This window comes from Pseudomonas sp. URMO17WK12:I6, assembly GCF_003253625.1.
Lineage (GTDB): Bacteria > Pseudomonadota > Gammaproteobacteria > Pseudomonadales > Pseudomonadaceae > Aquipseudomonas.
In genome coordinates, this window is record NZ_QKYZ01000015.1 from 55,955 (window position 1) to 148,572 (window position 92,618).

Consider the following 92,618-nt stretch of genomic DNA (forward strand, 5'->3'; position numbering starts at 1 on the left):
ATCATCCAGGCGAGCAGGGTGATCCACACCACGTAGGGCAAAATCACGTCCATCGCCAGGTAGCGGCGCACCAGGAAGATCCGGTAACCCAAACCGTCCGTGGAGGCGATGGCTTCGGCGGCGATCAAAAACAACCATGCCGAGCCGAGCATCAGTCGCAACGAGATCAGCAGGCGCGGCAGCAATTGCGGCAGCACCACACGCAGCATCAGAGTCCAGGTTGAAGCACCGAGGGTCTGCGCCTTGATCAGCAATTCCAGCGGAATTTCCCGGGCGCGCTGTTCCAGATCACGGGCCAGGCATGGGGTGATGCCGATCACGATCAGCATCACTTTCGACAACTCCCCCAACCCGAACACGATGAACAGAATCGGCAGGATCGCCAGCGGCGGCACCATCGACAGCACTGTCAGCACGGGCGATAACGGTGTGCCAAACAGCGGTAGCGTACCGGCGGCGATGCCCAGGCACAGCCCGGCCAACGCACTGATGCCGAGGCCGATGGTCAACCGCCGCAGGCTGGAGGCGGTGTCTTGCCAGAGCAGGTATTCACCAGTGCGGGCGTCGGCGGTGAAGGCCAGGCGTTTCACCGCGTCGGTCATCTGCACGGCACTGGGCAGCAGTTTGTCGTTGGGGTTGTCCATCAGCCGTTCGGCCGAGCCCATGAAGTAGGCGAACAGCACCAGGGCGAACGGCAGGATCACCAACAGCAGGCGACTCGGGCGATCCGGGTGGCGATTGATCAGGCGCATGGCCAGCTCCTCCTGTCTTACAGCTTGGCGTCGGCGGCCATCTGCACGTAAGTCGGATCGAAGCGCAGCTTGAGGTTGCCTTTATCGCCGCTGGTCACGCCATTGGCGAAGGCCATGCCGATGGCGCTGGTGTCCTTGGCGCCTTCACCCAGCAAGCCGTGCTGGAACGAGAACTCGGCGACCTTGCGCATGGTGTCGGGCAGTTGCTTGCTGGTGGAGAACGCCAGGGCTTCTTTGGGCGTGGCGAACAGTTTGGTGGTGTCGAGTTGCGCCTGGAAACCGGCCAGGTCGGTGCCCGAAGCTTTGGCCATGTGTTCGAGGGCGGCCTGGCTGGTGGCGTTTTTCGCGTTCATCAACGCGACCACTTCGAACCAGGCGCCGGTCAGGGCTTTGCCCAGGGCCGGGTTGTCTTTGAGGGTGGCGCTGTTGACCACCATCATGTCCATGATTTCGCCGGGGATCTGGCTGGAATTGAACACTTCAGTTACCGCAGGCTTGGCCTTGATGTCCGAGAGCATCGGGTTCCAGGTGGTGACAGCGTTGACCTGCTCGGTGTTGAAGGCGGCGGAGATGTCGGCGTCGGAGGTGTTGACCACTTTCAGGTCCTTCTCGGTGAGGTCTACCGAGTCCAGAGCACGGGCCAACAGATAATGGGAGACGGACAGCTCCACCAGATTGACGTCCATGCCCTTGAGGTCGGTGACTTTCTTGCCTTCGCCTTTGAGCACGATGCCGTCGTTGCCGTTGGAGAAGTCGCTGACGATCAGCGCCGTACTGTCGACGCCACCGGCAGCCGGAATGGTCAGCGCGTCCATGTTGGTCATGGTGCAGCCGTCGAACTGGCCGGCGGTGTATTGGTTGATGGATTCGACGTAGTCGTTGAGCTGCACCACATCGATCTTGATGCCGTACTTTTTCGCCCATTTGTCGACGATGCCCTGGCTGCCGGCATATTCCCAGGGCATCCAGCCGGCATAAATCGTCCAGCAGACGCTGAAATGGTCTTTCTGTGCGGCGTGGGACGAGACGCTCACGAGGGCTGCAAAAGCAGCGGCGAGCAGGGCGGGTAAACGAAGTCGGGACATGGGATGGTTCTCCAGTTGATCAAGGGCGGACAGGAAGGCAGCGGCACCGCGAACGGTGGCTTGTCTCCCGGGCTTTTGTCCCGCCGTGTAACCTCAACTGGAGGTCGCCAACTCTCGGACCAGTCACTCGCGATTGCGAGCCGGAACCCTAGTCAGCCATTGCAAATTGTGGTGCCGCGAACCTGTGATGACTCCTGCACGTCTTTGGTTAAGCGAGAGCCGTGCCAAGTCGGCTTGAGCGCTCTGGCTGGGGGCATGGAAGGGAGGGCGAGACAACCAGGGGAGGGCGCTTTGCCTTGTCATGGTGCGCAGCGCATGGGTATGCACCGTAGAAGGACAGCTAGCCGCTGATCTGAAGGTCGATGCGATCAGGCACTCGGTGCCTGTTTTAAAGTCAAAACAGGTGTGACTCGACTGCCGTTGCAGGTCTTTCAGGAGGCCTCCATGTTCTGTCAGAAAAAGCTCCGCCAAATACTGCTCAGTGTGTTTTTTGGTTTGGGTCTGTCCGGGTGTTACTACTATGTAGGGGGCGCCGATGTTTATCCGGCACCTTATTACTACCCCGGCTATTACTACTCACCTTACTACTACGGTGGCCCACGCTTTTACGGGGGTTATCGTTACTACTATTTCAGTGGGCCTCGCTATTACCATGGTGATCACGATCGCGGGCATCGCTAAACGGCTCATGAGCACAACGGCGCCTGCGGCTTACGCAGGCGCCGTTTTCTTTTGCGCAGGATGAAAAACCTTTCATCGGCTACTTGTATCGGCGTGTTACAGAAACGCACCAGATCCCGATTTCACTGTCTGATCTTTCGACAGTCGCCGAACAATTGACTGTCGCCTGCCAGCGTCGCTGGTGTGGCTCACTCGCGGTCCAGGAGGCCGCCATGCTCTGTCGAAAACAGCTCCGCCATATTCTGCTGATCGTTCTATCGGGATTGTTTCTTGGTGCGTGCGTGCCCTATTCCGATGGCGACAGCTACTACCGCTCGGATGTCTACACGTCCCCAGCGCCGTATTACTCCGATGGTGGTTACTACACAGCTCCGCGCAGGTATTACTCGCCGCCTGCACGGTATTACCAGCCATCGCCACGTTATTACTACCAGCCGCGGGTTTATCAACCGGCACCGCGCTATTACGACTACCGCGGCAACCAGAGTCGCGGATGGGACCGTCATGACCGCGGTGGTTGGGATGGTCGTCGCGACGGTTGGGATGGTCGTAGTCGCGGCAACTGGAACGACGATTCCCGGGGCCACAGTGGACGGGATCACCATGGCGGAAGAGGCGATCATGGCGATAACGATGGCCGAGGCGGCCGTCGCTAACTCCTCAATAGAAAGCGGCGCATGAAGCGCCGCTTTTTTGTGCCCGGATTTCAGTATTCCGACAGATCGGCCAACGGATGCCGACCTTCCCAGACCTTGTGAAAATGCGCTTCCACCGCCGCCTCCGGCACCGTGATGATATCCGGCCAGTGCCAGTGAGGTTTCTGGTCCTTGTCGATCAACCGCGCGCGCACGCCCTCGCTGAATTCCGGATGACGGCAGCAATTGAGGCTCATGGTGTATTCCATCTGAAAGACTTGAGCCAGCGACAGGTGCCGGGCGCGGGCGATCTGTTCCCACACCAGATGAGCGGTCAGGGGCGAGCCTTCAATCATGGTGCAGGCCGCACGACTGAGCAGCGGGTCTTTATGAACGCGTAGCGCACTGATGGCCTTCCAGGCACAACGAACGTCGCTGACATCCAGCAACTCGTCGATCTGCTGGCGTCGTGGCAGCCACTGCGCTTCGGGCATTTTTACGAGCGCTTCTTGTTGCAAGGCCTTGAGCAGGCTGTTGAGCTGCATGGCGGTCTGTTCCTGCCAGTTCAATTGCAGCAAACCTTCGATCAGCTCCGGCTGTTGTTGATCGAGCAAAAAGCGGTCCGCGAGGTCCAGATCGATTGCATCGCGACCGTTCATCCGGGCGCCGGTCAGGCCGAGAAACAACCCGAGCTTGCCGGGCAACCGCGACAGAAACCAGCTGGCGCCGACGTCCGGGTACAAACCGATACTGATCTCCGGCATCGCCAATCGGCTGCTCGGCGTGACAACCCGAATGCTCGCCCCTTGCAGCAGCCCCATGCCGCCACCCAACACGTAACCATGACCCCAGCAGATCAATGGTTTCGGGTAGGTGTGCAACTTGAAGTCGAGGCGATATTCTGCCGCGAAGAAGTGCGCAGCCAAGGGCGGTACTTCTCCGGGATGGGCGCGACACGCTTCCACCAGACTGCGCACTTCACCGCCGGCGCAAAAGGCCTTGTCGCCATTGCCGCGCAGCAGTACACAAACGATCTGTGGTTCCTTGGCCCAGGCGTCCAGTTGATCGCGCAAGGCGTTGATCATCGGCAAGGAGAGGGCGTTGAGGGACTTTTCGGCATCCAGGCTGGCGATGCCGATGCGTGCGCCGTCGGTGCCGGTGAGTTCTTCGAAGTGCAGATTCATCATGACCTCGATCGGGAATTTGAGCGTTCAGTATGATCGCTCTATAGGAAAATGCCGGATCTGCGTCAGATCAATTGACAAGCGTGATGGGCTTTCCTAGGGTTCGCCCCATTGTTTTTGCCGGATGTAACCATGACTGCTGACGATCGTATCAAACTCGAACCGAGCTGGAAGGAGGCCCTGCGTGCCGAATTCGACCAGCCTTACATGGCAGAGTTGCGCACATTCCTGCAACAGGAGCGCGCGGCGGGCAAGGAGATCTATCCGCCGGGACCGTTGATTTTCAACGCGCTCAACTCCACGCCGCTGGACAAGGTCAAGGTGGTCATCCTCGGGCAGGATCCATACCACGGCCCGGGTCAGGCCCATGGGCTGTGCTTCTCGGTGCAACCGGGTGTACCGGCGCCGCCGTCGCTGGTGAACATCTATAAAGAGTTGAAACGCGACCTGAACATCGACATCCCCAACCATGGCTACCTGCAGAGTTGGGCGGAGCAGGGCGTGTTGATGCTCAATACCACCATGACCGTGGAGCGGGCGAATGCCAACGCCCACGCGGGCAAGGGCTGGCAGCACTTTACCGACCGGATTATCGAAGTGGTCAGCGAGCACCAGCCGCATCTGGTGTTTTTGCTGTGGGGCGCGCATGCCCAGAGCAAGCAGAAACTCATCGACGCCACCAAGCATTTGGTATTGACGTCGGTTCACCCGTCACCGCTGTCCGCTTATCGCGGCTTCCTCGGGTGCGGGCATTTCAGTCGGGCGAACAAGTTTCTGGAACAGAATGGCGAGACGCCGATCGAGTGGCGGTTGCCGCCGGTGTGAAGAGTGTGAAGAGTGTGGCGAGGGGGCTCATATCAGACGGAATCCGGCTCCCGGTTCCAATACCTGAACAACGGCTCTGCCAAAAACAACACGAACAACAGCCGCATCACCTGCATCGCCGTCACCAGCGGCACTGACAATTGCAGGGTCTCAGCCGTCAAACTCATCTCGGCAATCCCGCCGGGCATCATGCCCAGCGTCAGCGAACGCAGATCCAGATGGGTCAATACACTCAAACCCAGCGCCGCCAGCGTGGCGATCAACATGGTCAAGACCGTGCCGATCAGGGTCCGGCCCATGAAGGACGGTGCCCGTCGGAAGAACTGTCGATTGAAGTGGCAGCCCAACCCGCTGCCGATCAGCCACTGGCCGATCTGACTGCCGCCGTTGGGCAAGCCGATGTGCAGGTCCCAACCAATGCTCACTGCCGCACTCACCAGCAACGGCCCGAACAGCCAGGGGTTGGGTTGCCGCAGGCGCTCCCAGATCCAGGCGGCCAGGGCGCCCGCCGGGAACAGAAGGGCCAGCCACCACCAGTTGACGGTCGCTGCATGCAAGGCCGGCGCACCGTCGCCCAACAGATACTTGAACGCCGCTGGCACACACAGCACCACCACCAGCACCCGCAAGCTTTGTCCCGCCGCGACACGGCTGAGCACCGCGCCATTGCGGGCGCCGAGGTTGACCATCTCCCCGGAGCCACCGGGCATGCTGGAAAAGAACGCCGTGGCGCGATCTTCGCCGGTACGCCGCATCAACCAGACCCCGACCACCGCGGACAGGCTGGTGACCAACGCACCGAAGAAGATCAGACCGAAGTGGCTCAGCACCTGCTCCATCACCACCGGGGTGAAGTGCAGGCCGATGCCGATGCCGACAACCCACTGGCCGCACTTGCGCCCGCCAGGGATTTCCGCCAGTTGCCAGGGTGTCAGGCAGCGCACGAGGATGATCGCCAGTAACGAGCCGACCATCCACGGTAGAGGCCAGCCGATCTGGCTGGCGAGGTAACCGCCCAGCAGACCGACCAGCGGTGTTCCCCACCAGGCTTTGAAGGGTGTTCGATCAGGCATCGGCGATAGCGCGCCGGGCGACCGAACGTTTGCGCCAGATGCGCAGCAGCGGCATCAGCAACATGATGGCAGTCAGCACCCAGCAACCGAACGTGATCGGGCTCGACCAGAGGATTTCCAGTGCACCGTTGGAAATCGACAGCGCGCGACGCAGGTTCTGTTCCATCAGACCACCGAGGATGAAGCCCAGCAGTACCGGCGACAACGGGAAGTCCAGCTTGCGCAGGATGTAGCCGAAGATGCCGATGCCGATCATCAGGAACAGGTCGAAGGTGGTGGCGTGTACGGCGTAGACGCCGATCCCGGTGATGATCGCGATCACCGGCACCAGTGCCCAGTTCGGCACGGCGAGGATGCGGGTGAAGATGCGGATCATCGGGATGTTGAGGATCACCAGCATCACGTTGGCGACGAACAACGACGCGATCAGGCCCCAGACGATGTCTGGCTGCTGCTGGAATAACAGCGGGCCCGGGGTGATGTTGTACAGCGACAGTGCGCCGATCATCACCGCCGTGGTACCCGAGCCTGGAACACCGAGGGTCAGCATCGGCACCAGGGCACCGCAGGCTGCGCCACCGATGGCGGTTTCCGGAGCCGCGAGGCCACGCATGTCGCCTTGGCCGAAAGTGCCCTTGGCACCGGCGATACGTTTCTCGGTCATGTAGGCCACCGCGCTGGCCAGCGTCGCGCCGGCACCCGGCAACACGCCCATGATGAAGCCCAGCAAACCGCAACGGACGTTTACCACGAACACCGCCGAAGCTTCCTTGAAGTTGAACATCATGCGCCCGGTGGCTTTCACCGCTTCCTGGCCACGGTGGGTTTTTTCCAGCAGCAAGAGGATTTCGCTGATGGAGAACAGGCCCAATACCAGCACGACGAACTGAATGCCGTCCGTCAGATGAATGTTGTCCCCGGTGAAACGGTATACGCCGCTGTTGGCATCGATGCCGACGCTCGACAGAAACAGACCGATCAGCGCTGCAATGAAGGTCTTCAGCGGTCGGTCGCCGGCCATGCCGCCGAGACAGACAATCGCAAACACCATCAGTACGAAATACTCCGCCGGTCCGAAGGCAATCGCCCATTTCGCCAGCAGCGGGGCGAACAGCACCATGCCGCAAGTCGCGATGAAGGCACCGATGAACGAACTCCACGCCGACAGCGACAGCGCTACACCGGCCAGACCCTTGCGGGCCATCGGGTAACCGTCGAGGGTGGTCATGACGGTGGAGGCTTCGCCCGGAATGTTCAGCAGGATGGAGCTGATCCGGCCGCCGTATTCGCAACCCAGGTACACCGCCGCCAGCAGGATCAACGCCGACTCCGGTGGCAGGCCGAGGGCGAACGCGATCGGAATCAGCAACGCCACGCCGTTGATCGGCCCCAGCCCCGGCAGCAGCCCGACGACGGTCCCGATCAAGGTGCCGCACAGTGCGGTCACCAGGTTGTACGGGCTCAGCGCAACGCCGAAGCCCTGACCCAAATAGCCAAGAGTATCCATATCAGTTCTCCAGAACGTCGAGCACGCCCAACGGCAGTGGCACGTCCATCAACTTGTCGAACAGCAGATAAAGACCGATGGCCATCAGGCTGATGATCACCGCGCTGGGCAGCCAGCGGCCGCCATACAGGCGTGCCATCGGGACCCCGATCAGAATGCTGGCGACGATGAAACCAAGGGGTTCGAAGGCCCCGGCGAACACCAGCAACAGCGCCACGCAGATGCCGATCTTGATCAGGGTTTCGCGGTCCAGTTTTGGGTCGTCATCGCTGTGCACGATCGGCGCCGGCCGAAACACCATGTACAGCAAAGCCAGGCCCATCAAGCCGAGCATCAGCAGGGGGAAGGCGCGAGGCCCGACCGGTTCGTAGGAAAAAGCCGCTTGATACGGCCACGCCATCAGCGCCAGGCCGACACAGGCCAGCAACAGCACCGAAGCAAAAATGCGTTGTATGAGCATGGGGAACTCCTGGGCCACGACCCCGAGAACCGGGGCCGCAGCCGCTAGACAGAGGCGATCACTGGATCAGGCCGAACTCTTTGGCCAGCACTTTGTAGTCCGCGACCTGCTTCTTCACGTAGGTGTCGAGCTCCGGGCCGGTCATGGCGAACGGGAACAGTTCACGCTGATCGCGCAGCTTGGCGAAATCCTCGGAGGCCAGCAGTTTGTCGAAGGCGTTTTTCCACCAGGCGTAGTCTTCGTCGCTGACTTTTGGCCCGAGGTAGAAGCCGCGAACCACCGGCCAGACGATGTTGTAGCCCTGCTCTTTAGCGGTCGGAATGTCTTTCATTTCCGGCTCGTCCAGACGCTTCTCGGAGAACACCGCCAGCAGACGCATGTCACCGCTCAGGATGTGTGGCATGGAGTCGGAGATGTCGGTGCTGCCAACCTGGATGTGGCCGCCGAGCAGGGCGGTGGCGATTTCACCGCCGCCTTCGAGGGCGACGTAACGCAGGTCGCGCGGGTTGATCCCGGCCGCCTTGGCGATCAGGGCGGTTTGCATCCAGTCCTGGCTGCCGACGGTGCCGCCGGAACCGATCACCACCGAGCTTGGGTCTTTCTTCAGGGCTTTGACCAGATCGTCCAGGGTCTTGTAGGGCGAATCGCTTTTCACCGCGATGGCGCCATAACTGGTGCCAACGGCCGCCAACCAGCGCACGGCGCTTTCATCGAAACGCCCGAATTTGCCTTGCGCCAGGTTCAGCAGCGAACCGCTGGACCAGGCCACCAGCGTACCGGCATCGGCCGGGCGCTGAGCGACCACAGCGTTGTACGCCACCGCGCCGACACCGCCGGGCATGTAGGTCACGCGCATCGGTTTGGTCAGCAGTTTTTCGTTGACCAGCGCGCTTTGCGCCAGTTTGCAGGTGAGGTCGAAACCGCCGCCCGGCGAAGCCGGGGCGATGCATTCCGGGCGTTTGGGTTCGGCCAGCAATTGGCCGGCGAACAGCATGATGCCGGTGGCCAGAGCAACTTTTCGCAGTGATAGGTTCATTCAAGTCTCCTTAAGAGTTTTTGTTATGGACGTACTGAATTACCAAAGGGCAACGCTATAGCTCACCAGCAGACGCACTTCATCGGCATCGCGAGCGGAGTAGTTGGAACGGTAGGTGGCATTGCGCAGGCGTACGGCAACGTCCTTGAGGGCGCCGCTTTGTACGACGTATTTGATCTCGGTGTTGCGTTCCCACTCTTTGCCTTCGTCACCGTTCTTGAGCTTGATGTTGTCGCCGCTCACGTAACGGCTCATGAAGCTCAGGCCGGGAACGCCGAGTTTGGCGAAATCATAGTCGTAACGTGCCTGCCAGGAGTGTTCTTCGGCGCCGGCAAAGTCATTGATCTGCACGAAGTTGACCAGGTACGGATCGCTGCCATCGACGTAGGGGAAGGCGCTGTCACCGGACATGCGCTGATAGCCGGCGCTGAGTTTATGCCCGCTCAAGGCGTAGCTCACCAGCCCGTTCAGGGATTTGTTGTCGATCTTGCCGCCACGGGCCGCGCCCTCATCGTCACTGATGGCAAACCGCAGGTCGGTACCGAAAGTGCCGGGGCCGACCGGTTGCGAAGCGACAACACCGAGGAAATGCTGGTTGTAGACTTCATCGAGTTGAGCGAAGTGGTAGCTGCCGGTGATCTTGTCGGTGAACTTGTAGTCCACGCCGCCAAAGTCAAAATGCTTGCCTGCCACGGTGCCGGCGAAGCGGCTGTTCTTGTTGTTGAGGGCGATGTCTTCGAAGTCGGTGCTGTCGCGGTCCTTGGCTTTCTCCAGACGCCCGCCGGTGAAGGTCAGGTTCTTGATCTCTTTGGAGGTCAGCATCCCGCCTTCAAAGGTCTGCGGCAGAATGCGGCCGTCGTTGGGCTTGAGGATCGGCAGTTCCGGAATCAGGCTGCCGATTTTCAGTTCCGTGGCGGAGATCTTCACTTTGCCGGTCAGGCCGAGCTTGGAATACTCATTTGCCGCGCGCCCGTCGTCATGGGTTGGCAGCAGGCCGGTACCGGTGCGGTCCGGACTCGAATCGAGTTTTACCCCCAGCATGCCCAGCGCATCGACACCAAACCCCACGGTGCCGTCGGTGTAACCCGATTGCAGATTGAGCATGAACCCCTGGGCCCATTCGTCCCGCTTGGATTGCTGGGCGCTGGTGCCATCGCGAAAGTCGCGGTTGAAATACATGTTGCGGGTTTCGAAGGTTGCCTTACTGTCTTCGAAGAAGGCAGCCTGGCTCAACGGCGAAAAGCCGGCGAGGGCGGCGGCGCTGACAAGGGCGGTGTGGCTGAGGCGGGAAAAACGAACAGGCGGGCGAGCCTGAAGCTGCATGGACAGCATGGTGACATACTCCGTTTATTATTCTTATTGGCGAAAACGCTTCGGGGCGTTTTTCGTATCGCTATGTGCTCTGACTACGGCAGTGAAAGCTGTCCGTAGCGGGACTCTAACCGGCCAACCTTTCGCTAACCTTTCAGCTGACTTTCACGGTTTTCGGGCTTCACAGCGACGGATGCGGCTGTAAACTCCGCGCCAAAGAATGGCGTCGACCATCCCTGAATGAGGTAAAGATCCATGCGTGTTCTGCTCGTCGAAGACCATCTGCAGCTTGCCGAAAGTGTCGCCCAGGCGCTCAAGAGCACCGGGCTGACCGTGGATGTGCTGCACGACGGTGTGGCGGCCGACCTGGCCTTGAGCAGCGAGGAATACGCCATGGCGATCCTCGATGTCGGCCTGCCGCGCATGGACGGTTTCGAAGTGCTGGCGCGCTTGCGGGCCCGGGGCAAGAACCTGCCGGTGCTGATGTTGACCGCCCGCAGCGACGTCAAGGATCGGGTCCATGGCCTGAACCTGGGGGCTGACGATTACCTGGCCAAACCTTTCGAACTGACCGAACTCGAAGCCCGTGTCAAAGCCTTACTGCGCCGCAGTGTGCTCGGCGGTGAACGCCAGCAGCGCTGTGGCGTGCTGGCTTACGATCTGGACACCCGGCGCTTCACCCTCGGCGAAGAATTACTGACCCTGACCTCCCGCGAGCAGGCAGTGCTCGAAGCCCTGATCGCCCGTCCCGGCCGGGTGATGAGCAAGGAGCAATTGGCGGCTCAGGTCTTCGGCCTGGATGAGGAGGCCAGTCCCGATGCCATCGAGATCTACGTCCACCGCTTGCGCAAAAAACTCGACGGCCAACCGGTGGCCATCGTGACCTTCCGTGGCCTTGGCTATTTGCTGGAAAGCCGCGATGCATAAGCTCAGCAGCCTGCGTTGGCGGTTGCTGTGGAACCTCGCGCTGCTGCTGGTGGTGTTGATGCTCGCCAGTGGTTTGAGCGCGTACTGGAACGGTCGCGAAGCCGCCGACACCGCGTATGACCGGACCTTGCTGGCCTCGGCGCGGACCATCGCCGCCGGCCTGTCCCAGCGCGACGGCAGCCTCAGCGCCAACGTGCCTTACGTGGCCCTCGACACGTTTGCCTACGACAGCGCCGGGCGGATTTTTTACCTGGTCAACGACATCAATCAGAAGCTGATTTCGGGCTACGAAAACCTGCCGGCACCGCCGCCGGGAACACCGCGCACCGATGACTATCCGGCGCTGGCGCGTTTCTACAATGCCACTTATCAAGGGCAGAACGTGCGGGTGGTCAGCCTGCTCAAAGCGGTCAGCGAACCGAACATGAACGGCATGGCGGAGATCCGCGTGGCGGAAACCGATGAGGCGCGGGTCCGCATGGCGCGCAGCCTGATGGCCGACACCTTGTTGCGGCTGGGTATGCTGGCGATCGGTGCGTTGTTGCTGGTGTGGTTTGCGGTCAGTGCGGCGCTGCGTCCACTGGAGCGCTTGCGTACCGCGGTGGAAGAGCGTCAACCCGATGACTTGCGCCCCTTGCCACTGGTGGAAGTGCAGCACGAGCTGGGGCCGCTGGTGCGTGCGCTCAATCACTTTACCGAGCGGTTGCGCGGGCAGTTCGAGCGCCAGGCGCAATTCATCGCCGATGCCGCCCATGAACTGCGCACGCCGCTGGCGGCGCTCAAGGCTCGCCTCGAACTGGGCTTGCGCTCGAACGAACCCGAAACCTGGCGCAGTACCCTGGAAGCCGCCGCCCAGAGCACGGATCGCCTGACCCACCTGGCCAATCAATTGCTCTCGCTGGCACGGGTCGAGAATGGCGCCCGGGCCATCGCCGAGGGCGGTGCGCAATTGCTCGACCTCAGTCAGTTGGCCCGTGAACTGGGCATGGCCATGGCGCCGCTGGCCCATGCACGTGGCGTGGCACTGGCGTTGGAAGCTGACGAGCCGGTGTGGATGCGTGGTGAGCCGACGCTGCTGAACGAGCTGTTGAGCAATCTGGTGGACAACGCACTGGCCCACACGCCACCGGGCGGCAATGTGATTCTGCGGGTCACGGCGCCGGCGGTGCTGGAGGTCGAGGACGATGGTCCGGGAATTCCCCTTGAAGAGCGGGAACGGGTGTTCGAGCGCTTTTACCGGCGCAATCAGCAGGTGGCTGGGTCGGGATTGGGGCTGGCGATTGTCGGCGAGATCTGCCGCGCCCATCTGGCGCAGATCAGTCTGCACGATGGCGAGTTTGCGGGGCTGAAAGTGCGGGTAAGTTTTATTGCGGGGGAGTGAACACACTCATACCTGCGGAGAGAGGCTTGTTGTGACGAGGGAGCTTGCTCCCGTTGGGCTGCGAAGCGGCCCCAAGAAGGGACTGCTGCGCAGTCCAACGGGAGCAAGCTCCCTCGCCACAGAAATCAGTAAAACATCGACCGCGACTCTTCCAGATCCTTGCACATCGCTTCGTTCTCCGGATCGATCCCCAGCTTCTCGAAGGCAGGCACACTGACCGGGTCGATGCGAGCCAGAGGATGGTCGGTGTCCTTGTGGCAATACAGGCTGGCCACTTGCACCAGATCGACATAGTCGACCCGCGCCGATTGCCGCTTGAAATCCAGATACAGCCCCGGCAATTGCACCAGCATTTCCGGAAAATCCCAGACCCTGAGCAATTTATCGCCGAGCAGCGGATGGATGCGTTCGATCACATGGTTGAGGCTGACCGGGTCTGACAGCAATTCATAGTGATCTTCGGCGTAGGTCAGGATCGGCAGCACGCCAATCTGATGCACGAGCCCGCCGAGCGCCGCTTGATCAGGCTTGAGTTGTGTGTAGCTGCGGCACAACGCATAGCTGACGCCGGCGATTTCCAGGCTTTTGCGCCAGACCTCGCGCATTTTCTGTTCCACCACTTCGGAACGGGCATTGAAAATCTGTTCCATCACCAGGCCGATGGCCAGGTTGCTGCTGTAATTGACGCCCAGCCGGGTGATGGCCGTGTGCAAGTCAGTCACTTCCTGGGTCGCGCGCAGCAACGGGCTATTGACCACTTTGATCAGTCGCGCCGACAGCGCGGTGTCACGGCCGATCACTTTGCTCAGGGTGCTGACACTGATTTCCGGGTCTTCGGCGGCCTTGCGAATCTGCAGGGCCACTTCCGGTAATGTTGGCAGAACCAGGTCATCATTATCGATGGCCTCAACCAAATCCTGTTGGACCTTATCCGCCAGCTCACTCATTTCTTTTCTCTAGGGTATTGCGACAAGTGCTGCTGTTAACGCTGGATTTCGCGATCACGATCCAGTTGGTAAGGCAGGTCGAGCAAATGCAGGCCCGGACCTTCGAGTGCGCCAAGGTGCAGGTTGCCATCTTCTGCAGCTTCGGCTTGCAGCACGGCCAGGAGTTCAATGTTTTGCTCGGTGCGAGCAGCGATCACCACTTCACCAATCGAACTGCCGTGAGTCGGGGAAAACAGTGGCGTGCCGGGTTCAGGCAGTTCACTACCTTCCAGTTGCAAGCGATACAGACGACGCTTGAGTTTGCCCAGGTATTGCATGCGCGCAACGATTTCCTGGCCAGTGTAGCAACCCTTCTTGAAGCTCACGCCGCCGACGGCTTGCAGATTGAGCATCTGCGGGATGAACAGCTCGCGGGTGCTTGGCATGACCTGGCCGATCCCAGCGCGGATCTGGCCCAGCAGCCATTGATTCAGATCGCCTTCGGTCAGCAGGGCGGACAGCTTGCCCTTGATGGTGTCGGCTTGATCGGCGCCCACCCAGAGTTCAGCGCGCTCAGGCGAGACACGAAGGGCGATCAGGCCGTCATTGCGCACGACGCTGTCGGTGTCGACCGGTAGCGCCAGGCCCAGGCTGGCCAGTGCCGCATCGCCATGCTCAAGGCCAAAACGAACCCAGCCGGCACTTTCGTCGGTCAGTTTCGATTTGGAGAACACCGCGTACTTTTTCAGGTCCGCCAGTTGCGGCTCCAGCAGCTCGCTGGCCATCGCCATGAGCACTCCGTCGCCTTCCAGCAGAATGCGGAAACTCGACTGCATCCGGCCTTTCTGCGTGCAACGCGCGCCAAGGCTGGCCTGGGTGTCGCTCAGGTAATTGAGATTGCAAGTCAATTGGCCTTGCAGGAATTTGCTGGCATCCGAGCCGCGTACCGCGAGAACGCCTTCGTGAGACAGGGTGCAGAAAAAAGCAGAATCGGCCATGGGTCATCGCAGGGTAAAGAGTCTGAGGGACATCATAAGGGGGCGCCCTTGAAATGGGTAGTTCACAAAGGATCGTCAGTGCCGACCAAAGCCGACTGTTCGGCTCGCCTCGGGGCTGTATACTTGCGGCCTATTTGAGGAGCGCTCCATGGTCGATAACGTTGAACTGAACCGCCTCTTTTGGCACAGCCGTCGCGGCATGCTGGAACTTGACGTGCTTCTGGTGCCGTTCGTGAAAGAGGTTTACGCGAATCTGAACGAGGTAGATCGCGCGCTGTATGTCCGCCTGCTGGAGTGCGAGGATCAGGACATGTTCGGCTGGTTCATGGAACGCGCCGAATCGGAAGATCCGGAGCTGCAGCGCATGGTTCGCATGATCCTGGATCGTGTCCAGCCCAAGTAACGCGTTCGAATGCCGCTGGCATGCCTCACGGCAGTTGCTGGCGGCCTATCTTCTCGCCCAGCTGTTCGCGTTGGGTTCGTTGTTTCTTCTCTCGATACCGCTCTGGGCCAACCTGCTCGGCGTAGCGTTGTGCGTGGCTCACAGCATTTGGGTATTGCCGCGACAGATTCTGCTGACACACCCACAGGCTTTTCGCGGCTTGCGTCGCGATGCCGATGGCTGGCAGTTGTGGAGTCAGGCGCAAGGTTGGCAACCCGTACAGCTACGGCCGGACAGCCTGGCGCTGCCGTTGGTTGTGGTGCTGCGCTTTCGCCTGCGGGGCGAGCGAGGTGTCAGGGCGATATGCGTGCCGCGGGATTCGCAGGCGGCGGATGTGCACCGACGCCTGCGGGTTCGGCTCAAGTTCAGTCGGCGTAGGTGGGCGGCACCAGAATAGTGTCCAGGGCGACCGGCAGCAGGTTCGGGTAGTCGAGGGTGTAATGCAGGCCGCGACTTTCCTTGCGTTCCATGGCCGACCGGATCATCAGGTCTGCTACCTGAGCCAGGTTCCTCAGCTCGATCAGGTCTCGGCTCACTTTATAGTTGCTGTAGAACTCGTCGATTTCGTCCAGCAATAACTGCACTCGGTGCTGGGCTCGTTGCAGGCGCTTGTTGGTGCGCACGATGCCCACATAGTCCCACATGAATCGCCGCAGTTCGTCCCAGTTGTGCGCGATGATCACGTCTTCGTCGGAGTCGGTGACCTGGCTGGCATCCCAGACGGGCAGGGCGGTCGGAATCGACACCTCTGGCAACTGCTCAAGAATGTCCGTCGCCGCCGAACGGGCATAAACGAAACATTCCAGCAGCGAGTTGCTGGCCATGCGGTTGGCGCCATGCAGGCCGGTGAAGCTGGTTTCACCAATCGCATACAGGCCCGGCACGTCGGTGCGGCCCCGCTGATCGACCATCACGCCGCCGCAGGTGTAGTGCGCCGCCGGCACCACCGGAATCGGTTGTTTGGTGATGTCGATCGAGAATTCCAGGCAGCGTTCATAGACCGTCGGGAAGTGCGTCTTGATGAAGTCTTCAGGCTTGTGGCTGATGTCCAGGTAAACGCAGTCGATACCCAGGCGCTTCATCTCATGGTCGATGGCGCGGGCGACGATGTCCCGTGGTGCCAGCTCGGCCCGTGGATCGAAGCGCTGCATGAAGCGTTCGCCGTTAGGCAGCTTCAAGTGTCCGCCTTCGCCGCGCAGGGCTTCGGTTATCAGGAAACTCTTGGCTTGCGGGTGATAAAGGCAGGTCGGGTGGAACTGGTTGAACTCCAGGTTCGCCACCCGGCAGCCCGAACGCCAGGCCATGGCGATGCCATCACCGCAGGCGCCATCAGGGTTGCTGGTATAGAGGTAGACCTTCGCCGCGCCGCCCGACGCAAGGATCACGAAGCGCGCACCGTAAGTGTCGACTTCACCCGTGCTGCGGTTGAGGACGTAGGCACCGAGGCAGCGGTCGCCTTCAAGGCCCAGGCGCTTTTCGGTGATCAGATCGATTGCGACCCGCTGTTCCAGCAGCTCGATGTTGGGCCGCTGTATGGCCTGGTCGAGCAGGGTTCTGAAGATCGCCGCACCTGTCGCATCGGCGGCGTGGATGATGCGTCGATGGCTGTGACCGCCTTCGCGGGTCAGGTGAAACTCGAAACCGCCGTCTTCGGTGCCGGACTGTTCGTCACGGGTAAAGGGTACGCCTTGGTCGATCAGCCATTGAATCGCTTCTCTGCTGTGCTCGACGGTAAAGCGCACGGCGTCTTCATGGCACAGGCCACCCCCGGCGTTGAGGGTATCGTCGACGTGGGACTCGACAGTATCGGTGTCATCCAGGACGGCGGCGACACCGCCCTGGGCCCAGAAGGTCGAGCCATTGGCGAGGTCGCCTTTGCTCAATACGGCGATGCGCAAATGACCGGGCAAGGTCAGCGCAAGACTCAAGCCGGCAGCACCGCTGCCAATTACCAGAACATCGTGTTGAAACTGTTGGCTCATTTCAGGATTCCGCTCAAAGCGACCCGGGTCGGGGGTGGCGCAAGACAGCTGGATCGGCGAGTCAGGACAGCCACACAGCCCACTAGTATATAGAGGGGGGGAGCGGCACAATAGCCGGGCCCACATGGCATTGTGAAACTACTGTGACGGAAAAGACTGGACTCTTCGTCGGAAGTTTTTTTGACTGTGTTGGCGACAAGGCGACTGTATCGTGGATTTAACAGTCTTTTTCGTTTCACGGTTGCACAATGTCGGTTTCAGGCGGCTATAAATATGGAACTTTTGCCAAAGGCTCAAGATCAATAGACGGTTGCCTGGAACAAGGGACAGTGTCGGTTTCGGTGCGGGACTTGCGGTTAGGTCCCTGCTGACGAATCCGATGACAAGATTATTCGCGCAGCCTGGGTTTCCCGCGCTGCGCTTTTCGTGCGTGCCAAATCAGAGCCCGCAGGAAACTTGCTTGGAGGGGGAGAACTTTTGCGAAAAGCCCGAGTCTATGTTTGCAAGTCTGGTCGTTCAGTAATGCAAGCCTCCTTCGAGCTTATCGAGGAGTGTTCATGCTAACCCAGGAAGAGGATCAGCAGCTGGTCGAGCGCGTTCAACGCGGCGACAAGCGAGCTTTCGATCTGCTAGTGCTGAAATACCAGCACAAAATTCTCGGGTTGATCGTGCGTTTCGTGCACGACACCCATGAAGCCCAGGATGTCGCACAGGAAGCCTTTATCAAGGCGTACCGTGCACTTGGTAATTTTCGCGGAGATAGCGCGTTTTATACGTGGCTTTACCGTATCGCCATCAACACGGCGAAAAACTATCTGGTTTCACGCGGCCGCCGGCCGCCGGATAGCGATGTCAGTTCCGAGGATGCAGAGTTCTATGATGGCGATCATGGCCTCAAGGATCTCGAGTCGCCAGAACGTGCATTGCTGCGGGATGAGATCGAAGGCACCGTCCATCGAACCATTCAGCAACTGCCAGAAGATTTGCGTACGGCTTTAACTTTACGTGAATTCGATGGTCTGAGTTACGAGGACATTGCCAGCGTCATGCAGTGTCCGGTGGGTACCGTGCGCTCCCGGATCTTCCGCGCCCGGGAGGCCATCGATAAAGCCCTGCAGCCGTTGTTGCAGGAAAACTGAGACAGCGGCGACAGCCAAGAGAGGAACGCCATGAGTCGTGAAGCCCTGCAGGAATCGCTGTCCGCAGTGATGGATAACGAAGCGGACGAACTGGAATTGCGTCGGGTGTTGAATGCCTTCGACGATGTTGAAACCCGCGAAACCTGGGCTCGTTACCAGATCGCTCGGGCAGTCATGCACAAGGACCTGCTGCTCCCTCGTCTGGACATCGCTGCGGCAGTTTCTGCTGCGCTGGCTGACGAAGCCGTACCGGCAAAAGCCTCTCGTGGTCCATGGCGCAGCCTGGGTCGTCTGGCAGTCGCTGCCTCGGTGACCATTGCCGTGCTGGCAGGTGTACGTCTGTACAACCAGGACGAGATCGCAGGTGTCGAACTGGCTCAGCATTCGAATCAGCCAAGTCTGAGCACTCCTCAGGTCAAGGGCCCGGCTGTATTGGCAGGCTACAATGAGAGTTCGGACGCCACTGGCCCTATGGCTAACGGTGTATTGCAAGGTCAGCCAGGCTGGCACGATCAGCGTCTGCCAGGTTACTTGCGCCAACATGCTCAACAGGCTGCACTGAAAGGTACTGAGAGCGCTCTGCCTTACGCTCGTGCAGCAAGCCTGGAAAACCGTTAAGGAGGATCATGCGCGCCATACCTCTACTTACGCTTCTGCTCAGTGGCTGGTTTATTGTTCCAGCCCATGCCGATGAAGCCCAGGACTGGCTGAAGCGTCTGGGACAGGCGGAGCAAACGCAGAGCTTTCACGGTACTTTCGTCTACGAGCGTAACGGTAGTTTTTCTACCCATAACATCTGGCATCGCGTCCAGGATGGCAAAGTCCAAGAGCGTTTACTTCAGCTCGACGGTTCGGCCCAGGAAGTCGTGCGCATTGATGGGCATACTCAATGCGTCAGCGGCACCCTGATGGCAGGGCTGGGGGACTCACCCAACTCCGCTGCTCGTGCACTCGATCCACAAAAGCTAAAGAATTGGTATGACCTTGCCGTCATCGGCAAGTCGCGCGTGGCCGGGCGTTCGGCGGTGATCGTCTCGTTGACACCTCGCGATCAGCACCGCTATGGTTTTGAGCTGCATCTGGACAAGGAAACAGGCTTGCCGTTGAAGTCATTGTTGCTCAATGACAAAGGGCAACTGCTGGAACGGTTCCAGTTCACTCGGCTGGATACTGCCGAGGTGCCTTCCGACAGCGATTTGCAGGCAGGTTCCGAGTGCAAGCCCATTAACCTGGACAGTGACAAGGCGTCCGCCGTCAAGACTGCGCAGGTCTGGCATTCTGACTGGTTGCCGCCAGGTTTCGAACTGACCAGCAGTAACTCTCACAAGGATCCGGATACCAAAGTCCAGGTCAACAGTCTGATGTTCGACGACGGTCTGGCCCGATTCTCGGTGTTCCTTGAGCCATTGAATGGGGCAACAGTCACCGACACCCGTACCCAGCTGGGGCCAACAGTCGCTGTGTCCCGTCGCTTGACCACTCCGCAAGGCGAAATAATGGTGACCGTGGTCGGTGAAATACCGATTGGTACCGCCGAACGGATTGCGCTGTCCATGCGCAACGATGCCGCGGCTACCAACAAGCAGTGAGCTGATCAGTCATGCTCATCAATCGGGGCTGTAGGGTGCGGGAGGTTGGCAATAGCTACCCCGTCGTTGAGGCCTCGAAATGTTTTGCCGAGCATTTTCATTTGCAAATATCCCGAAAATTTTTTATAGGTCAGAGCCCCTCGGCTCTGGCCTTGTTTGTTGTTCCCGGAACAAAAATACCGGCGTATCGTTTCCGGTGTTCCTTGCTCCATATCGCTTAACCATGCTCGTCGTAACGGGAGCCGTATGTCGATACCACGCTTGAAGTCTTATCTCTCCATTTTTGCCACCGTGCTGGTGCTCGGTCAGGCGGTCACTGCGCAAGCGGCCGACTTGCCTGACTTCACGCAACTGGTCGAGCAGGCCTCGCCCGCGGTGGTGAACATCAGTACTACCCAGAAGTTGCCGGAACGCAAAGTGTCCAGCGAGCAAATGCCTGATCTTGAAGGCTTGCCGCCGATGCTGCGCGAGTTCTTTGAGCGTGGTATGCCGCAGCAGCCACGCTCACCTCGTGGCGATCGCCAGCGCGAAGCGCAGTCCCTGGGATCGGGTTTCATCATTTCGCCTGACGGCTACATCCTGACAAACAACCATGTGATCGCCGATGCCGACGAGATTCTCGTGCGCCTCGCCGATCGCAGTGAGTTGAAAGCCAAGCTGATCGGTACCGATCCGCGTTCCGACGTCGCCTTGCTGAAAATCGAAGGCAAGAACCTGCCGGTTCTGAAGCTCGGCAAATCGCAGGACCTGAAGGCCGGTCAGTGGGTCGTGGCCATCGGCTCGCCGTTCGGCTTTGATCACACAGTGACCCAAGGCATCGTCAGTGCCATCGGTCGCAGCCTGCCGAACGAAAACTATGTTCCGTTCATCCAGACCGACGTGCCGATCAACCCGGGTAACTCCGGTGGTCCGCTGTTCAACCTGGCCGGTGAAGTGGTCGGCATCAACTCGCAGATCTACACCCGTTCCGGCGGCTTCATGGGCGTGTCGTTCGCGATCCCTATCGATGTGGCGATGGACGTTTCCAATCAGCTGAAAAGCGGCGGTAAAGTCAGCCGTGGCTGGTTGGGTGTGGTGATCCAGGAAGTGAGCAAAGATCTGGCCGAGTCGTTCGGTCTTGAGAAACCGGCCGGTGCGCTGGTGGCTCAGATCCAGGATGACGGTCCGGCTGCCAAGGGTGGCCTGCAAGTGGGCGACGTGATCCTGAGCATGAACGGTCAACCGATCGTCATGTCCGCCGATCTGCCGCACTTGGTGGGTGCGCTGAAGGCCGGCTCGAAAGCCAATCTTGAGGTGATCCGCGAAGGCAAACGCAAGAATGTCGAGCTGACCGTCGGCGCTATCCCTGAAGAAGGCAAAGAGCTGGACGCCCAGCCTAAATCTGGCGCGGAGCGCAGCAGCAATCGCCTGGGTGTTTCCGTGGCCGAATTGACCGATGAGCAGAAGAAAGCCTACGACCTTAAAGGTGGTGTGGTAATCAAGGACGTGCAGGACGGTCCTGCTGCCCTGATCGGCTTGCAGCCTGGTGATGTGATCACTCACCTGAACAACCAGGCGATCGGCTCCACCAAGGAGTTCACCGAGATTGCCAAGGCGTTGCCGAAGAACCGCTCGGTGTCGATGCGGGTTCTGCGCCAGGGTCGCGCCAGCTTCATCACCTTCAAGCTGGCTGAATAAACCGGTTGTCGGCTGAATAAAAAACCGCCTCGAAAGAGGCGGTTTTTTTGTACCTGAATTTTGACCTCGAAGCGGTCAGCCCATCATGTCCTTGACCATGCGTTCCTGCTCCATCAGCTCGCGTTGCCGTGCGTCGATCCGCGATGACAGCGGGAAGTTGCTGCCCGCCTTGCGTTTGGCGAAGTCCAGTTGCTGGATCGCCTGGCGATAATCGCCGATCAGTGCGAAGTACTCTGCACGAGCTTGATGCAGGCCGATGATGTTGCCCGACAGGCCGCGAGTCTCGGCCACCAGGTACCAGACGTCCGGATCTTCGGGGCGGGTCTTGAGCAGGTTCTCCAGCGCTTTTTCCGCATCGGCTGCTCGATTCTGCTTGAGCAGCAGATCGACACGCACCTGATTCAGTGGGTAGTTGCCCGGATACTGAGTCAGCATCCGGTCAACCCGTGACTGAGCATCGGGCAGACGATTATTGGTGATGTCCAGATCGACCTGCGCCAGGTTGTAGATGATCTCGTTCGGCGACTTGGTCAGCAGCTGCTTGAGGTTCTCGCGAGCTTCATTCAGCTGGCCGCCCTTGATCTGGGCGATTGCCAGGCCATAGCGCGCGACGTCGTTTTTCGGGTTTTCATCGAGTTGGGCGCGGAAGCGCTTGGCACCCAAGCCTGGGGTTTCTTCATAGATCAGCTGCACGCGTGCACGAATCAGCTGATAACGCATGCTGTCTTCGATACCGCCCGGTTTGGCCTGTTCGGCACGGTTGCGGGTGTCGGCGATACGCGATTCGGTCACCGGGTGAGTCAGCAGGAATTCCGGCGGCTTGGCATCGTAGCGGTACTGGCGCATCAGCCGTTCGAACATGGTCGGCATCGAGCGCGGATCGTAACCGGCCTTCTCCAGATTCATGATGCCGATACGGTCGGCTTCCTGTTCGTTCTGGCGCGAGAACCGTCGTTGTTCCTGCATCGCCGCCGCCTGGGTGCCGGCAATGGTTGCGATCCCGGCATCGCCTGCGCCGGCAGCGGCAATCACGATCCCGGCCAGCAATGCAGCCATCATAGGAACTTGCATGCGTTGCGAGGCTTCGACACCACGGGCGAAGTGACGCTGCGACAAGTGGGCCAGTTCGTGGGCCAGGACCGAGGCATATTCGCCTTCGGTCTGGGCGTTGAGGAACAAGCCCCCGTTGACGCCGACGATCCCGCCCGGCGCAGCGAAAGCGTTGAGCTGTGGGCTGTTGATCAGGATGAACTCCAGGCGTCGGTCATTGACCTGGCTGGTCTCCACCAGTCGGTAGACGCTCGACTCGACGTAATCCTTGAGTTGCGGATCGTTGAGTTGCGACACCTGGCTGCGCAGCATCGCCAGCCACGCACGGCCCAGTTGGTATTCCTGTTGCGGCGAGACGATGGCAGAACTGGCGTCACCGAGTGACGGCAAGTCGTCGGCGAAGCCCGGTGAGGCGAGCAGGCAAGCGAGCGTCAGCAGGGTAGGGCGCAAAAAAGTCATGCACAAAGCCTTAGTCGACAAAGACGTTACTGTAGCCGGACACTACGCTTGGGACCAGATATTCTAAGTGACTCAACCCCTGCCCCGGAGTGATTCGATGACTGACGCTGTAACCCACGACGCCGAGCTGGACGCCAGCGGTCTGAATTGTCCGCTGCCGTTGCTCAAGGCCAAGATGGAACTCAACCGACTGGCCAGCGGGGCGGTGCTCAAGGTGATTGCCACCGATGCGGGCTCTCAGCGCGATTTTCGCACCTTTGCCCGATTGGCCGGTCATACGCTGCTTCGTGAAGAAGATGAGGCGGGCGTTTACCGTTATTGGTTGAAAAAAGCCTGAAACCTGCGGCGTTCGTTCCTAAGGATTATTGATGTTCAAAGTGTTACGCGACTGGATTCAGCGCTATTTCTCGGATGAAGAGGCCGTGGTGCTGGCGGTGCTGCTGTTTCTGGCATTTACCGCCGTACTCACCCTGGGTGGAATGCTTGCGCCAGTGCTGGCCGGGATGGTGCTGGCGTATCTGATGCAGGGGTTGGTGGTGATCCTCGAGCGCCTGCGTCTGCCGGGGGCCGCGGCGGTGGGGCTGGTCTTCGCGTTGTTCATGGGGGGGGCTGCTGGTATTCATCATCGTCGTGGTGCCATTGCTCTGGCATCAGTTGATCACGCTGTTCAACGAATTGCCCGGCATGCTCGCCAAGTGGCAATCACTGCTATTGCTGCTTCCCGAGCGTTATCCGCATCTGGTGTCGGATGAGCAAGTGCTACAGGCAATCGAAGTGGCGCGGGGCGAGATCGGCAAATTCGGCCAGTGGGCGCTGACGTTCTCGTTGTCGAGCTTGCCGCTGCTGGTGAACATCATGATCTACCTGGTGCTGGTGCCGATCCTGGTGTTCTTCTTCCTCAAGGACCGGGAGATGATCGGCCAGTGGGTGCGTGGTTACCTGCCGCGGGAGCGAGCGCTGATCACTCGAGTCGCCCAGGAAATGAACCGGCAGATTGCCAATTACATTCGTGGCAAGGTCATCGAAATCTTCATTTGTGGGGGCGTGACCTACATCGCTTTCGTGGCGCTGGGGCTCAACTATGCGGCGCTGCTGGCGTTGTTGGTGGGTGTGTCGGTAGTGGTGCCCTATGTCGGGGCGGTGGTGGTGACCGTGCCGGTGCTGCTGATTGCGCTGTTCCAATGGGGGTGGAGCGATCAGTTCATCTATTTGATGGCGGTCTACGGGATCATCCAGACGCTGGACGGTAACGTGCTGGTGCCGCTGCTGTTCTCGGAGGCGGTCAACCTGCACCCGGTGGCGATCATCTGCGCGGTGCTGCTGTTTGGCGGGTTGTGGGGCTTTTGGGGCGTGTTCTTTGCGATTCCCCTGGCGACGTTGTTCAAAGCCGTGCTGGATGCCTGGCCGCGCAAGGAGCCGGAGGTGTCGCCGCTGCTTTGATCGTCGATTTCAGGGCCTCTTTGCGGGCAAGCCCGCTCCCACAGGGTTCATACCATCCCTATGGGAGCGGGCTTGCCCGCGAAGGCGTCCGAATAGACGCCCAAAAAATCAGGCCTTGTTCAGCGCCTGAGCAGCCGCCAAAACCGCATCCACATGCCCCGGCACCTTCACGCCGCGCCATTCCTGACGCAGCACGCCATCCTTGTCGATCAGGAACGTGCTGCGATCAACACCCATATATTCCTTGCCGTAGAGCTTTTTAAGCTTGATCACGTCGAACAGCTGACAGATGGCTTCGTCCTTGTCGCTGATCAGCTCGAAGGGGAACTCCTGCTTGCACTTGAAGTTTTCGTGAGACTTCAGGCTGTCGCGAGATAGGCCGAACACCTCGGTGTTGGCCGCCTTGAACGCCGCGTACTGGTCGCGAAAACCCTGGCCTTCGGTGGTGCAGCCCGGCGTGCTGTCCTTCGGGTAGAAGTAAATCACCACTTGCTTGCCTTTGAGGGCCGCGAGGCTGACGGTCTGCCCGCTGGTGGCGGGTGCTTCGAAGTCGGCAACCGGTTGGTCGATGGCTACGGCCATGAAAGCTTCCTTACATTGGGTTTTGTGGGCGCCACGGTTCAATCAGTGCGTCCAGGTTCATGGCGTCGGCGAAATCCAGGAACTGGTCGCGCAGCCAGCTGATCTGGGTACCGGCCGGCAAGGTCACGGTAAACGTGGCGTTGAGCATGGTGCCGCCGGTCTGCGGAGCCTGATAGGTGTCGCAGGTCAGATTCTCCAGCTCGACGTTGTGGTCCATGAAGAACTGGCACAGCTCGTTGATGATGTCCGGGCGGTAGGCCGAGCTGACGTAGGCGACGTACGGCAGGGCCTGGGGGCGGTTCTCCAGGGCTGCGCTGCGCACCACGTTGACAGTGAAAGCGTGTCGTTTGGCCAGTACTGGCAGACTGCCTTCGAGGCGCGCCAGGGCGTCCCAGCTGCCGGAGATCTCAAGGATCAGCGCGCTGCATTCGCCATGACGCGTCAGGCGAGAGGTGACCACGGCGCAGCGGTTTTCATGGCTGGCGCGGCACAGGACGTTAGTCAGCTCCATGGGGTTGGCGCCGAGGGCACTGATGACAAGGAATTGTTCGCGAACTGTGGGGGTGGACATGCAGCATTCCTAAAGCGATGAGCGGTCGATACTGTTTATGGGCTTTTTGCCGGGACGAGCCTGCGGATGCGAATTCACAAACCCCCAGCCGAAGGTTGCAACGTGCTCCAGTATGGCAAGAGCGAGGGGTGGCAACGCTGGATCGGGGCTTGTGATGCCGAAAATGGAGGCTGGAAACCGGCGTACGAGCTTATCAGTACCGATCAAAGTCTGAAGGGTAGCGAAAAGCAGCGCCAAGGGGAATGGCGGCAGCGCAGTACTTCGCTTGTACAAGCATCTTGGCGCCAGTACCATTACCGCTCTCTTTTTCCGGCAGGAGCGGTTGCATGATTGCGGGCAGTATGGTGGCACTGGTCACACCCATGGATGCACAGGGTCGTCTCGACTGGGACAGCCTGAGCAAACTGGTGGACTTCCACCTGCAAGAGGGCACCAACGCCATCGTGGCGGTCGGCACTACGGGTGAGTCGGCCACGCTTGACGTGAACGAGCACATCGAAGTGATTCGTCGCGTGGTTGCCCAGGTTGCAGGGCGTATTCCGGTGATCGCCGGTACGGGCGCCAATTCGACGCGTGAAGCGATCGAACTGACGACCAACGCGAAGAACGCTGGCGCCGATGCGTGCCTGCTGGTAACCCCTTATTACAACAAGCCGACGCAAGAAGGCCTGTACCTGCACTTCCGCGCCATCGCCGAAGCGGTCGATATCCCGCAGATTCTTTACAATGTGCCGGGTCGTACCGCGTGCGACATGCAGGCCGAGACGGTAATCCGCCTGTCGACCGTGAAGAACATCATCGGCATCAAGGAAGCCACGGGCGACCTGCAGCGCGCCAAGGACATCCTGGCCGGCGTGAGTAGCGACTTCCTGGTCTATTCCGGTGACGATGCGACCGCGGTCGAGCTGATGCTGCTCGGTGGCAAGGGCAACATTTCGGTGACCGCCAACGTTGCGCCGCGCGCCATGAGCGAGCTGTGCGCCGCTGCGATGGCCGGTGATGCCGTCAAAGCCCGGGCGATCCACGAAAAGCTGATGCCACTCAATAAAACCCTGTTTATCGAATCCAACCCTATCCCCGTGAAATGGGCGCTGCATGAAATGGGCCTGATGCCGGACGGTATCCGTCTGCCGCTCACCTGGCTCAGTGCTGCCTGTCACGAACCGCTGCGGCAGGCCATGCGCCAGTCCGGCGTCCTGGTTTAATTGAGGAAGTACTACGCATGAAGCGAATGGCCGGACTTTCCGCACTTGCCTTGATTATCTCCAGCACCAGTGGCTGCGGATGGATCTGGGGCCCGGAAGGTTATTTCCGTGACCGTGGTAGCGATTACCTGGAAGCGCAACAGACTGCACCGATGCAACTGCCACCGAACGTCAGCACCTCCAAGCGTCTGGATCCACTGTTGCCGATCCCGCGCAATGTGGCCGACGATACCGCCAAGGGCGAATATGTCGTGCCTCGTCCGCAGCCGCTGTCGGCGGCGGCTGATATCAGCGCCTACTCCTTGCAGAAGAGCGGCGATTCGCGTTGGATCATGGCTCAGAACCCACCGGCCGAAGTCTGGCCAGTGGCCGTGCAGTTCTTCCAGGACAACGGTTTCCGTCTGGACGAACAGCGCCCGCAAACCGGTGAGTTCACTACCACCTGGCAACATTCCGACGAACTGTCCGCAGCCATGGCCAAGCGCCTGAGCGCGGCCGGTGTCGGCGCCGACAGCGAAACCCGCGTACGGGTGCGTATCGAGCCAGGCGTGCAGCGCAACACCAGTGAAGTCTATGTGGTCAGCGCCGAGCGTCCTGCCGGCAGCACCGCCAACGTCGACTTCACCAATCGTTCGGTCAACACCGGCCTGGACGCAGCATTGGTCGACGACATGCTCGCGAGCATGAGCCGTACTTCGGAGAAGGGCGGTTCGGTCTCCATGCTGGCCTCGCGTGATTTCGATACGCCAAGCCGTGTCAGCCTGACCGAGGATGGCAGCGGCAACCCGGTGCTCAACGTCGGTACCGACCTGGATCGTGCCTGGTCGAGCGTCGGTCGTGCGCTGGAACAGGGCGAATGGCGTGTTGAAGACATCAACCGCAGCCTGGGCCTGTACTACATCAACCTCGCCGAAAAGGCCGAGAAGAAGGATGAGCAGCCAGGTTTCTTCGGCAGCCTGTTCGGCAGCAAGCCGAACAAGGAAGAAGTTGAAGCCCGCGCCGAGCGTTATCAGGTTCGCCTGAGCAAGGTCGGCGAGAACGTACAAGTCACCGTCGAGAAAAACATCAACACCGTGGCGCCAGCAGACGTGGCGCGCAAAGTGTTGACCGTGATTCAGGACAACCTGGGCTGATCGCATGCGTTTTGCCGTTCTCGGCAGCGGTAGCCAAGGGAACGGCACGCTGGTAGCCAGCGATGACACGTATGTGCTGGTGGATTGTGGTTTCTCCTTGCGGGAAACCGAAAAACGCCTGCTGCGCCTTGGGGTGAACCCTGCGCAGTTGAGCGCGATACTTGTGACCCACGAACATGCCGATCACGTGCATGGCGTGGGTTTACTGTCTCGGCGTTACAATCTGCCTGTCTACCTCAGTCGCGGGACCCTGCGCGGGATGCGCAAACCGATTGAACCCGCAGGCCTTCTGGCTGGCGGCGAGCAACTGCAAATCGGCCCTCTGAGCATCGGCGTCATTGCCGTGGCCCATGATGCACAGGAGCCGACGCAGTATGTTTTCAGCGACGGTCAGCGGCGTTTCGGCCTGTTGACCGACCTGGGCTCATACTGCAACAAGGTGCTGGACGGCTATCGGGACCTCGATGCGTTGATGATCGAGGCCAACCATTGCCGTGACATGCTGGCTCGCGGTCACTACCCGTACTTTCTCAAGCAGCGGGTGGGCGGTGAATTGGGACATTTGAACAACCATCAGGCGGCATTCCTGGTGGCCGAGTTGGGCTGGCAAGGCCTGCAACACCTGGTCCTGGCCCATCTGAGCAGCAAGAACAACCTGCCGCAGCTGGCCCGGCAATGTTTTGTCGACACCCTCGGGTGCGACCCGGACTGGCTGCAACTGGCCGATCAAGATTCAGGGCTCGACTGGCGATACATCGCCTAGCCCACCTACTTAGCAAGCGGAGCCCATCATGGAAAAACGTGAAGAACTCTACCGCGGCAAAGCCAAATCGGTTTACAAGACCGACGACGCTGACCGCTTGATCCTGCTGTTTCGCAACGACACCTCGGCGTTCGACGGCAAGCGTATCGAGCAGCTCGACCGCAAAGGCATGGTGAACAACAAGTTCAACGCTTTCATCATGCAGAAACTCGAAGCAGCCGGCGTGCCGACTCAATTCGACAAACTGCTGGGTGACAACGAATGCCTGGTGAAAAAACTCGACATGATTCCGGTCGAGTGCGTCGTGCGTAACTACGCCGCCGGCAGCCTGGTCAAGCGCCTGGGTGTTGAAGAGGGTATGAAGCTCAACCCTTACACCTTCGAACTGTTCCTGAAGGACGACGCCAAGGGCGACCCGTTCATCAACGAATCCCACGTAGTGGCATTCGGTTGGGGCACCGCCGAGCAACTGGTTCGCATGAAAGAACTGTCGCTCAAGGTCAACGAAGTACTGAGCAAACTGTTCGACGACGCCGGCCTGCTGCTGGTCGACTTCAAACTCGAATTTGGCGTGTTCTCCGACGGCTCCATCGTTCTGGGCGACGAATTCAGCCCGGACGGCTGCCGTCTGTGGGACAAGGCCACCAAGAAGAAAATGGACAAGGACCGCTTCCGTCAGGGCCTCGGTGACGTCATCGAAGCCTACGAAGAAGTCGCCAACCGTCTGGGCGTACCGCTTTAATCGACGCAAGCATCTGATAGCACGGAAAAAAATCGCTAAAGGGGGTTCGCTTCCGGCGATTGTGCTGTTATGATGCGCGCCGTTGGAGAGATGCCAGAGTGGCCGAATGGGACGGATTCGAAATCCGTTGTACCTTCACCGGTACCTAGGGTTCGAATCCCTATCTCTCCGCCATACATAGAAAAGCCCCGTAGATGAAAATCTACGGGGCTTTTTCGTTTGCGCAGCTTTTTCCATCGGGTCACTTTCGCATCCGTCCCTCTTTTTTCCCAAGCTTTTGGTGTCGGAAAAATCAGCACGACAGAGTAAGAAAGATATGTCCATCCACAGGAAAAGTTACTTCGCCAAGTCGTTCTAATTACCGTCCCCCGTATTCATTGATCGTTTCGGCAATCAAGGTTTTTCCTTCGAAATATCCCCTGACATTGAAAGACGTTGCCGCAAAAATTCCTCATCTACTCTGGTTTCGCAGGTCTCTGATCTGTCGTAATCAGCCATCGCAAGGAGCGATCAATGTACTTTGAGATTTACAGGCAAACCCGTGGCACCTCACAGACCGGCAAGGGCCAATGGCGCTGGCGTTTGCGAGCGGGGAATCATGAAACGATTGCCAGTGGGGAGGCTTACGTCAACAAGTCTGATTGCATGCATGCCATCGGTTTGATCAAAGGGACTCAAGAGCAGACACCGGTCAAGGAGATATAGGTTCCAGGCGGTGAAGCTGCTCAATCAGAGCAGCTTCGTTTCAGTCGGGCGCTCCTGAGTGGTGAGTGCCCCCGGATTTTATGGATCGGGTCGTTTGCCAACCTGCATAGACGCCGATCGCGACACCTCCCTAAACTGTCATCCAGTCTTGGGGACCGGGGTGCAACGGATGAATCGCAACGAACTACGCAAGGCCGACATCAACCTGATGGTGGTGTTCGAGACATTGATGCTCGAACGCAACGTCACGCGGGTGGCGGAGAAGCTGTTCCTCGGTCAGCCGACCATCAGTGCGGCGCTGAACCGCTTGCGGACGATGTTCAACGATCCGCTGTTCATTCGGGTCGGCCATCGCATGGAGCCGACAGCGCGGGCCGAGGAGATTATTCAGCACCTGTCGCCGGCACTGGATTCGCTGTCGGTGGCCTTGAGCCTGACCCACGATTTCGATCCGCTCAGCAGCACCATGACGTTTCGCATCGGGCTTTCGGACGATGTCGAGTTCGGTCTGTTACCGCCACTGCTGCGTTCTTTGCGCCAGGAAGCGCCGAAGGTGGTGTTCGTGGTCCAGCATGTCGACTACTGGCGCATTCCCGACTTGCTGGCGTCTGGCGATATCACCGTTGGTATCAGCCAGACCCGCGGCCTGCCGGCCAACGCCAAACGCAAGTTGTTGCGACATATCCAGCCCAGTATCTTGCGTGCAGATGCGTCGGACACGCCGTTGACCCTCGATGAATATTGCGCGCGACCGCACGTGCTGGTGTCCCACACCGCCAATGTCAGTGGCTACGCCGATGAATGGCTGGCGGAGATCGGCCGTACGCGCCACGTCGTGCTCTCCGTCCCGCAATACAGTTCATTGCCGGCCTTGCTCGCCGGCACCGACCTGATCGCCAGCCTGCCTGACTACACGGCGGAGGCGATGGCTGCGTCAGGCCAACTGTTCAAGGAGCCGTTTCCGTTCAAGACGCCGACCCTGGACCTGTCCATGGTCTGGCTCAGCCATGTCGACAGCGACCCGGCTGAACGCTGGCTGCGCTCGCGCCTGGAGGCGTTTATGAGTGAACGTCCGATCCTTCCGCTGACAGAGTGAGCAGGGCGGTGTTATATCTACGACCTTTCTGCCAATCCTCAGGAACCCCGTCATGCCCCACCTGCACATGGAATACACCGCCAACCTGTCCGAACTGAATGCCGATGTGGCATTGATGCGACTCAACAACGCGCTGGTCGCTTCGGGGCAGTTTGAAGAGTTCGACATCAAGGCCCGTGCGGTGAAGGTCGAGACTTTCAGGGTGGGTACCGCACCGGGCGAGCGGGCGTTCATGCATGTAAAGCTGGCGCTGTTGAGCGGTCGCTCGCCGCAGATCAAGAAGCAGTTGTCTGACAGCCTGCTGGCGGTGGTGCAGGATGTGTGCGAATGGCCGGTAGGGGTTGAGGTTCAACTCTGTGTGGAAATCATCGACATCGATCGAGAGTCCTACACCAAGACTGCCATCGGCCTCTGAGTTTCAGGCCATTTCCTGCTCGGCGCAGGCCTTGATCACTTGCTCGCGCAGCCAGGTGTTGGCGCTGTCCTGGTCGACGCTTTGACTCCACTGCATGTCCAGGGTGAAGCCCGGTAAACCATTGGGCGCTTCGCAGTGATTGAAGATCGCCTCATTGGCCAGCAATTGCTGGATGCGCCGGGGCAAGGTCAGGATGAAGTCGGTGCCGGTGATCATCTTCAGTGCCGCGCTGTAGCTGTTGGAGCGCGCGACAATCTGGCGTTTGTGGGCCTGTTGAGCCAGCCAGCCGTCAACCATGTTGGTGGTGGACGTCCAGGGCGTCGGGAACACATGCCGACGTTCAGTGAACGCTTGCAGGCTCAAGCGCGGCTCCAGCGGCGTGGCGCGTTTGTCGAAGACGCAGACCAGATCGTCCTCCAGTAGTCGTCTGGAGTTGAAGTCGGTGTGGCTTCGATGAAAGTTCGGGCCGAAACAGATCACCAGGTCGAGGCTGCCGTCGCGCAGTTCTTCGGCCGGGATGTCGGTTTCGAACTTGTGCATGTTGACCATCACCGGCAGGTCGGCGAAATCGAAGCTCTTCAACAGGCGCGGCAGGATCAGTTGCTCGAAGTATTCCGGCGCACAGATATTGAAGGTGACTGGTTGCAAGGTCGGATCGAACGTTGGTGTCCCGGCGTGACACAGGTTGATGCTTTCGAGAATCTTCAGCACATGGGCATACATGGTGCTGGCTTTGTAGGTGGGGCGCATACCCGTGCGGGTATTGATGAATAACTCGTCTTCGAAACTGGTGCGCAGTTTTTTCAGGCAGTAACTCACGGTGGACTGGCTGACGCAAAGTGCCTCCGACACACCGGTGACGCTGCTTTGCTCATACACGGCAACAAATACCATGAGGTCTTGCATATCGAGCTTTCTAAGCAAGTTACTGTTCAGCATCCGTTCTGTCTCGCTGTGCTCCTTGCGCTGACCGTGCGCAAACGTGTGCGAATGATCTTAGCGGAACGATAGTACCAAGAGAATGCCTTGTAGGATATTTCATGGTCAGTTGTGGGACAGATAGTGTTATGAACACGACTTGTGAGTTCAATCACCCGAAACATGGCCAGAAGCCTTCAGCGCTGATTGCTGTGCAGGCATCGCATCGCGGCTGGATATTAACAGCGCCAACATGCCGACGCCCACCAGCAACGCGCCGATGATTTCCAGTGCACGTGGCGACTGGCGTAACCACAACCAGTGGAACAGTGTGATGAACAGGGTGCTCAGGTAGATGTAGGAAATGACTGAGGAAGGGGCGATCACGCCAATGGCTCGATGCAGCAGCCAGAAAGTCGCCAGGGTGGCAAACAGTGCCAGGTAGATCAACCACCAGAGATCGCTCGCGCTCAGCAACGACGCCGAACGCCAGCCGCCGCTGAATCCACAAAACGCCAATAGAAACAGTGCGCCGAACAGCATGTTCCAGAAAGTCATGCCCACCGGGCCGCGCCCCTTGAGGCTGCTGGCCTTGAGCCGTTGACTCAGGGGCGAGTAGAGCGCCATTGCCAGGCAACCGACCGCATACACCGATACCGCGTACAGCGACGGCAGTTCGCCGGGGCCTGCGCCTTTCAATACCAGCAGCATGGCGCCGGCCGCGGCAACCAGCATGGGCAACACGCGTTGTTTCAGGCGGCTGTCGGGTGTCAGGATGGCTTCGAACAGCAGTGTCAGCAACGGCACCAGAGTGAACATCGTCCCGGTGTTCACCGCCGAAGTGTAACGCAGTGCTTCGAACAACGAGCCGAAGTACAGCGCCAGCAGCATGCCGAGCACGGCATGACCGAGCAGGCCGCGGGCGGTCATGGCGGTATCGCCCTTGAACAGCAGCAGGGGTAAAAACACCAGGGCGCAACACAACAAGCGCAACCCGGTCAGCAGAATCGGGTCGATGGCCTGGCTGACCTGGGCTGCCGCGGAAAACGAGACGGCAATCAACAGCGCCCAGAGCAACATGCCGACGTGAGCGGCAGCAAAACCTGTGCGTTTCATGGTGGGGGTTCCGGGTTAATGAATGTGTTTGGCGTAATGCCGCGGATCGAAGCGCAGAACCATCAGAATCATCAGTGCCATGACGCCCATCAGTGACCACCAGGCCCATTCGAAACTGCCCAGTTGATCGCGAATCATCCCGGCGATCAGCGGCGAGAGGCCGGCGATCAGGTAACCGATGCCTTGCACGAAGGCGGTCAACCCACCCGCGCGTTGGGGATTGTCCAGATGATCCAGCGACACGATCAGGCTCATCGGGAACAGCCCGCCGATGCCCAGTCCCAGCAGGCACGGCCACAGCAGGCTCAGGTGTTGCGGGCTCAGAATCAGACCGCAAAAACCGGCCATGATCAGTGCCAGTAACACCACCAGCACCAGGCGCCGGTCACGGCTGCGGTTGGCGATGGCGGGCGTCAGTAGCCCCGACAACACTTCCATGGCCGTCAAAAAGCCCAGTAGCAAGCCGGCCTGTTGTTCGCTCCAGCCTTTTTCCACGTAGTACGGTGCCAGCCAGGCCAGGACACAGGTGTAGGACGCCGTGCCCAGGCCGAAGAAGATCGCGAGTAACCAGGCACGGGAACTGCGGAAAAAGGATTCTTTGCGGGACGACTTTTCCCCCAATGTCGGCATTCCCGTGCGTTGAACGCACCAGAACAGCAACGCCGCCAGCGCCAGTGCCGCCCAGATCGCCAACCCCACTCGCCAACTGCCGGTGCGGGTCATCACCAACGGCGCGAATGACGCCGCAATTGCCGCGCCGGCCATGATCGACGTCACGTAGAGACCCATGCACACGGAAACGTTGTCGCTGAAACGGGACTTGATCAGGGCGGGCATCAGCGCCTGAATCAGCGCAATGCCGACGCCGGCCAGTACGGCGCTCAGGATCAGTTCCGCCGCCGAATCAAGGAACAACCGCGACACCGTGGCCAGGCTGATGATCAGCAGCGACAGCACTACGGTGCGCTGCTCGCCCAAGCGCTGACTGATACCGATACCAAAGAACATCGCCAGTCCCATGGCCATGACTGGCAGCATGGTCAACAGCGAGGCCAGGCTGAAATTCAGCGGGATGTCACCGCGAATGGCAGACAGCAACGGGCCGACAGCGGCCATGGAAGGACGCAGATTCAGGGCGACAAGAATGATGCTGAACATCAGCCAGAGGGCAGGGCGGGAGGTTGCGCGAACGTTTTCCATAATCGGACCTTCAGGAACAAGGAGCCGATTAGGCGCGCGAGCCCTGGAGGCGGCAAATCAGAAAGTCTGGAGCAGTATTTAGAAATTAAATAACTGTACCGCTCGGCTAATCCCCTTTAGCGAATAATCGATTGTTTAGCCAATCCACACCCAAGGTTCTTCAAATCCCGATTTAACGGCTTAACCGCCCGTGTGACGCTGCTGCTCATCTGTTTATCGCGGTCTTCTCTATGGACGGTTGTCCAGTCGCACTCCCTTCCGAACTCGCCTTCTGGGCCTTGTGGCACTGCCGTCACGCGCGCCCGCCGGATTCTTGCATCTCCCGTTGATTGTTCTGACAGGTCCCGCGCCATGCGCCGGGATCAAACCGGCGGCGCCTGTGCGTTTGCCTGACGCGGATAGACGAGAATTCCCATGAGCTGTGCCAAGACATCCTTCGCTACCAAAGAGCAAGCCCTGACCTTTCTTGAGCAGAACCCGGATATCGAGATGTTCGAGCTGTTCATCCTCGACAACAACGGTGTGCCACGAGGCAAATTGCTGCATCGCGATGAGTTGCTGGCGGTGTACGAAAGCGGTCGACCGCTGCCGAGTACCATCCTGGGCCTGACCATCAATGGCGATGACGTGGAAAACTCCGGTCTGGTCTGGGACGTCGGTGATATCGATTGCCGCGCTTATCCCGTCAGCGGCAGTTTGCAGCGCATGCCGTGGCGATTGATTCCCACGGCGGCGGTGCAGGTCAGCATGCATCCGCAAGAGGGCATGCCCGCGACCATCGCCGACCCACGGCACCTGCTGGCCAAGGTCATCGAAGGCTTGCAGGCCGACGGTTATTACCCGGTGATGGCGGCGGAGCTGGAGTTCTATCTGCTGGATCAGCAGCGCGACGGCAACGGTCGGCCGCAACCGGCGCGGAATGTCGATGGCGGGCGGCCACGCGGGACTCAGGTCTACGGCTTGCGTGAGCTGGAACAGATCGAGCCATTTCTGGCCGACCTCTACAGCGCCTGCAAGCTCCAGGGCATTCCGGCGCGCACGGCGATTTCCGAATACGCGCCGGGGCAAGTGGAAATCACCCTCGAACACCGCACCGACGCTTTGCAGGCGATGGACGAAGCCGTGCGCTACAAGCGGCTGGTCAAGGGCGTAGCGCACAAGCACGGGATGACGGCTTGTTTCATGGCCAAGCCGTTCGATGACCTGGCCGGCACCGGCATGCACATGCATGTCAGCCTGGCGGACAAGGACGGCAATAACCTGTTCGCCAGCGAGGCCCCGGACGGCACGCCGCTGCTCAAACACGCGGTCGGCGGAATGCTCGCCACATTGCTCGATGCATTGCTGTTGTTCTGTCCGAACGCCAACTCGTACCGCCGTTTCCAGACCAACAGCTACGCCCCTCTGGCGGCTACCTGGGGCGTGGACAACCGCACCGTGAGTTTGCGAGTGCCCGGCGGGCCGGCATTCTCCCGGCATATCGAGCACCGTATTTGTGGTGCCGACGCCAACCCGTATCTGGCGGCGGCGGCGATCCTGGCCGGTATTCATCGCGGCATCCGCGAGCAACTTGACCCCGGGGCGCCGGTGGAGGGCAACGGTTACGCCCAGGCCGCGCAATTGTTGCCGACCGACTGGTTGACCACGTTGCGAGCGCTGGAAGGCTCGAATTGGGCCGGGGAAGCATTCGGCAGTGAGTTTCTAGGTGTCTATCTGGCAGTGAAACGCGCCGAATACCGGCAATTCATGGGCGAAGTCGGTGAGCAGGACTGGCGCTGGTATCTGCATCAGGCTTGAAACGGGTCGCCAGTGTTGGAAGTTTTGGCCTAATACCAGAAGCCAACTATTCGTTGGCTTCTTTTTCACGAAATATTGATGGTTGACTGATTAAGATTTGTGGCGTCTCGGTCAATGAAATTTTCACATTTGCCGCGGGCACTTCTTTTCAGGAACAGCCGATCACATGTTGAAGTTCAAAGCCGTGCGCCCCGAATGGGTGACGTTGGTTTCCAGTGCCTTTCTATTGGCAGGGTTCAATTTAGTTCTCTGGCAACACCTCTTCGATATCACCGCAGCAGACGGTCAAGGCATCGTCATGCGTGTCGCGTTCGGGCTGATGATCCTGGCGGCCTTCAACATTGTGCTGACCTTGCTGGCATTCCGACCCGTGATGAAACCCGTGTTGACGCTGATCTTTCTGATCAGTGCCGGTGTGGCGTACTTCATGAGCCAATATGGCGTGCTGATCGACGCCGGTATGTTGCGTAACTTCGCCGAAACCAATGCCACGGAAGTACGCGACTTACTCTCGCTAAAACTGTTTGTTTATATCGTGCTGCTCGGCGTCTTGCCGTCGTGGTTGTTGTGGAAAATCCCGGTTAATTATCGTCGCTGGCACCGTGAGTTATTAAGTAAAGTGCTGGTGAGTGTCGCGTCGGTTGCGGTGATCGGCGGTGTCGCATTGGTCAATTATCAAGGCCTGTCGTCGTTGTTTCGCAATCACCATGAATTGCGTCTGATGGTGGTGCCGAGCAACTACATCGGTGCCTCGTTCGGTTATCTGCGTGAGCAAGTGGTGTCTGCACGGCAACCTTTCGCCAAACTGGGTGAAGATGCCCAGAAAAAACCGGCCTGGCAGGCCCACGACCGTAAATCCCTGACGGTACTGGTGGTGGGCGAAAGTGCCCGGGCCGAGAACTTCGGCATCCTGGGTTATGACCGCGACACCACGCCGAAACTGAGTAAGGAATCCGGCCTGATTGCCTTCACCGATGTGCATTCGTGCGGGACGGAAACGGCGGTGTCGGTGCCCTGCATGTTCTCCAACATGGGTCGCAAGGATTACGACGCCAGCAAGGCGAAGAACCAGGAAGGCCTGCTGGACGTGCTCAAGCGTGCAGGTCTCGAGGTCATCTGGCGCGATAACCAGTCGGGCTGCAAAGGCACCTGCGATCGGGTCACTGTCGATGACGTGAGTGACCTGAAAGACCCTGTGCTGTGCGCCAACAGCGAGTGCCGCGATGAAATTCTCCTGCAAGGCATGCAGCACTTCATCGACACGCTGAATAAAGACACCGTGCTGGTCCTGCACCAAATGGGCAGTCACGGTCCGGAATACTTCAAGCGCTACCCGAAAGAATACGAACACTTCACACCTGTGTGTGAAAGCAATGCGCTGAACAATTGCAGCCGCGAAAGCATCGTCAATGGCTACGACAATACGCTGGTGTATACCGACCACGTGCTGTCGACCCTGATCGATCTGTTGCGCAGCAACCAGGGCAAAGTCGATACCGCGATGCTGTATCTGTCGGACCACGGCGAGTCGCTGGGCGAATACAACCTGTTCCTGCATGGCACGCCTTACATGCTCGCACCGGAACAACAGAAACATGTAGCGATGCTGGCGTGGTTCTCCGACAGCTATCAAAAGTCGTTCTCGGTGGACACCCGTTGCCTGCAACTGAATCGTGAAAAACCCTTAAGCCAGGACAACCTGTTCCATTCGATGCTCGGTCTGCTGGAGGTCAACAGCACGGTCTACAACCCGGGTCTGGATATGTTCGCCGGATGCCGCGGCGCAATGGGCGACGGTGTGCTGGCCAAAAAATGAGCGAATCGAGCTTTTTTTTACGTAACGACCGCTAATCTGCGGCGCCTGGAACATCCAACAAGAGCCATTACACATGTCCGCGCAGCCCCCATCCGCCTTCGAGCTTGAGTTCGCCCGGCGCTACGATCAGGAACACGCCCGCGTCTGTAAACAGCCGCGACCGCGCGGCCTGGCGGGGCGTTTGACGTTCTGGCGCGAAGAGCAATTGGTGCGTAACGCGCTTCAGGTCGCTGGAGAACCGGGATTGATTCTTGATGTGGCCTGCGGGGTCGGGCGTTTCTGGCCAGTTCTGGCCGAGCATGCGAACCGGGTGATTCTCGCGACCGATCCGTCTCAGGACATGCTCGATCACGCCAGCACCCACCATCCGCAGAACCTGCTGAAACGGATCAAGACCTTTCAGAGTTCTGCCTTCACCATCGGCTTGTCGGCGAATGCGGTTGACTGCATTTTTTGCCTGCAACTGTTTCAACGCATTGCCTGTCCCGAGCATCGATTGGCCATGCTGGGCGAGTTCCACCGGGTCAGTCGCGATACCGTGATTGTGGCGGTGCGGGTTGATGGGCGTTTCAAGCTCGAGCGTTCGGACGTGGAGGGCGCACAGGCCCAGCCACAGGCCAGCAAGGCCGAGCTTGAGGCCGAGTTCAGGCAAGCGGGTTTCTGCTTGCTCAGTCATCAGGACTTGGTACCGGGTTGCACGCGGATGCGGGTCTACGTGTTGCGTAAGGACAGCTAGCCTTTCAGACAATTCTTGCTGTCCGGCAGGTATTTTCGCTAAAGCTCTTGTTCAGTGGATGCGCGGAAATCGCCGGGGGCGATATATACTGCGCGCCATTCTTCAAGGGAGAGCCGTGTGGCCATCGATATTCACTGGATTCGCGACAACGATAGCCTCGGTCAGTTTTGCACCGAGTGGCAGCAGCTGCCATTCGTTGCCCTCGACACCGAATTCATGCGGGTCGACACCTTTTACCCGATCGCAGGTCTGCTGCAGATCGGCGATGGCGTACGCGCTTACCTGATTGACCCACTGACCATCGACAACTGGCAGCCCCTGGCCGCGTTGCTGGAAAACCAGGCCGTGGTCAAGGTCGTGCATGCGTGCAGCGAAGACCTCGAAGTCCTGCTGCGCCTGACCGGCAGTCTGCCGGCGCCGCTGTTCGACACCCAACTGGCCGCTGCTTACCTGAACCTGGGTTTCTCCATGGGCTATTCGCGGCTGGTGCAGGACGTGCTCGGCATCGACCTGCCCAAGGGCGAGACCCGTTCCGACTGGCTGCAACGTCCACTGTCCGAGACTCAGATCAGTTACGCGGCCGAAGATGCCGTGCATCTGGCGGAGGTTTTCGTACAGCTGCGTCCGAAGCTTTCTGACGAAAAATACGCGTGGGTCCTGGAAGACGGTGCCGAGCTGGTCGCCAATCTGCGGCGCGAGGTCGACCCGTACGAGGTCTATCGCGACGCCAAACTGGCCTGGAAGCTGTCCCGCGCCCAGCTCGCCGTGTTGCGTGAACTCTGCGCCTGGCGCGAGCGTGAAGCCCGCGCCCGTGATCTGCCGCGCAACCGCATTATCCGTGAACATTCACTGTGGCCGTTGGCACGCACCCAACCGGACAACCTCGGCGCACTGGCGAAAATCGAAGACATGCACCCGCGCACCGTGCGTCAGGACGGCGAATTTCTGCTTGATCTGATCAAGCGCTCTGGCAGTGTGTCGCCTGATCAGTGGCCGCCAGCGGTGCCGGAGCCATTGCCGGTGGAAGCCGCCGCGCTGGTCAAACAGCTGCGTGCCATCGGCCAGGCCGAAGCCGAGCGCCTGAACATCGCGCCGGAGCTGATGCTGCGCAAGAAAACCCTGGAAGCGCTGCTCAAGAGCGGCTTCCCCAATGGTCCTTACCAATTGCCTGATTCGCTGCGTGGCTGGCGCCGCGAATTGATGGGCCAGGCGCTGCTCGACAGCCTGGCCACCGCCGGAGAACAGCCTTGAAACGTATTTGCTCGATTTATCGAAGCTCGAAGAAAAGCGGGATGTACCTCTATGTGCTCAAAAGCGATGCACTGGAGCGCGTGCCTGAACCCCTGATGGCGGCTTTCGGCAAAGCCATCCACGCTTTCGACCTGGTGTTGACCCCCGAGCGCAAGCTGTCGCGCGAAGACATTGCTGTAGTACTGGAGAACCTCGAAAAGCAGGGCTACCACCTGCAAATGCCACCGGCCGAGGATGAATACATCGAACACTTGCCGGAAGAATTGCTGCGCCGCAACGACCCGATGTAATCGGCAGACAGGCTCTATTCAGAGCCTTATGAAACACTGGAATGATTTTGGCGATGGCCGTGACGATGGAGTGATCCTCTGTCGGCGGTCGTCTGCACTGCTTTTGAAAGGTTTGAAACATGCGCGTTCTGATTGCTGAACACGACCACCCTGTGTATGCCCAACTGTTGCGTCAGGCAGCTCCTGATCTGGAAGTATTGACCAGCGGCGACTCCGCCGAACTGGCCCGTCAGGCGGCCGACTGCCAGGTTTGGCTCGGTCAGCCGGACCTGCTGGCGACGCTGTTGCGTCAGGGCCACACGCCTGCATGGTTGCAGTCGACCTGGGCCGGTATCACGCCGCTGCTGGCCGATGGCTTGCCACGGCACTATCGGCTGACTCGCGCGGTAGGGATTTTCGGTCAGGTCATGGCTGAATACGTGCTGACTTACATGCTCGGCCACGAGCGCGAAGTATTGGCGCGGCTGGTCAGCCAGGTCGAGCGCAAATGGGACAATCGCCAGGGTCAAAGCCTGGCTGGACGAAAGGTGCTGATTGTCGGCACCGGTGATATCGGTCAGACAGTGGCGCAGTTTCTGCTGCCGTTTGGCGTCGAGTTATACGGCGTCGCCAGCACCGCCCGGGAGCAGGCGCCTTTTGTCGAAGTCGGCGCGCTGAGCGATTTGCCGCGCCTGGTCGGTGAGGTGGATTACGTGATCAATCTGCTGCCGAATACCCCCAATACGCACGACCTGTATGACGCTGCCCTGTTCAAGCAGTTCAAGGCGACGGGGTTGTTCATCAACGTCGGACGCGGCGTTGCGGTGGTCGATGCGGATCTGGTGGAAGCCTTGAAGGAAGGGCATCTGGCCGGGGCTGTGATCGACGTCTGCCGTCAGGAACCACTGCCGCAACGTCATCCGTTCTGGACCGCGTGGGGCCTGCTGCTGACCGGCCACAGCTCGGCACCGACCTCGCCACCGGCGATGGTGAAGCTGTTTGTCGAGAACCTGCGGGCGTATCAGGCGGGTGAAGCGTTGCGTGGGGAAGTGGATTTCGCGCGCGGGTATTGAGGCGCAGCTGAAAAGGTCGCAGCCTGCGGCAGCTCCTACAGGGCTTTGTGAACACCTGTAGGGAGCTGCCGCAGGCTGCGATCTTTTGTTTTTACAGGGTGAAATTACCTTCAGCCGCCAACTCGCTCAGCGGACGACGCGGGCTTGGCTCTTCACGTGCTTGCAGGTACTCGGCCAGTGTCGCCTTGTCGCCCAGCTTGCCGATCGCCACGGCGGCGTGCAGCGCGTAGCCTTCAGGAATGTTCAGCTCCTTGCGGGTCAGCTCCTGATCGAAACCGGCCATGCCGTGGGTGTGCCAGCCGCTGATGCTCGCTTGCAACGCCAGGTGGCCCCAGGCGGAACCTGTGTCGAAGGTGTGCCACAGCGCCGGGGTTTCTTCGCTGGCGCCAGGTGCCACGAAGGTGGTTTTCGAGATCACGATCACCAGCGCCGAGGCGTGCTGCGCCCAGCTGCGGTTGAACTCGTTCAGCAGGCCCAGGTAACGCTCCCAGTTCGGCGTGTCGCGACGCGCATAGAGAAACCGCCAAGGCTGCGAGTTGTACGCCGATGGTGCCCAGCGGGCGGCTTCGAAGAAGCTCAGCAGGGTCTCTTCGGGAATGGTTTCACCGGTGAAGGCGCGGGGCGACCAGCGATCGGTGAACTGAGGGTGAATGGCGTAATCGGCAACGCGTGGATTAGCACTCATCAAGAGATTCCTTTACGTTTGAAAGTGGGGGTCGTCGAAAAACCGGCGGGTACAGTTGAGCTGAGCGCCGGTTTTTTTGAGCCAGCAGTTCACCTGAATGCAACGCGGTTGAGCGTTAATGGCACTTGGGGAGGGCTCCTTGCGACTGGCAAAGCTACTGGGTGGCGCAAAAACTGACAAGTGCCGTCGTACCGGCAGTCGCCAATGCTTGGCCCGCCGATGCCTTGGCACTAGACTGGCGGCCTTTTCACCACCTGATGTTGATGCTTGAGCCATGGCCGCCAAAGTCGAACCGTTCTGGATACGCAAAACCCTCGATCAACTGGATCAAGAGGAATGGGAATCGCTGTGCGACGGCTGTGGCTTGTGCTGCCTGCAAAAGCTCGAGGATGAAGACGACAACGCCGTCTACTACACGCGTATCGCCTGCAAACTGCTGGACCTCAAAACCTGTCAGTGCACCGATTACCCCAACCGTCGCGACTTTGTCCCCGATTGCATCCAGCTCACGCCGGGCAAGGCCGATGAGTTCAAATGGTTGCCGCCGACCTGCGGTTATCGACTGGTCAGCGAAGGCAAGGACCTGCCGCTCTGGCATCACCTGGTGTGCGGTGATCGTGATGCGGTGCATCACGAACGTATTTCCCAGTCCGGGCGCATGCTCGCCGAAGGCAGCGTGGCCGAAGACGATTGGGAAGATCATCTGATTTTTCGCGCGGGTTAATTCCCGATGCCATTTAGTCTGTGGCGAGGGTGCTTGCTCCCGCTTGACCGGGCTGGCGCTCCAGTGCGCAGCACTCACAAAATCGGCGGTGATCACAAGAATTTTGGGCCGCTACGCAGCCCGGCGCGAGCAAGCTCGCTCGCCACAATAGGAGTGTGTATGGCGGTGGGAGTGCTCCGGGCGTTGGCTGTCGGGCTGCTGGCCCTGAGTTCGCCCGTGTGGGCGGCGAAGAAAGTCGATCTGGATTATCACGTGCGCCTGTTGCCGCAAAGCGATCAGGCCGAAGTGCGCCTGACCCTGGCCCAAGGCTCGGCAGTGCGCAGTCTGGATTTCGACTTGGGCGACGGCAGTCACTACAGTGATTTCAAGGCCGACGGCCAATGGCAGCTAACACCGGGCACGCAGGTCCGTGGTGTCTGGCGCCCGGCCGCCGACAAGGCCAGCCTGACCTACCGCGTGCGCATCAGCCACGGGCGCAAGAGCGGCAGCTTCGATACACGCATGACGCCAACGTGGGCGCTGATGCGTGGCGATGACCTGGTGCCCGCAGCGAAACTCGATCAGCAGGACGGTATCGAGTTGGTGTCACGCCTGGAATTCGAATTGCCCACCGGTTGGAAAAGCGTCGAAACCGCCTGGCCGCGGATCGGCAAAAACAAGTTCCGCATCGATAACGTCTCGCGCCTGTTCGACCGTCCCACTGGCTGGATGCTCGCCGGTAACCTCGGCAGCCGTCGCACGCGGTTGGGGGAAACCGAAGTCACCGTGGCCTCGCCCCAAGGCCAGGGGATGCGCCGCATGGATGTGCTGACGCTGCTGACGTTCGTGTGGCCGCAAGTGCAGGAAGTTTTTCCGCGTCACCCCAGCAAATTGCTGATCGTCGGCGCCAATGACCCGATGTGGCGTGGCAGCCTGGCCGCGCGGGAATCGATCTATCTCAATAGCCGCCTGCCGCTGGTCAGCGAAAGCGGCAGCAGTGCCTTGATGCGTGAATTGGCTCAGGCGTTCGGGCGGATCAACGACAGCCAGCGTAGCGGCTGGATCAGCGAAGGGTTTGCCGAGTATTACGCCATCGAACTGGTGCGCCGAGCGGGCGGCATGAGTGATGAGCGGTATGAGGGCCTGCTGGGCAAGTTGGCCAAGGCCAGCCAGAAGGTCACGACCTTGCGCGGGGAGCAGATCAACCCGGCGCAGGTGGCCAAAGCGGTGGTGTTGCTGCAGGAACTGGATCGCGAGATTCGCCTGAAGACCCGCAACAAGCGTTCGCTGGATGATGTATTGCGTGGGGCGATGCGTTTGGAGAGTGTCGATACCAAGGAATTCGTTCAGCTCAGTGAGAGCGTTATTGGCGAGTCTTCCAAGGTGCTTGATACCGGGTTGCTTCAGTAATACCGCCTTCGCGGGCAAGTCGGGTCGCGAAGAGGCCCTGAGCCTCGCCGAAAATTCCGGATCAAACCCCGGCTTTCGGCGACTTCAAAGAATCATTCCCGGTCACGGTGGCGGTTTTGGTCGCCGCCTCGGCATTGGCCTTCAACCGACTCAACTCTTCCCCGGCACGCTCAATCCTGGCCCGAGCGTTAACCATGTCCTGACGGCTCTTTTCCAGAAAGCTTTTCGCCGAACTGTGCCCGGTAATACCCCGGGCCATCGCTACGCCGCCAATGGCCACTTGAATCAACCCGAACACACCACCGCGCCGCAGGCCTTTGCCGACCATCACCACGCCACCGGCCAGGGAACCGATGCGCTCCCAACCCTGGACGTTCTGCGCGGGCTGAGTCTGGAACGGGGTGGATTCGATGCGCTCTACGCGTTTGAGGTCGCTCATGATCTGTCTCCAGGCTTCAAGAATGGATAATTAAGCTGACTGCCGAGGCGCTCGGCTCGTTCCATCGGATGTGCGGTGATTCAGCGGAATTTCGGGCCTGAGCGGGTGTTGTTGCCCTTGGCCATGCGGTCGTACAGCACCACGTTGACCGTGGCCGCCAGGTTCATGCAGCCGGTGGTCGGAATATAGACCACGTCTTCGCACCAGTCGCGGATCTCTTTATCCAGTGAACCGTCTTCGGGGCCGAAGATGTAGAGGGCGCGATCCGGGTGCGTGTATTCCGGCAGCGAGCGGGCGCCGTCGACCAGTTCTACCGCGACCGGTACACAGCCCAGCGGCAGGATTTTCTTCAGGTCATCGATGCCGATCAGCGGAATGTCGTAGTGGACTTTCTTGGTGTCGGTGACGAAGTCGGCGGCGCGCTCATAGCGCTTGCCGGTGTAAAACACCGACGCCACGCCATAGCAACCGGCGGCGCGCATCACCGAACCGACGTTCTCCGGTGATTTGGGGTTATACAAACCAATGCAGCTGTACCGTTTGTCTGCCACGAGCGGGGTGCCTTCGGGAAAAAAGCGCGATTATACGGGGATTGGGGGAGGGGTGTTCAGTTTGGAGATGATCGTACCCACGGAGCGTGGGAACGATCAGCAGACCTTCAGTCTTCTTTCTTCATCAGTCCGGCCAACGCCGCAAACGGGTTATGCGTCGCCTTGGCAATCTTTGGCGTACTCAGCGAGCCTTCGTCGAAATACTGCTGATCGGTGTAACGCGAATGCTCGTTGTCATGGCAATACAGGCACAACAGCTCCCAGTTCGAGCCGTCCTGCGGGTTGTTGTCGTGGTTGTGGTCGCGGTGGTGCACGGTCAGTTCGCTCAGGCGTTTGCCGGAGAACTCACGGGCGCAGCGGCCGCACACGTGCGGGTACATCTTCAGGGCCTTGTCGCGGTAACCCATTTCCTTGTCGCGCTGGTTGTCGGCGAGGATGCGGTCCAACTTTGAGGTGTTGGTTGGAGGCGTTGACGAACTCATGGGTTCACCTTTGTAAAAGACTAATGACGGTTATGTGTTGAAGTTTAGCCTAGCCCTTGAGCTTCTCGGCAATCCAGATGGTGTGGCGGGTGCCTTTGTTGCCGTGGGCGAAGACCTGCACTTCTTCGGCCTTGAAGCCGGCCTTTTTCAGCTTGTCGGAAAACTGCCGGTCAGCGCTGGCCGACCACACCGCCAGCACGCCCTTGGGTCGCAGGGCCTTGGCGCAGGCGCTCAGGCCACCGGCGGAGTACAGCCAGCTATTGGCTTTCTGGGTCAGGCCTTCGGGACCGTTGTCGACGTCGAGCATGATTGCGTCGAAACCCTGCGGCTCGGCTTGCAGCACCTTGGCCACGTCTTCCATGCGGATCACCGTACGCGGGTCGAGCAATGGGTTGCCGGCTTTTTCCCCCAGCGGCCCACGGTTCCACTCCACCACGCCGGGCACCAGTTCGGCGACCACCACTTCAGCGGTCTTACCCAAATGCTTGAGCGCCGAGGCGAGGGTGAAGCCCATGCCCAGGCCGCCGATCAATACCCGCGAATTCGGCCGGCCGGCGACCTTGCGGCAGGGGATTTGCGCCAGGGCATCTTCGGAGCCGTGCATGCGGGTGTTCATCAACTGCCCGCCATCGCCGCCCTGAATCTTGATGACGAAGTCTTCGCCGTATTCGAACAGGCACAGGGCACCGCCGTTTTCAGGAATGGGGGTGGTGTCGAGCAGAACGAAACGTTTCATGGGGCTCTCTTGAGGAGAAAATGACAGGCGGAAGAAGGCAAACGAGCGCAGTTGGGAGTAGCCTGCAATAGACCACAAGGCCAACGGAGCCATTGATGAAGCGCATCATTCTAACGGCCATTGCCTTGGCCGCGCTCTCGATAACTGCAGTGCAGGCCCAGGAGCAGCAAACCATCCCCACCGGCCCTACGCCGATACCCGGTTCGCCCGGCACTGCTACGCCGACGCCGTACCCGCAGATTACCCCGACCACTGTGCCCAAGACCGGCAACGGTGGGCCACCATTGTTGCCGCCGATCGAAATGCCCAACCCGCCCAAGGACCAGACCTTGCCGGGCCTTGAACCGAGCACGACGAAAATCAAAACGCCGGGCGGATAGTGTCTAGATCTGCTGCGAGAGCAGTTGCCCGTCGGCCATGCGCAAGCGTTTGGAGAGGGAGACGGCGAGGGCGCGGATGATCTTGGCGGCGATTTTCGGCGCTTCGTTGAGCATCTTTTCCAGGGAGTCCTTGCCCAGGTTGAGCAACTGGCAGTTGCTCGCGGCCACACAACTGGCTGAGCGCCGTTCGCCGTCGAGCACGGCCATTTCGCCGAACGCCCGACCGCTGCGCAAGGTGGCCATGGTCACCGGTTGCCCTTCGCTGTTGGTCTTCTGCACCGCAACCTGGCCGGTGTGGATGATGCACATGAAACTGCCGGCATCGCCCTCATGGAAGATCTCTTCGCCTTCGGCGATGGTGCTGATGCTGAAGTAACCTGAAGCCGCCACGAAGTCGGCCGGCAGCAGTTGATCGAACAGGCCGCAGTCCATCAGCCAGTCGCGAATTTCTTTGTTCAGTAAGGTCGGTTCTGACATGTCGTCACGGTCTTTTTCTTGTGTCTGTTGCTGTTCCAGGCGCGCCCGGCGTCTGGTGTTAAGACCGGGACGCCGGGCCAAGTTCCTCAGGCAATGCCCAAAACCTTCAAAACAAATGCGTATTCGAGGGCTACGTCACGTAATCCCTGGTAGCGACCGCTCATCCCGCCATGCCCGGCGCCCAATTCAGTCTTGAGCAGCAGGGGATTGGTGTCGGTTTTGGTCGCGCGCAATTTCGCCACCCACTTGGCCGCTTCCCAGTACTGCACGCGACTGTCGTTGTAGCCGGCGATCACCAGCGTTGCCGGATAGGCTTGCGCGGTGACGTTTTCATACGGGGCGTAGGCCTTGATCCGATCATAGACGTCTGGCTCTTGCGGGTTGCCCCATTCGTCGTATTCGGTGACGGTCAGCGGCAACTCCGGGTCGAGCATGGTGTTGAGCACGTCGACGAACGGCACTTCGGCTATTGCCGCACCGAACAGCTCCGGCCGCTGATTGAGCACCGCGCCGATCAGCAGGCCACCGGCGCTGCCGCCACTGATTGCCAGCTGCGATGAGGTGGTGAAACCGTTGGCGATCAGGTGTTCGGCGCAGGCGATGAAGTCGCTGAAAGTGTTGTGCTTGTGTTCCTGCTTGCCGGCGCGATACCAGGCTTCACCCAATTCACCGCCGCCGCGAACATGCGCGATGGCAAACGCCATGCCGCGATCCAGCAGGCTCAGGCGGGCGTGGGAGAACCACGGGTCGAGGCTTTCGCCGTAAGCGCCATATCCGTACAGATAAAGTGGCGTCGGTTTACCGAGGAACTCGCGTTTGACCACCAGGCTGATCGGCACTTGCGTACCGTCCGGGGCCGTGGCCCAAAGCCGCTGGCTGACGTACGCGTCGGCGTCGAACGGGCCGAGCACCGGGGTTTCCTTGAGGACTTTCTGCTCGCCGGTGGCCAGGATCAGTTGACGGATTTGCGCCGGACGGTTCAAGGCCTCGTAGCGCAGACGGATTCTGTCGCTGACAAATTCCAGGCTGTTCTGCACATGCAGGCTGTAGGCCGCGTCCGGTAATTGCACGCGATACGGCGCCAGGCCTTGTGGGCGGACTTCAATGATCGGCAGGCCGCCTTCACGCAGGCTCAAGGTCATGGCCTCGGCGTTCAGGCTCATGCCATCGATCATCACCGCGTCGCTGTGGAGGATCAGGTTCTGCCAGTCGGCTTCGGTCGGCGCGACGCCGGTGTCGGCGGCCTGGTACAGGGCAAAGTTGATGCCGTCGCGGTTGGTGCGGATCAACCACGTCCACTCGCCATCGAGTTTGCCGTGGTCGACATCGTACTCATGGTCTTCGACCCGTGGTGCCAGGCAGGTAAAGGCCTGATGGGGCCGCGAGGCGTCGAGCACCCAGACTTCGCTGGTGGTCTTGCTGCCCAGCGACAGCAGCAATTGCCGTTCGGAGCTTGAGCGGTAGCAATGCAGGAAGAATCGGCCGTCCGGTTCATGGAACACTTCTTCGGCGGCGGTGCCGTCCAGCCGATAGCGGAACAGTTTGTGCGGGCGATGGGTGTCGTCGAGTTCACCGAAGAACAGCGTCAGGCTGTCATTGGCCCAGGTCATGCTGCCGTCGCAGTCCTGGAATTCCAGTTCACTGACGCGGCCGCTGGACAATTCCTTCACGAACAGCGTGTAAACCTCCTCGCCACTGGAATCGATGCTGTAGGCCAGGCGCTGGTGGTCCGGGCTGACGCTGAACGCGCCCAGGGAAAAGAAACCGCCCTTGGCCAGCACGTTCGGATCGAGCAGCAGGAGTTCCTGGCTTTCGTCGATGTGCAGGCTGCCATCGGTCGGACGTGGGCAGCGGTAATGACGGGCGTATTCGTCGCCGGCCGTGGTGCGGGTGTAATACAGGTACGGGCCCCAGGGCGAGGGCAGCGACAGATCGGTTTCGAGAATCCGCCCCTTGATCTCTTCGAACAGGATTTCGCGCAGCCCAGCCTGATCGGCGGTTTGCGCCTCCTGATAGCGGTTTTCAGCTTTCAAGTAATCGAGCACTGCGTCGGTGTCGCGCTCCTGCAGCCAGGCATACGGGTCATCGCCGTCGGCCTTGTGGGCAATGGGCGCGTCGGAAACGTTGGCGGATAGGGGCATGAAGGACTCTCGAACGTTGTACGAAATTGGGGGATCGCAGACGGCGGGGCAGCCTGAAGTGCGAAAAGTCGTTACTATAAGCGCCTCTTTGCCTGCCTTGCCATGGACACCATGACCGAGAACGACTATCTGATCGCTTGGGGCCTCTACGCCTTTGCCGCTTTAGGCTGCCTGTTGGTGTGGATGCGCATCACCCGCTGGATGTGGCGTTGGCTGCGTGAGCCGCTGCGGCTGCTGATGGCAGTGTTGCTGTTCAGCCCGACCATCATTGACCCGGTGAAGGAAAAGGTCGCCCCGGCCATTGCCATTACTGTGCTGGATCTGCTGTTCAAGGTCGGCAACAACGCCTGGCGGGCGATTTCCGACCTGTTCATGTACAGCATGATTGCCTTCGGCCTTTACCTGGTGCTCGTGGCGATCCGTTTCCCGATCGAGCGCGCATCCAAGGCTCGCAAGGAGCGGGCGGAGGCGGCCAAGGCTGCGGCGCGCACCGACGAGCCTGAAGGCGATCAACCGTTCGGCGGTGCCGGCGATGATCGTTACGGTCGGCCACCGGTGCCGAGCAACCCGCAGCGACTGCGGGTCGAGCCGCGTCTGTAACTGTGCCCCTGCATTGAATCGAGAGTCCGAGCATGTGTGAGTTATTGGGCATGAGCGCCAATGTCCCGACCGATATCGTGTTCAGCTTCACCGGGCTGATGCAGCGCGGCGGCCGCACCGGACCGCACCGTGACGGTTGGGGCATCGCTTTCTATGAAGGCCGTGGCCTGCGCCTGTTCCAGGACCCGGCGGCGAGCAGCGAGTCGGAAGTGGCGAACCTGGTGCAGCGCTATCCGATCAAGAGCGAAGTGGTGATCGGCCACATCCGCCAGGCCAATGTCGGCAAGGTCTGCCTGTCCAACACCCATCCGTTTGTGCGCGAGTTGTGGGGCCGCAACTGGTGTTTCGCCCACAATGGCCAGTTGGCCGACTTCAACCCGACCGCCAGTTTCTACCGCCCCGTCGGCGATACCGACAGCGAAGCGGCATTCTGCGATTTGCTCAACCGGGTGCGTGCTGCGTTCCCTGAGCCGGTAGAGATCGAAGAACTGCTGCCGGACCTGGTGGCCGCTTGTGCCGAGTACCGCAGCAAAGGCGTGTTCAACTGCTTGCTCAGCGACGGCGACTGGCTGTTCTGCTACTGCTCGACCAAACTGGCGCAAATCACTCGCCGTGCCCCGTTCGGCCCGGCACGCTTGAAGGATGTCGATGTGATCGTCGACTTCCAGGCCGAAACCACGCCCAACGACGTGGTCACGGTGATCGCCACCGAACCCTTGACCGAAAACGAAACCTGGACCCGCTACGAACCGGGCCAATGGAGCCTCTGGCGACGCGGTGAATGCGTCAGCCAGGGCAATACCGAATAAGGATCTCTCCCCCCATGTTGCTCAGTTATCTACGGCTGGTGTTGTTTGCGGCAGGCCTGTTGATCGGCGTCCAGGTGCCTGGGTTCATCAGTGACTATGCCAAGCGGGTCGAGGCGCATCTGATCGAGGCGCAGAGCGGTTTGAGCGGTTTTCAGGGCACTGCCAATCAGTTTTTCAAGGGCGACATGCAGGCGTTGGTGGCCCATTACCGTGCCAGCGAAGACCCGATCTTTCGCAGCGATGCCGACAGCCTGAGCGCCTTGCTCACCCGTCAACTGGCCCTCGACAAGCAATTCCAGGCCATGCAGGGCCCGTGGTACATCCGCTTCCTGCAAGTGGTGCTGGCGGCCGACCCGGATATTCGCAAGGAAACCTGGAACGGCTACAGCTACCAGATCCTGCTGACGCCGGAAGCGATGATCTGGGGCATGAGCGGCGCGTTGCTGCTGTCGTTCGGCATTGAATGCCTGTTCCGACTGATCGACTGGGTGGTGCTGGGCGGCAAGCGCCTGCGCCAGAGCCGGCCGATCGAAGAGCGGGATTTGCGCGGGTTGTAACACTGGAGCCGACTTGCCGGCGATTGCCGCGAGATCGCATCGCTGGCAAGCCGGCTCCTGTTTTTACCAATCGACCGAGTAGCTCATGCTCAGCGTGCGGCCTTCGGCATTGGCGTACGGCGCTCTGGCGTTGGCTTGGGTGAACAGGTTCTGGTACGTGCGATTGGTCAGGTTGTACACGCCGCCTTCAAGACGACCGACCGGCAGTTGCACGGAGCCGAGCAGGTCCACCAGCGTATAACCTTCGATGTCGCGTCCATTGTCGTCCTTGGCGGCGGCATCGTAATTGGCCAAACGCATGCCTTGCAGGCGCAGGCTGTAGTCGTCTTCGGTGTAGCCGACGAACAGTGTGGTCTTGGCGGGTGAGATGCGTGTGGCCGGCAGATCGATCCATTTGCCGTTCTGCTCGGTCTCGCCTTTGGCCCAGGCATAAGTGCCACCCACCGACCAGTGATCGGTCGCGCGGTAGGTCAGGCTGTTTTCGATGCCGCGAACTCGCTCTTTCTGGTTGATCAGGCGCAATACTCGATCATTGGCATCGTAGAACTGGGTCACGTCCGAGGTGTTTTCGTACACGGTGACGTCGGCCTGCCACTGGTCCCAGTTGCCACGCCAGCCCAACTCGTAACTGTCGACCTTGATGGCCTGGGCGTTAAGACTCTGGATGTCGAAGGTGCTGCTGACGTCACGCATGAAGCGCTGGATATCCGGCAGCGAAAACCCCTGGCTGTAATTGGCGAAGACGTCCTGGTTTTCACTCAGGTGGTAGACCGCCCCCAGGTTGTACAGCGTGGCGTCGTATTTGAGGGTGTCACCGGGCAGCGTTGCGCGTATGCCGGTCTGGACGATCTGACCGTAGGCGATGCTGTCGGAGACGTCGCTTTCGATCCATTCACGGCGCACTCCGCCACGCAAGGTCCAGTCTCCGATGTCCCAGGACATCTGTCCGAACAGCGATTTGGTGGTGGTTTCGATGTCCGGACCCAGCTCGTAGGTGGTGCCGGTCTTGGTGTAGTTCAGGCCATTGAGCGTGTATTGATCACCTCGTTGACGGGAGCGCTCATTGTCATAGTCGGCGCCCCAGACCAGATTGCCCGTGGCGCTTCCGATCGCCGGCAGCGGCGTGTCGATGGCCGCGCGCAGGCCGTAGACGTCCTGCACACTGTTGTTGTTGGAGATCCCGGCTCTGCCTCGCGACAGGTCTGGAAAGAACAGTGCATCGGCGCGGCGCCAGTAGCTTTCCAGTTGCAGGCCCTGACCGTAGAAGTCCTTGTCGGTGTAGTTGAGATTGACCGCCTGGTTATGGGTATAGGGTTGGTCGTCGAGTTTCAGCCCTTTGACGGCCACCGCTTGCTGCGAGTTTTTCGGGTCTTTGGTGTAGCCGGTGTCCTGCTGGTCCTTGTAGTCCTGCAGCGACAGGCTGATTTTCTTGTCGGCATCCAGTTCGTAACCGAAACGACCTTGCAGGTCATAGGTTTCGGTGTCCATGTTGCTGCCCTGGGAGGTGTCCTGGGGGATGCGGTTGCCGTTGCCGTCGAACTGGTCGTTGCGCTGGGTCAGGTCGGCGGACACATACCAGTCCAACGCGTCCTTGCGCCCGGTGGCACTCTGGAAAGCTTCGTAGGCGAAGCCTTTTCTGTTGAGGTTGTTACCGCTGGTCAGGCCCAGTTTGCTGCTGTAGGCAATGTCCTGGCCCTGATTGCGCTTGGTGATGATGTTGATGATGCCGCCTGAAGCACCGGCCCCGTAAATGCTGCTGGCGCCGGAGATCACTTCGATGCGTTCGATGCTGGCCGGGGCGATGCTGTTGAGCTGGCGGAAGTTGTCACGGGTGGCGTTCTGCGATACGCCGTCGATCAACACCAGCATGTTACGCCCGCGCAGGGTCTGGCCGAAGTTGCTCATCCCGCCGCTCGATGGCGCAATACCCGGGACCAATTGCCCGAGGATGTCGGAGACCCGGCGACCCGCGCCGCTCTGCTCACGGACTTGCTGCTCGTCGATCACCTGGACCGAGCCCGGAATCGAAGCGATGCTCGCTTCGCTGCGAGTCGCGGACACGACGGTGGCTTGCATGTTCAAGGTGCGGGGCTGCTGTTCGGTGTCCTCGGCCCAGGCCTGGGCGCTGAAGGTGCCAAGTAGCGGGATCAGCAGGGAGAGTTTGGTTCGGGTCATGACGTGGTCTTTTTTAGTTGTGATAAGTGTGGGGCGATAAGGTCGAGCGGTCAGGCGTAGCGTTGAACGACCGCACCCAGCGGATGCCGATGGCGGCTATGGCGTAGGTCAGTGCCACCAGCCAGAAACTGTGGGCCAGGCCCACCAGGCCCATGCCGATACCGCCAAGGACGACACCGAGCAGAGCACCAGCCTTTGCCGCACTGTTACCGAGGCCGAGCGCGAAGCCCTGCTGTGTGATGGAAACGGTGTTGGCGATCAGGGCATAGGCGACGGGCAGCAGGGCGCCTTGCCAGATGCCCCAGACGAGTCGGCTGACGAGAAAGCCCAGCCATTCATTGGCCAATGCCGTGGCCGCCAGCGTCAGGGCACATAACCAGGCCACGCCTTCGATGACGCGCAGGGTGTAGGCCGGCTGCCAGCGGTCGAACAGGCGTCCCCACAGCGGGGCGGAAATGGCCAGGGTCGCGGCGCTCGCCGCGTAGGTGGCGCCGATCAGCCAGCTTGGGGCATGCAGAATGTTCGCGACATATAGGGCGTAGAACGACTGCGGCATCATCTTCGCCGCCTGAATCAACACGATCACCAACAGGATTCCACTGAGCCAGCCTTTGGGCAGGGCCACCGGCTCAACAGGTTTTTTCTTCGCGGTTCGCGCCTTGTCGGCCGGCAGGAAAAAACTCCCCAGTGCGCACAGCAGGCAAATCGCCGTCGCGCCATAACACAGCAAGGCAAACCCCGAGACGTCCATCAGCCAGCCACCCAGCACCGGGCCGATCAACGAGCCGACGGCGGTTGCCGATTGCAGGCGGGCCAGGGTGTGACCCCGTCTGGCACTGTCGCAGCAGGCCAGGGCATAGGCTTGCGCGGCCGCGAGAAAACCGGCCAATGCGCCTTGCATCACGCGAATACCCACCAGCAGCCACGGGTCGAGGGTGATGGCTGCCAAGCCTTGGCACAGCGCGAGGGCCAGCAACGCCCGAACAATCATCGGTTTGTGCCCGGTGCGATCCCCCAGCCGACCCCACAGGGGGGTCAGCAACATGGCCGCCAGCATCGGGCCGGCATAGACCATCGCCGATAACAGCGCGGTGTAGCCGGCGCCTTCGGGCCCGAGCAGATGCTGGATCTGCAAGGGCCAGAACGGGCCGCTCATCTCCATGGCGCCCATGGAGACAAACTGGATGACGATCAGCAGTCGCAGGGCGCGACCGTCAGCGAGCATGGGTGTTGGGTCGCAGCGGGTTACTCAGGCGTCCGACGATGTCGGCATGACTGTCGAGCAAGCGCATGCGCATGAACGATTTGGCAGGCCAATCCTGTTCCAGCAAGGCCTGGCGCTCGCTTTCCCAACGTGCCGGTTCAACGCGCTCGCGCAAGCTCTCGAAGCACTGTGCAACGTGCGCTGCCAATCGCTCCCACAGGATATTTTCCGGCACATTCCAGTGGCGGGCACAAAGCAACGTCAGCTCACCGAGGTGGCACATGAAGGTGGTGTGCAGGAGTTTGTCGCGGACAAAGCCTGCGTCGTCATACAGGGTCATTTTCGGATCGTGCAGCTGGATATCCAGACCCTTGGCGTGCAGGGTTTTGCGATCGATACGAACGTCGCCGAAATCACGCAACAGCAGCCGATTCAGCTGCCCGTCAGCGCCCATCACCATGAAACTGTTTTGCTGGTGCGCTTCGAACGCCACGCCGTACATCAGATAGATGCCCAGCAGACTTGGTACGGCAATCGACAGGTAATCATCGAAGAACGTCAGCATGGCCTCGCTGTCGTCCCGGCCTTGAGCCAGTCTGACCCAATCACGCAGCAACGGTTGTTCGAATTCGTTGACGGCGAACAGGCTGCCGACCGGCACCGCCAACTCGCCTGCTTGCAGCAGGGTCAGCGGGTTGTCGCGATACAGTACGCCAGCATGCCGGGAGCGTTCGTCATCGGCCGGCAGTGGTGCGTAATGCACGCCGATGCGCTCTGGAACGATGTTCAGCAGGCGCTGAATCTGCGGTTCCTGATCGAGGATATCCAATACCAGTTGGCTGATGCGCGGACCCATCCGGGCCGAGCGCGGCGACACGGTGCGCTGCACGCTGGTCAGGCGCAAAGCCACCGGCAGTTTGACCATCGGTGCCGTGCGACTGGCCTGCGGCAGGACCGTGCGGAAGGACATGGTCGGGTGGCCGGTAAACGCCACGATGTCAGTGACGATCAGCAGGTTGTCGGCGATCTCGTTGGCAAACGAATGTGGCAGCTCTTCATGGGCTTGCCATGGGTGCGACGGCAGCGGGAGGTAGTCCTTTGCGTCCAGGCCCAGCTGCTGCAAATGGCGTTGCAATTGCTCGGCGGCCTGTGGGAAGTGACCTTGCCACCAATCCCAGTAGTCCGTGGTGCCAGCCAGCGCTTCAACATGTGCGTACTGGCGGTGCAGGGCGCACAGCACGATCGGAAAACTCGCTTCGAATTCTGGCGAGAAAGCGATGACCTGAGCGGCGCTCAAGCCCAGTTTGGTCTTGTAGTTCGGGTGCCACGGATGGCCGAGAGTCCCCCACTGTTCGAGCAGCGACGTAGGGTTCTGGTGGCAGGGGCTGGCTTTGAGCCAGGCGAGCAGATTGTCATCGTATCCGGTGTCGATCTGCTCTCTCAGGCGCTCGGTCCATCCGTGGTGAAACGCCAGGCACAGGGTGTCGTTGCTGAAGCTGTCATCCAGCTCCCGGGCCAGACGTTCCAGTACCTGCGGGGAGGCTGGCGGATTGAGCTGAGTGCTGAGGTGAGCGAGCAGTTCGCTGGGCAACTGGATTTTGTGCGGCAGTTTGTCGGGGGTGTGCAGGACGATGCTGCCGCGTACGTCCCAGCTGTTCATTCTGCTGCTGGACAAATGCTCGAAGCAAAGATGCGCGCCATCGCCAAGCGGCAGCCAGCAGCGGCTGGTGTCGTCGTATTCGCAGGTGTCGGGATCAATCAGCTCTTCACGGAACAGCGCCTGGATCAGGCGTTGGAAACAGCGCTGGGCGGCGGGCTCCAGGGCATTGCTCAAATGATCGAGCGTGATGCGGTGGGACTGGAAAGCCTGAGTACCGAGAGCTTCGCTCCAGTGAGCGAGCAATTGCTGCTGTTGTTGCGTGTAATCGCGCATCAGGTCCGACTCCTTCTGGACAATTGATTCTGAAAGCGCGCAAAGAATACCGTTTTGAAAAATTAATGCAAATGATAGTGGTTCATATTTACACTTCGGAAAATGCCTTTCAGGCTCTGGCCTGCGGTTTGCTCAAGACGATGTAGTGCTCGCCCACTTTCTGCGCATAGCACTCCACGACTTGCTGACACAGCGCCACGATTTCTTCGACCCACTCCACACCCACCCGCCACGACACCACCACCGGCAAATTCGCTGGTCGCTGATCGATGGCCAGCAAGGTCAACTCTCCCCGGGCCAATTCCTCGGCCACCAGCACGGGCGACAGTGCGCCTATACCGAAACCGTCCCGCAGCAATCGGGTAATCGCCGACACCGAGTTCACGCAGTTCAGCCGTGGCGCCATGACCCCGTTGGCCTGCATCAGGCTCAAGATGTCCTGGTGCGGACGGGAGTTTTTCGAATAGGTGATGATCCGCTCCCGTGCCAGGTCGGCGACACCTGAATACTCACGGTTGTAGATGGAATTGCTGGCCACGATCCAGCCCATCGGATGACTGGCCAGCTCCAGGCTGCGCACGCTTTCCTGGCGCAGCAGGTCGGTTTGCAGGATCAGATCGAGAAAGCCTTTTTGCAGCTGATCGCAGAGGTTGAGCGCGGTATCGGCCACCAGCTCGATTTCCACCAGCGGATAGTGATCCATCATCTGTGCCACCAAGGGGCTGAGCCAGGTGTGGATCACCGTGTCCATGACGCCGATCCGCACCCGCCCGGCCTTGCTCGAACGCGTTTCGATCGACTGCTTGAGCGACTGCATCGTGTCCATCATCTGCTCGGCATATTCGAGCACTTTCAGGCCTTCGGGGGTCAGGCTCACACCGCGGGAGTCGCGCAGAAACAGCTTCACCCCGAGCTCGCTTTCGAGCACGGCGATGCGGCTGGAAATCGACGCTTGGGTGGTGAAGAGCTTGTCCGCCGTCAGGCGAAAACTCTTGAGTCGGGCGACCCAGACAAACGTCTCGAGAAACTTCAGGTTCATGGGGTCAGCTCGTGGATAAAGTTTTTCTTATGTCTAGGGCGGGGTTTTATTAGTTGGACGCAGCGGGGCCAACCGCCCAAAAATCAGGCCATCCGGTTCCCACGATAGGCGTCGTCGGGGCTCAGAACAATACCAATAAAATATGCACGGAGATTTTGCCATGAGTGCACCCGACACCCTCGACATCCCCAAAACCACGGCTCGCCCGGGACCTTTCGACTGGTACCGCAACATCAACAAACAGGAGCGTCGCACGTTCTGGAGCTGCAAGATCGGCTATGGGCTGGACGGCATGGACACCCAGATGCTCAGCTTCGTGGTGCCGACCCTGATTGCCATGTGGGGCATCACCACCGGTCAGGCCGGGCTGATCCACACCAGCACGCTGATCGCCTCGGCCATCGGTGGTTGGGTGGCGGGGATTCTCTCCGACCGCATCGGTCGGGTGCGTACCTTGCAACTGACAGTGCTGTGGTTTGCGTTCTTCACTTTCCTCTGCGGCTTCGCCCAGAACTACGAGCAACTGTTGATCAGCCGCACGTTGATGGGCTTCGGTTTCGGTGGTGAATGGACCGCCGGCGCGGTGCTGATGGGCGAAGTGATCCGCGCCAAGGACCGTGGCAAAGCCGTCGGCATGGTGCAGTCGGGTTGGGCGTTGGGGTGGGGGCTGACAGCCATTCTGTATGCGCTGCTGTTCTCGGTGTTGCCGCCAGAAGACGCCTGGCGTGCGCTGTTCATTCTTGGCATCGTGCCGGCGATTTTCGTGATCTTCGTCCGTCGCCTGGTCAAGGATCCGGAAATCTACCGCGAAGCCAAAGCCAGGCAAGAGCCAGGCAACCCGGCGAAGTTTTACGAGATTTTCGCCCCCGGCATCCTCTTCACCACGATTCGCGCGTCGATACTGACCACCGGCGCACTCGGCGGTTACTACGCGATCACCTCCTGGCTGCCGACGTTTCTGAAGAACGAGCGGGGCTTGAGCGTACTCGGCACGGGCGGTTATCTGGCGATGGTGATCATCGGGTCTTACGTCGGTTATGTAATCAGCGCGTATCTGACTGACATCCTTGGTCGTAAAAAGAACTTCATTCTGTTTGCCGTCGGCTCGTTCACCATTGTTTTGCTGTACACCCAATTGTCGGTCAGCAACGGCGTGATGCTCTGGCTGGGCTTCCCCTTGGGCTTCTTCGCTTCGGGGATTTTCAGCGGCATGGGTTCGTTTCTGACCGAGTTGTTTCCAACGCGGATTCGCGGCTCGGGCCAGGGTTTTTGCTACAACATCGGTCGGGCACTGGCGGCGTTGTTTCCGCTGCTGATCGGCTTGCTCAGTCAGAAGGTGCCATTGAGCGTGGGAATCGGGGCTTTCGCGGCGGTGTCCTACGGGGTGGTGATCCTGGCGGCGCTCAGCTTGCCGGAAACCTGTGGCAAACAACTCGACGCCGAATAACCGAATGTCCGGTAACTGATAATCTGAGGGGCAGATGCCCTTCAGCTAAAAAGACAAAAGCCTACAGGAGTGTTCACCGTGAACCGCCTGCTATTGAACTGCGACATCGGCGAGAGTTTCGGCAACTGGACCATGGGTCTGGACGCCGAGGTCATGCCCTTCATCGACTGCGCCAACATCGCCTGCGGTTTCCATGCCGGCGACCCGAGCATCATGCGCAAGACCGTCAGTCTGGCCCTGAGCAACGGCGTGCAGATCGGCGCGCATCCGGCCTATCAGGATCTGGTCGGTTTCGGCCGCCGCTCCATGGCGTATACCGCCCAGGAACTGCAGGACCTGTTGCACTACCAGATCGGTGCCCTCGACGGCATTTGCCGGGCTCAGGGCGGGCGGGTGAGTTACGTCAAACCCCACGGCGCGATGTACAACGACATGATGGCCAACCCGGCGCAATTGCGCGCGGTGATCCAGGCCGTGGCGGCCTATGACCGGACACTGCCGCTGATGCTGATGGCCACTCGCGACAACAGCTCCGCCCAGCAGTTGGGCGACGAATACGGCGTGACCCTGTGGTTTGAAGCCTTCGCCGATCGCGCTTACGACAGCGCCGGAATGCTGGTCTCGCGGCAACTGCCGGGGGCCGTGCATCACGATCCCGAGAAAATCATCGAACAGGCGCTGATCATTGCCCGCGGTGACAACCTCACGGCCAGCGATGGCAGCGCCTTGCACCTGCAGGCCAATACCTTGTGCGTACACGGCGACAACGCCAGTTCGGTGGCCGCCGTGCGGCGCATTCGCGAGGCCTTGAATCAGCAGAGCGCATCATGAAGCCACGGGTGGAAGTGGTGGCGCTCGATTGCCTGATGGTGCGCCTGTTCGATGAAATTGCCGAGGCCAACATGCCGTGGATGCTGGCTGCCAGTGAGCGTTTGCGAGAAGCATTCGCCAGCCATTTGATCGATCTGGTGCCGTCCTACACGACGCTGATGGTGCATTACGATCTGATGGCATTGAACCCGGCCCAGGCCCGGGAGTTGATTGCTCAAGCCCTGATCGATCTGACGCCCAACGCTCGGGCCAAGGGTAAATGCCATGTGCTGCCGGTCTGGTATGACTTGAGCGTTGGGCCGGAGTTGAACCTGTTGTCCCAGCGTAGCGGCTTGGCGGTGAATGAAGTGATCCGCCGTCACAGCGAACACGAGTATCAGGTGTTCGCGTTGGGCTTCGCGCCGGGGTTCGCGTTCATGGGGTTGGTGGAAGACGTGTTGGCCGCACCGCGTCTGAGTACCCCGCGCAAAAAAGTCGCCGCCGGCAGTGTCGGCATTGCCGAACGCCAGACGGCGGCTTATCCGGTAGTGTCCCCCGGCGGCTGGAACCTGATCGGTCGCACACCGGCCAAATTGTTCGACCGTGAACGCGACGGCTACAGCTTGATGCAACCGGGCGACACGGTGCGCTTCGAGGCGGTCAGTCATGCCGAGTTCATCAACCTGGGCGGTGATGACACGCCGTTGGAGACCTTGGCATGAGCCGACTGACGATTGAAGCAAGTACACCGCTTTGCCTGTTGCAGGACGCCGGGCGATTTGGTGTGCGGCATCTGGGCGTGACCCAGGGCGGCGGACTGGATTGGCGATCGATGTCGTGGGCCAATTGGCTGTTGGGCAACGGGCTGGATGCGTCGGTGATCGAAATTACCCTCGGCGGGTTCAGTGTGGTGGCCGAGGACGATTGCTTGCTGGCATTGGCTGGTGCCGATCTTGGGGCGCAGATTGATGGCCAGCCCTTGGCGCCGTGGCGCAGTTTCAAACTGGGCAAAGGTCAACGATTGCAATTCACGCAACCGTTGCTTGGCGCTCGGGCGTACCTCGCGGCACCAGGCGGGTTTGATGCGCCGAAGGTGCTGGGCAGCACTGCGACTGTGGTGCGTGAGGAACTCGGCGGCCTCGACGGCATGGGCCGGGCGTTGGCCAAGGGATCGTCGTTGAAGTACTCCACCGAGGCGCCGCTGCTGGTACGGGAACTGCCTCGCGAGCACGTTCCGGATTTCAACCTCGATACGCCGCTGGACCTGGTGCTTGGTGCGCAAATCGGTGAATTCAGCGGGCAGAGTCTGTTTGACGCATTCAACAGCGTCTGGACCCTCGACAGTCGCGCCGATCGCATGGGCATTCGTCTGTTGGGAGCGGCATTGCAGTATCAGGGCAAGCCGATGATTTCCGAAGGCATCCCGCTGGGGGCGGTCCAGGTGCCGCCGGATGGGCAGCCGATTGTGCTGCTCAATGACCGGCAGACCATTGGCGGTTATCCGCGGTTGGGGGCGTTGACACCGTTGGCGTTGGCGCGGCTGGCGCAGTGTCTGCCGGGGGCGACGGTGCGGTTGAAACCGGTGGTGCAGGACGTCGCGCATCGCGAACAAGTCGAGTATTTGCGCCGGTTTGTTAACCGTTAAAAGCTTCGCGGGCAAGCCTCGCTCCTACAGGTTCAATGCATGACGCACGAACACCGAAACCTGTAGGAGCGAGGCTTGCCCGCGAAGGCGGCATCACAGACAACAACAATCTTTATTTGGAAAGAAACCGCATCCCTTCCTCCAACCCCCGCAACGTCAGCGGATACATTTGATCATCGATCAAATCCCGCACGATGTTGGTCGACGAGGTATAGCCCCAAGTGTCTTTCGGGTACGGGTTGATCCAGATGAGCTTCTTGTACTTTTCCTTGAAGCGCTGCATCCACACGTAACCGGCTTCTTCGTTCCAGTGCTCGACGCTGCCGCCGGCCTGGGTGATTTCATAGGGCGCCATGGCGGCGTCGCCGATGAAGATCACTTTGTAGTCGGCGCCGTATTTGTGCAGCAAGTCCTGGGTGGCGGTGCGCTCGGAGGTGCGGCGCATGTTGTTCTTCCACACCGATTCATAAATGAAGTTGTGGAAGTAGAAGTACTCCAGATGCTTGAACTCGGTCTTGCAGGCCGAGAACAACTCTTCGCAGATCTTCACATGGGCGTCCATCGAGCCACCGATGTCGAACAGCAGCAACAGCTTGACGGTGTTGCGCCGCTCCGGACGCATCTGGATGTTCAACAACCCGGCATCGCGCGCGGTGTGGTCGATGGTGCCGTCGATGTCCAGTTCTTCCGCCGCGCCCTGACGGGCGAATTTACGCAAGCGACGCAGGGCGACCTTGATGTTGCGCGTGCCCAGTTCCACCGAATCGTCGAGGTTCTTGTACTCGCGCTGATCCCAGACTTTCACCGCTTTGCCCTGACGCTTACCGGCATCGCCGACCCGAATGCCTTCCGGGTTGAAACCGCCGGAACCGAACGGGCTGGTGCCGCCGGTGCCGATCCATTTGTTGCCGCCGGCATGGCGTTCTTTCTGTTCTTCCAGGCGTTTCTTGAACTCTTCGATCAGCTTGTCCAGGCCGCCGAGGGACTGGATCGCGGCCCGCTCTTCGTCAGTCAGGGAACGTTCGAATTCCTTGCGCAGCCAGTCTTCGGGGATCAACGCCTGAAGGTGATCGTCGAGCTTTTCCAGACCGTTGAAGTAGGCACCGAACGCTCGGTCGAACTTGTCGAAATGCCGTTCGTCCTTCACCAGGATCGCCCGCGACAAGTAATAAAACTCGTCCATGTCGGCGAAGGTCACGCGCTGTTTCAGCGCGTTGATCAGGTCCAGCAGCTCACGCACCGAGACCGGCACCTTGGCTGCGCGCATTTCGTTGAACAGATTGAGCAGCATGGCGATCGCCCTTATTGGTACTTAGCGAGTGCCGCGACGGCTCATGAACGCCAGACGTTCAAGCAATTGCACGTCCTGTTCGTTCTTCACCAGGGCGCCTGCCAGCGGCGGAATGGCCTTGGTCGGATCGCGTTCGCGCAATACCGCTTCGCCGATGTTGTCGGCCATCAGCAGTTTCAGCCAGTCCACCAGTTCGGAGGTCGAGGGCTTCTTCTTCAGGCCCGGCACCTTGCGCACGTCGAAGAACACGTCCAGCGCTTCGCTGACCAGGTCTTTCTTGATGTCCGGGTAGTGCACGTCGACGATCTTCTGCAGCGTCACGCGATCCGGGAACGCGATGTAGTGGAAGAAGCAGCGGCGCAGGAAGGCGTCCGGCAGTTCTTTTTCGTTGTTGGAGGTAATGATGATGATCGGACGTTTCTTGGCCTTGATGGTCTCGTCGATCTCGTAAACGTAGAACTCCATCCTGTCGAGTTCTTGCAGCAAGTCGTTGGGGAACTCGATGTCGGCCTTGTCGATTTCGTCGATCAGCAGAATCACCCGCTCTTCGGACTCGAACGCCTCCCAGAGCTTGCCCTTTTTCAGGTAGTTGCGAACGTCGTGGACCTTGTCCACGCCCAGTTGCGAATCCCGCAGACGGCTGACCGCGTCGTACTCGTACAGGCCTTGATGCGCCTTGGTGGTGGACTTGATGTGCCAGGTAATCAACTTGGCGCCGAAGGACTCGGCCAGTTGCTCGGCGAGCATGGTCTTGCCGGTGCCTGGCTCACCCTTGACCAGCAGTGGCCGCTCCAGGGTGATAGCGGCGTTGACCGCCAGCTTCAGGTCATCGGTGGCGACGTAGGCCTGGGTGCCTTCGAACTTCATCTGCTAATCCTCGAACGGTAACGCCGACCTGAGCGAGGCAGGGCGGGGCGCAATAAATGGTCAGGCTCGACTATAACGCGCAGGTCGGTCGACTGTGAACGCAGACGGGTTATTCAGTCTCTGAATGGGGCGTCACTTCGTGACTCATCCCGCATCCGGTTTGGGTCGTTCGTACTGGGCATTGAACGCCTGGATGAAACCGTTGCGTAAAATCTGCAAAAACGCCTCGAACGCGCTGATATTCCGCTGATGCACGTTGCCCTTGAGTTCGACGCGAGTGGCGAATTGGTTTTTCGCCTGGTTCTTCAATACATTCTGGGTGCCGCCGACGAGCGCTTCCCAAATGGAGCGGAAAATCCCTTTGTCTTTGTTCTCCACGTCCTGTTGCCAATTGAACACTTCGACGTCCCGCAACAGTGGCTTGATGTAGCCGGTGAGTTGACCCTTATTGGCTTTGGCCTCGATGACCAGGTCGCCATGGCCGGCATTGAAGTCGAACTTGCCGTAGGCCGACGCGAAGTCGTTCAGGCGTTTGAGTTCAAGGTCCCTGGCGCGCAGGCGGAACTCGAAGTCTTCGAAATTGCTCAGCGGATCGAAGGTTGCCGTTGTTTCCAGCGGTGCATTCCCCGGTAACAGCGCCTTGCCATCGAAACGGGCATCGCGTTTGCCTTTGGTGTCGACTACGTTGGTCAGGTTGTAAATGTTGGCATTGACCTGAGTAGCGCTCAGGTTCACGGGTGGTTTTGAATTGAAGTTGTGAAAGGTGACCCGGCCATCGTTGATCCGCACTTCGTTCAGGGTAATCGGCAGCAATTTTTCCAACTGTGCCCGCCAGTCGGTGCCCTGACCGGTCTGGGAGTTTTTCTTGTTGGCGCCGCCATCGACGAAGTTCACCTCGGGTTTGTCGAACTGTGCCTTGGCCACCACGGCGTGGTCGTACCAGAGCGAGTGCCAGCTGACGGAGAGGTCGATCAATGGCGCGTTGACGAATGGCACCGGGACCTTGCCTTCGACCTTGACGATTTTCAACCCGTTGATTTTGTAGGCGCCACGCCACAGGGCCAGGTCCACGTCGGTAACCTGCCCGCGATAGTCGCCCATGTTGGCCAATCGCTCGTTCAGGTAGTCACGCACGATGTAGGGCAGGGCGATATGCACGGCAACCAGCAACATGAGGAGGCCGGCGAGGGTCAACAGGGGCCAACTGTATCGACGCTTCATGGCGGCAAATCTCTGGCGGTGTAAAGCGGTTGACTGCTATGGCAGCCGGACGTTCGACTGACTGGACGACCACGAGCAACAGGCATACCTTGGAGGGCTAATTCAACGCGGTATAAGGACCCAGCCATGAGCCGTATCTATGCTGACAACGCCCATTCCATCGGCAATACGCCGCTGGTGCAGATCAACCGTATCGCCCCGCGCGGTGTCACCATTCTGGCCAAGATCGAAGGGCGCAACCCTGGATATTCGGTCAAGTGCCGAATCGGCGCGAACATGATCTGGGATGCTGAAAGCAGCGGTAAACTCAAGCCCGGCATGACCATCATCGAACCGACCTCGGGCAATACCGGTATCGGCCTGGCATTCGTTGCCGCCGCCCGTGGTTATCGGTTGATGTTGACCATGCCTGCGTCCATGAGCATCGAACGACGCAAGGTGCTCAAGGCCCTTGGCGCCGAACTGGTGTTGACGGAGCCGGCCAAGGGCATGAAAGGCGCGATCGAGAAAGCTGCCGAAATCCTCGCCAGTGATCCGTCCACCTACTTCATGCCGGGGCAGTTCGAAAACCCGGCCAACCCGGCCATCCACGAAAAAACCACCGGCCCGGAAATCTGGAACGACACCGACGGTGCGGTCGACGTGCTGGTAGCGGGCGTCGGAACGGGTGGAACCATTACCGGGGTTTCGCGGTATATCAAGAATACCCAGGGCAAACCGATTCTCTCGGTGGCGGTGGAGCCAATGGTGTCCCCGGTGATCACCCAGGCGATCGCTGGGGAAGAGATCAAACCGAGCCCCCACAAGATCCAGGGCATCGGCGCTGGTTTTGTGCCCAAGAACCTGGACCTGTCGATGGTCGACCGAGTGGAATTGGTCAGCGACGACGAATCCAAGGCGATGGCCCTGCGCCTGATGCAAGAAGAAGGGATTTTGAGTGGCATCTCTTGCGGCGCCGCCATGGCGGTGGCTGTACGCCTGGCCGAAACCCCGGAAATGCAGGGCAAGACCATCGTGGTGATCCTGCCCGACTCTGGCGAACGCTACCTGTCGAGCATGCTGTTCAGTGACTTGTTTACCGAACAGGAAAATCAGCAATAAGATTTTATGGCTGTTTTGAAGCCGATCAGGGGGTTGATTCAGGTCAGCCCCCGTTCAGGAACCCTATGTTAAGAAGTGCTTTATTGCACAATCCTTAACACTGAATGTTGAGTAATACGGGTTTTTCCCGAGGCCGGTAGTGTTTATCATGGCCGACTGCCACGTCGGGTAAAAGGCGTTGTGCGGAGTTTCCTATTCTCAAGGAGTCGTAGATGAGCTTTTCCTTTGTCGCGAAGGCGTCGGTGTTGCTGCTGTTCCTCGGCAGCACGCTCTATGTGCATTTGCGTGGCAAGGCGCGTTTGCCGGTCCTGCGTCAGTTCGTCAATCACTCGGCCCTGTTCGCGCCCTATAACGCCTTGATGTACCTGTTCTCCGGTGTGCCGTCCAAGCCCTATCTGGACCGCAGCAAGTTCCCGGAGCTCGACGTGCTCAGGGACAACTGGGAAGTTATCCGCGACGAAGCCATGCACCTGTTCGACGAGGGCTACATTCGCGCCGCCGAAAAGAACAACGACGCCGGTTTCGGTTCGTTCTTCAAGAAGGGCTGGAAGCGTTTCTACCTCAAGTGGTACGACAAACCGCTGCCATCGGCTGAATTGCTCTGCCCGAAAACCGTCGAGCTGGTCAGCCGCATCCCCAATGTGAAAGGCGCGATGTTTGCGCTGTTGCCGGGCGGTAGCCACCTCAACCCGCACCGCGACCCGTTCGCCGGTTCCCTGCGTTATCACCTGGGGTTGTCGACGCCGAACTCCGATGATTGCCGCATCTTCGTCGACGGTCAGGTCTACGCCTGGCGTGATGGCGAAGACGTGATGTTCGATGAAACCTACGTGCACTGGGTCAAGAACGAAACCGAGCAAACCCGCGTCATCCTGTTCTGCGACATCGAACGCCCCTTGAGCAACCGCCTGATGACCCGCATCAACCGCTGGATCAGCGGCTGGCTGGGGCGTGCTACTGCGCCGCAGAACCTTGACGATGAGCGCGTTGGCGGGATCAACCAGGCTTATGCCTGGAGCAAGACTTTCAGCGACAAATTCAGCGGTATGGTCAAGCAGTGGAAGCGCCGCAACCCCAAGGCCTATCGCGTGCTGCGACCGGTGCTGGCGGTGGTGGTGTTGACGTTGTTGGGGTATTGGTTGTTCGGTTGAGGCCGACCATGGAATGAAAAAACCGCTCCTTGGGAGCGGTTTTTTTATGCGCGCTTGCTCATGAGCTCCGGGCCTTGTAAGTGATCCGACTTGCCTGCGAAGGCGTTTTATCGGGCAACCACCTCAACCGGCTTCACCACGGCCGGCTTCAACACCAGCCACAACGCCGCCGCAATCAACACTCCGCCATAGAGGTGCGCCATCGACAACGGCTCATCCAGCAACAGTGCGCCCCACAACACCCCGAACGGTGGAATCATGAAGGTCACGGTCATCGACTTCACCGGGCCGATCGAGCTGAGCAAACGGAAGTAAACGATGTAGGCAAACGCGGTGCAGCCCAAGCCCAATCCCAGCAACGACAACCAGACACTCCAGCCGCCCCAGCTTGCCGGTGGCTGGCTGATCACGCTGTAGCCGAACAGCGGCAGCAAAAACAAGGTGGCGCCGAGCATGCTGCCCAGGGCCGACAGGCGACTGTCGAGGCCGCCGGCCTGGTCGAGCCAGCGGCGGGCGAGGAAGCCGGCAAAGCCATAACAGGTGGTAGCCATCAGGCACGCCAGTGCGCCCATCAGCAGTTGCATATCGAACGCCACCGGGCCTGCACGGGTGAGGATGCCGACGCCAAACAGTCCGAGAAACACCCCGCAGACCTTCGCTCCGGTGAGTTTTTCACTGAAGAACAACCCGCCGATCAACACGCCCATCAAGGGCGTGGTGGCGTTGAAAATCGCCGAATAGCCCGCCGGCAGCACTTGCGCGGCCACGGAATAGAGCGTCGCCGGAACCCCGGAGTTGATCACTCCGAGCAGCATCACCGTCTTGAGTTTGCCTTTGAAATCCCAGCTGATACGCAGCAGCCCGACGATCACCAGCAGCCCGACAGCGGCAATCGATACACGGAAAAAGGCAGTGGGGATTGTGCCAATCACTGGGGCGATAATGCGCATGAACAGAAAGCTCGCCCCCCAAATGGCGGCAAGTGACAACAAACGCAGGATATCGACGGGGTTCACAGCACTTTCCTTCCTTGATTGGCGCGCAAGTGTCGCGCCAGTCGGGGTACAAGGCAATGGTTGCGTTGCGTCACACGGGGCCACTAAGCTCAAGCTCCAACGATAAGAACAGCCGCAGAGGTTTCACCATGCCGCAGCAATGGCCAGCCGCCGACATCGCCCGAATGATCCTCGATGGCTTTGACGATTACCGCGAGCATTTCCGTCAGATCACCGACGGTGCCCGAGGCCGCTTCGAGCAAGCCCAGTGGCAGGCGACACAAGTCGCGTCGGCGGCGCGGATCAACCTCTACGAAGAGAAAGTCGGCGAAACGGTCGGGCGCCTGCATCAGTCGTTCGCCGCCGATGTGCTAATGGACGTCAGCAGCTGGCCGTTGGTCAAAAGCGCCTATATCAGCCTGATCGACCTGCGCTTCGACGATGAACTGTCCGAGACCTGGTACAACTCGATTTTCTGTGGGTTGTTCAGCCACGACCTGATCAGCGACGGCTGCATGTTCATCCACACCACGCGGCCAAGCCTGCGCCGCGCCCGGGCGGCGCAAACCCGCACCTACAAGCCCCATGGCCAGTTGTCCGGCATGCTCGCGAGTATTTTTACCGACTATCGCTTCAGCGAGGACTACGCCGATTTGCCCGGCGACCTGCGTCGCCTCGAAGCGCAATTGCGCGAGAACCTGCCGGACTGGGTCTGCAAGGACCCGGAGCTGAGTGTCGAGCTGTTTTCCTCGGTGCTTTACCGCAACAAGGGCGCCTATCTGGTGGGGCGCATCTTCACCCAGGACGATCAATGGCCACTGGTGATTCCGCTGCTGCACCGCGAAGGGCGGGGCATCCAGATCGATGCACTGATCACCGACGAGGCGGAGGTGTCGATCATCTTCTCCTTCACCCGTTCGTACTTCATGGTCGATGTGCCGGTACCGGCGGAGTTCATCGGCTTTCTCAAACGCATCCTGCCAGGCAAACACATCGCCGAGCTGTACACCTCGATCGGCTTCTACAAGCATGGCAAGTCCGAGTTCTACCGGGCGCTGATCAATCATCTGGCTAACACCGACGACCAGTTCATCATGGCCCCCGGCGTGCGCGGGATGGTCATGAGCGTGTTTACGCTGCCGGGCTTCAATACCGTATTCAAAATCATCAAGGACCGCTTCTCACCGTCGAAAAACGTCGACCGTGCCACCGTGATCGAAAAGTATCGCCTGGTAAAAAGCGTCGACCGGGTCGGGCGCATGGCCGACACCCAGGAGTTCGCCGACTTCCGTTTCCCGTTGAGCAAGTTCGAACCGGCATGCCTGGAGGAGTTGCTTGAAGTGGCGCCGTCCACGGTGTCGGTGGAGGGCGATACGGTGCTGATCCGTCACTGCTGGACCGAACGCCGGATGACACCGTTGAACCTTTATCTGGAACACGCCAACGAGGCGCAGGTGCGCGAGGCGCTGGAAGATTATGGCCTGGCGATCAAGCAACTGGCGGCGGCGAACATATTCCCCGGCGACATGCTGTTGAAAAACTTTGGCGTCACCCGTCACGGTCGCGTGGTGTTCTATGACTACGACGAAATTTGCTTCCTGACCGAAGCCAACTTCCGCCACATCCCGCAACCGCGCACGCCGGAAGACGAAATGGCCTCCGAACCGTGGTACTCGATCGGGCCACTGGACGTGTTCCCCGAGGAGTTTCCACCGTTCCTGTTTGCCGATTCCGGGCAGCGAAAGTTGTTCGATCAGTTGCACGGCGAGCTGTACAACGCCGATTACTGGAAGGGGCTGCAGGAAGCGATTCGGGCGGGGAAGGTGATTGATGTGTTTCCGTATCGGCGCAAGGGGCTGGATAACGAATAGCTCGTCTGAGCGAACACACTGTGGCGAGGGAGCTTGCTCCCGCTGGGTTGCGAAGCGACCCCAAAACCATTCATCGCGCAGATTCAGACAGCCGCGATGACAGGTTTACGACTGCTTCGCAGCCGAACGGGAGCAAGCTCCCTCGCCACAAAAGCGCGTCACTCAGCAGCCCAAATCTGCGACAATCCGCCTCCTGCGCCACTAGACGACTTTTGCGTACCTGATGACTGACGAATCGCCTTCCATCGACAAACTGCTGAAAAACCTCGATCACGCCATGCTCGCCGACCGCCACCGGCTGCGGCGGCAGTTGCTTGAGCTGCGCAAGAAACCTGACGAGGCCAAGCTGGCCCAGTGGGTGACGCGCACACAGGCGTCCTGTGATCAGGTGTTGGCGCGGCGCGCCAGCCTGCCGGTGATTCGCTACGACGACAGCCTGCCGATCGCCGCCAAGCGCGACGAAATCAAAGCGGCATTGCTCAAACATCAGGTGCTGATCATTGCCGGCGAAACCGGTTCGGGTAAAACCACCCAGTTGCCGAAGATCTGCCTGGAAATCGGTCGCGGCCAGCACGGCCTGATCGGCCATACCCAGCCGCGTCGAATCGCCGCCCGCAGCGTGGCGAGCCGGGTCGCTGAAGAGTTGGCGACACCGTTGGGTGCGCTGGTGGGCTATCAGGTGCGGTTCGAGGACCAGAGCGATGCCAACACCCTGATCAAACTGATGACCGACGGCATCCTGCTGGCGGAAACCCAGAACGACCGCTACCTCGAGCGCTACGACACGATCATCGTCGACGAAGCCCACGAACGCAGCCTGAACATCGATTTCCTGCTCGGTTACCTGAAAACCCTGCTGCCCCGTCGTCCGGACCTGAAAGTCATCATCACCTCGGCCACCATCGACCTGGAGCGCTTCTCCAAGCACTTCGACGATGCGCCGATTGTCGAAGTCTCCGGCCGCACCTTCCCGGTGGAAACCTGGTATCGCCCGCTGACCCTGGAGCAGGACGAGGAGGGCAACCGTGTCGAGGATGACCTGACCGTGGATCAGGCGATCCTCGCCACCCTCGACGAAATCGCCGCGTTCGAACGCAGTGAGCGCAAGAGCCCCGGCGACGTGCTGGTGTTCCTGCCCGGCGAGCGCGAGATTCGCGACGCGGCGGACATGCTGCGCAAGGCACAGCTCAAGCACACCGAGATTCTGCCGTTGTATGCGCGGTTGTCGCCGGCCGAGCAGCAGCGGATTTTCCAGTCGCATCCGGGGCGTCGAGTGGTTCTGGCGACCAACGTTGCGGAAACCTCTCTGACGGTGCCGGGCATTCGTTACGTGATCGACAGCGGCACCGCGCGCATCAGTCGTTACAGCTACCGCGCCAAGGTCCAGCGTTTGCCGATCGAAGCGATTTCCCAGGCCAGTGCCAACCAGCGTAAAGGTCGCTGCGGGCGGGTCGAGCCGGGTATTTGCGTGCGCTTGTACAGCGAAGAAGATTTCATCGGTCGGCCGGAATTCACCGACCCGGAAATCCTGCGGACCAACCTCGCGGCGGTGATTCTGCAGATGCTCCATCTGCGCCTCGGCGAGATCACTGATTTCCCGTTTATCGAACCGCCGGACGGCAAGGCCATCAGCGACGGTTTCAACCTGCTGCAAGAACTATCGGCGGTGGACCGCAACAGCCAGCTGACCCCGCTCGGCCGGCAACTGGCGCGGCTGCCGGTGGACCCGCGCATGGGCCGAATGCTGCTGGAAGCGGCCAAACTCGGCAGCTTGCAGGAAGTGCTGATTGTCGCCAGCGCCATGTCGATCCAGGACCCGCGCGAGCGTCCGCCGGAGCGTCAGCAAGCCGCCGATCAGGCCCACGCCCAGTGGAAAGACGTGGACTCGGACTTCGCCGGGCTGGTCAATCTGTGGCGGGGTTTTGAAGAACAGCGCCAGGCACTGACGGCCAGTCCGCTGCGTAACTGGTGCCGCAAGAACTTCCTCAATTACCTGCGCCTGCGCGAGTGGCGCGATTCCCATCGCCAGTTGAGCCTGATCTGCCGCGACATGCAGCTGAGCCTCAACAAAGAGCCGGCGGATTACCCGAAGCTGCACAAAGCCGTGCTGTCGGGTTTGCTCAGCCAGATCGGCCAGAAAACCGAAGACGGCGATTACCTCGGCGCCCGTCAGCGACGCTTCTGGATTCACCCGTCGTCGGGACTGGGCAAGAAACGCCCGCAATGGCTGATGACCGCCGAACTGGTGGAAACCACCAAGCTGTACGCGCGGATGGTCGCCAAGATCGACGCCGACTGGATCGAGCCGCTGGCCGGGCACCTGATCAAGAAAAACCACTTCGAACCCCATTGGGAGAAGAGGCGTGGGCAGGTCGTGGCCTTCGAGCAAATCACCCTGTTCGGGCTGATCGTAGTCGGACGCCGGCCGGTGCATTACGGGCCGGTCGACCCGGTGGTGTCCCGCGAATTGTTTATTCGCGAAGCCTTGGTGCGTGGCGAGATTCAATCCAAAGCCAAGTGCCTGACGGCCAACAAGCAACTGCTGGAACAGCTCGACGAACTGGAAGCCAAGGCGCGTCGCCGAGACATTCTGGCCGACGAAGAAACCCTGTTCGCCTTCTACGATGCGCGCTTGCCGGCGGAGATCCACCAGACCGCGACCTTCGACAGTTGGTACCGGATCAACAGCCAGAAAGACCCGCAGCTGCTGATCATGCGCGAAGAGGACGTGCTGGCCCGCGAAGCCAGTGAAGTCACCGCCGCGCATTACCCCGACACCCTGCACATCGGCGACCTGGAACTGGCGCTGAGTTATCACTTCGAGCCCAACCATCCGCGTGACGGCGTGACCTTGCGCGTGCCCGCACCGCTGTTGCCGATGCTGCCGCCGGAACGCCTGGAATGGCTGGTGCCAGGCGTGATCGAGGCCAAGTGCATTGCGCTGGTGCGCAACCTGCCCAAGGCCCTGCGCAAGAATTTCGTGCCGGTGCCGGATTTCGTCAAAGCCGCGATGCAGCGCATGACTTTCGGCGAGGGCTCATTGCCTCTGGCGCTGGGCCGCGAGTTATTGCGCATGACCGGCGCACGGGTCAGCGATGAGGCCTGGGCCGAAGCGTCGCAGCAGGTCGAAAGCCATTTGCGGATGAACCTGGAAATCGTCGACGGCCAGGGCAAGTTCCTTGGCGAAGGGCGTGATCTGGCGGAGTTGACCGCACGCTTTGCCGAGGCCAGCCAGGCCGCCTTGGCCGTGCCGCAAACCGCGAAAAGCCAGCAACCGGTGGAGGCGAAAGTCTTTGCCGCCGTCGCCGAGAAAACCCAACAGAAGATCGCCGGGCTGTCGATGACGGTGTATCCGGCGCTGGTGGAAGAGGCCGGGACGGTCAAGGAAGGACGTTTCTCGACCCCGGCCGAAGCCGAGTTCCAGCATCGCCGGGCCTTGCAGCGCTTGCTGATGCAACAACTGGCGGAGCCGGCGAAGTTCTTGCGCGGCAAGTTGCCGGGGCTGACCGAGTTGGGCCTGATGTACCGCGAGCTGGGGCGCATCGACAGCCTGGTGGAAGACATTCTGCTGGCCAGTCTGGACAGTTGCATCCTCGACGGCGAAGACCCGTTGCCACGCGATGGTGCCGCACTGGCGTCCCTGGCCGAACGTAAACGCGGTGCCTGGACCGAGCACGCCGAGCGTCTGGCCAGGCTGACCCTGGAGATTCTCAAGCACTGGCACGGCCTGCAAAAACGCTTCAAGGGCAAGATCGACCTGGCGCAAGCCGTGGCCTTGAACGACATCAAGCAGCAGCTCAGCCATCTGGTGTACCCGGGGTTCGTGCGGGAAACGCCGATGCCGTGGCTCAAGGAACTGCCGCGTTACCTGAAAGCAGTCGAGCAGCGTTTCGAGAAACTCGGTGCTCAGGTGCAGAAGGACCGGGTCTGGAGCGGAGAATTGTCTGGCCTCTGGACCCAATACCAGACCCGCGCCAACAAACACGCCCAGGAAGGCAAGCGCGATCCGCAGCTGGAACTTTATCGCTGGTGGCTGGAGGAATACCGGGTTTCGCTGTTCGCACAGCAACTGGGAACCAAGGTGCCGATCTCCGACAAGCGCTTGAGCAAGCAATGGACACAAGTCGAGCCCTGAACCCTGTGGGAGCGGGTATGAGTTCGACTCAGCAAAAGGCGCCAAAAGCCAGCGTTTATGGCAAACTTCGCGCCTATAAACGCCGGCCCCGCGGTTTTCAGCCTCCACGGGCCCAGGCGGATCGGAATAAAGCGATGCCAGGTTTGCGTCCGGAACCTGGAATAGACCCTTTGTGTGTTGGTACGTCGGTGCCAGCGCTTTCTGCCTGAACGGATTAGAGAAACGACCATGCATAACGTCGTCATCAGCGGCACCGGCTTGTACACCCCGGCCAACAGCATCTCCAACGAAGAGCTGGTGCAGTCTTTCAACGCTTACGTCGCGCAGTTCAACGCCGACAACGCCGAGGCCATTGAGCGCGGCGAAATCCAGGCATTGACCGAATCCAGCGCAGCGTTTATCGAAAAAGCCTCCGGCATCAAAAGCCGCTTTGTCATGGACAAAGAGGGTATCCTCGACCCGCAACGCATGACGCCACGTTTGCCCGAGCGCTCCAACGACGAGTGGTCGGTGCTGTGCCAGATGGCCATTGGCGCGGCCGAGCAAGCCTTGCAGCGTGCCGGCAAGACCGCCGCTGACATCGACGGTGTGATCGTCGCCTGCTCCAACCTGCAACGCGCCTACCCGGCCATCGCCATCGAAGTTCAGGAAGCGCTGGGTATCCAGGGTTTCGGTTACGACATGAACGTGGCGTGCTCCTCGGCAACCTTCGGTATCCAGGCCGCCGCCAACAGTGTGCAACTGGGCCAGGCCCGGGCGATCCTGATGGTTAACCCGGAAGTCTGCACCGGTCACCTGAATTTCCGTGACCGCGACAGCCACTTCATCTTCGGCGACGCCGCCACTGCGGTGATCATCGAGCGCGCCGATCTGGCGACCTCCAAGTACCAGTTCGACGTGGTCAGCACCAAACTGCTGACCAAGTTCTCCAACAACATCCGCAACAACTTCGGCTTCCTCAACCGCGCCGCGGAAGAGGGCATCGGTGCCCCCGACAAGCTGTTCGTCCAGGAAGGCCGCAAGGTGTTCCGCGATGTCTGCCCGATGGTTGCCGAGCTGATCGCCACGCACCTGGAAGAAAACCAGCTCAACGTCAGTGACGTGAAGCGTTTCTGGCTGCACCAGGCCAACCTCAGCATGAACCACCTGATCGTCAAGAAGCTGCTGGGCCGCGAAGCCACTGAAGCAGAAGCCCCGGTGATTCTCGACACCTACGCCAACACCAGCTCCGCCGGTTCGGTGATTTCGTTCCACAAGAATCAGGACGATCTGGTCAGCGGTTCACTGGCCGTACTCAGCTCGTTCGGCGCTGGTTACTCGATTGGCAGCGTGATTCTGCGCAAACGTTGATCGAAGGGGTTGTTGTTCTTTCCTCTGGCTTGTGATGACTTTTCCTACATTCGAAATAGTCGGAAGGCTGTAATTTTCGGAAATTCCAGCAGGACGATGCCTACAAGCGAAGTCCTGCTGTTTTCATTTTCGAGGTCAGAACAAGGGGGTTGTTAATGGCGGCTGACGACGCGCAACTGCTTGAGCGCTTGCTGGCAGGTGAACAAAAGGCTTTCAAAGAGTTGGTCAGCACCTATCAGAACGCCATGCGTGCGGTGGCCTACGCTATTGTGGGCAACCGGCATGCCGACGAAATCGTTCAGGATGCCTGGCTATCGGTTGTGCGTAACCTGAGCGGATTCGAGGGACGTTCGAGCCTCAAGACCTGGCTGCTGACCATCACCGCCAACTCGGCCAAGAGCCGCTACAAGCAAAACCGCCGGGAAGTGTTGCTCGATGACCTGCCGTCGCCCCATGGCACGATCGATGATGATCGTTTTTCATCGAGCGATGGTCATTGGCTGGTGGCGCCGTTTGCCTGGCATCAGGACACGCCAGAGGCACTGTTGACTGAAAACGAACTGCGCGAATGCCTGGAGCACACGCTGCTCAGCCTGTCGGAACTGCAAAGCAGTGTTTTACTGTTGCGCGAGCGACAGGGGCTGGAGTTGGAGGAGATCTGTAATCTTCTGGAAATCTCGCTCTCCAATGTTCGTGTGCTGCTGCATCGGGCACGGTTGAAGGTCTTTGCGACCGTAGAACATTTTGAGGAAACCGGCGAATGCTGACCTGTAAGGAACAAGTGGCGCGCTCCAGTGATTATCTCGATGGCCAGTTGAGTTTTCGCGAGCGTCTGATGATGCGGCATCACTTGATGTTTTGCCCCAATTGTCGGCGATTCATTCGGCAGATGCGGTTGATGCAGGCGACCTTGCGGGTGATGCCGCAGAAGCCGGTCGAGGATGTGGAGGCGCTGGCCGAGCGGCTGGCGGCGCAGCGGCGTAAAGATCGTTCCTGAAGGAAAGCACAGGCCGGCGCGGGTGAAACGAACGGATGATGGGGGTCGTTGCCCCGCGCCAGACTGTTGAACCTCTTCAAACGACACGACCGTATGTAAACCGCATCGTTTGAAGTGTGTGGCTTCGCAGCTTAGAACTTCGCTTCCGCGTCCAGTTGCAGCGTGTTGGTGTTGGCATCACGCTGGGTACGGCTGGAGAAGTCGGCTTTAGTCAGGAAGTAAGTGGCACCGAGGGCGAAATTCTTGTCGATGTCGTAACCGACTTTGAACTTGTGACCGCGAGAACCGGTGGTGCCGTTGGCGAAGTCCGAGTCGGTGAAGGCGCCGACCACGGCGTTACGCTGCACGTCGCGGTAGTTGTAGTCGAGGTTGAAACCGAAGACTTTCGATTTGGCACCGACTAGCCAGGCAGTGTCCTGATCGGTCACGGCATCGTTGTTCTTCACGTATTGGCCGTAGAACGACAGCGGCATCGGCAGGCCGCCGATATCGATCTGGCTGAAGCCTTCGTACAGGCGGAACTCGTTGTTGGCCGAGTTGCCGTTGACGGCCAGGGCGCACGGTGTGGAGGTGCCGGTGCAACGGCTGTCTTCGTCGTTCTGGTAGGCATAGACGCTGCCGCCGACGGTCAGTTTCAGGTTGTCGGTGATGGCGAAACGGCTGCCCAACTGGCCGGCGGTCAGACGCAGGTCGTGACGAAATTGCACGCCTTCTCCGTCGACGTTGTCCTTGAGGTTGTAGTTGCCCAGGCTACCGAACAGTTCGGCACTGCTGCCCAGCGGGTATTTGTAGGTCACTGCCAGACCTTCCGGGTTGATATCACTGTCCCAGATCACATCACCCATGCTGACCCACGGTTGCAGCATCTTGCCGCCGATCACATGCAGGTTTTTGATGGCGTCCGGGTGATAGTCGATGTAGCCCAGATCCAGCCAGATCTGCTTCTTGTCGAAGTAGTTGTCCATGTCCTGGTTGGTCGAGCGAGCATCGTCACCGCCGCCGGTGGCAATGCGGATGCCGGTGTCCACTTGCGGGTTGATTTCGCTGTAGGCACCCAGACGGGCGCGGATGCGTTGACGATCCTTGTCACGGCCACCGTTGTTGGGTTCGCCGTCGATCTTGACCGTTTCCTGGCGTACGCGAACGTCGCCCTTGAACTGGGTCTTGGCGGCCCAGGCCAGCTTCTGGTCGAAGGCGCTCAACTCGTTGGCTTTCTTCGCGGCGACTGCTATCTGTTCGTTGGTCTCTTGCTGCGCCTGCTGCGCGATTTGCTGGGCCTTCTGATCCTTGGCCAGTTCGGCTTGCAGTTCAACGTACTGCGCCTGGGAAATAGAACCGTTAGCCTTGAGCATGTCGAGCAGTTTGGCGTCGACTGCGGCACTGGCCGGAACACTCATGGCCAGCAGCAGGCCACCACACAAGGCCGCCGCAGTTTTCGTGGAAGCAAGACGCATAGCAATCTCCGAAGATGAGAGGGATGGCTGAACCATCCTGGACACAACCGACAGTTGAAGGTCGGAAAACAGTGGCCGGGTAGAACCCGACGCTCTAAAAACAGGCGCCAGTATCGCGATGGTTTATGACAGGTCAGTGGCGAAGTGATGGCAGGTCGATGACGATACAAACGTTTCCGAAATGCCCGATTCAGAGCCTTGTATCGGATTGACGCGTGTGGATCGCCCTGCGATCGGCGATACTCGCGGAGCTGTCACGCCAAGATGTGGAGAGGAAAATGCCGCTGCAACGTCTGCATACACTGTCGCAAATCGCAGCCCGTACCTGGGATGCCCTGGTGCCGGAGAATCAGCCGTTTCTGCGCCACGCGTTCCTCGGTTCACTGGAAGACAGCGGCAGCCTGGGCCCGCATTCCGGCTGGCAGCCCGAGCATCTGCTGCATGTCGAAGGCGAGCGCCTGATCGCCGCGCTGCCCAGTTACCGTAAATGGCACTCCTACGGCGAATACGTGTTCGACCATGCCTGGGCCGATGCCTGTGAGCGTGCGGGCATCGACTACTACCCCAAACTGTTGACGGCGGTGCCGTTCAGTCCGGTCAGCGGGCCGCGATTGCTGGCTGCGACGATCGAGGACGGTTTCGAACTCTTGCAGAGCCTGCCGGGTTATCTGGAGATAGAAAAACTTTCCAGCGCCCACATCAATTTCACCGATCCGTTCACCGACGCTGCATTGGCCGAACAGCCAGGCTGGTTGCAGCGCATTGGCTGTCAGTACCACTGGCAGAATCGTGGTTATCGGGATTTTCAGGACTTCCTCGACGCCCTCAGTTCGCGTAAGCGCAAGCAAATGCGCAAGGAGCGTGAGCAAGTGGCGGGGCAGGGCATCGACTTCGAATGGCTGGAAGGCCGGCAGCTGACCCAGGCGCAGTGGGACTTTGTGTACGCCTGCTACGCCAATACCTACGCGGTGCGTCGGCAGACGCCTTACCTGACGCGGGAATTTTTCAGTCTGCTGGCCGAGCGCATGCCGGAGTCGATTCGCGTGGTGCTGGCCAAACAAGGTTCACGGCCGGTGGCCATGGCCTTCAGCCTGGTCGGCGGCGACAGCTTTTATGGCCGTTACTGGGGTTGCCTGGCGGAGTTCGATCGCCTGCACTTCGAGACCTGTTTCTATCAGGGTATGGATTACGCCATTGCCAACGGCTTTCAGCGTTTCGACGCCGGCGCCCAGGGCGAACACAAACTGATTCGCGGCTTTGAACCGGTGATCACCCATTCCTGGCATTACCTGCGCCATCCGGGCTTGAAGTCGGCGGTGAAAGACTTCCTCGAACGCGAACGCGTCGGGGTGCTGGGGTATGCAGAAGAGGCGAAGACCGCCTTGCCTTACCGACAAGGTTGATCTTCGCCGTTGATTGCAGGCTCAGTCGCGCAGATTAACTGTCTTCTTTGCCCAGCCAGCGGTACATCACACCACCGATGACCGCCCCCAGAATCGGCGCGAGCCAGAATAGCCATAGCTGTTGAATCGCCCAGCCCCCGACAATAAGCGCCGGTCCGGTACTGCGGGCCGGGTTGACCGAGGTGTTGGTGACCGGAATCGAGATCAGATGGATCAGGGTCAGCGCCAGGCCGATGGCGATGGGCGCCAGCCCGGCCGGGGCGCGTTTATCGGTGGCGCCGAGAATGATCAGGATGAACATGGCGGTCATCACCAGTTCACTGACAAACCCCGCCGCCATCGAGTAGCCGCCTGGCGAGTGTTCGCCATAGCCATTGGACGCCAGGCCGCTGGCCAGTTCGAAGCCGGGTTTGCCACTGGCGATGAAGTACAGCAAGGCCGCTGCGATGATCCCGCCAATCACCTGGGCGATGATGTAGGCGGGCAGTTCTTTGGCAGGGAAGCGTCCGCCGACGACCAGTCCGACTGAAACCGCAGGGTTGAGATGACAACCCGAGATGTGGCCGATGGCGAAGGCCATCGTCAGTACCGTCAAACCGAATGCCAGGGACACCCCCAGTAAACCGATCCCCACGTTTGGAAACGCTGCCGCCAGGACCGCACTGCCGCACCCTCCCAATACCAGCCAGAACGTACCTACCAATTCTGTAGCCGAACGTTTGAACAAAGACATAGCGAGTTTCCCTATCGAGATAACACTGTCGTTGTGCATCCAGCAGATGGACTACGGAACCTCCAGTACCTTGGCTGAGTACAGCAGGATTTTTACGGAATTCCAGTGACCATAAAAAACCGCCAGAGCCCGTGGTTAGCGGGCTCTGGCGGTTTCTGGTGTTCTTCTGTGTGGCTGATGGCGCCAAGATCGCGGCTCAATCGATCCCGACAAACCCGCCGGTCTGGTGTTGCCATAACCGTGCATACAAACCGCCATGGGCCAGCAGTTCGGCGTGGCTGCCGGTTTCGGCGATCTTGCCGTTTTCCAGCACCACCAACCGGTCCATCCGGGCAATGGTCGAGAGACGGTGAGCGATGGCGATCACGGTTTTGCCCTGCATCAGGGTTTCGAGGCTTTCCTGGATTGCTGCTTCGACTTCCGAGTCCAGTGCCGAGGTCGCTTCGTCCATGATCAGGATCGGCGCGTCCTTGAGCAGCACCCGGGCGATGGCAATCCGCTGACGCTGGCCACCGGAGAGTTTCACCCCGCGCTCACCGACATGGGCATCGAATCCGGTGCGGCCTTCGGAGTCCGACAGCAGCGGGATGAACTCGTCGGCACGGGCCTTGCGCACCGCTTCCCAGAGTTCGGCGTCGGTGGCGTCGGGTTTGCCATACAGCAAATTGTCGCGGATCGAGCGGTGCAGCAGTGAGGTGTCCTGGGTGATCATGCCGATGCGTTCGCGCAGGCTTTCCTGCCCGACTTCGGCGATGTTCTGGCCGTCGATGAGGATCCGCCCGCCCTGCACGTCATACAGGCGCAGCAGCAGGTTGACCAACGTCGATTTGCCGGCGCCGGAGGGGCCGATCAGGCCGATTTTTTCGCCGGGCTTAATGGTCAGGTTGAGGCCGCCGATGATCCCGCTCTTCTTGCCGTAGTGGAAATCGACGTGTTCGAAACGCACCTCGCCACGGGCCACTGCCAAGGGTTTTGCCTGTTCGCGGTCGGTGACGCTGACCGGTTGGGCGATGGTCTGCAAACCGTCCTGGACCATGCCGATGTTTTCAAAAATGCCGTTGACCACCCACATGATCCAGCCGGACATGTTGACGATGCGGATCACCAGCCCGGTGGCCAAGGCAATCGCGCCCACGCTGATCAGTGACTGCGTCCACAGCCACAGGGCCAGCCCGGTGGTGCCGACGATCAAGAGGCCGTTCATGCTGGTGATGACCACGTCCATGCTGGTGACCACACGGCCGGCCAGTTGGGCTTTTTCGGTCTGTTCCGCAATGGCTTCGCGGGCGTACTGCTGTTCGAAGTTGGTGTGGGCGAACAGCTTGAGGGTAGTGATGTTGGTGTAGCCGTCGACGATCCGCCCCATGAGTTTGGAGCGCGCATCGGAGGACACCACCGAACGCTCTTTCACCCGCGGCACGAAGTAGTAGAGCGCGCCGATGTAGGCGGCGATCCAGATCAGCAGCGGGATCATCAGTCGCCAGTCGGCTTCGGCGAACAGCACCAGCGAGCTGATCGCATAGATCAGCACGTGCCACAGCGCATCCACCGCTTGCACGGCAGAATCGCGCAGGGAGTTGCCGGTTTGCATTATGCGTTGGGCGATACGCCCGGCGAAGTCGTTCTGGAAGAAATTCAGGCTCTGTTTGAGCACGTAACTGTGGTTCTGCCAGCGGATCAGGCTGGTCATGCCCGGACTCAAGGTCTGGTGCACCAGCATGTCATGCAGGGCGAGGAACAAGGGGCGCAGGATCAGCGCCACCGCCGCCATCCAGGCCAATTCCACGCCGTGGACCTTGAAGAAGTCGACGTTGGATGTGCTCTGGGTCAGGTCGATGATGCGACTCAGGTAGCTGAACAGCGCCACTTCGATCAGCGCGCCGAACAGGCCGACGACCAACAAAACGGCGAAGATTGGCCAGACCTGCTTGAGGTAGTAGGTATAGAAGGAGAGAACCCGACTCGGTGGAGCCGCCGTCGGGGCGTCGCGGAAAATGTCGATCAGTTTTTCGAAACGGCGATAAAGCATCGGTTCTCCGCCCGTGTACGGGCTCTCCTTTAAACGATATGAGCGGCGCCGGATATCGACCGGCCACCGCTCAAGACTGCCGGTGTACTCAGTCGATGCGCTTGGCCGACTTGATCAGCACCGGGTCGACAGGCACGTTCTGCATGCCTTGTTTGGTGGTGGTCTGAGAGTTGACGATGATGTCCACCACGTCCATGCCCTTGACCACTTTGGCGAAGACGGCGTAACCGGCGTCGCGACCCGGATCGAGGAAGGCGTTATCGGCCACGTTGATGAAGAACTGGCTGGTGGCCGAATCCGGGTTTGAAGTACGCGCCATCGACAGCGTGCCACGCACGTTATGCAGGCCGTTGCTGGCTTCGTTTTTGATCGGTGCCTTGGTTTCCTTCTGTTGCATCTGTGCAGTGAAACCACCGCCCTGAGCCATGAAACCTGGAATCACACGGTGAAAAATCGTGTTGTTGTAGAAGCCACTGTCGACGTACTCAAGGAAGTTCTTGGTACTGATCGGCGCCTTGACCGGGTCCAGTTCGATTTCGATCTGGCCGTTGGTGGTCTCCAGCAGCACGTGGGGTGCCTTGGCCGGCGTAGCGGCCATCAGGTTGGCGGCAAACAGAACGGAGCCGGCGACGAGGGCGATTTTTTTCAGCATGGGTCAGTGATCCTGAGTGGTGGTGTCGACTGCGGTGAGAAACTCGAGCAGCGTTTGGTTGAAGCGTTCGGGTTGATCCAGCGGGGTGGCGTGGCGCGAATCGGCGATCACCACCAGCCGCGCATCGGGCAGCAGTTTTACATAGGTTTCTTTCAGCGCGACCGGGGTGTAGTCACGGTCGGCGCTGACGACGAGGGTTGGACACGAAACCCTGGAAAGTCGTTCCTGAACCCCCCAGCCAACGATGGCATCGAAGCTGGCGAGATAAGCATGTTTGTCGTTTTTTGCCCAGCGCGCCGCTATTTTTTGTCGTAACGAAGCTTGTTCCGGCTTGGGAAACAGTTTGGCGCCCAGGGCCTTGCCGATGGTGCCCATGCTCAGCACGCGCATCAGGCTCCAGCGTTTGAACCACTGCCAATAATCGTTGCGGCTGCGCCGTTTGACCTCGGGCGCGCTGTTGACGATGCACAGGCTCTTGAGCAGTTGCGGCTGGTCCACCGCCAGTTGAAAAGCGATCATGCCACCCATCGAAAGCCCCACAAGATGTGCAGGGCCAAGGTTCAAGTGTTCGATCAGCGCGATCAGGTCGGCGCTGAACCCGGCGATGCTGTAGCGCTCGCGGGGTTTGTCGGAGCGCCCGTGGCCGCGCACATCCGGCACGATCACCCGATGGTGGGCGGCGAGCGCCGGGATCTGCATTTCCCAGTCCTGGGTGCTGGAGCCCAACCCGTGAACCAGCAGCAACGGAGTGCCGTGGCCATATTCCTCATAGTGCAGGTTGCAACCTTCATGTTCGAAATAGGCCATGGGTACACTCCGTGTCAGGCTTGTTCGGGTGCGGCGAAGGGCGCATCCAGCGGCGCGGTGTCAAAGGTGCGCAGCAGTTCGATGAGAATCTGCGTGGCCGGGCCTAAGGGTTTGTCCTTGTTCGAATACAGATAGAAACTCGGGTTGCGGCTTCCGCCCTGATCCAACGGTAGCACTTTGAGCGTGCCTTCTTTGAGTTCGCGCTCGATCATGTGCCGGGGTAGCCAGGCGAAGCCCAGACCGCTGCTGACGAAGGTCGCGGCAGTGGCCAGGCTGCCGACGGTCCAGCGCTGTTCGGCACCGAGCCAGCCGACATCTCGCGGTTGCTGACGGCCGGAGTCGCGGATCACCACTTGCATCTGGCTTTCCAGGTCCTGGAAGCTCAGCTCGCGATTCAGACGATGCAGGGCATGTTCGGGGTGGGCGACCGCGATGAATTCGACATCGCTCAGCTCCGCGCCCAGGTAGCCGGGAATACTGAAACTGGTAATGGCCAGATCGGCCACGCCTTCGAGCAATACTTCTTCCACCCCCGATAACACTTCTTCACGCAGCCGCACCCGGCAACCGCGACTTTGCGGCATGAACGCGGTCAAGGCGCGGACGAGGCGGGCGCTCGGGTACGCGGCGTCGACCACCAGCCGTACTTCCGCTTCCCAGCCTTGTTCCATGTGGTGGGCCAGGTCTTCAAGTTGGCTGGCCTGTTTCACCAGTTGCCGGGAGCGGCGCAGCAGCACGCCGCCGGCCTCGGTGAGCACCGCTTTGCGGCCATCGATGCGCAACAGCGGTACGCCGAGTTGGTCCTGCATGCGCGCTACGGTGTAGCTGACCGACGATTGCGAACGGTGCAGCACTTCGGCGGCCTGGGCGAAACCGCCGTGATCGACCACGGCCTGCAACGTTCGCCATTGATCAAGGGTCACGCGGGGCGCTTTCATGTTGAGCTCCTCTTGTCCTAAGCTGGCAGCTCTTATTGGAGACTGCCGAATGAAAAAAATCTGTTGTGTGATGGCGGGGTGTGCGGTGTTGGCGATGTTGCCTCTGACTGCGTTTGCCTATCCGATCGATGTCAATAAACAGCTCAACGGTTTGAAGGTCGACTACAACGCCTATGACACGGACGCCGACATCGGCTCCATTCAGGTCAACAACTACGGCGACACCGACGTCACTTGCAAAGTGGTTTTCAATAACGGTCCGGAAGCGCCACGCACCCGCAAGATCGACGTACCCGCCGGCAAACACAAAAACGCCACGGCCAAGTTCACCCGCACCATCATCAAGCTTCGTATCGACCTGACTTGCACCCCGAAATGACCTCAAGCGGAGCATGTCGGCTGGGCATGCTTCGCTTATAAACGAATTTATCGATGCTTTATAGCAGTTATTTGCGCTTTTTCATCGATATGACTCTGTTTAACCTTCACTCCATCGACCTACAGCATTCTCAGATGGAGGCTACATCCCATGTCCCGCGTTCTGATCATCGAAAGCAGCGCCCGTCAGCAAGACTCGGTTTCCCGCCAGCTGACCCAGACCTTCATCAGCCAATGGAAAGCCGCACACCCGGCCGACCAGATCACCGTCCGTGACCTGGCCGTCAACCCGGTGCCGCACCTGGACATCAACCTGCTGGGCGGCTGGATGAAACCTGTCGAACAACGCAACGAGATCGAACAGGCCTCGCTGGAACGCTCCAACCAATTGACCGACGAACTGCTGGCCGCCGACGTGCTGGTGATGGCAGCGCCCATGTACAACTTCGCGATTCCGAGCACCCTGAAAGCCTGGCTCGACCATGTGCTGCGTGCCGGCGTGACCTTCAAATACACCGAAACCGGCCCGCAAGGTTTGCTCAGCGGCAAGCGTGCCTACGTGCTGACCGCTCGCGGCGGGATCTACGCCGGCAGCACCGCGGATCACCAGGAACCCTACCTGCGTCAGGTCATGGGCTTCATCGGCATCCACGACGTCACGTTCATTCACGCCGAAGGCATGAACCTGGGCGGCGACTTCCAGGAGAAAGGCCTGAACCAGGCCAACGCCAAACTGGCCCAGGTCGCCTGAGTCGTTAATCGCCAGATAATCGCTGGATGGTCTAGTGACCTGGCGCGACCCTTCAAGCCTGCACGCGCATCGAACCTCCCTTTGCACTTATTGCTCCTGAGTGCTCTAGCCCGATTGAACGCTTTAGCGAGATCGGGCTTTTTTTTGCCTGGGATTTAGTGGGCGCTGATGATTCTGTGGGACCGGGCTTGTTGTTGGCTGAGCGTTCGCGATAACGGGCAAAAACCGCTATCGTCGCCGCCATTCAAAACGAGGCGAGCATGGGCTATCTACTTTTTGTCACGCTGATCCAGGCGTTTTCCTTCAGTTTGATCGGCGAGTACCTGGCCGGTCATGTCGACAGCTACTTCGCGGTGCTTGTGCGAGTGCTGCTGGCGGGGCTGGTGTTCATTCCGCTGACACGCTGGCGTTCGGTCGAGCCGGCATTCATGCGCGGGATGTTGTTGATCGGCGCGCTGCAGTTCGGTGTGACCTATGTCTGTTTGTATTTGAGCTTCCGCGTGCTGACGGTGCCGGAAGTGCTGCTGTTCACCATCCTCACGCCGCTGCACGTGACCCTGATCGAAGACGCACTGAACCGGCGCTTCAATCCGTGGGCCTTGATCGCGGCATTGGTGGCCGTGGCGGGTGCGGCAGTGATTCGCTACGACCGGATCAATCCGGACTTCTTCATGGGCTTTCTGTTGCTGCAACTGGCCAACTTCACCTACGCCGCCGGGCAGGTGCTCTATAAACATCTGGTGGCCCGCCATCCGAGCGATCTGCCGCATTACCGGCGATTCGGCTACTTCTATCTGGGCGCATTGGCGGTGGCGTTGCCGGCATTTCTGCTGTTCGGCAAACAGAACTTCCTGCCCGAAGCGCCGCTGCAATGGGGCGTGCTGCTGTTCCTCGGCCTGGTCTCGACCGCGCTGGGCTTGTACTGGTGGAACAAGGGCGCGTGCCTGGTGAATGGCGGGACGCTGGCGGTGATGAATAATCTGCATGTGCCGGTGGGGTTGCTGATCAATTTGCTGATCTGGAATCAGCATGAAGAGTTGGGGCGGTTGTTGTTGGGTGGATCGGTCATTCTGGCGGCGGTGTGGATCAGCCGGTTGGGTGTACGCCAACCCGTCATTGCACACTAAACCGGGTTAATTCGGCGCCAACTGCGCCACCATAAACTCAATAAACGCCCGGGTCTTTTGTGGTACGCGACGCGAGGAAGGGTAAACCGCGTTGATGGTAATCGCTGGTGCCTGCCACTCGCACAGCACCGGCACCAGGCGGCCTGCCGCCAACGCGCCTTCCACAATGAAATCAGGCAACAGGGCGATGCCCATCCCGGCTTCGGCGGCCTGAGCGAGCAAGTCGCCGTTGTTGGCGTGCAACGGGCCGGAAACGTTGACCCGTTGCGTCTCCTTGCCATTGCACAACTGCAGGCTCACGCCGCTTTGCAGATACCCGTAATTCAGGCATTGATGCGCGCGCAAGTCTTGCGGGGTCCGCGGTATGCCTGCACGCGCCAGATAGGCGGGGGAGGCCACCATGATCCGCGGTGCCGGTGCCAGTTGCCGGGCGATCATGGTCGAGTCTGGCATGCTGGCGATGCGAATCGTCACATCGAAGCCGCCACGCACTGGATCGACCTGTTGATCGCTGAGCACCAGTTGAAGCTCGATGTTCGGATGCTGCTCATGGAACAGCGGAATCAACCGTCCAAGGCGATGCAGGCCGAACGACATCGGCGCATTCACCCGCAACACCCCACGTAGCTCGCCGATGCCGTCTCGAGCGCGCTGCTCGGCCTCGTCCAGCGCGGACAACACCTCCCGCGCCGCCTCGAAATACTCGGCGCCAGCCTCGGTCAAGTGCAGGCTGCGCGTAGTGCGCTGCAGTAATTGCACGCCGATTGCTTCCTCCAACGCCTGAATCTGTTTACTCACCTTTGATCGCGGCACGTCCATCGCGCGAGCGGCAGCTGCGAAGCCGTTCTCGCCAACCGTCACGACAAAGGCGCGCATGCATTCGATCCGATCCACGATTGTCCCTTTTTTAGAATCAATTATTCTCGATTTTAGGGAATTGTCCCTTTTTTATCTAGCCCGTAAAGTTACTTCCAAGCCAGCAAGCAAACAGCTTGAGGCAAGTGACTCACCCAATACTCATTAAACAAATCGACATCAAAAGGAACGCGCCATGTCTAACCGTGAATTGCTCAACCCAACCAACTCCGCCCTGATCCTGATCGACCACCAGCCGCAAATGGCGTTCGGCGTGCAGTCGATCGACCGTCAGACCCTGAAGAACAACACCGTGGGTCTGGCGAAGGCCGCGAAGATTTTCAACGTGCCGACGATCTACACCTCAGTTGAAACCGAAAGCTTCAGCGGCTTCATCTGGCCGGAGTTGCTGGCTGTTCACCCAGAGCAGAAGCCGATCGAGCGCACCTCGATGAACTCCTGGGAAGACAAGGCGCTGGTTGACGCGGTGAAAGCCACCGGCCGCAAGAAGCTGATCATTGCCGCGCTCTGGACTGAAGTCTGCCTGACCTTCCCGGCGCTGGAAGCCCTGGCTGAGGGCTACGAGGTGTACATCGTGACCGACGCGTCTGGCGGCACCACCAAAGAAGCTCACGACATGTCGGTGCAGCGGATGATTCAGGCAGGCGCGGTGCCGGTCACCTGGCAACAAGTGCTGCTGGAATACCAGCGTGACTGGGCACACAAAGACACTTACGAGGCGGTGATGGAACTGGTGCTGGAGCACAGCGGCGCGTATGGCATGGGCGTGGATTACGCCTACACCATGGTGCACAAGGCGCCGCAGCGTCAGGTCAAATAACACCGTTACCCTTGTAGGAGCATGGCTTGCCCGCGAAGGCGGAGTATCAGTCGATAACTATGTTGACTGACACTCCGCCTTCGCGGGCAAGCCATGCTCCTACAGGGGCGGTGTTTACATGATGTGTTTTTCCGGCTCCGGAATGTGGCTCGCGCCTAACATGGCCGGAAGCAATCCGGCCCTTAAATCCCCGCCACTCGGCTGCTGATAAAGACTCAATCCGAACTCCGGCAGTACCGCCAGCAGATAATCGAAAATATCCCCCTGAATCCGCTCGTAATCCGCCCACGCCGTGGTGCGGGTGAAACAATAGATTTCCAGCGGAATCCCCTGCGCCGTCGTCTGCATCTGCCGCACCATGCAGGTCATGTTCTGCTGAACCTCCGGGTGACTTTTCAGATACGCCAGCGCATAGGCGCGGAAGGTGCCGATGTTGGTCATCCGCCGACGGTTGGCCGCCATCGCCGCGACGTTGCCCTGGGCTTCGTTCCAGGCCTTGAGCTCGGCTGTCTTGCGGCTCATGTAGTCGGTCAGCAAATGCACCTGGGACAGTTTCTGCTCTTCATCATCGCGAATGAACCGTACGCCGCTGGCGTCGATGAACAGGCTGCGCTTGATCCGGCGCCCGCCGGACTGCTGCATGCCGCGCCAGTTCTTGAACGACTCGGACATCAGGCGCCAGGTCGGGATCGACACAATCGTCTTGTCGAAATTCTGCACCTTGACCGTGTGCAAAGTGATGTCTACCACGTCACCGTCGGCACCGACTTGCGGCATCTCGATCCAGTCGCCGACCCGCAGCATGTCGTTGCTGGTCAGTTGCACGCTGGCGACGAATGACAACAGGGTGTCCTTGTAGACCAACAGAATCACCGCCGACATGGCGCCCAGACCCGACAGCAGCAACAGTGGCGAACGGTCGATCAACGTGGCGACGATGATGATCGCGCCAAACACGAACAACACCATTTTCGCCAGTTGCACATAGCCTTTGATCGAGCGGGTGCGGGCGTGTTCGGTGCGGGCATAGATGTCCAGCAGGGCATTGAGCAACGCGCTGATGGACAGCACCAGGAACAGGATGGTGAACGCCAGCGCCACGTTGCCGAGGAAGTTCATGCTGGTCTTGCCCAACTCCGGCACCAGGTGCAGGCCGAACTGGATCACCAGCGATGGCGTCATTTGCGCCAGGCGATGAAACACTTTGTTGTGGCGAAAATCGTTGACCCAGTGCAACGCCGGCTGGCGGCCGAGCATTTTGGTCGCATGAAGAATGAGGTAACGCGCCACTCGTCCGAGCACCAGCGCCACCACCAGCAGCAACATCAGCGCGAGTGTGGAATGCAGGAGCGGGTGCTGATCAAGGGCACCCCAGAGGTCTTGGGCGTTGAGCCAGAGCTGTTTGATATCCATGGTTGAAAACGCTTCTTCTGTAGGGCGCGACGGGGCGATTAGAGCATTTAAGAGGTTGCGGATGACGTTTTGAGACAAATCAGGCAACAAAAAAGCCACTGTTTGCAGCCGTTTGTATAAAGAAACTCGGCCTTAGCGCTCGAAACCGTTACCCTATGCAGCTGTTTTTTTGTATTTCTTCGAGGTAGCACCCGTGTTTTCCCAATTCGCCCTGCACGAACGTCTGCTCAAAGCCGTGGCCGAGCTTAAATTTGTCGAGCCAACGCCTGTGCAAGCAGCGGCTATTCCGCTGGCGCTCCAAGGGCGTGATCTGCGGGTGACAGCGCAAACCGGCAGCGGCAAAACCGCAGCCTTCGTTTTGCCGATCCTCAACCGCTTGATCGGCCCGGCCAAAGTCCGCGTCAGCATCAAGACCCTGATCCTGCTGCCGACCCGCGAGCTGGCCCAGCAGACCATCAAGGAAGTCGAGCGCTTCGCTCAGTTCACTTTCATCAAGTCCGGTTTGATCACCGGCGGTGAAGACTTCAAGGTCCAGGCCGCCATGCTGCGCAAGGTGCCGGACATCCTGATCGGTACACCGGGCCGGATGATCGAGCAACTGAACGCCGGCAACCTCGACCTCAAGGAAGTCGAAGTGCTGGTGCTCGACGAAGCCGACCGCATGCTCGACATGGGTTTTGCCGAAGACGTGCAGCGTCTGGTGGACGAGTGCACCAACCGCCAGCAGACCATGCTGTTCTCCGCCACCACCGGCGGTTCGGGCCTGCGTGAGATGATCGCCAAGGTCCTGAACAACCCTGAGCACTTGCAGCTCAACGCGGTCAGCCAGCTGAACGACACCACGCGTCAGCAAATCATTACCGCTGACCACAACCAGCACAAAGAACAGATCGTGAACTGGCTGCTGGCCAACGAGACCTACCAGAAGGCCATCGTGTTCACCAACACCCGGGCCATGGCCGACCGTATCTACGGCCGCCTGGTGGCACAGGAATACAAAGCGTTCGTCCTGCACGGCGAGAAAGACCAGAAAGACCGCAAACTGGCCATCGACCGCCTGAAGCAGGGCGGGGTGAAAATCCTCGTCGCCACCGACGTCGCCGCCCGCGGTCTGGACGTGGAAGGCCTGGACTTGGTGATCAACTTCGACATGCCGCGCAGCGGCGACGAATACGTTCACCGCATCGGTCGCACCGGCCGCGCCGGCAACGATGGCCTGGCCATCTCGCTGATCTGCCATGGCGACTGGAACCTGATGTCGAGCATCGAGCGCTACCTCAAGCAGAGCTTCGAGCGCCGCACCATCAAGGAAGTCAAAGGCACCTACGGCGGACCGAAAAAGGTCAAGGCCTCGGGCAAAGCCGTTGGCGTGAAGAAGAAAAAGGTCGACGCCAAGGGCGACAAGAAGAAAACCGGCGCCAAGGCTCCGACCAAGCGCAAAATCGCCAACCGCCCGAAGACCGACGCCCTGTCGCTGGTCAGTAAGGACGGCATGGCGCCATTGAAACGCCGTAAGCCGGAAGCGCCGGCGGCTGAATAAAGCGTCGTAGCGATCCAATAAAAACCCGGACAGTGTCCGGGTTTTTTTACGTCAAAAGATCGGAGCTCCTGCACGGAATTGGCGTTCATCCCGGAGCTGCCGAAGGCTCGGGCCGCGATCGGACGATCTTTTGATCTTGCTGTTTAGCTCTCGGCTTTTTTCTCTGCGGACTACAGCGCCTTGGTGTTGTGAGCATTTTTCTACACCACATCAGGAAACGTCCTGCGCTCTCATCGGAAGCGCCCGATTTAGCCATTACAAGTCATCCCTTAACCTCCTCGAATGAATCCATTCATTGACGTCAAAATAGTGGCCATCTAATATCGCGCCACTATTGTGCTATCACTCTCCATTCGAGGGATCGAACATGTATCCACCCGCCCTCGTGGCGAGGTTGTGCCTGGCTTTGCTGTGCCTTTCTCCGCTGAATCTTGCTCACGCTGCCCCCACCCCCGGTGAAACCGATCTGATCCGCGAACGTCAGGATCGCTTGCTCGACGAGCAGCGTCGGCGTCTCGAGGAGCTCAAGGAATTACCCGGCAAGGCAG

The 92,618-nt window shown here is 59.9% G+C and carries 88 protein-coding genes, 1 tRNA gene, 2 pseudogenes and 1 riboswitch (1 of these 92 cut by a window edge); of the genes and pseudogenes, 51 read left to right on the forward strand and 40 right to left on the reverse strand.

Translation table 11 applies throughout. The features are described from left to right. A protein-coding gene (locus F475_RS23580) for an ABC transporter permease (RefSeq protein ID WP_111454850.1) crosses the window boundary here: on the reverse strand, positions 1 to 752 show its 5' portion. The gene continues 64 nt to the left of window position 1, outside the view; 752 of the gene's 816 nt are visible here — the first part of the coding sequence; it begins with the start codon at positions 750 to 752; the stop codon falls past the left edge of the window. Positions 753 to 769: 17 nt separating this feature from the next. Continuing rightward, the gene (locus F475_RS23585; RefSeq protein WP_111454851.1) at positions 770 to 1,837 is read right to left on the reverse strand and encodes a putative urea ABC transporter substrate-binding protein; all 1,068 of its coding nucleotides are present in this window, start codon (positions 1,835 to 1,837) and stop codon (positions 770 to 772) included. A gap of 62 nt (positions 1,838 to 1,899) precedes the next feature. Further along, positions 1,900 to 2,000: riboswitch (guanidine-I (ykkC/yxkD leader) on the reverse strand. 281 nt (positions 2,001 to 2,281) lie between these two features. On the opposite strand from F475_RS23585, the gene F475_RS30840 reads away from it, so the two are divergent. Beyond that, positions 2,282 to 2,518 (forward strand): hypothetical protein, encoded by a 237-nt coding sequence (locus F475_RS30840; RefSeq protein WP_018926798.1) that lies wholly within the window; start codon positions 2,282 to 2,284, stop codon positions 2,516 to 2,518. Between the two features lie 212 nt (positions 2,519 to 2,730). Further along, a complete protein-coding gene (locus F475_RS23595; protein WP_082920899.1) occupies positions 2,731 to 3,174 on the forward strand; it encodes a hypothetical protein in 444 nt (147 codons plus the stop codon). Between the two features lie 50 nt (positions 3,175 to 3,224). Here the strand turns inward: F475_RS23595 and F475_RS23600 are convergent, their stop codons facing one another. Next, entirely contained in the window at positions 3,225 to 4,337 is a 1,113-nt protein-coding gene (locus F475_RS23600; protein WP_111454852.1) for an enoyl-CoA hydratase/isomerase family protein, read from the reverse strand. Between the two features lie 132 nt (positions 4,338 to 4,469). Between F475_RS23600 and ung the strand changes: the two genes are divergently transcribed. Next, the gene (gene ung / locus F475_RS23605; protein WP_019580851.1) at positions 4,470 to 5,162 is read left to right on the forward strand and encodes a uracil-DNA glycosylase; all 693 of its coding nucleotides are present in this window, start codon (positions 4,470 to 4,472) and stop codon (positions 5,160 to 5,162) included. 32 nt (positions 5,163 to 5,194) lie between these two features. On the opposite strand, the gene F475_RS23610 is transcribed toward ung, so the two are convergent. The 5 genes from F475_RS23610 to F475_RS23630 are packed head-to-tail and all read right to left on the reverse strand — an operon-like array spanning position 5,195 to position 10,570. Next, the gene (locus F475_RS23610; RefSeq protein ID WP_018926794.1) at positions 5,195 to 6,235 is read right to left on the reverse strand and encodes an AbrB family transcriptional regulator; all 1,041 of its coding nucleotides are present in this window, start codon (positions 6,233 to 6,235) and stop codon (positions 5,195 to 5,197) included. After that, a complete protein-coding gene (locus F475_RS23615) occupies positions 6,228 to 7,742 on the reverse strand; it encodes a tripartite tricarboxylate transporter permease (protein WP_064619745.1) in 1,515 nt (504 codons plus the stop codon). The genes F475_RS23610 and F475_RS23615 overlap by 8 nt, the downstream gene beginning before the upstream one ends. A gap of 1 nt (position 7,743) precedes the next feature. After that, a complete protein-coding gene (locus F475_RS23620) occupies positions 7,744 to 8,202 on the reverse strand; it encodes a tripartite tricarboxylate transporter TctB family protein (protein ID WP_018926792.1) in 459 nt (152 codons plus the stop codon). A 58-nt stretch (positions 8,203 to 8,260) separates the two neighbouring features. Next, positions 8,261 to 9,238, reverse strand: a complete 978-nt coding sequence (locus tag F475_RS23625; protein WP_018926791.1) for a tripartite tricarboxylate transporter substrate binding protein — start codon at positions 9,236 to 9,238, stop codon at positions 8,261 to 8,263. Between the two features lie 39 nt (positions 9,239 to 9,277). After that, complete coding sequence (locus tag F475_RS23630) at positions 9,278 to 10,570, reverse strand: OprD family porin (RefSeq protein ID WP_111454853.1); 1,293 nt, start codon at positions 10,568 to 10,570, stop codon at positions 9,278 to 9,280. A 234-nt stretch (positions 10,571 to 10,804) separates the two neighbouring features. Here F475_RS23630 and F475_RS23635 point away from each other — a divergent pair, with 234 nt between their 5' ends. After that, complete coding sequence (locus F475_RS23635) at positions 10,805 to 11,476, forward strand: response regulator (RefSeq protein WP_007941432.1); 672 nt, start codon at positions 10,805 to 10,807, stop codon at positions 11,474 to 11,476. Continuing rightward, the gene (locus F475_RS23640; protein WP_111454854.1) at positions 11,469 to 12,857 is read left to right on the forward strand and encodes a sensor histidine kinase; all 1,389 of its coding nucleotides are present in this window, start codon (positions 11,469 to 11,471) and stop codon (positions 12,855 to 12,857) included. The genes F475_RS23635 and F475_RS23640 overlap by 8 nt, the downstream gene beginning before the upstream one ends. Positions 12,858 to 12,982: 125 nt before the next feature. Here the strand turns inward: F475_RS23640 and F475_RS23645 are convergent, their stop codons facing one another. Both F475_RS23645 and F475_RS23650 read right to left on the reverse strand, forming a co-directional pair. Continuing rightward, positions 12,983 to 13,804 (reverse strand): HDOD domain-containing protein, encoded by an 822-nt coding sequence (locus F475_RS23645; protein ID WP_086944831.1) that lies wholly within the window; start codon positions 13,802 to 13,804, stop codon positions 12,983 to 12,985. 35 nt (positions 13,805 to 13,839) lie between these two features. Further along, positions 13,840 to 14,781, reverse strand: a complete 942-nt coding sequence (locus F475_RS23650; protein WP_111454855.1) for a folate-binding protein YgfZ — start codon at positions 14,779 to 14,781, stop codon at positions 13,840 to 13,842. A gap of 148 nt (positions 14,782 to 14,929) precedes the next feature. On the opposite strand from F475_RS23650, the gene F475_RS23655 reads away from it, so the two are divergent. Together F475_RS23655 and F475_RS23660 are read left to right on the forward strand one after the other, a co-directional pair. Next, positions 14,930 to 15,184 carry a succinate dehydrogenase assembly factor 2 gene (locus F475_RS23655; RefSeq protein ID WP_007941436.1) on the forward strand — a complete coding sequence of 85 codons (255 nt, stop codon included), beginning with the start codon at positions 14,930 to 14,932 and terminating at the stop codon, positions 15,182 to 15,184. Then, positions 15,168 to 15,620, forward strand: coding sequence for a protein YgfX (locus F475_RS23660; RefSeq protein ID WP_086944832.1), 453 nt, complete (start codon positions 15,168 to 15,170; stop codon positions 15,618 to 15,620). The genes F475_RS23655 and F475_RS23660 overlap by 17 nt, the downstream gene beginning before the upstream one ends. On the opposite strand, the gene nadB is transcribed toward F475_RS23660, so the two are convergent. Further along, positions 15,589 to 17,205, reverse strand: a complete 1,617-nt coding sequence (nadB, locus tag F475_RS23665; RefSeq protein ID WP_018926784.1) for an L-aspartate oxidase — start codon at positions 17,203 to 17,205, stop codon at positions 15,589 to 15,591. The two genes, F475_RS23660 and nadB, sit on opposite strands and share 32 nt — an antisense overlap. A gap of 557 nt (positions 17,206 to 17,762) precedes the next feature. On the opposite strand from nadB, the gene rpoE reads away from it, so the two are divergent. From rpoE to F475_RS23690, 4 genes are all read left to right on the forward strand, one after another. Continuing rightward, positions 17,763 to 18,344, forward strand: a complete 582-nt coding sequence (rpoE, locus tag F475_RS23670; protein WP_003172477.1) for an RNA polymerase sigma factor RpoE — start codon at positions 17,763 to 17,765, stop codon at positions 18,342 to 18,344. Positions 18,345 to 18,374: 30 nt separating this feature from the next. Further along, positions 18,375 to 18,962, forward strand: a complete 588-nt coding sequence (locus F475_RS23675; protein WP_018926783.1) for a sigma-E factor negative regulatory protein — start codon at positions 18,375 to 18,377, stop codon at positions 18,960 to 18,962. Positions 18,963 to 18,970: 8 nt separating this feature from the next. Next, entirely contained in the window at positions 18,971 to 19,933 is a 963-nt protein-coding gene (locus F475_RS23680) for a MucB/RseB C-terminal domain-containing protein (protein ID WP_064619726.1), read from the forward strand. A gap of 246 nt (positions 19,934 to 20,179) precedes the next feature. Then, on the forward strand, positions 20,180 to 21,610 hold the full coding sequence (locus tag F475_RS23690) for a DegQ family serine endoprotease (protein WP_019647985.1): 1,431 nt from the start codon (positions 20,180 to 20,182) through the stop codon (positions 21,608 to 21,610). A 75-nt stretch (positions 21,611 to 21,685) separates the two neighbouring features. Here F475_RS23690 and F475_RS23695 read toward each other — a convergent pair whose 3' ends face one another. Beyond that, a complete protein-coding gene (locus F475_RS23695; RefSeq protein ID WP_018926780.1) occupies positions 21,686 to 23,119 on the reverse strand; it encodes a M48 family metalloprotease in 1,434 nt (477 codons plus the stop codon). 97 nt (positions 23,120 to 23,216) lie between these two features. Between F475_RS23695 and F475_RS23700 the strand changes: the two genes are divergently transcribed. Together F475_RS23700 and F475_RS23705 are read left to right on the forward strand one after the other, a co-directional pair. Next, a complete protein-coding gene (locus tag F475_RS23700; protein ID WP_007941445.1) occupies positions 23,217 to 23,456 on the forward strand; it encodes a sulfurtransferase TusA family protein in 240 nt (79 codons plus the stop codon). A 31-nt stretch (positions 23,457 to 23,487) separates the two neighbouring features. Further along, positions 23,488 to 24,559 (forward strand): annotated as a pseudogene (locus F475_RS23705) (AI-2E family transporter). A gap of 108 nt (positions 24,560 to 24,667) precedes the next feature. On the opposite strand, the gene F475_RS23710 reads toward F475_RS23705, so the two are convergent. Then, positions 24,668 to 25,141: a peroxiredoxin gene (locus F475_RS23710; protein ID WP_018926778.1), complete on the reverse strand. Its 474-nt coding sequence runs from the start codon at positions 25,139 to 25,141 to the stop codon at positions 24,668 to 24,670. Positions 25,142 to 25,151: 10 nt separating this feature from the next. Beyond that, positions 25,152 to 25,712 (reverse strand): glycine cleavage system protein R, encoded by a 561-nt coding sequence (locus F475_RS23715; RefSeq protein ID WP_007898662.1) that lies wholly within the window; start codon positions 25,710 to 25,712, stop codon positions 25,152 to 25,154. A gap of 326 nt (positions 25,713 to 26,038) precedes the next feature. Here F475_RS23715 and dapA point away from each other — a divergent pair, with 326 nt between their 5' ends. The 8 genes from dapA (at position 26,039) to F475_RS23760 (ending at position 31,771) form a co-directional block, all read left to right on the forward strand. Then, positions 26,039 to 26,917, forward strand: coding sequence for a 4-hydroxy-tetrahydrodipicolinate synthase (dapA, locus tag F475_RS23725; RefSeq protein WP_007941448.1), 879 nt, complete (start codon positions 26,039 to 26,041; stop codon positions 26,915 to 26,917). A 17-nt stretch (positions 26,918 to 26,934) separates the two neighbouring features. Further along, on the forward strand, positions 26,935 to 28,050 hold the full coding sequence (bamC, locus tag F475_RS23730; RefSeq protein WP_018926776.1) for an outer membrane protein assembly factor BamC: 1,116 nt from the start codon (positions 26,935 to 26,937) through the stop codon (positions 28,048 to 28,050). Between the two features lie 4 nt (positions 28,051 to 28,054). Then, positions 28,055 to 28,813, forward strand: a complete 759-nt coding sequence (locus F475_RS23735; protein WP_064619723.1) for an MBL fold metallo-hydrolase — start codon at positions 28,055 to 28,057, stop codon at positions 28,811 to 28,813. A gap of 28 nt (positions 28,814 to 28,841) precedes the next feature. After that, complete coding sequence (gene purC / locus F475_RS23740; RefSeq protein ID WP_018926775.1) at positions 28,842 to 29,555, forward strand: phosphoribosylaminoimidazolesuccinocarboxamide synthase; 714 nt, start codon at positions 28,842 to 28,844, stop codon at positions 29,553 to 29,555. Positions 29,556 to 29,639: 84 nt separating this feature from the next. Beyond that, positions 29,640 to 29,729: transfer RNA gene (locus tag F475_RS23745), tRNA-Ser, on the forward strand. 339 nt (positions 29,730 to 30,068) lie between these two features. Continuing rightward, positions 30,069 to 30,260 (forward strand): DUF1508 domain-containing protein, encoded by a 192-nt coding sequence (locus F475_RS23750; RefSeq protein ID WP_111454856.1) that lies wholly within the window; start codon positions 30,069 to 30,071, stop codon positions 30,258 to 30,260. A gap of 169 nt (positions 30,261 to 30,429) precedes the next feature. Beyond that, positions 30,430 to 31,356, forward strand: coding sequence for a LysR substrate-binding domain-containing protein (locus F475_RS23755; RefSeq protein ID WP_018926773.1), 927 nt, complete (start codon positions 30,430 to 30,432; stop codon positions 31,354 to 31,356). A 52-nt stretch (positions 31,357 to 31,408) separates the two neighbouring features. Next, positions 31,409 to 31,771, forward strand: coding sequence for a 5-carboxymethyl-2-hydroxymuconate Delta-isomerase (locus tag F475_RS23760; protein ID WP_111454857.1), 363 nt, complete (start codon positions 31,409 to 31,411; stop codon positions 31,769 to 31,771). 3 nt (positions 31,772 to 31,774) lie between these two features. On the opposite strand, the gene F475_RS23765 is transcribed toward F475_RS23760, so the two are convergent. From F475_RS23765 to F475_RS23775, 3 genes are all read right to left on the reverse strand, one after another. Next, on the reverse strand, positions 31,775 to 32,710 hold the full coding sequence (locus F475_RS23765) for a LysR family transcriptional regulator (RefSeq protein WP_086944837.1): 936 nt from the start codon (positions 32,708 to 32,710) through the stop codon (positions 31,775 to 31,777). A 147-nt stretch (positions 32,711 to 32,857) separates the two neighbouring features. Continuing rightward, entirely contained in the window at positions 32,858 to 33,805 is a 948-nt protein-coding gene (locus F475_RS23770; protein ID WP_111454858.1) for a DMT family transporter, read from the reverse strand. Positions 33,806 to 33,820: 15 nt separating this feature from the next. Then, positions 33,821 to 35,005, reverse strand: a complete 1,185-nt coding sequence (locus tag F475_RS23775; protein ID WP_111454859.1) for a cyanate transporter — start codon at positions 35,003 to 35,005, stop codon at positions 33,821 to 33,823. Between the two features lie 414 nt (positions 35,006 to 35,419). On the opposite strand from F475_RS23775, the gene F475_RS23780 reads away from it, so the two are divergent. The 6 genes from F475_RS23780 (at position 35,420) to F475_RS23805 (ending at position 41,947) form a co-directional block, all read left to right on the forward strand. Next, complete coding sequence (locus tag F475_RS23780; RefSeq protein WP_111454860.1) at positions 35,420 to 36,802, forward strand: glutamine synthetase family protein; 1,383 nt, start codon at positions 35,420 to 35,422, stop codon at positions 36,800 to 36,802. A 166-nt stretch (positions 36,803 to 36,968) separates the two neighbouring features. Continuing rightward, the gene (locus F475_RS23785) at positions 36,969 to 38,618 is read left to right on the forward strand and encodes a phosphoethanolamine transferase (protein WP_111454861.1); all 1,650 of its coding nucleotides are present in this window, start codon (positions 36,969 to 36,971) and stop codon (positions 38,616 to 38,618) included. 73 nt (positions 38,619 to 38,691) lie between these two features. Then, positions 38,692 to 39,354, forward strand: a complete 663-nt coding sequence (locus tag F475_RS23790) for a class I SAM-dependent methyltransferase (RefSeq protein WP_086944842.1) — start codon at positions 38,692 to 38,694, stop codon at positions 39,352 to 39,354. 117 nt (positions 39,355 to 39,471) lie between these two features. Next, the gene (rnd, locus tag F475_RS23795) at positions 39,472 to 40,605 is read left to right on the forward strand and encodes a ribonuclease D (RefSeq protein ID WP_018926765.1); all 1,134 of its coding nucleotides are present in this window, start codon (positions 39,472 to 39,474) and stop codon (positions 40,603 to 40,605) included. Further along, positions 40,602 to 40,895 (forward strand): YcgL domain-containing protein, encoded by a 294-nt coding sequence (locus F475_RS23800; protein ID WP_064619695.1) that lies wholly within the window; start codon positions 40,602 to 40,604, stop codon positions 40,893 to 40,895. The genes rnd and F475_RS23800 overlap by 4 nt, the downstream gene beginning before the upstream one ends. Before the next feature lie 119 nt (positions 40,896 to 41,014). Continuing rightward, positions 41,015 to 41,947, forward strand: coding sequence for a D-2-hydroxyacid dehydrogenase (locus F475_RS23805; RefSeq protein ID WP_111454862.1), 933 nt, complete (start codon positions 41,015 to 41,017; stop codon positions 41,945 to 41,947). 91 nt (positions 41,948 to 42,038) lie between these two features. Here the strand turns inward: F475_RS23805 and F475_RS23810 are convergent, their stop codons facing one another. Further along, entirely contained in the window at positions 42,039 to 42,632 is a 594-nt protein-coding gene (locus F475_RS23810; RefSeq protein WP_007942200.1) for a nitroreductase family protein, read from the reverse strand. 274 nt (positions 42,633 to 42,906) lie between these two features. Between F475_RS23810 and F475_RS23815 the strand changes: the two genes are divergently transcribed. Continuing rightward, positions 42,907 to 43,356: a YcgN family cysteine cluster protein gene (locus tag F475_RS23815; protein ID WP_007942199.1), complete on the forward strand. Its 450-nt coding sequence runs from the start codon at positions 42,907 to 42,909 to the stop codon at positions 43,354 to 43,356. A 159-nt stretch (positions 43,357 to 43,515) separates the two neighbouring features. Further along, a complete protein-coding gene (locus F475_RS23820) occupies positions 43,516 to 44,745 on the forward strand; it encodes a hypothetical protein (protein WP_111454863.1) in 1,230 nt (409 codons plus the stop codon). 61 nt (positions 44,746 to 44,806) lie between these two features. Here the strand turns inward: F475_RS23820 and F475_RS23825 are convergent, their stop codons facing one another. The 4 genes from F475_RS23825 to F475_RS23840 form a co-directional block, all read right to left on the reverse strand. Beyond that, positions 44,807 to 45,184, reverse strand: a complete 378-nt coding sequence (locus F475_RS23825; RefSeq protein ID WP_018926761.1) for a DUF2892 domain-containing protein — start codon at positions 45,182 to 45,184, stop codon at positions 44,807 to 44,809. Positions 45,185 to 45,264: 80 nt separating this feature from the next. Then, positions 45,265 to 45,735, reverse strand: coding sequence for an RNA methyltransferase (locus tag F475_RS23830; RefSeq protein WP_007942196.1), 471 nt, complete (start codon positions 45,733 to 45,735; stop codon positions 45,265 to 45,267). A 107-nt stretch (positions 45,736 to 45,842) separates the two neighbouring features. Further along, entirely contained in the window at positions 45,843 to 46,217 is a 375-nt protein-coding gene (locus F475_RS23835) for a YajD family HNH nuclease (RefSeq protein WP_007942195.1), read from the reverse strand. 49 nt (positions 46,218 to 46,266) lie between these two features. Beyond that, the gene (locus F475_RS23840) at positions 46,267 to 46,953 is read right to left on the reverse strand and encodes a spermidine synthase (protein ID WP_018926760.1); all 687 of its coding nucleotides are present in this window, start codon (positions 46,951 to 46,953) and stop codon (positions 46,267 to 46,269) included. A 95-nt stretch (positions 46,954 to 47,048) separates the two neighbouring features. On the opposite strand from F475_RS23840, the gene F475_RS23845 reads away from it, so the two are divergent. Next, entirely contained in the window at positions 47,049 to 47,333 is a 285-nt protein-coding gene (locus tag F475_RS23845; protein ID WP_018926759.1) for a hypothetical protein, read from the forward strand. A 3-nt stretch (positions 47,334 to 47,336) separates the two neighbouring features. On the opposite strand, the gene F475_RS23850 is transcribed toward F475_RS23845, so the two are convergent. Together F475_RS23850 and F475_RS23855 are read right to left on the reverse strand one after the other, a co-directional pair. Then, positions 47,337 to 47,810 (reverse strand): cyclic nucleotide-binding domain-containing protein, encoded by a 474-nt coding sequence (locus F475_RS23850; RefSeq protein WP_018926758.1) that lies wholly within the window; start codon positions 47,808 to 47,810, stop codon positions 47,337 to 47,339. A gap of 86 nt (positions 47,811 to 47,896) precedes the next feature. Continuing rightward, positions 47,897 to 49,951 carry a S9 family peptidase gene (locus tag F475_RS23855; protein WP_111454864.1) on the reverse strand — a complete coding sequence of 685 codons (2,055 nt, stop codon included), beginning with the start codon at positions 49,949 to 49,951 and terminating at the stop codon, positions 47,897 to 47,899. 102 nt (positions 49,952 to 50,053) lie between these two features. On the opposite strand from F475_RS23855, the gene F475_RS23860 reads away from it, so the two are divergent. From F475_RS23860 to F475_RS23870, 3 genes are read left to right on the forward strand one after another with little or no spacing between them, the layout of a single operon-like run. Continuing rightward, positions 50,054 to 50,551: a hypothetical protein gene (locus tag F475_RS23860; protein WP_026286473.1), complete on the forward strand. Its 498-nt coding sequence runs from the start codon at positions 50,054 to 50,056 to the stop codon at positions 50,549 to 50,551. 32 nt (positions 50,552 to 50,583) lie between these two features. Further along, positions 50,584 to 51,360: a class II glutamine amidotransferase gene (locus tag F475_RS23865; RefSeq protein WP_018926755.1), complete on the forward strand. Its 777-nt coding sequence runs from the start codon at positions 50,584 to 50,586 to the stop codon at positions 51,358 to 51,360. Positions 51,361 to 51,374: 14 nt separating this feature from the next. Next, the gene (locus F475_RS23870) at positions 51,375 to 51,917 is read left to right on the forward strand and encodes a DUF2937 family protein (protein WP_018926754.1); all 543 of its coding nucleotides are present in this window, start codon (positions 51,375 to 51,377) and stop codon (positions 51,915 to 51,917) included. A 63-nt stretch (positions 51,918 to 51,980) separates the two neighbouring features. Here the strand turns inward: F475_RS23870 and F475_RS23875 are convergent, their stop codons facing one another. The 4 genes from F475_RS23875 to F475_RS23890 form a co-directional block, all read right to left on the reverse strand. Continuing rightward, positions 51,981 to 54,092, reverse strand: a complete 2,112-nt coding sequence (locus F475_RS23875) for a TonB-dependent receptor (protein ID WP_111454865.1) — start codon at positions 54,090 to 54,092, stop codon at positions 51,981 to 51,983. A gap of 13 nt (positions 54,093 to 54,105) precedes the next feature. Then, the gene (locus F475_RS23880; RefSeq protein WP_018926752.1) at positions 54,106 to 55,317 is read right to left on the reverse strand and encodes an MFS transporter; all 1,212 of its coding nucleotides are present in this window, start codon (positions 55,315 to 55,317) and stop codon (positions 54,106 to 54,108) included. Then, positions 55,307 to 57,229 carry an IucA/IucC family siderophore biosynthesis protein gene (locus F475_RS23885; protein ID WP_111454866.1) on the reverse strand — a complete coding sequence of 641 codons (1,923 nt, stop codon included), beginning with the start codon at positions 57,227 to 57,229 and terminating at the stop codon, positions 55,307 to 55,309. Before F475_RS23885 ends, F475_RS23880 begins: the two co-directional genes overlap by 11 nt. A gap of 109 nt (positions 57,230 to 57,338) precedes the next feature. Continuing rightward, positions 57,339 to 58,268, reverse strand: a complete 930-nt coding sequence (locus F475_RS23890; protein ID WP_086944846.1) for a LysR family transcriptional regulator — start codon at positions 58,266 to 58,268, stop codon at positions 57,339 to 57,341. Between the two features lie 160 nt (positions 58,269 to 58,428). Here F475_RS23890 and F475_RS23895 point away from each other — a divergent pair, with 160 nt between their 5' ends. From F475_RS23895 to F475_RS23910, 4 genes are all read left to right on the forward strand, one after another. Next, a complete protein-coding gene (locus tag F475_RS23895; RefSeq protein WP_111454867.1) occupies positions 58,429 to 59,715 on the forward strand; it encodes an MFS transporter in 1,287 nt (428 codons plus the stop codon). Positions 59,716 to 59,793: 78 nt separating this feature from the next. Beyond that, positions 59,794 to 60,546: a 5-oxoprolinase subunit PxpA gene (locus tag F475_RS23900; RefSeq protein WP_111454868.1), complete on the forward strand. Its 753-nt coding sequence runs from the start codon at positions 59,794 to 59,796 to the stop codon at positions 60,544 to 60,546. Next, a complete protein-coding gene (gene pxpB / locus F475_RS23905; protein ID WP_111454869.1) occupies positions 60,543 to 61,247 on the forward strand; it encodes a 5-oxoprolinase subunit PxpB in 705 nt (234 codons plus the stop codon). Before F475_RS23900 ends, pxpB begins: the two co-directional genes overlap by 4 nt. Continuing rightward, positions 61,244 to 62,170: a biotin-dependent carboxyltransferase family protein gene (locus tag F475_RS23910; protein ID WP_111454870.1), complete on the forward strand. Its 927-nt coding sequence runs from the start codon at positions 61,244 to 61,246 to the stop codon at positions 62,168 to 62,170. The genes pxpB and F475_RS23910 overlap by 4 nt, the downstream gene beginning before the upstream one ends. A 112-nt stretch (positions 62,171 to 62,282) precedes the next feature. On the opposite strand, the gene F475_RS23915 is transcribed toward F475_RS23910, so the two are convergent. From F475_RS23915 to F475_RS23925, 3 genes are all read right to left on the reverse strand, one after another. Further along, positions 62,283 to 63,461, reverse strand: a complete 1,179-nt coding sequence (locus F475_RS23915; RefSeq protein ID WP_007934103.1) for a VWA domain-containing protein — start codon at positions 63,459 to 63,461, stop codon at positions 62,283 to 62,285. 21 nt (positions 63,462 to 63,482) lie between these two features. Next, positions 63,483 to 64,328 (reverse strand): MoxR family ATPase, encoded by an 846-nt coding sequence (locus tag F475_RS23920; RefSeq protein ID WP_018926745.1) that lies wholly within the window; start codon positions 64,326 to 64,328, stop codon positions 63,483 to 63,485. Between the two features lie 144 nt (positions 64,329 to 64,472). After that, positions 64,473 to 65,549 carry a DUF748 domain-containing protein gene (locus tag F475_RS23925; RefSeq protein ID WP_111454871.1) on the reverse strand — a complete coding sequence of 359 codons (1,077 nt, stop codon included), beginning with the start codon at positions 65,547 to 65,549 and terminating at the stop codon, positions 64,473 to 64,475. 126 nt (positions 65,550 to 65,675) lie between these two features. On the opposite strand from F475_RS23925, the gene cysK reads away from it, so the two are divergent. Together cysK and F475_RS23935 are read left to right on the forward strand one after the other, a co-directional pair. Next, positions 65,676 to 66,650 (forward strand): cysteine synthase A, encoded by a 975-nt coding sequence (gene cysK, locus F475_RS23930; protein ID WP_018926743.1) that lies wholly within the window; start codon positions 65,676 to 65,678, stop codon positions 66,648 to 66,650. A 212-nt stretch (positions 66,651 to 66,862) separates the two neighbouring features. Next, on the forward strand, positions 66,863 to 67,801 hold the full coding sequence (locus F475_RS23935; RefSeq protein WP_018926742.1) for an aspartyl/asparaginyl beta-hydroxylase domain-containing protein: 939 nt from the start codon (positions 66,863 to 66,865) through the stop codon (positions 67,799 to 67,801). A 107-nt stretch (positions 67,802 to 67,908) separates the two neighbouring features. On the opposite strand, the gene F475_RS23940 is transcribed toward F475_RS23935, so the two are convergent. Further along, entirely contained in the window at positions 67,909 to 68,817 is a 909-nt protein-coding gene (locus tag F475_RS23940; protein ID WP_018926741.1) for a DMT family transporter, read from the reverse strand. Between the two features lie 128 nt (positions 68,818 to 68,945). Between F475_RS23940 and aceK the strand changes: the two genes are divergently transcribed. The 5 genes from aceK to F475_RS23965 all read left to right on the forward strand — a co-directional run bounded on the left by aceK (position 68,946) and on the right by F475_RS23965 (position 77,149). Further along, the gene (aceK, locus tag F475_RS23945; protein WP_086944851.1) at positions 68,946 to 70,667 is read left to right on the forward strand and encodes a bifunctional isocitrate dehydrogenase kinase/phosphatase; all 1,722 of its coding nucleotides are present in this window, start codon (positions 68,946 to 68,948) and stop codon (positions 70,665 to 70,667) included. A gap of 223 nt (positions 70,668 to 70,890) precedes the next feature. Beyond that, entirely contained in the window at positions 70,891 to 74,802 is a 3,912-nt protein-coding gene (hrpA, locus tag F475_RS23950; protein WP_018926739.1) for an ATP-dependent RNA helicase HrpA, read from the forward strand. 228 nt (positions 74,803 to 75,030) lie between these two features. After that, complete coding sequence (locus tag F475_RS23955) at positions 75,031 to 76,152, forward strand: beta-ketoacyl-ACP synthase III (RefSeq protein ID WP_018926738.1); 1,122 nt, start codon at positions 75,031 to 75,033, stop codon at positions 76,150 to 76,152. A gap of 155 nt (positions 76,153 to 76,307) precedes the next feature. Continuing rightward, the gene (locus tag F475_RS23960) at positions 76,308 to 76,919 is read left to right on the forward strand and encodes an RNA polymerase sigma factor (RefSeq protein ID WP_096479682.1); all 612 of its coding nucleotides are present in this window, start codon (positions 76,308 to 76,310) and stop codon (positions 76,917 to 76,919) included. Next, on the forward strand, positions 76,913 to 77,149 hold the full coding sequence (locus F475_RS23965; RefSeq protein ID WP_007934080.1) for an anti-sigma factor: 237 nt from the start codon (positions 76,913 to 76,915) through the stop codon (positions 77,147 to 77,149). Before F475_RS23960 ends, F475_RS23965 begins: the two co-directional genes overlap by 7 nt. Before the next feature lie 131 nt (positions 77,150 to 77,280). Here the strand turns inward: F475_RS23965 and F475_RS23970 are convergent, their stop codons facing one another. Beyond that, a complete protein-coding gene (locus tag F475_RS23970) occupies positions 77,281 to 78,603 on the reverse strand; it encodes a putative porin (RefSeq protein WP_018926736.1) in 1,323 nt (440 codons plus the stop codon). Positions 78,604 to 78,881: 278 nt separating this feature from the next. Here F475_RS23970 and F475_RS23975 point away from each other — a divergent pair, with 278 nt between their 5' ends. Then, positions 78,882 to 80,006, forward strand: a complete 1,125-nt coding sequence (locus F475_RS23975) for a GNAT family N-acetyltransferase (RefSeq protein ID WP_019648024.1) — start codon at positions 78,882 to 78,884, stop codon at positions 80,004 to 80,006. 34 nt (positions 80,007 to 80,040) lie between these two features. Here F475_RS23975 and aqpZ read toward each other — a convergent pair whose 3' ends face one another. The 5 genes from aqpZ to F475_RS24000 form a co-directional block, all read right to left on the reverse strand. Beyond that, positions 80,041 to 80,739, reverse strand: coding sequence for an aquaporin Z (gene aqpZ, locus F475_RS23980; protein ID WP_018926734.1), 699 nt, complete (start codon positions 80,737 to 80,739; stop codon positions 80,041 to 80,043). 196 nt (positions 80,740 to 80,935) lie between these two features. Then, a complete protein-coding gene (locus F475_RS23985; RefSeq protein ID WP_018926733.1) occupies positions 80,936 to 82,768 on the reverse strand; it encodes an ABC transporter ATP-binding protein in 1,833 nt (610 codons plus the stop codon). Between the two features lie 88 nt (positions 82,769 to 82,856). Further along, on the reverse strand, positions 82,857 to 83,420 hold the full coding sequence (locus F475_RS23990) for a peptidylprolyl isomerase A (protein WP_007934039.1): 564 nt from the start codon (positions 83,418 to 83,420) through the stop codon (positions 82,857 to 82,859). Positions 83,421 to 83,423: 3 nt separating this feature from the next. Continuing rightward, positions 83,424 to 84,227 carry an alpha/beta fold hydrolase gene (locus F475_RS23995; RefSeq protein WP_064619649.1) on the reverse strand — a complete coding sequence of 268 codons (804 nt, stop codon included), beginning with the start codon at positions 84,225 to 84,227 and terminating at the stop codon, positions 83,424 to 83,426. Between the two features lie 14 nt (positions 84,228 to 84,241). Beyond that, a complete protein-coding gene (locus tag F475_RS24000) occupies positions 84,242 to 85,165 on the reverse strand; it encodes a LysR family transcriptional regulator (RefSeq protein WP_018926731.1) in 924 nt (307 codons plus the stop codon). 49 nt (positions 85,166 to 85,214) lie between these two features. Between F475_RS24000 and F475_RS24005 the strand changes: the two genes are divergently transcribed. The 3 genes from F475_RS24005 to F475_RS24015 all read left to right on the forward strand — a co-directional run bounded on the left by F475_RS24005 (position 85,215) and on the right by F475_RS24015 (position 87,421). After that, the gene (locus F475_RS24005) at positions 85,215 to 85,544 is read left to right on the forward strand and encodes a hypothetical protein (protein ID WP_007934049.1); all 330 of its coding nucleotides are present in this window, start codon (positions 85,215 to 85,217) and stop codon (positions 85,542 to 85,544) included. A 150-nt stretch (positions 85,545 to 85,694) separates the two neighbouring features. Further along, on the forward strand, positions 85,695 to 86,294 hold the full coding sequence (locus F475_RS24010; RefSeq protein ID WP_019580787.1) for an FMN-dependent NADH-azoreductase: 600 nt from the start codon (positions 85,695 to 85,697) through the stop codon (positions 86,292 to 86,294). A 260-nt stretch (positions 86,295 to 86,554) separates the two neighbouring features. Beyond that, entirely contained in the window at positions 86,555 to 87,421 is an 867-nt protein-coding gene (locus F475_RS24015; protein ID WP_019580786.1) for a carboxylate/amino acid/amine transporter, read from the forward strand. A 6-nt stretch (positions 87,422 to 87,427) separates the two neighbouring features. On the opposite strand, the gene F475_RS24020 is transcribed toward F475_RS24015, so the two are convergent. Then, positions 87,428 to 88,315 carry a LysR family transcriptional regulator gene (locus F475_RS24020; RefSeq protein ID WP_026286472.1) on the reverse strand — a complete coding sequence of 296 codons (888 nt, stop codon included), beginning with the start codon at positions 88,313 to 88,315 and terminating at the stop codon, positions 87,428 to 87,430. A gap of 157 nt (positions 88,316 to 88,472) precedes the next feature. Between F475_RS24020 and F475_RS24025 the strand changes: the two genes are divergently transcribed. After that, positions 88,473 to 89,117 carry a hydrolase gene (locus F475_RS24025; protein WP_007934054.1) on the forward strand — a complete coding sequence of 215 codons (645 nt, stop codon included), beginning with the start codon at positions 88,473 to 88,475 and terminating at the stop codon, positions 89,115 to 89,117. 114 nt (positions 89,118 to 89,231) lie between these two features. Here F475_RS24025 and F475_RS24030 read toward each other — a convergent pair whose 3' ends face one another. Further along, on the reverse strand, positions 89,232 to 90,530 hold the full coding sequence (locus tag F475_RS24030) for a mechanosensitive ion channel family protein (protein WP_018926727.1): 1,299 nt from the start codon (positions 90,528 to 90,530) through the stop codon (positions 89,232 to 89,234). A 193-nt stretch (positions 90,531 to 90,723) separates the two neighbouring features. On the opposite strand from F475_RS24030, the gene F475_RS24035 reads away from it, so the two are divergent. Together F475_RS24035 and F475_RS24040 are read left to right on the forward strand one after the other, a co-directional pair. Beyond that, positions 90,724 to 92,070, forward strand: coding sequence for a DEAD/DEAH box helicase (locus F475_RS24035; protein ID WP_007934066.1), 1,347 nt, complete (start codon positions 90,724 to 90,726; stop codon positions 92,068 to 92,070). A gap of 367 nt (positions 92,071 to 92,437) precedes the next feature. After that, positions 92,438 to 92,618 (forward strand): annotated as a pseudogene (locus F475_RS24040) (ShlB/FhaC/HecB family hemolysin secretion/activation protein); the annotation flags it as partial.

Excerpts from the sequence above, each read along its gene's own strand:
- F475_RS23585 (WP_111454851.1), bottom strand. The coding sequence starts at position 1,837 with ATGTCCCGACTTCGTTTACCCGCCCTGCTCGCCGCTGCTTTTGCAGCC.
- F475_RS30840 (WP_018926798.1), top strand. The coding sequence starts at position 2,282 with ATGTTCTGTCAGAAAAAGCTCCGCCAAATACTGCTCAGTGTGTTTTTT.
- F475_RS23595 (WP_082920899.1), top strand. The coding sequence starts at position 2,731 with ATGCTCTGTCGAAAACAGCTCCGCCATATTCTGCTGATCGTTCTATCG.
- F475_RS23600 (WP_111454852.1), bottom strand. The coding sequence starts at position 4,337 with ATGAATCTGCACTTCGAAGAACTCACCGGCACCGACGGCGCACGCATC.
- ung (WP_019580851.1), top strand. The coding sequence starts at position 4,470 with ATGACTGCTGACGATCGTATCAAACTCGAACCGAGCTGGAAGGAGGCC.
- F475_RS23610 (WP_018926794.1), bottom strand. The coding sequence starts at position 6,235 with ATGCCTGATCGAACACCCTTCAAAGCCTGGTGGGGAACACCGCTGGTC.
- F475_RS23615 (WP_064619745.1), bottom strand. The coding sequence starts at position 7,742 with ATGGATACTCTTGGCTATTTGGGTCAGGGCTTCGGCGTTGCGCTGAGC.
- F475_RS23620 (WP_018926792.1), bottom strand. The coding sequence starts at position 8,202 with ATGCTCATACAACGCATTTTTGCTTCGGTGCTGTTGCTGGCCTGTGTC.
- F475_RS23625 (WP_018926791.1), bottom strand. The coding sequence starts at position 9,238 with ATGAACCTATCACTGCGAAAAGTTGCTCTGGCCACCGGCATCATGCTG.
- F475_RS23630 (WP_111454853.1), bottom strand. The coding sequence starts at position 10,570 with ATGCTGTCCATGCAGCTTCAGGCTCGCCCGCCTGTTCGTTTTTCCCGC.
- F475_RS23635 (WP_007941432.1), top strand. The coding sequence starts at position 10,805 with ATGCGTGTTCTGCTCGTCGAAGACCATCTGCAGCTTGCCGAAAGTGTC.
- F475_RS23640 (WP_111454854.1), top strand. The coding sequence starts at position 11,469 with ATGCATAAGCTCAGCAGCCTGCGTTGGCGGTTGCTGTGGAACCTCGCG.
- F475_RS23645 (WP_086944831.1), bottom strand. The coding sequence starts at position 13,804 with ATGAGTGAGCTGGCGGATAAGGTCCAACAGGATTTGGTTGAGGCCATC.
- F475_RS23650 (WP_111454855.1), bottom strand. The coding sequence starts at position 14,781 with ATGGCCGATTCTGCTTTTTTCTGCACCCTGTCTCACGAAGGCGTTCTC.
- F475_RS23655 (WP_007941436.1), top strand. The coding sequence starts at position 14,930 with ATGGTCGATAACGTTGAACTGAACCGCCTCTTTTGGCACAGCCGTCGC.
- nadB (WP_018926784.1), bottom strand. The coding sequence starts at position 17,205 with ATGAGCCAACAGTTTCAACACGATGTTCTGGTAATTGGCAGCGGTGCT.
- rpoE (WP_003172477.1), top strand. The coding sequence starts at position 17,763 with ATGCTAACCCAGGAAGAGGATCAGCAGCTGGTCGAGCGCGTTCAACGC.
- F475_RS23675 (WP_018926783.1), top strand. The coding sequence starts at position 18,375 with ATGAGTCGTGAAGCCCTGCAGGAATCGCTGTCCGCAGTGATGGATAAC.
- F475_RS23680 (WP_064619726.1), top strand. The coding sequence starts at position 18,971 with ATGCGCGCCATACCTCTACTTACGCTTCTGCTCAGTGGCTGGTTTATT.
- F475_RS23690 (WP_019647985.1), top strand. The coding sequence starts at position 20,180 with ATGTCGATACCACGCTTGAAGTCTTATCTCTCCATTTTTGCCACCGTG.
- F475_RS23695 (WP_018926780.1), bottom strand. The coding sequence starts at position 23,119 with ATGACTTTTTTGCGCCCTACCCTGCTGACGCTCGCTTGCCTGCTCGCC.
- F475_RS23700 (WP_007941445.1), top strand. The coding sequence starts at position 23,217 with ATGACTGACGCTGTAACCCACGACGCCGAGCTGGACGCCAGCGGTCTG.
- F475_RS23710 (WP_018926778.1), bottom strand. The coding sequence starts at position 25,141 with ATGGCCGTAGCCATCGACCAACCGGTTGCCGACTTCGAAGCACCCGCC.
- F475_RS23715 (WP_007898662.1), bottom strand. The coding sequence starts at position 25,712 with ATGTCCACCCCCACAGTTCGCGAACAATTCCTTGTCATCAGTGCCCTC.
- dapA (WP_007941448.1), top strand. The coding sequence starts at position 26,039 with ATGATTGCGGGCAGTATGGTGGCACTGGTCACACCCATGGATGCACAG.
- bamC (WP_018926776.1), top strand. The coding sequence starts at position 26,935 with ATGAAGCGAATGGCCGGACTTTCCGCACTTGCCTTGATTATCTCCAGC.
- F475_RS23735 (WP_064619723.1), top strand. The coding sequence starts at position 28,055 with ATGCGTTTTGCCGTTCTCGGCAGCGGTAGCCAAGGGAACGGCACGCTG.
- purC (WP_018926775.1), top strand. The coding sequence starts at position 28,842 with ATGGAAAAACGTGAAGAACTCTACCGCGGCAAAGCCAAATCGGTTTAC.
- F475_RS23750 (WP_111454856.1), top strand. The coding sequence starts at position 30,069 with ATGTACTTTGAGATTTACAGGCAAACCCGTGGCACCTCACAGACCGGC.
- F475_RS23755 (WP_018926773.1), top strand. The coding sequence starts at position 30,430 with ATGAATCGCAACGAACTACGCAAGGCCGACATCAACCTGATGGTGGTG.
- F475_RS23760 (WP_111454857.1), top strand. The coding sequence starts at position 31,409 with ATGCCCCACCTGCACATGGAATACACCGCCAACCTGTCCGAACTGAAT.
- F475_RS23765 (WP_086944837.1), bottom strand. The coding sequence starts at position 32,710 with ATGCTGAACAGTAACTTGCTTAGAAAGCTCGATATGCAAGACCTCATG.
- F475_RS23770 (WP_111454858.1), bottom strand. The coding sequence starts at position 33,805 with ATGAAACGCACAGGTTTTGCTGCCGCTCACGTCGGCATGTTGCTCTGG.
- F475_RS23775 (WP_111454859.1), bottom strand. The coding sequence starts at position 35,005 with ATGGAAAACGTTCGCGCAACCTCCCGCCCTGCCCTCTGGCTGATGTTC.
- F475_RS23780 (WP_111454860.1), top strand. The coding sequence starts at position 35,420 with ATGAGCTGTGCCAAGACATCCTTCGCTACCAAAGAGCAAGCCCTGACC.
- F475_RS23785 (WP_111454861.1), top strand. The coding sequence starts at position 36,969 with ATGTTGAAGTTCAAAGCCGTGCGCCCCGAATGGGTGACGTTGGTTTCC.
- F475_RS23790 (WP_086944842.1), top strand. The coding sequence starts at position 38,692 with ATGTCCGCGCAGCCCCCATCCGCCTTCGAGCTTGAGTTCGCCCGGCGC.
- F475_RS23805 (WP_111454862.1), top strand. The coding sequence starts at position 41,015 with ATGCGCGTTCTGATTGCTGAACACGACCACCCTGTGTATGCCCAACTG.
- F475_RS23810 (WP_007942200.1), bottom strand. The coding sequence starts at position 42,632 with ATGAGTGCTAATCCACGCGTTGCCGATTACGCCATTCACCCTCAGTTC.
- F475_RS23815 (WP_007942199.1), top strand. The coding sequence starts at position 42,907 with ATGGCCGCCAAAGTCGAACCGTTCTGGATACGCAAAACCCTCGATCAA.
- F475_RS23820 (WP_111454863.1), top strand. The coding sequence starts at position 43,516 with ATGGCGGTGGGAGTGCTCCGGGCGTTGGCTGTCGGGCTGCTGGCCCTG.
- F475_RS23825 (WP_018926761.1), bottom strand. The coding sequence starts at position 45,184 with ATGAGCGACCTCAAACGCGTAGAGCGCATCGAATCCACCCCGTTCCAG.
- F475_RS23835 (WP_007942195.1), bottom strand. The coding sequence starts at position 46,217 with ATGAGTTCGTCAACGCCTCCAACCAACACCTCAAAGTTGGACCGCATC.
- F475_RS23840 (WP_018926760.1), bottom strand. The coding sequence starts at position 46,953 with ATGAAACGTTTCGTTCTGCTCGACACCACCCCCATTCCTGAAAACGGC.
- F475_RS23845 (WP_018926759.1), top strand. The coding sequence starts at position 47,049 with ATGAAGCGCATCATTCTAACGGCCATTGCCTTGGCCGCGCTCTCGATA.
- F475_RS23850 (WP_018926758.1), bottom strand. The coding sequence starts at position 47,810 with ATGTCAGAACCGACCTTACTGAACAAAGAAATTCGCGACTGGCTGATG.
- F475_RS23855 (WP_111454864.1), bottom strand. The coding sequence starts at position 49,951 with ATGCCCCTATCCGCCAACGTTTCCGACGCGCCCATTGCCCACAAGGCC.
- F475_RS23860 (WP_026286473.1), top strand. The coding sequence starts at position 50,054 with ATGGACACCATGACCGAGAACGACTATCTGATCGCTTGGGGCCTCTAC.
- F475_RS23865 (WP_018926755.1), top strand. The coding sequence starts at position 50,584 with ATGTGTGAGTTATTGGGCATGAGCGCCAATGTCCCGACCGATATCGTG.
- F475_RS23870 (WP_018926754.1), top strand. The coding sequence starts at position 51,375 with ATGTTGCTCAGTTATCTACGGCTGGTGTTGTTTGCGGCAGGCCTGTTG.
- F475_RS23875 (WP_111454865.1), bottom strand. The coding sequence starts at position 54,092 with ATGACCCGAACCAAACTCTCCCTGCTGATCCCGCTACTTGGCACCTTC.
- F475_RS23880 (WP_018926752.1), bottom strand. The coding sequence starts at position 55,317 with ATGCTCGCTGACGGTCGCGCCCTGCGACTGCTGATCGTCATCCAGTTT.
- F475_RS23885 (WP_111454866.1), bottom strand. The coding sequence starts at position 57,229 with ATGCGCGATTACACGCAACAACAGCAGCAATTGCTCGCTCACTGGAGC.
- F475_RS23890 (WP_086944846.1), bottom strand. The coding sequence starts at position 58,268 with ATGAACCTGAAGTTTCTCGAGACGTTTGTCTGGGTCGCCCGACTCAAG.
- F475_RS23895 (WP_111454867.1), top strand. The coding sequence starts at position 58,429 with ATGAGTGCACCCGACACCCTCGACATCCCCAAAACCACGGCTCGCCCG.
- pxpB (WP_111454869.1), top strand. The coding sequence starts at position 60,543 with ATGAAGCCACGGGTGGAAGTGGTGGCGCTCGATTGCCTGATGGTGCGC.
- F475_RS23910 (WP_111454870.1), top strand. The coding sequence starts at position 61,244 with ATGAGCCGACTGACGATTGAAGCAAGTACACCGCTTTGCCTGTTGCAG.
- F475_RS23915 (WP_007934103.1), bottom strand. The coding sequence starts at position 63,461 with ATGCTGCTCAATCTGTTCAACGAAATGCGCGCAGCCAAGGTGCCGGTC.
- F475_RS23920 (WP_018926745.1), bottom strand. The coding sequence starts at position 64,328 with ATGAAGTTCGAAGGCACCCAGGCCTACGTCGCCACCGATGACCTGAAG.
- F475_RS23925 (WP_111454871.1), bottom strand. The coding sequence starts at position 65,549 with ATGAAGCGTCGATACAGTTGGCCCCTGTTGACCCTCGCCGGCCTCCTC.
- cysK (WP_018926743.1), top strand. The coding sequence starts at position 65,676 with ATGAGCCGTATCTATGCTGACAACGCCCATTCCATCGGCAATACGCCG.
- F475_RS23935 (WP_018926742.1), top strand. The coding sequence starts at position 66,863 with ATGAGCTTTTCCTTTGTCGCGAAGGCGTCGGTGTTGCTGCTGTTCCTC.
- aceK (WP_086944851.1), top strand. The coding sequence starts at position 68,946 with ATGCCGCAGCAATGGCCAGCCGCCGACATCGCCCGAATGATCCTCGAT.
- hrpA (WP_018926739.1), top strand. The coding sequence starts at position 70,891 with ATGACTGACGAATCGCCTTCCATCGACAAACTGCTGAAAAACCTCGAT.
- F475_RS23955 (WP_018926738.1), top strand. The coding sequence starts at position 75,031 with ATGCATAACGTCGTCATCAGCGGCACCGGCTTGTACACCCCGGCCAAC.
- F475_RS23960 (WP_096479682.1), top strand. The coding sequence starts at position 76,308 with ATGGCGGCTGACGACGCGCAACTGCTTGAGCGCTTGCTGGCAGGTGAA.
- F475_RS23965 (WP_007934080.1), top strand. The coding sequence starts at position 76,913 with ATGCTGACCTGTAAGGAACAAGTGGCGCGCTCCAGTGATTATCTCGAT.
- F475_RS23970 (WP_018926736.1), bottom strand. The coding sequence starts at position 78,603 with ATGCGTCTTGCTTCCACGAAAACTGCGGCGGCCTTGTGTGGTGGCCTG.
- F475_RS23975 (WP_019648024.1), top strand. The coding sequence starts at position 78,882 with ATGCCGCTGCAACGTCTGCATACACTGTCGCAAATCGCAGCCCGTACC.
- aqpZ (WP_018926734.1), bottom strand. The coding sequence starts at position 80,739 with ATGTCTTTGTTCAAACGTTCGGCTACAGAATTGGTAGGTACGTTCTGG.
- F475_RS23985 (WP_018926733.1), bottom strand. The coding sequence starts at position 82,768 with ATGCTTTATCGCCGTTTCGAAAAACTGATCGACATTTTCCGCGACGCC.
- F475_RS23990 (WP_007934039.1), bottom strand. The coding sequence starts at position 83,420 with ATGCTGAAAAAAATCGCCCTCGTCGCCGGCTCCGTTCTGTTTGCCGCC.
- F475_RS23995 (WP_064619649.1), bottom strand. The coding sequence starts at position 84,227 with ATGGCCTATTTCGAACATGAAGGTTGCAACCTGCACTATGAGGAATAT.
- F475_RS24000 (WP_018926731.1), bottom strand. The coding sequence starts at position 85,165 with ATGAAAGCGCCCCGCGTGACCCTTGATCAATGGCGAACGTTGCAGGCC.
- F475_RS24005 (WP_007934049.1), top strand. The coding sequence starts at position 85,215 with ATGAAAAAAATCTGTTGTGTGATGGCGGGGTGTGCGGTGTTGGCGATG.
- F475_RS24010 (WP_019580787.1), top strand. The coding sequence starts at position 85,695 with ATGTCCCGCGTTCTGATCATCGAAAGCAGCGCCCGTCAGCAAGACTCG.
- F475_RS24015 (WP_019580786.1), top strand. The coding sequence starts at position 86,555 with ATGGGCTATCTACTTTTTGTCACGCTGATCCAGGCGTTTTCCTTCAGT.
- F475_RS24025 (WP_007934054.1), top strand. The coding sequence starts at position 88,473 with ATGTCTAACCGTGAATTGCTCAACCCAACCAACTCCGCCCTGATCCTG.
- F475_RS24030 (WP_018926727.1), bottom strand. The coding sequence starts at position 90,530 with ATGGATATCAAACAGCTCTGGCTCAACGCCCAAGACCTCTGGGGTGCC.